The 115,343-nt window shown below is 63.2% G+C and carries 101 protein-coding genes, 1 tRNA gene and 1 pseudogene (1 of these 103 running past the window's edge); 64 read left to right on the forward strand and 39 right to left on the reverse strand.

Going from position 1 to position 115,343, the window contains the following annotated elements:
• Positions 1–377: 377 nt before the first annotated feature.
• The 4 genes from BMY91_RS00005 to BMY91_RS00020 all read left to right on the forward strand — a co-directional run bounded on the left by BMY91_RS00005 (position 378) and on the right by BMY91_RS00020 (position 5,381).
• Positions 378–1,943 carry an NCS1 family nucleobase:cation symporter-1 gene (locus BMY91_RS00005; RefSeq protein WP_090816587.1) on the forward strand — a complete coding sequence of 522 codons (1,566 nt, stop codon included), beginning with the start codon at positions 378–380 and terminating at the stop codon, positions 1,941–1,943.
• A 112-nt stretch (positions 1,944–2,055) separates the two neighbouring features.
• Positions 2,056–2,817 (forward strand): aspartate/glutamate racemase family protein, encoded by a 762-nt coding sequence (locus BMY91_RS00010; RefSeq protein WP_090816590.1) that lies wholly within the window; start codon positions 2,056–2,058, stop codon positions 2,815–2,817.
• A 42-nt stretch (positions 2,818–2,859) separates the two neighbouring features.
• On the forward strand, positions 2,860–3,627 hold the full coding sequence (locus tag BMY91_RS00015; RefSeq protein WP_090816593.1) for an SDR family oxidoreductase: 768 nt from the start codon (positions 2,860–2,862) through the stop codon (positions 3,625–3,627).
• Positions 3,628–3,893: 266 nt separating this feature from the next.
• Positions 3,894–5,381, forward strand: coding sequence for a cation:dicarboxylate symporter family transporter (locus tag BMY91_RS00020; protein WP_090816596.1), 1,488 nt, complete (start codon positions 3,894–3,896; stop codon positions 5,379–5,381).
• A 67-nt stretch (positions 5,382–5,448) separates the two neighbouring features.
• Here the strand turns inward: BMY91_RS00020 and BMY91_RS00025 are convergent, their stop codons facing one another.
• Together BMY91_RS00025 and BMY91_RS00030 are read right to left on the reverse strand one after the other, a co-directional pair.
• Entirely contained in the window at positions 5,449–5,853 is a 405-nt protein-coding gene (locus tag BMY91_RS00025) for a sterol carrier family protein (RefSeq protein ID WP_090816599.1), read from the reverse strand.
• A 20-nt stretch (positions 5,854–5,873) separates the two neighbouring features.
• Positions 5,874–6,890 (reverse strand): asparaginase, encoded by a 1,017-nt coding sequence (locus BMY91_RS00030; protein ID WP_090816602.1) that lies wholly within the window; start codon positions 6,888–6,890, stop codon positions 5,874–5,876.
• Positions 6,891–7,003: 113 nt separating this feature from the next.
• On the opposite strand from BMY91_RS00030, the gene purD reads away from it, so the two are divergent.
• A complete protein-coding gene (gene purD, locus BMY91_RS00035) occupies positions 7,004–8,314 on the forward strand; it encodes a phosphoribosylamine--glycine ligase (RefSeq protein ID WP_090816604.1) in 1,311 nt (436 codons plus the stop codon).
• A 2-nt stretch (positions 8,315–8,316) separates the two neighbouring features.
• The gene (locus BMY91_RS00040; protein WP_090816609.1) at positions 8,317–9,255 is read left to right on the forward strand and encodes a phosphoribosylaminoimidazolesuccinocarboxamide synthase; all 939 of its coding nucleotides are present in this window, start codon (positions 8,317–8,319) and stop codon (positions 9,253–9,255) included.
• Positions 9,256–9,312: 57 nt separating this feature from the next.
• Here the strand turns inward: BMY91_RS00040 and BMY91_RS00045 are convergent, their stop codons facing one another.
• Complete coding sequence (locus BMY91_RS00045; protein WP_090816612.1) at positions 9,313–10,578, reverse strand: helix-turn-helix domain-containing protein; 1,266 nt, start codon at positions 10,576–10,578, stop codon at positions 9,313–9,315.
• Between the two features lie 126 nt (positions 10,579–10,704).
• Between BMY91_RS00045 and BMY91_RS00050 the strand changes: the two genes are divergently transcribed.
• Positions 10,705–10,932, forward strand: coding sequence for a hypothetical protein (locus tag BMY91_RS00050; RefSeq protein ID WP_090816616.1), 228 nt, complete (start codon positions 10,705–10,707; stop codon positions 10,930–10,932).
• A gap of 164 nt (positions 10,933–11,096) precedes the next feature.
• On the opposite strand, the gene BMY91_RS00055 is transcribed toward BMY91_RS00050, so the two are convergent.
• The 5 genes from BMY91_RS00055 to BMY91_RS00075 all read right to left on the reverse strand — a co-directional run bounded on the left by BMY91_RS00055 (position 11,097) and on the right by BMY91_RS00075 (position 18,340).
• Positions 11,097–11,173 (reverse strand) — tRNA-Pro (locus BMY91_RS00055).
• Between the two features lie 99 nt (positions 11,174–11,272).
• Positions 11,273–13,105: an ABC transporter ATP-binding protein gene (locus tag BMY91_RS00060; RefSeq protein ID WP_090816619.1), complete on the reverse strand. Its 1,833-nt coding sequence runs from the start codon at positions 13,103–13,105 to the stop codon at positions 11,273–11,275.
• Positions 13,102–14,901 (reverse strand): ABC transporter ATP-binding protein, encoded by a 1,800-nt coding sequence (locus BMY91_RS00065; RefSeq protein WP_090816621.1) that lies wholly within the window; start codon positions 14,899–14,901, stop codon positions 13,102–13,104. The genes BMY91_RS00060 and BMY91_RS00065 overlap by 4 nt, the downstream gene beginning before the upstream one ends.
• A gap of 152 nt (positions 14,902–15,053) precedes the next feature.
• On the reverse strand, positions 15,054–16,001 hold the full coding sequence (locus BMY91_RS00070; protein WP_090816623.1) for a metallophosphoesterase: 948 nt from the start codon (positions 15,999–16,001) through the stop codon (positions 15,054–15,056).
• A 2-nt stretch (positions 16,002–16,003) separates the two neighbouring features.
• The gene (locus tag BMY91_RS00075) at positions 16,004–18,340 is read right to left on the reverse strand and encodes a transglycosylase domain-containing protein (RefSeq protein ID WP_090816626.1); all 2,337 of its coding nucleotides are present in this window, start codon (positions 18,338–18,340) and stop codon (positions 16,004–16,006) included.
• On the opposite strand from BMY91_RS00075, the gene BMY91_RS00080 reads away from it, so the two are divergent.
• Genes BMY91_RS00080 through BMY91_RS00090 form a run of 3 tightly spaced genes read left to right on the forward strand, consistent with a single transcriptional unit; the run spans position 18,339 to position 19,962 of the window.
• On the forward strand, positions 18,339–18,494 hold the full coding sequence (locus BMY91_RS00080; protein ID WP_011775990.1) for a Sp36 family protein: 156 nt from the start codon (positions 18,339–18,341) through the stop codon (positions 18,492–18,494). The genes BMY91_RS00075 and BMY91_RS00080 overlap by 2 nt on opposite strands.
• 2 nt (positions 18,495–18,496) lie before the next feature.
• Positions 18,497–19,033, forward strand: a complete 537-nt coding sequence (locus BMY91_RS00085) for a RidA family protein (protein ID WP_090816630.1) — start codon at positions 18,497–18,499, stop codon at positions 19,031–19,033.
• Between the two features lie 17 nt (positions 19,034–19,050).
• Positions 19,051–19,962: an NUDIX hydrolase gene (locus BMY91_RS00090; RefSeq protein ID WP_090816633.1), complete on the forward strand. Its 912-nt coding sequence runs from the start codon at positions 19,051–19,053 to the stop codon at positions 19,960–19,962.
• Between the two features lie 178 nt (positions 19,963–20,140).
• Here the strand turns inward: BMY91_RS00090 and BMY91_RS00095 are convergent, their stop codons facing one another.
• The gene (locus tag BMY91_RS00095) at positions 20,141–20,818 is read right to left on the reverse strand and encodes a Crp/Fnr family transcriptional regulator (RefSeq protein ID WP_011775987.1); all 678 of its coding nucleotides are present in this window, start codon (positions 20,816–20,818) and stop codon (positions 20,141–20,143) included.
• Positions 20,819–21,053: 235 nt separating this feature from the next.
• Between BMY91_RS00095 and BMY91_RS00100 the strand changes: the two genes are divergently transcribed.
• Positions 21,054–22,238 carry a MarP family serine protease gene (locus BMY91_RS00100; protein WP_090816636.1) on the forward strand — a complete coding sequence of 395 codons (1,185 nt, stop codon included), beginning with the start codon at positions 21,054–21,056 and terminating at the stop codon, positions 22,236–22,238.
• A gap of 193 nt (positions 22,239–22,431) precedes the next feature.
• Positions 22,432–22,896 carry a type II 3-dehydroquinate dehydratase gene (aroQ, locus tag BMY91_RS00105; RefSeq protein ID WP_090816639.1) on the forward strand — a complete coding sequence of 155 codons (465 nt, stop codon included), beginning with the start codon at positions 22,432–22,434 and terminating at the stop codon, positions 22,894–22,896.
• 299 nt (positions 22,897–23,195) lie between these two features.
• Here the strand turns inward: aroQ and BMY91_RS00110 are convergent, their stop codons facing one another.
• From BMY91_RS00110 to BMY91_RS00125, 4 genes are all read right to left on the reverse strand, one after another.
• Entirely contained in the window at positions 23,196–25,367 is a 2,172-nt protein-coding gene (locus BMY91_RS00110; RefSeq protein WP_090816642.1) for an alpha-galactosidase, read from the reverse strand.
• 101 nt (positions 25,368–25,468) lie between these two features.
• Positions 25,469–26,809 carry an ABC transporter substrate-binding protein gene (locus tag BMY91_RS00115; RefSeq protein WP_090816645.1) on the reverse strand — a complete coding sequence of 447 codons (1,341 nt, stop codon included), beginning with the start codon at positions 26,807–26,809 and terminating at the stop codon, positions 25,469–25,471.
• A gap of 26 nt (positions 26,810–26,835) precedes the next feature.
• Entirely contained in the window at positions 26,836–27,747 is a 912-nt protein-coding gene (locus BMY91_RS00120) for a carbohydrate ABC transporter permease (protein ID WP_090816648.1), read from the reverse strand.
• A gap of 25 nt (positions 27,748–27,772) precedes the next feature.
• Complete coding sequence (locus BMY91_RS00125; protein WP_175538779.1) at positions 27,773–28,735, reverse strand: carbohydrate ABC transporter permease; 963 nt, start codon at positions 28,733–28,735, stop codon at positions 27,773–27,775.
• A gap of 214 nt (positions 28,736–28,949) precedes the next feature.
• Between BMY91_RS00125 and BMY91_RS00130 the strand changes: the two genes are divergently transcribed.
• Positions 28,950–30,149 (forward strand): Gfo/Idh/MocA family protein, encoded by a 1,200-nt coding sequence (locus BMY91_RS00130; RefSeq protein ID WP_090816651.1) that lies wholly within the window; start codon positions 28,950–28,952, stop codon positions 30,147–30,149.
• A gap of 14 nt (positions 30,150–30,163) precedes the next feature.
• Complete coding sequence (locus BMY91_RS00135) at positions 30,164–31,183, forward strand: LacI family DNA-binding transcriptional regulator (protein ID WP_090816654.1); 1,020 nt, start codon at positions 30,164–30,166, stop codon at positions 31,181–31,183.
• A gap of 147 nt (positions 31,184–31,330) precedes the next feature.
• Here BMY91_RS00135 and BMY91_RS00140 read toward each other — a convergent pair whose 3' ends face one another.
• From BMY91_RS00140 to acs, 4 genes are all read right to left on the reverse strand, one after another.
• Complete coding sequence (locus BMY91_RS00140) at positions 31,331–32,686, reverse strand: FtsX-like permease family protein (protein WP_090818987.1); 1,356 nt, start codon at positions 32,684–32,686, stop codon at positions 31,331–31,333.
• Between the two features lie 7 nt (positions 32,687–32,693).
• Positions 32,694–33,440 carry an ABC transporter ATP-binding protein gene (locus tag BMY91_RS00145; RefSeq protein WP_090816657.1) on the reverse strand — a complete coding sequence of 249 codons (747 nt, stop codon included), beginning with the start codon at positions 33,438–33,440 and terminating at the stop codon, positions 32,694–32,696.
• An 87-nt stretch (positions 33,441–33,527) separates the two neighbouring features.
• On the reverse strand, positions 33,528–34,316 hold the full coding sequence (locus BMY91_RS00150) for a DeoR/GlpR family DNA-binding transcription regulator (RefSeq protein ID WP_090816660.1): 789 nt from the start codon (positions 34,314–34,316) through the stop codon (positions 33,528–33,530).
• A gap of 167 nt (positions 34,317–34,483) precedes the next feature.
• Complete coding sequence (acs, locus tag BMY91_RS00155) at positions 34,484–36,529, reverse strand: acetate--CoA ligase (protein WP_090818990.1); 2,046 nt, start codon at positions 36,527–36,529, stop codon at positions 34,484–34,486.
• A 471-nt stretch (positions 36,530–37,000) separates the two neighbouring features.
• Here acs and BMY91_RS00160 point away from each other — a divergent pair, with 471 nt between their 5' ends.
• The 3 genes from BMY91_RS00160 to BMY91_RS00170 are packed head-to-tail and all read left to right on the forward strand — an operon-like array spanning position 37,001 to position 39,896.
• Entirely contained in the window at positions 37,001–38,380 is a 1,380-nt protein-coding gene (locus BMY91_RS00160) for a hypothetical protein (RefSeq protein WP_090816663.1), read from the forward strand.
• 11 nt (positions 38,381–38,391) lie between these two features.
• The gene (nth, locus tag BMY91_RS00165) at positions 38,392–39,186 is read left to right on the forward strand and encodes an endonuclease III (protein WP_090816666.1); all 795 of its coding nucleotides are present in this window, start codon (positions 38,392–38,394) and stop codon (positions 39,184–39,186) included.
• Positions 39,183–39,896 carry an NUDIX hydrolase gene (locus BMY91_RS00170; RefSeq protein ID WP_090816669.1) on the forward strand — a complete coding sequence of 238 codons (714 nt, stop codon included), beginning with the start codon at positions 39,183–39,185 and terminating at the stop codon, positions 39,894–39,896. The genes nth and BMY91_RS00170 overlap by 4 nt, the downstream gene beginning before the upstream one ends.
• 3 nt (positions 39,897–39,899) lie before the next feature.
• On the opposite strand, the gene BMY91_RS00175 is transcribed toward BMY91_RS00170, so the two are convergent.
• Together BMY91_RS00175 and BMY91_RS00180 are read right to left on the reverse strand one after the other, a co-directional pair.
• Positions 39,900–40,100 (reverse strand): YegP family protein, encoded by a 201-nt coding sequence (locus tag BMY91_RS00175; protein ID WP_090816672.1) that lies wholly within the window; start codon positions 40,098–40,100, stop codon positions 39,900–39,902.
• Positions 40,101–40,273: 173 nt separating this feature from the next.
• Entirely contained in the window at positions 40,274–41,965 is a 1,692-nt protein-coding gene (locus tag BMY91_RS00180) for a bifunctional 3'-5' exonuclease/DNA polymerase (protein WP_090816675.1), read from the reverse strand.
• A 204-nt stretch (positions 41,966–42,169) separates the two neighbouring features.
• Between BMY91_RS00180 and ssd the strand changes: the two genes are divergently transcribed.
• The 7 genes and pseudogenes from ssd to BMY91_RS00215 all read left to right on the forward strand — a co-directional run bounded on the left by ssd (position 42,170) and on the right by BMY91_RS00215 (position 47,341).
• Entirely contained in the window at positions 42,170–43,231 is a 1,062-nt protein-coding gene (gene ssd, locus BMY91_RS00185; protein WP_090816679.1) for a septum site-determining protein Ssd, read from the forward strand.
• Positions 43,228–44,502 (forward strand): TadA family conjugal transfer-associated ATPase, encoded by a 1,275-nt coding sequence (locus tag BMY91_RS00190; protein ID WP_090816682.1) that lies wholly within the window; start codon positions 43,228–43,230, stop codon positions 44,500–44,502. Before ssd ends, BMY91_RS00190 begins: the two co-directional genes overlap by 4 nt.
• Entirely contained in the window at positions 44,502–45,296 is a 795-nt protein-coding gene (locus BMY91_RS00195; protein WP_177179814.1) for a type II secretion system F family protein, read from the forward strand. Before BMY91_RS00190 ends, BMY91_RS00195 begins: the two co-directional genes overlap by 1 nt.
• Positions 45,296–45,931: a type II secretion system F family protein gene (locus BMY91_RS00200; RefSeq protein WP_090816685.1), complete on the forward strand. Its 636-nt coding sequence runs from the start codon at positions 45,296–45,298 to the stop codon at positions 45,929–45,931. The genes BMY91_RS00195 and BMY91_RS00200 overlap by 1 nt, the downstream gene beginning before the upstream one ends.
• Before the next feature lie 515 nt (positions 45,932–46,446).
• Positions 46,447–46,602, forward strand: a pseudogene (locus BMY91_RS23330) (DUF4244 domain-containing protein); the annotation flags it as partial.
• Positions 46,599–46,985, forward strand: coding sequence for a TadE family type IV pilus minor pilin (locus BMY91_RS00210; protein WP_090816691.1), 387 nt, complete (start codon positions 46,599–46,601; stop codon positions 46,983–46,985). The pseudogene BMY91_RS23330 and the gene BMY91_RS00210, both read left to right, overlap by 4 nt.
• Positions 46,982–47,341 carry an Rv3654c family TadE-like protein gene (locus tag BMY91_RS00215; RefSeq protein ID WP_090816693.1) on the forward strand — a complete coding sequence of 120 codons (360 nt, stop codon included), beginning with the start codon at positions 46,982–46,984 and terminating at the stop codon, positions 47,339–47,341. Before BMY91_RS00210 ends, BMY91_RS00215 begins: the two co-directional genes overlap by 4 nt.
• Positions 47,342–47,395: 54 nt before the next feature.
• On the opposite strand, the gene BMY91_RS00220 is transcribed toward BMY91_RS00215, so the two are convergent.
• Positions 47,396–49,738, reverse strand: a complete 2,343-nt coding sequence (locus BMY91_RS00220; RefSeq protein WP_090816696.1) for a DEAD/DEAH box helicase — start codon at positions 49,736–49,738, stop codon at positions 47,396–47,398.
• 83 nt (positions 49,739–49,821) lie between these two features.
• Positions 49,822–50,517, reverse strand: coding sequence for a GNAT family N-acetyltransferase (locus BMY91_RS00225; protein ID WP_090816699.1), 696 nt, complete (start codon positions 50,515–50,517; stop codon positions 49,822–49,824).
• Positions 50,518–50,664: 147 nt separating this feature from the next.
• Here BMY91_RS00225 and BMY91_RS00230 point away from each other — a divergent pair, with 147 nt between their 5' ends.
• Positions 50,665–51,561 (forward strand): oxygen-dependent tRNA uridine(34) hydroxylase TrhO, encoded by an 897-nt coding sequence (locus BMY91_RS00230; protein WP_090816702.1) that lies wholly within the window; start codon positions 50,665–50,667, stop codon positions 51,559–51,561.
• 6 nt (positions 51,562–51,567) lie between these two features.
• Here the strand turns inward: BMY91_RS00230 and BMY91_RS00235 are convergent, their stop codons facing one another.
• Together BMY91_RS00235 and BMY91_RS00240 are read right to left on the reverse strand one after the other, a co-directional pair.
• Positions 51,568–52,098, reverse strand: coding sequence for a hypothetical protein (locus BMY91_RS00235; RefSeq protein ID WP_090816705.1), 531 nt, complete (start codon positions 52,096–52,098; stop codon positions 51,568–51,570).
• Between the two features lie 64 nt (positions 52,099–52,162).
• The gene (locus BMY91_RS00240; protein ID WP_090816708.1) at positions 52,163–52,606 is read right to left on the reverse strand and encodes a hypothetical protein; all 444 of its coding nucleotides are present in this window, start codon (positions 52,604–52,606) and stop codon (positions 52,163–52,165) included.
• 93 nt (positions 52,607–52,699) lie between these two features.
• Between BMY91_RS00240 and BMY91_RS00245 the strand changes: the two genes are divergently transcribed.
• From BMY91_RS00245 to proC, 7 genes are all read left to right on the forward strand, one after another.
• A complete protein-coding gene (locus BMY91_RS00245; protein ID WP_090816711.1) occupies positions 52,700–54,349 on the forward strand; it encodes a DUF7059 domain-containing protein in 1,650 nt (549 codons plus the stop codon).
• Positions 54,346–55,056 carry an ArsR/SmtB family transcription factor gene (locus tag BMY91_RS00250; RefSeq protein WP_090816714.1) on the forward strand — a complete coding sequence of 237 codons (711 nt, stop codon included), beginning with the start codon at positions 54,346–54,348 and terminating at the stop codon, positions 55,054–55,056. The genes BMY91_RS00245 and BMY91_RS00250 overlap by 4 nt, the downstream gene beginning before the upstream one ends.
• 125 nt (positions 55,057–55,181) lie before the next feature.
• Positions 55,182–57,905, forward strand: a complete 2,724-nt coding sequence (topA, locus tag BMY91_RS00255; RefSeq protein WP_090816717.1) for a type I DNA topoisomerase — start codon at positions 55,182–55,184, stop codon at positions 57,903–57,905.
• Between the two features lie 66 nt (positions 57,906–57,971).
• Positions 57,972–58,406, forward strand: coding sequence for an SseB family protein (locus BMY91_RS00260; protein WP_011775955.1), 435 nt, complete (start codon positions 57,972–57,974; stop codon positions 58,404–58,406).
• 89 nt (positions 58,407–58,495) lie between these two features.
• Entirely contained in the window at positions 58,496–59,617 is a 1,122-nt protein-coding gene (locus BMY91_RS00265; protein WP_090816720.1) for a Ppx/GppA phosphatase family protein, read from the forward strand.
• A gap of 1 nt (position 59,618) precedes the next feature.
• Positions 59,619–60,452, forward strand: coding sequence for a sugar phosphate isomerase/epimerase family protein (locus BMY91_RS00270; RefSeq protein ID WP_090816723.1), 834 nt, complete (start codon positions 59,619–59,621; stop codon positions 60,450–60,452).
• A gap of 307 nt (positions 60,453–60,759) precedes the next feature.
• Positions 60,760–61,590: a pyrroline-5-carboxylate reductase gene (proC, locus tag BMY91_RS00275; RefSeq protein WP_090816726.1), complete on the forward strand. Its 831-nt coding sequence runs from the start codon at positions 60,760–60,762 to the stop codon at positions 61,588–61,590.
• A 68-nt stretch (positions 61,591–61,658) separates the two neighbouring features.
• On the opposite strand, the gene BMY91_RS00280 is transcribed toward proC, so the two are convergent.
• Both BMY91_RS00280 and BMY91_RS00285 read right to left on the reverse strand, forming a co-directional pair.
• Positions 61,659–62,297 carry a potassium channel family protein gene (locus BMY91_RS00280; protein ID WP_011775951.1) on the reverse strand — a complete coding sequence of 213 codons (639 nt, stop codon included), beginning with the start codon at positions 62,295–62,297 and terminating at the stop codon, positions 61,659–61,661.
• A 40-nt stretch (positions 62,298–62,337) separates the two neighbouring features.
• Positions 62,338–63,771, reverse strand: a complete 1,434-nt coding sequence (locus BMY91_RS00285; protein ID WP_090816729.1) for a TrkH family potassium uptake protein — start codon at positions 63,769–63,771, stop codon at positions 62,338–62,340.
• Between the two features lie 103 nt (positions 63,772–63,874).
• On the opposite strand from BMY91_RS00285, the gene BMY91_RS00290 reads away from it, so the two are divergent.
• Complete coding sequence (locus BMY91_RS00290; RefSeq protein WP_090816732.1) at positions 63,875–65,101, forward strand: acetoin utilization protein AcuC; 1,227 nt, start codon at positions 63,875–63,877, stop codon at positions 65,099–65,101.
• A gap of 17 nt (positions 65,102–65,118) precedes the next feature.
• Here BMY91_RS00290 and BMY91_RS00295 read toward each other — a convergent pair whose 3' ends face one another.
• Complete coding sequence (locus tag BMY91_RS00295; protein ID WP_090816735.1) at positions 65,119–65,595, reverse strand: hypothetical protein; 477 nt, start codon at positions 65,593–65,595, stop codon at positions 65,119–65,121.
• Between the two features lie 156 nt (positions 65,596–65,751).
• Between BMY91_RS00295 and BMY91_RS00300 the strand changes: the two genes are divergently transcribed.
• On the forward strand, positions 65,752–66,306 hold the full coding sequence (locus BMY91_RS00300) for an ArsR/SmtB family transcription factor (RefSeq protein WP_090818996.1): 555 nt from the start codon (positions 65,752–65,754) through the stop codon (positions 66,304–66,306).
• A gap of 207 nt (positions 66,307–66,513) precedes the next feature.
• A complete protein-coding gene (gene gdhA, locus BMY91_RS00305; protein ID WP_090816738.1) occupies positions 66,514–67,851 on the forward strand; it encodes an NADP-specific glutamate dehydrogenase in 1,338 nt (445 codons plus the stop codon).
• Positions 67,852–67,930: 79 nt separating this feature from the next.
• On the opposite strand, the gene BMY91_RS00310 is transcribed toward gdhA, so the two are convergent.
• Positions 67,931–69,277, reverse strand: a complete 1,347-nt coding sequence (locus BMY91_RS00310) for an alpha-hydroxy acid oxidase (protein WP_090816741.1) — start codon at positions 69,275–69,277, stop codon at positions 67,931–67,933.
• 90 nt (positions 69,278–69,367) lie between these two features.
• Between BMY91_RS00310 and BMY91_RS00315 the strand changes: the two genes are divergently transcribed.
• Positions 69,368–70,066, forward strand: a complete 699-nt coding sequence (locus BMY91_RS00315; RefSeq protein ID WP_090816744.1) for a FadR/GntR family transcriptional regulator — start codon at positions 69,368–69,370, stop codon at positions 70,064–70,066.
• A gap of 72 nt (positions 70,067–70,138) precedes the next feature.
• Here the strand turns inward: BMY91_RS00315 and BMY91_RS00320 are convergent, their stop codons facing one another.
• Positions 70,139–71,167 (reverse strand): LacI family DNA-binding transcriptional regulator, encoded by a 1,029-nt coding sequence (locus BMY91_RS00320; protein ID WP_090816747.1) that lies wholly within the window; start codon positions 71,165–71,167, stop codon positions 70,139–70,141.
• A gap of 189 nt (positions 71,168–71,356) precedes the next feature.
• Here BMY91_RS00320 and BMY91_RS00325 point away from each other — a divergent pair, with 189 nt between their 5' ends.
• Genes BMY91_RS00325 through BMY91_RS00345 form a run of 5 tightly spaced genes read left to right on the forward strand, consistent with a single transcriptional unit; the run spans position 71,357 to position 77,292 of the window.
• Positions 71,357–72,769 (forward strand): Gfo/Idh/MocA family protein, encoded by a 1,413-nt coding sequence (locus BMY91_RS00325; protein WP_090819000.1) that lies wholly within the window; start codon positions 71,357–71,359, stop codon positions 72,767–72,769.
• 30 nt (positions 72,770–72,799) lie between these two features.
• Positions 72,800–73,810: an NAD-dependent epimerase/dehydratase family protein gene (locus BMY91_RS00330; protein WP_090816749.1), complete on the forward strand. Its 1,011-nt coding sequence runs from the start codon at positions 72,800–72,802 to the stop codon at positions 73,808–73,810.
• Positions 73,807–74,712 carry a 5-dehydro-4-deoxyglucarate dehydratase gene (locus tag BMY91_RS00335; protein WP_090816751.1) on the forward strand — a complete coding sequence of 302 codons (906 nt, stop codon included), beginning with the start codon at positions 73,807–73,809 and terminating at the stop codon, positions 74,710–74,712. Before BMY91_RS00330 ends, BMY91_RS00335 begins: the two co-directional genes overlap by 4 nt.
• Positions 74,712–75,860: a mandelate racemase/muconate lactonizing enzyme family protein gene (locus BMY91_RS00340; protein WP_090816754.1), complete on the forward strand. Its 1,149-nt coding sequence runs from the start codon at positions 74,712–74,714 to the stop codon at positions 75,858–75,860. Before BMY91_RS00335 ends, BMY91_RS00340 begins: the two co-directional genes overlap by 1 nt.
• Positions 75,841–77,292 (forward strand): aldehyde dehydrogenase (NADP(+)), encoded by a 1,452-nt coding sequence (locus BMY91_RS00345; RefSeq protein WP_090816757.1) that lies wholly within the window; start codon positions 75,841–75,843, stop codon positions 77,290–77,292. The genes BMY91_RS00340 and BMY91_RS00345 overlap by 20 nt, the downstream gene beginning before the upstream one ends.
• A 75-nt stretch (positions 77,293–77,367) precedes the next feature.
• Here BMY91_RS00345 and BMY91_RS00350 read toward each other — a convergent pair whose 3' ends face one another.
• From BMY91_RS00350 to BMY91_RS00360, 3 genes are read right to left on the reverse strand one after another with little or no spacing between them, the layout of a single operon-like run.
• Entirely contained in the window at positions 77,368–78,522 is a 1,155-nt protein-coding gene (locus BMY91_RS00350; protein ID WP_256212495.1) for a M24 family metallopeptidase, read from the reverse strand.
• Positions 78,519–80,567, reverse strand: a complete 2,049-nt coding sequence (locus tag BMY91_RS00355; RefSeq protein ID WP_090816759.1) for a DUF6807 family protein — start codon at positions 80,565–80,567, stop codon at positions 78,519–78,521. The genes BMY91_RS00350 and BMY91_RS00355 overlap by 4 nt, the downstream gene beginning before the upstream one ends.
• Positions 80,564–81,793, reverse strand: coding sequence for a dienelactone hydrolase family protein (locus BMY91_RS00360; RefSeq protein ID WP_177179815.1), 1,230 nt, complete (start codon positions 81,791–81,793; stop codon positions 80,564–80,566). Before BMY91_RS00360 ends, BMY91_RS00355 begins: the two co-directional genes overlap by 4 nt.
• 374 nt (positions 81,794–82,167) lie before the next feature.
• Here BMY91_RS00360 and BMY91_RS00365 point away from each other — a divergent pair, with 374 nt between their 5' ends.
• From BMY91_RS00365 to BMY91_RS00375, 3 genes are all read left to right on the forward strand, one after another.
• A complete protein-coding gene (locus BMY91_RS00365; RefSeq protein ID WP_090816762.1) occupies positions 82,168–83,112 on the forward strand; it encodes a carbohydrate ABC transporter permease in 945 nt (314 codons plus the stop codon).
• Positions 83,105–84,034: a carbohydrate ABC transporter permease gene (locus tag BMY91_RS00370; protein ID WP_090816765.1), complete on the forward strand. Its 930-nt coding sequence runs from the start codon at positions 83,105–83,107 to the stop codon at positions 84,032–84,034. Before BMY91_RS00365 ends, BMY91_RS00370 begins: the two co-directional genes overlap by 8 nt.
• A gap of 186 nt (positions 84,035–84,220) precedes the next feature.
• The gene (locus tag BMY91_RS00375; RefSeq protein WP_090816769.1) at positions 84,221–85,597 is read left to right on the forward strand and encodes an ABC transporter substrate-binding protein; all 1,377 of its coding nucleotides are present in this window, start codon (positions 84,221–84,223) and stop codon (positions 85,595–85,597) included.
• Positions 85,598–85,685: 88 nt separating this feature from the next.
• On the opposite strand, the gene BMY91_RS00380 is transcribed toward BMY91_RS00375, so the two are convergent.
• A complete protein-coding gene (locus BMY91_RS00380; RefSeq protein ID WP_090816771.1) occupies positions 85,686–87,704 on the reverse strand; it encodes a beta-galactosidase in 2,019 nt (672 codons plus the stop codon).
• A gap of 218 nt (positions 87,705–87,922) precedes the next feature.
• Between BMY91_RS00380 and BMY91_RS00385 the strand changes: the two genes are divergently transcribed.
• From BMY91_RS00385 to BMY91_RS00410, 6 genes are all read left to right on the forward strand, one after another.
• Positions 87,923–89,209 carry an ABC transporter substrate-binding protein gene (locus BMY91_RS00385; RefSeq protein WP_090816774.1) on the forward strand — a complete coding sequence of 429 codons (1,287 nt, stop codon included), beginning with the start codon at positions 87,923–87,925 and terminating at the stop codon, positions 89,207–89,209.
• A 48-nt stretch (positions 89,210–89,257) separates the two neighbouring features.
• The gene (locus tag BMY91_RS00390) at positions 89,258–90,211 is read left to right on the forward strand and encodes a carbohydrate ABC transporter permease (protein ID WP_090816777.1); all 954 of its coding nucleotides are present in this window, start codon (positions 89,258–89,260) and stop codon (positions 90,209–90,211) included.
• A complete protein-coding gene (locus BMY91_RS00395) occupies positions 90,208–91,134 on the forward strand; it encodes a carbohydrate ABC transporter permease (protein ID WP_371260994.1) in 927 nt (308 codons plus the stop codon). Before BMY91_RS00390 ends, BMY91_RS00395 begins: the two co-directional genes overlap by 4 nt.
• 12 nt (positions 91,135–91,146) lie before the next feature.
• Entirely contained in the window at positions 91,147–91,797 is a 651-nt protein-coding gene (locus BMY91_RS00400; protein WP_371260996.1) for a Poxvirus protein I5, read from the forward strand.
• Between the two features lie 107 nt (positions 91,798–91,904).
• Positions 91,905–93,188: an MFS transporter gene (locus tag BMY91_RS00405; protein ID WP_090816783.1), complete on the forward strand. Its 1,284-nt coding sequence runs from the start codon at positions 91,905–91,907 to the stop codon at positions 93,186–93,188.
• Between the two features lie 122 nt (positions 93,189–93,310).
• A complete protein-coding gene (locus BMY91_RS00410) occupies positions 93,311–94,603 on the forward strand; it encodes an ABC transporter substrate-binding protein (protein ID WP_090816786.1) in 1,293 nt (430 codons plus the stop codon).
• Positions 94,604–94,652: 49 nt separating this feature from the next.
• On the opposite strand, the gene BMY91_RS00415 is transcribed toward BMY91_RS00410, so the two are convergent.
• Together BMY91_RS00415 and BMY91_RS00420 are read right to left on the reverse strand one after the other, a co-directional pair.
• On the reverse strand, positions 94,653–97,748 hold the full coding sequence (locus tag BMY91_RS00415) for a family 78 glycoside hydrolase catalytic domain (RefSeq protein ID WP_090816789.1): 3,096 nt from the start codon (positions 97,746–97,748) through the stop codon (positions 94,653–94,655).
• Positions 97,745–99,817, reverse strand: coding sequence for a DUF6807 family protein (locus tag BMY91_RS00420; RefSeq protein ID WP_090816793.1), 2,073 nt, complete (start codon positions 99,815–99,817; stop codon positions 97,745–97,747). Before BMY91_RS00420 ends, BMY91_RS00415 begins: the two co-directional genes overlap by 4 nt.
• A 340-nt stretch (positions 99,818–100,157) precedes the next feature.
• Here BMY91_RS00420 and BMY91_RS00425 point away from each other — a divergent pair, with 340 nt between their 5' ends.
• The 11 genes from BMY91_RS00425 (at position 100,158) to BMY91_RS00475 (ending at position 108,856) form a co-directional block, all read left to right on the forward strand.
• Positions 100,158–100,844: a YesL family protein gene (locus BMY91_RS00425; protein WP_090816796.1), complete on the forward strand. Its 687-nt coding sequence runs from the start codon at positions 100,158–100,160 to the stop codon at positions 100,842–100,844.
• A complete protein-coding gene (locus BMY91_RS00430; protein ID WP_090816799.1) occupies positions 100,837–101,061 on the forward strand; it encodes a hypothetical protein in 225 nt (74 codons plus the stop codon). The genes BMY91_RS00425 and BMY91_RS00430 overlap by 8 nt, the downstream gene beginning before the upstream one ends.
• 7 nt (positions 101,062–101,068) lie before the next feature.
• A complete protein-coding gene (locus BMY91_RS00435; protein ID WP_090816802.1) occupies positions 101,069–102,598 on the forward strand; it encodes an extracellular solute-binding protein in 1,530 nt (509 codons plus the stop codon).
• Entirely contained in the window at positions 102,595–103,569 is a 975-nt protein-coding gene (locus BMY91_RS00440) for an ABC transporter permease (protein ID WP_090816805.1), read from the forward strand. Before BMY91_RS00435 ends, BMY91_RS00440 begins: the two co-directional genes overlap by 4 nt.
• On the forward strand, positions 103,570–104,442 hold the full coding sequence (locus BMY91_RS00445) for a carbohydrate ABC transporter permease (RefSeq protein ID WP_090816807.1): 873 nt from the start codon (positions 103,570–103,572) through the stop codon (positions 104,440–104,442).
• 27 nt (positions 104,443–104,469) lie between these two features.
• Positions 104,470–105,141, forward strand: a complete 672-nt coding sequence (locus BMY91_RS00450) for a rhamnogalacturonan acetylesterase (RefSeq protein WP_090816810.1) — start codon at positions 104,470–104,472, stop codon at positions 105,139–105,141.
• Positions 105,138–105,815, forward strand: a complete 678-nt coding sequence (locus tag BMY91_RS00455; protein WP_090816813.1) for a DUF1961 family protein — start codon at positions 105,138–105,140, stop codon at positions 105,813–105,815. Before BMY91_RS00450 ends, BMY91_RS00455 begins: the two co-directional genes overlap by 4 nt.
• Positions 105,816–105,866: 51 nt before the next feature.
• Entirely contained in the window at positions 105,867–106,874 is a 1,008-nt protein-coding gene (locus tag BMY91_RS00460) for an acetylxylan esterase (RefSeq protein ID WP_090816815.1), read from the forward strand.
• 219 nt (positions 106,875–107,093) lie between these two features.
• A complete protein-coding gene (locus BMY91_RS00465) occupies positions 107,094–108,242 on the forward strand; it encodes a 3-deoxy-7-phosphoheptulonate synthase (RefSeq protein WP_090816818.1) in 1,149 nt (382 codons plus the stop codon).
• A 139-nt stretch (positions 108,243–108,381) separates the two neighbouring features.
• Positions 108,382–108,594, forward strand: coding sequence for a helix-turn-helix domain-containing protein (locus tag BMY91_RS00470; protein ID WP_017199160.1), 213 nt, complete (start codon positions 108,382–108,384; stop codon positions 108,592–108,594).
• 163 nt (positions 108,595–108,757) lie between these two features.
• Positions 108,758–108,856, forward strand: coding sequence for a 30S ribosomal protein bS22 (locus tag BMY91_RS00475; protein WP_003792170.1), 99 nt, complete (start codon positions 108,758–108,760; stop codon positions 108,854–108,856).
• A 105-nt stretch (positions 108,857–108,961) separates the two neighbouring features.
• Here the strand turns inward: BMY91_RS00475 and BMY91_RS00480 are convergent, their stop codons facing one another.
• On the reverse strand, positions 108,962–109,924 hold the full coding sequence (locus tag BMY91_RS00480) for a DUF559 domain-containing protein (protein WP_090816820.1): 963 nt from the start codon (positions 109,922–109,924) through the stop codon (positions 108,962–108,964).
• 177 nt (positions 109,925–110,101) lie between these two features.
• Positions 110,102–110,920 carry an HAD family hydrolase gene (locus BMY91_RS00485; RefSeq protein WP_090816822.1) on the reverse strand — a complete coding sequence of 273 codons (819 nt, stop codon included), beginning with the start codon at positions 110,918–110,920 and terminating at the stop codon, positions 110,102–110,104.
• 100 nt (positions 110,921–111,020) lie between these two features.
• Between BMY91_RS00485 and BMY91_RS00490 the strand changes: the two genes are divergently transcribed.
• Together BMY91_RS00490 and BMY91_RS00495 are read left to right on the forward strand one after the other, a co-directional pair.
• The gene (locus BMY91_RS00490) at positions 111,021–111,275 is read left to right on the forward strand and encodes a glutaredoxin family protein (protein WP_090816825.1); all 255 of its coding nucleotides are present in this window, start codon (positions 111,021–111,023) and stop codon (positions 111,273–111,275) included.
• 76 nt (positions 111,276–111,351) lie between these two features.
• Positions 111,352–112,059: a redox-sensing transcriptional repressor Rex gene (locus tag BMY91_RS00495; protein WP_090816828.1), complete on the forward strand. Its 708-nt coding sequence runs from the start codon at positions 111,352–111,354 to the stop codon at positions 112,057–112,059.
• A 46-nt stretch (positions 112,060–112,105) separates the two neighbouring features.
• Here the strand turns inward: BMY91_RS00495 and BMY91_RS00500 are convergent, their stop codons facing one another.
• The 3 genes from BMY91_RS00500 to BMY91_RS00515 form a co-directional block, all read right to left on the reverse strand.
• Complete coding sequence (locus BMY91_RS00500; RefSeq protein WP_090816831.1) at positions 112,106–112,870, reverse strand: hypothetical protein; 765 nt, start codon at positions 112,868–112,870, stop codon at positions 112,106–112,108.
• Positions 112,871–113,132: 262 nt separating this feature from the next.
• A complete protein-coding gene (locus tag BMY91_RS23030; RefSeq protein ID WP_175538778.1) occupies positions 113,133–113,846 on the reverse strand; it encodes a hypothetical protein in 714 nt (237 codons plus the stop codon).
• A gap of 171 nt (positions 113,847–114,017) precedes the next feature.
• On the reverse strand, positions 114,018–114,569 hold the full coding sequence (locus tag BMY91_RS00515; RefSeq protein ID WP_090819012.1) for a YceI family protein: 552 nt from the start codon (positions 114,567–114,569) through the stop codon (positions 114,018–114,020).
• 207 nt (positions 114,570–114,776) lie between these two features.
• Between BMY91_RS00515 and BMY91_RS00520 the strand changes: the two genes are divergently transcribed.
• On the forward strand, positions 114,777–115,343 hold the 5' portion of the coding sequence (locus BMY91_RS00520) for a histidine phosphatase family protein (RefSeq protein ID WP_090816834.1). Its footprint extends 99 nt past the window's final position; 567 of the gene's 666 nt are visible here — the first part of the coding sequence; its start codon is at positions 114,777–114,779; the stop codon falls past the right edge of the window.

The raw sequence follows: 115,343 nt of genomic DNA on the forward strand, positions 1-115,343 counted from the left end.
CACTCCGCGGTCTCTTCCGGATCACGATCAGGCAGCTGGGCAGTCAACCCGCTGAGGATGTGTGAGGTCTCTTCTCCTGCAGCCACGTCCAACCTCTCTTCATTGAATGTCTGGGCGCTTGCTCTGTGGGGGCGCTCAAGGAATTTCGTATTGTGAGAATAAAATTCTGCAATTCGAGATTACGTCTGCTGATGGGCAGCGTCAACACGGATTGCGTAACCAAAACAGTCAACTGGGAAAGCAGTGCTCAAGCAACCGAATGTGACCCTGCCTACATTCGCGACACCTTGACGGCGAGTGACCTGCGTCATAAAGTGTTTTCACTATTCAATAACTTGATTCCGCTATGTGGAATCAGTACGAAGTGGAGATCCACGATGCAGACGACTTCATCAGTCGGCGTCACTGGTACTCCGGGAGACGCACCTGAAGGTGGCCCCAACCACCCGTCCGTGGGCAACACGGATCTTTGCGCTATTGCTTCCGAAGCATCAGGCCGTACCATCAGCCCCAGTCTTTACAACATCGACCTCGCTCCCACCAAGGCCAAAGGCCGCAAGTGGACCAGCTACAGCATCTTTACCCTCTGGGCCAATGACGTCCACAGCCTGGGTAATTATGCGTTTGCCATTGGCCTGTTCTCGCTCGGCTTGGGCGGCTGGCAGATTCTGGTGGCACTTGGAATTGGCGCAGTCCTTCTCTTTGCCCTTCTGAACTTTTCCGGTTTCATGGGCCAGAAGACCGGCGTCCCGTTCCCGGTCATGAGCCGCATCAGCTTTGGTATCAGGGGTGCGCAGATCGCCAGCCTGGTGCGCGGCGCCGTTGCCGTGGCATGGTTCGGCATCCAGACGTACCTGGCCTCGGTGGTCCTCCGGGTGATGCTGGTTGCCATGGCGCCCGGCCTGAAGGATCTGGACAGCAACTCCATTCTTGGCCTGTCCACCCTGGGCTGGTTCTCCTTCGTGGCCCTCTGGATCGTGCAGTTGGTCATTGTCAGCTTCGGCATGGAAATGATCCGTAAATACGAGGCCTTCGCCGGTCCGGTGATCCTGGTGACCATGGCAGCGATTGCTGTGTGGGTCTTCATCGAAGCCGGCGGCGCCATTCAGTGGTCCGGCATCAAGGGCCTTGAGGGCGGGGAAATGTGGCTCACGATCTTCGCCGGTGGTGCGTTGTGGGTCTCCATCTACGGAACGTTCGTGCTGAACTTCTGTGACTTCACGCGGTCTTCGACGTCCAAGAAGTCGATCGTCAAGGGCAACTTCTGGGGCATCCCCATCAACATGCTGGTCTTTGGCGCGATCGTCGTCGTCATGGCCGGCGGACAGTACAAGATCAACGGCACAGTTATTGAGAGCCCCTCGGACATCGTGCAAAGCATCCCGAACACCCTGCTGTTGGTGCTGGCATGCCTCGCCCTGCTGATTCTCACAGTGGCCGTGAACCTGATGGCCAACTTCGTCGCTCCGGTTTATGCGCTGACCAACCTCTTCCCGCGGCACCTGAACTTCCGCAAGGCAGCCTGGGTCAGCGGCACCATTGGCCTGGTGATCCTGCCGTGGAACCTCTACAACAACCCGATCGTCATTGTGTACTTCCTGGGCGGCCTCGGTGCCTTGCTCGGCCCGCTGTTCGGCGTCATCATGGCTGATTACTGGTTGGTCCGCCGCGGCAAGGTCAACGTCCCCGAGCTTTACACCGAGGATCCCCAGGGCGCCTACTTCTACAAGCGGGGCGTCAACCCAAGGGCCATCATCGCCATGATTCCGGCAGCAGCGATCGCCATCGCCATCGCGTTCATTCCGGCACTGGCGCCCGCAGCACCCTTCGCCTGGTTTATTGGAGCAGGCGTAGCTGCGCTCACGTTCTTCGCGGTGGCTGACAAGAAGCAGCTCCATGAGGACGTCTCCGGCGAGCCGATCGCCGTCGCCAGCACCCACTGACTCACCGAAGATTGAGGCCTCGCCCGTCCTCCCGGTCACTGACTTATCGAGTCCCAGCAAGCGGACCAAGGTCACCCGGCAGGGGACGGGCGCTGCCGTTGAGAGGAAACCCATGCGCATCCTTGTCGCAAACGTCAACACCACCCAGTCCATGACGGACTCCATCGCGGCCCAGGCCCGTGCGGCCGCTGCCCCGGGCACCGAGATCGTCGGCATCACTCCACGGTTCGGCGCCGACTCCTGCGAGGGGAACTTTGAAAGTTACCTGGCTGCGATCGCCGTGATGGATGCCGTGGTGAACTATCCCGAACCGTTCGACGCCGTCATCCAGGCCGGCTATGGCGAACACGGCCGCGAAGGCCTTCAGGAACTCCTGGACGTCCCGGTGGTGGACATCACCGAGGCAGCAGCCAGTACCGCAATGTTCCTGGGCCACAAGTATTCAGTGGTCACAACGCTGGATCGCGCCGTTCCGCTCATCGAGGACCGCCTCAAGCTTGCCGGTCTGGAAGCACGCTGCGCTTCTGTGAGGGCAAGCGGCATGGCCGTGCTGGAGCTCGAGGAGTACCCGGAGCGAGCTGTTGAAGCAATCGTGAGCCAGGCTGAGCAAGCTGTTCAGAACGACAAAGCCGAGGTCATCGTCCTCGGTTGCGGCGGCATGGCCGGGTTGGACGAGCAGATCCGCCAGCGCACGGGCGTCCCCGTGGTGGACGGAGTGGCATCGGCGGTCACCATCGCTGAATCCCTGGTGCGCCTAGGCTTGTCCACGTCCAAAGTGAGGACCTACGCCACGCCGCGTCCAAAGACTGTCATAGGCTGGCCGATAACTGCATCCCAGCCGGCCGCAAACCAGAGTGCCGAAGCCGCACGCTGACGGCTTGACGCTGCCACAAGCACTTCCCCGAAAGGCAACCACATGACTGACTCCAGCCCGCCCACAAACCCGAGGGTCGCCGTCGTGACCGGGGCCGGTTCGGGTATTGGGCGAGCCGTCGCCAAGCTGATGCTCGCCGAAGGTTACCGCGTTGCCCTGGCCGGCCGCCGTGAGGCGCAACTGCTGGAGACTGCGGGCGATCATCCGGACGCGCTTGCGGTCCCCTGCGACGTCACAGCGCCCGACGACGTCGCCCGTCTTTTCGCGGAGGTCCGCCAACGCTGGGGCCGGGTTGATGTGTTGTTCAACAACGCGGGCATTTTCGGCCCGGCCGGGGATGTTGGCGAGATCAGCGTGGACGAATGGGAGGCCACCCTGCGGGTGAACGTCACCGGTTCCATGCTGTGCGCGGCCGAGGCGGTGCGGGCCATGAAAGCCCAAGTCCCGCAGGGCGGCCGCATCATCAACAACGGTTCCATTTCGGCGCATTCACCCAGACCCAGGTCGGTGGCGTATACGGTCACCAAGCACGCGATGACCGGCCTGACCAAGAGCATCGAGCTGGATGGCCGGGAATTCGGGATTACGTGCGGGCAGATCGACATCGGCAATACCCGCACGGAGATCATGGACACCATTGGCGTGGGCTCAGGCGCACTGCAGGCTGACGGCAGCCGGAAGGTGGAGCCGATGTTCCCTGTGGAGGACGCCGCCCGTGCCGTGCTGATGATGGCCAATATGCCGGCGTCGGCCAGTGTGGGGTCCCTGGTGGTGACGGCTGCCGGCATGCCCTTCGTGGGCCGCGGCTAGCGAGTCCGCACACCCTCAAGGAGAGCCCCGTACAGCCACCACCCACTTTGCTATTCGAATGCCCGTGACACGCCCTTGGAGGGGTGTGTCACGGGCATTTCTGCGTCAAAAGAGGTGGTGGAGGCCCGGGGCCTGCAGGCTTCCAACCGAATGTGACTTCCACAATATGGAAACTGAATTTCCCCTTGCGGAATGGTGTGACCAGGCTTACATTTGAAAAACCCCCTCAAAATGTGGGGGTGTTCCCAACTGATTGGTTCAGATCAATGAAGATCCCAGACCCCGCGGCGCTGAAGGCGAGTTCGGCCCCGCAGAAGAAAAAGCGGCTGTACCAGTCGCTCTTTTTTCAAATCCTGATCGCCGTCGTCGCAGGTGTGCTCATCGGTCATTTTTGGCCGACCATTGGGTCCGCACTCCGGCCACTGGGTGATGGATTCATTCAACTCATCAAAATGATCATCGCCCCGCTGATTTTCCTCGTGATTGTCACAGGCATCTCGGCAGTGGGCGACGTCAAGGCGGTCGGAAGGGTCGGGGTCAAAGCACTCCTGTACTTCACCGGCGCCACCCTCTTTGCCCTTGTCTTCGGGCTCATCGTGGGCAACATTGTTCAGCCGGGTGCCGGCCTGAACATCGATCCCTCCACGCTGTCCCAGGATGCCCTCAACGCCAAGACCGGAAATGCTCCGCCCAAGGACGCTGCAGCGTTCATCCTGGACGTCATTCCCGTCAGCGTGATCGGTGCTTTTGCCAACAACAGCCTGCTTCAGGTCCTGTTCTTTTCGGTGTTCTTCGGTGCAGCCATCGTGGTCATCGGCCGCGAGCGGTGCCTGCCGGTGATCAGCCTCATGGAAACCGTCCTGGAGCTGATCTTCAAGATCATGTCCTGGATCATGAAGGTGGCCCCCATTGGTGCCTTCGGTGCCATGGCGTTCATCATCGGCCAGTACGGGCTGGGGACACTCAGTACCTATGCCCTCCTGATAGCCGCATGCTACGGCGCGGCCATCATCTTCATCGGCCTGCTGTTCCTGGTGGCCTGGAGCTTCGCCCGGGTTCCGCTGTGGCAGTTCCTCAAGTACACCCGGGAAGAGTTCCTGCTGGCACTCGGCACGGCTTCCACCGAGGCTGTCATGCCGCGCATCATGACCAAGCTGACCAATGCCGGTTGTTCCCGTGCCACCACCGGTCTGGTGGTTCCCACCGGCTACTCCTTCAACCTGGACGGCGCCGCGATCTACCTGTCGATTTCGCTGCTGTTCCTGGCCCAGGCCTTCGGTCATAACCTGGATCTCGGCCAGCAGCTGGCAGCCCTCGGCGTACTGCTCCTGACTTCCAAGGGCATGGCAGGCGTCCCCGGTTCGTCCTTCCTGGCACTCTCCGCCACGGCAGCGGCCCTCGGTATCTTCCCGGTTGCCGGCGTCGCGCTCCTCCTCGGAGCCGACCGCCTGATGGACTCCATGCGCGTCGTGGTGAACCTGCTGGGCAACTGCGTGGCGACGTTCGTCGTCGCCAAGTGGGAAGGCCAGTTCGACCGCAGCGTCATGGTCCGCGCATTCAACGGCGAAATCACCAACCACGACTCCGCCGTCATGCTCGGCAAGGAAGATGTGTTTGAGGAGCAGGAACTTCAGCGCATCAGCGAAGGCCAGGATCCATCACCGAAGTTCCGGGGCGGTCCCGCAGCTGACGACATCCCGCAGTTCGAGATGAGCAAGAAGGGGCAACCTTCAGCCCCGGTGTGCCCGGACTAACCGGTAGTTTTGTACAGCTGATGCCCCTAAGACCTGGTCTTAGGGGCACAGCTGTTAAAAAACTCGATTAGAGCGGCAGTAGTTCGGAGAGGTCAGCACGCAGACCGGACGCTGCCAGCTGGTGGTTCGAAACAGCGTCCGCCCACGACATCCTGCCCGTCACCAACGAAAGCCACGTGGCGGCGTCGCACTCGATCACGTTCGGGGGAGTGCCGCGCGTGTGGCGGGGGCCTTCGACGCATTGCGTGACGCCGAACGGGGGCACCCGGACCTCTACCGAATTGCCGGGTGCGCGTGCGGTGACTTCCTCCAGGGAGTAACGCACCGCCGTCGCAATCAACGAACGCGACGGCGGTGTCCCGGCGCCGCTGCCCGGCTCACCGGCACTGCCGGAAGGCTCGACGGCGGCCTGCCACGCTGCCAGCGCGGCGCGGCCTTCCTCAATGTTGACGCGGCGACGTGCGACGGCCATGGGTGTTCTCCTCAGAAGTACTAGTCCAGCAGGGCGGAAACGGCGTGACCCAGCCGGATCTTTCCCACCGGTCGTCCGCCGCCGAGTACGGGCTCAACCACACGTTCCAGGACGCTGGAAACAGCCGGGATGTCCACGGCTCCGCTCACGGCAAGGAGGGTCAGCCCCACCAAGGAAGTGGCGCGGAGGTTCCCGTCCAGCATCTTCACCGCCACGGTAGCGCCGGTGGGCGTTGCCAGAACCAGGACGCCTTCCGCGCCGATCTTGGCAATGACATCCAGTTCTTCCATGACGATGGTGTTGGATTCGCCCTTGCCCTGGACCGCCCAAGGGTAGTCCAGCATGGACGTGGCGATGGTGGCGGCGCGTGCGTTGGAGGAGGAGTCTCCCGGGGACTTGGCCAGGCGTGAGTATGCCCGGGCCAAACCGGTCAGGGAGATGGCTGCCACAGGGGCTCCGCAGCCATCGATGCCAAGGTGTGAAATGGCTTCGCCGCTGTACTCCTCGATGACGGAGCGCACTCTCTGCTGGAGCGGGTGGTTCGGTTCGAGGTAGCTGCGCAGGTCCCAGCCATTTTCCGTGCAGGCCCACAGGAACGCGGCGTGCTTACCGGAGCAGTTGAAGGCCAGCTTGGATTGTCCACGCTCTGAACGGACCAGCCAGTTGCGGGCTGTTTCGTCCTGTGGCCACGCTGTGGGGCACTGTAGGTTCTCTTCCCGGACGCCGGCAGCCTTGAGCATCCCCTCCACCACATCCATATGGTCCAGGGAGCCGGTGTGGCTTCCGCAGGCGACAGCAACCTGGGCGCCCCGAAGCGGCACGCCGGACTGCATGGACGCCAGTGCCTGGAAAGGCTTGAGGGTGGAGCGGGCCAGGATGGGGGCGTCAATGTCACCAAGACGGGTGACCACCGAGCCGTCACCGGCAAGAACCACGGCCGCGCCGATGTGCCGGGACTCAATAAAGCCACTTCGTTCGATCACTGCCAGTTCCACCGCGGACTCAACGTTGAACGTTTCATGCGAACTCATGGGCATACAGCCAAGTCTAGGGCGCGGAGGGGATATTCCCCGGTCATCCTGCGCGCGAGCAGGTCCGGGAAGTGACACAGCTTAGGCCGAGCGCGCTGCACAAAGTACCCTTGAAGACTGTGAAGGTACTCGTCATTGGCCCAGGCGGCCGCGAACACGCCATTGTCCGCTCTCTGCTTGAAGACCCCAACGTCTCCGAGGTCCACGCGGCCCCGGGCAACGCGGGCATCAGCAAACTCGTTCCCACCCACGCGATCGACGGGAACAACCCGGAAGCCGTGTCCGCCCTCGCCACCAAGCTGGGCGTGGACCTGGTGGTGGTTGGACCCGAGGCGCCGCTGGCTGCCGGTGTGTCCGATGCCGTCCGTGCAGCCGGTATTCCTGTGTTCGGTCCCAGCAAGGAAGCTGCCCAGCTGGAAGCTTCCAAGGCTTTTGCGAAGCAGATCATGGCCGAGGCAAACGTCCCCACGGCCATGGCCCGCGTGGCCACCAACGCCGAGGAAGCTGCCGATGCGCTGGACACCTTCGGTGCCCCTCACGTCGTCAAGGACGACGGCCTGGCCGCCGGCAAGGGCGTCGTGGTCACCAAGGACCGCGACGAAGCACTGGCACACGCCCAAGCATGCTTCGACGCCGGTGGATCCGTGGTCATTGAGGAATTCCTTGACGGCCCCGAGGTCTCCCTGTTCGTTCTCTGTGACGGCCGTACCACTGTTCCGCTGTCCCCGGCGCAGGACTTCAAGCGCATCTTCGACAACGACGAAGGCCCCAACACCGGCGGCATGGGCGCATACACCCCGCTCGAGTGGGCTCCCGAAGGCCTGGTCCAGGAAGTCATTGACCGCGTGGCCCAGCCCACCGTGGACGAGATGGCCCGCCGCGGCACGCCGTTCGTCGGTGTCCTCTACTGCGGCCTCGCGCTGACGTCCCGCGGCACGCGCGTCATCGAGTTCAACGTCCGCTTCGGAGACCCCGAGACGCAGGCTGTCCTCGCCCGCCTCAAGACGCCGTTGGGTGCGCTGCTGCTGGCAGCTGCCAAGGGGGAACTGGACACCGCAGAAGAGCTGCGCTGGTCCAAGGACACGGCAGTCGCCGTCGTCGTTGCTGCTGAAAACTACCCGGACGCGCCCCGCACGGGCGATCGCATCCGTGGCTTGAAGAAGGTTGACGAGCTGGACGGCGTGCACGTAGTCCACGCCGGCACCAAGCTGGACGACGAAGGCAAGGTTGTCTCGGCCGGTGGCCGCGTCCTGGCCGTGGTTGCGCTCGGTTCCGATCTGGTGGAGGCCCGCGAAAAAGCGTACGACGGCGTGGAACTGGTTCAGCTTGAAGGCTCACAGTTCCGCACGGACATCGGGGGCAAGGCCGCGCGCGGCGAAATCCGCGTGCCGTACACGGCAACCGGCACCATCCCGAAAGTGCAGGCCTAAGCATGACTGAAGGCATCCCCAACGGCGGCTTTCAAACGGAAACGTTGGACCTGCCCGGCTGGACCCACGTCTACTCCGGCAAGGTCCGCGACCTCTATGTGCCGGCCGACGAAGCCATCACGGAAAAGATCGGCCAGGAATGCGTCCTGGTTGTGGCCAGCGACCGCATCAGCGCCTACGATCACGTCCTGAGCAGCGAGATTCCGGACAAGGGCCGTGTGCTGACGCAGCTGAGCCTGTGGTGGTTTGACCAGTTGGATGTTGAGCACCACGTGCTGGCGTCCACGGTGGAAGGTGGCGTTCCTGCCGCCGTCCAGGGCCGTGCCATGATCTGCAAGAAGCTGGATATGTTCCCGGTGGAGTGCATCGCGCGCGGTTACCTCACTGGTTCAGGCCTGGCCGAGTACAAGGAATCCCGTACGGTCTGCGAGATCCCGCTTCCCGAGGGCCTGGTTGACGGTTCGCGCCTGGAAAAGGCTCTCTTCACGCCTTCTGCCAAAGCCGAAGTGGGCGAGCACGACGTCAACATCACCTATGACGACGTTGTGGCGATGGTGGGCGATGACATCGCAGCCCGCCTCAGCGAGCTCACGCTGAAGATCTACACCCGCGCCGAGGAAATTGCCCGTGAACGCGGCATCATCCTGGCAGACACCAAGGTGGAGTTCGGCATCGACGCTGGCACGGGCATCATCACCCTGGGCGACGAAGTGCTGACACCGGACTCTTCGCGGTTCTGGGATGCTTCCACGTACGCGCCGGGCAAGTCCCAGCCGTCGTATGACAAGCAATATGTCCGCGATTGGCTGACTTCCGCCGAGTCAGGCTGGGACAAGTCCTCGGATACTCCGCCGCCGGCTCTTCCCGCCGAGGTGGTAGAGCGCACCCGTGCGCGCTACATCGAAGCGTACGAGAAACTCACTGGGCGCACTTTCGCCTGACCCGTAACGCAAACTGCCCCGGACCGCACTGGTCCGGGGCAGTTTCGTGTCTGGGGCTTACGCCTCCGAGTGTTCCTTCGCGGCCCGGCGCTCGGCCAAGCGGATCTCCAGCACTGCGTCCATGGCCTGCTGCACGCGGTCTGACGCTCCAGCCGCACTGAAGTCGTGCTGTGCCTCCTCCAGGTAATGCAGTGCCTCGGATGCCTCACCGGCCGCTTTGAGGGACTTGCCCAGAAGGAGGGAAACCTCGCCTGCGGTGTGCCGGGCCAGGACCTTGCGGTCCTCGTAGATTTCGCGGAGCTTCTCCACCGCTGCGGGAATGTCACCGGTCAGGTACAGCCAGCGGGCGCGGATAAAGGCGACTTCCAGCTGGTCTGTCTTGTTTCCGCCCACAATCGACAAGGCAAGTTCTGCGCGCTCTATGGCGGAGAGGGTTTCCGGTTCCACAATGCCCGAGGACAGGCGGACCGCAGCTGACGCCTTGTTGAAGCGGGCCCACAGTTCGATGTCGTTGGCGGGGGAGAGGAGCTTGGCGGCGCGCTCGTGGTGCTTGATGCCCTCCACATAGTCGTGGCGCATGAAGGCAACATTGCCCACCACCCACGCAACCTCGCCGGCCAGTTGCGACATGGAATGCTCGTCCATGTGCTCAATCATGGCCAGGCAGTACGTCCAGGCCTCGTCCAGTTTGCCGCTCTCCGCAAGCGCACCGATCAACGCGCGGTGCGCGCCGATGATCAGGGTGGATCCCTTGGGTAGCTGCTCGCACAGCTTCACTGCCTGCTTGGCATGCTCGACGGCGGTGGCCAGCTGACCTTGTCCGTGACACACGGCGGCAAGCATCTGCCATGCGCGCACCCCGAGCCCTGCGGATTCGGTGGCCATGGGGTGTTCCAGCAGGTGCTCAACGATCTGTTGGCATTCCTTGAGGTGGCCTTGCTTCATCACGCACTCGGCCTGCATGTACGTCATGTTCCACCAGGCGCTGTTGTTCTTGGCTTCCAGGGCGATCTGCGCGGCGGTAGCAGCATGGCTGGCTGCGAGTTGGTAGTCGCGCAGGTCCCAGGCTTGCCGGGCATACAGTCCCGCAAGGACGTATTCGGCGTCGCTCACGGAAACGGGCTGGCTCCACGCTTCCAAGGCCTTGGGCGCCAGTTCCAACCGGCGGGCCAGCTCTTCGATGACCTCCGCCGTGGGCTCACGCCGGCCGGTCTCAAGCAGCGAGATATAGCTGGGAGAGTAGAGGTTCTTGCCCAGCTCTGCCTGCGTTAACCCACGTTCGAGCCGTTCGGCACGTAGCTTCTCGCCGAATCCGTTTCCCACGGGTCCCCTCCTACAGGTGTCTTTTGACCAAAACCTTGACAGTCTCTGTGGAAAACATTTTACAATGTATGTCAACAGGGACCACGCAATTTCCATAACGAATCCGACTCGCATTGGGGAAATACCATGTTCAAAAAAATCATCGCTTCAGTGGCCGTGGCGGGCGCACTGACTCTGGCGGTTGCGGCTCCCGCAGTCGTTTCTGCTGCTCCGGCAGTGGACTCCAGCAGCACCATCAGTGCCATTGGCAACTGGCCTGATCCTATGCGCATCGCTGCACCAACCAAGGGAACCACCACCACGACGCCGACGTACACAACGTCGTCCATTGGCAACTGGCCTGATCCCATGTAAGCAGTAGTTTTGCAGAGAACCCCGGGGCGTGACGAGCGATGCCCCGGGGTTTTCTTTTGCCCTGGGGGATGCGTGGCCTGGACCAATCCCGGCCCTGGCGAATAACTACGGACAGTTCCCGGATACAGAAAATGGCGCCGATTTCTCGACGCCATTTCCGTTATTGGTCGGGATGACAGGATTTGAACCTGCGACCTCTTCGTCCCGAACGAAGCGCGCTACCAAGCTGCGCTACATCCCGATCCGCTGCGAAAGCAACTGTTCAAGGATAGCTGAATCGCAGCGTGATGCGAAATCGAGGAGAGGGTGTCCCTTGTCACAGCCACGCTGTACAGAAGAGCTACACCAGCGAGTCCCGCCACGCGCCGTGCAGCTGCGCAAAACGGCCGCCTCCACTGATCAGTTCGGCCGGCGTCCCGTCTTCCACGATGCGTCCGTCGTGGACCACCAAAACCCTGTCCGCTGTCTCCACGGTGGACAGGCGGTGGGCAATGATGATCGCCGTGCGTGCAGAGTTCGCGCCCGCCACACCTTCCAGAAGGTGCGCCAATCCCTGTTGGACCATGCGCTCGGACGGGATGTCCAGGGAGGATGTAGCTTCGTCCAGGATCAGTACAGCCGGCGCGGCCAGGAAGGCGCGGGCAAAGCCAATGAGCTGGCGTTGACCCGAGGACACGCGTCCGCCGCGCTTGTTGACGTCGGTGTCGTAGCCTTCGGGCAGGCTGGTGATGAATTCGTGGGCCCCCACGGCGACTGCAGCGGCTTCGATCTCTTGGCGGGATGCTTCAGGGCGGCCCAGCGCGATGTTGTCCGCTACTGATCCGCTGAACAGGAATGCTTCCTGGGTCACCATCACCACCGCTCGGCGCAGGTCTGCGGTGGACAAGTCCCTGAGATCGATGCCGTCCAGGGTGATGGCCCCGGACGTGACGTCGTAGAAGCGTGCCACGAGCTTGGCCAAGGTGGATTTGCCGGCGCCCGTTTGGCCCACCAAGGCAACGGTCTGCCCGGCTGGGATGTGCAGGTCCATCGTGGGAACCACTACCTGGCCGTCGCCGTACCCGAACTCCACGGACTTGAAATCGATCTCACCGCGCGAGCTTTTCAAGGGCACCGGGGTCTTGGGCGGACGGACCGTGGGAACTTCCTCAAGGAGGCCGGACACCTTTTCCAATGCAGCCTGCGCGCTCTGGAACGAGTTGTAGAACATGGCCATCTGGTCCACCGGCTGGAAGAAGCGCTTGGTGGACAGGATCAGGGCCAGCAGGACACCGACGGCGAGGTCACCGCTGAGCACACGGAAGCCTCCGAAGAGCAGGACCACAGCAACGCACACGTTCCCGATCAGCACCAGGCCGGGCTGGAAAATTCCGTTCAGGTTGATGGAGCGGACGGTGTTCTTGCGGTAGTCCTCGGCCAACTCCCCGTAGCGGCCGGCATTCTCGCGCTCCTTGCGGAATGCCTTCACGGCGCGGATTCCGGTCATGGTCTCCACGAAGTGCACGATCAGGCGCGCGGACACCACCCGGGATTCGCGGAAGGCGATCTGCGAGTGCTTTTGGTACCAGCGAGCCAGGAAGAACATAGGGACGCCTGCCGCCAGCATGATCAGGCCGCTCCGCCAATCCAAGGCAAACACCGTGATGGCGGTGAACAGCATGAAGAGCATGCCGGAGGCCAGGGAGCTCACGCCCGAGTCCAGGAGTTCACGCAGGGCCTCAAGGTCTGAGGTCTGGCGGGCGATGATCCGACCCGACGTGTATTTCTCGTGGAACTCCAGGCTCAACCGCTGCGTGTGCCGGAAGACGCGGAGCCTCAGGTCCAGGAGCATGGCCTGGCTCAGCCGTGCCGTGGACGTCACGTACAGCGCGGTCATTCCTGCTGTAGCGATAGCAGCCGCCAGATACAGGGCGCCCGACAGGACCAGGGGGCCGTTGTTACCCGCCTGCAGCGCTGGCAGGGCGTTGTCGATCCCAAAGGCGATCAGGGCAGGTCCGGCAACCCTGGTGAGCTGCGAGACCACCACCATCACGATGGTCAACCAGAAACGCAACCGCACCGGGCGAATGAGCGAGGCAAGCAAGGTGAGTGACCGGCGTCGTACGGCTTTGCTGTCTGCTTTGGTGAGGAGCGTGTTGTCCTCGTTGGCCGTTCCAAATGTTGTGGCACTCACCGGCGGGCCTCCTCGGCTTCTTCGAGCTCGTCCAATTCGGTATCCAGATCCTTTGGACCAGCGTCCAGGCTGGCGATGACGTACCGGTAGTGATCGTTTTCGGCCAACAGTTCCGTGTGGGTCCCGACGGCGGTGATGGTTCCGTTTTCAAGCAAAGCGACGCGATCCGCCAAAGCCACCGTGGACGGGCGGTGCGCGACGATCAGGGTGGTGGTTTCGCGGAGGACCTCGCGCAAGCGGGCCTCAACGCGTTCTTCCGTATTCACGTCCAAGGCAGAGAGGGGATCGTCAAGCACCAGGACTCCCGGCTTGGCCGCGATGGCACGGGCCAAAGCGATACGTTGCCGCTGGCCACCAGACAGGCTCAGCCCCTCCTCGCCGATGAGGGTGTCCACGCCATCCGGCAACGAGTAGGCGAAGTGTGCCTGCGCCACGTCCAATGCTTCGTCCAGGGCAGCGTCGCTGGGATCCGGAGCTCCCAGGAGGACGTTGTCCCGCACCGAGCTGGAGAACAACGTGGTGTCCTCGAACGCGACGGCCACGATCCTCCGGAGCTCTTCGATGTCGTAATCGCGCACGTCCACGCCGTCAATCGTCACGGCACCTTCTGTGACGTCGTACAGGCGGGGGACCAGCTGGAGCAGAGCACTCTTGCCGCTGCCGGTGATGCCCACCAGGGCCATGGTCTCGCCGGGACGGATATCAAGGGTGATGTCGTGCAGGAGGGTCCCGCCGTCGTCGAACCCGAAACCAGCGTGCTCAAAGCGCAAGGCGCCTTTGGCCGTTTCCGGCACCGTGGCGTGATCCGGCGACGTGATGGTGTTCTGGGTATCCATGACCTCAAAATGGCGGTCCAGCGCAGTTTTGGCCGTCAGGGCCATGGCCAGGAGCATGCCGGAGAATTCCACCGGCGTGGCCACTACCGCTGCGGTGGCGAAGAAAGCCACCAGCGAGCCGATGCTCAGCTGGCCGCTGGAGGCCAGCATGATGCCCACCACCAGGCCTACGCCCAGCGCCAATTCCGGCAGCAAAGTAACCACCAACGTGAAGCTGGCCTGCTGTTTGGCCTTCGCGATCTCGGTCTGACGGAGTTCCTCCGCCTGGCCGTTGAAGTTTTCCAGAGCCTCGCGGCTGCGGCCGAAAGCCTTCAGGACGCGGATGCCATGGACTGACTCTTCAACGGTGGTGGCGAGGTCACCAGCCTGGTCCTGGCTGAGGCGCGCCACCAGGCTGAAGCGGCGACGGAAACGGAAGGAACTGATCATGATCGGCACGGCCGCGCCCAGGAAAATGAGCGCCAATTGCCAGCTCATGGAGAACATCACCCCAACCCCGATGATGACTGTCAGGGTGGTGACCACCAGCATGATCGCGCCAAACGCCATCCAGCGGCGAAGGAAGCTCAGGTCCGTCATGGCCCGCGAGAGCAGTTGGCCCGAGCCCCAGCGGTCGTGGAACGCGACGGTGAGCTGTTGCAGGTGCCCATAAAGAGTGACGCGCATCCGGGTCTCAACCGTTGTGGCGGGGTTGATCACAAACTGGCGACGCAAGGCCACCAGCCCCGCCTCAGCGACGCCCAGGGCAAGAATCACGACGGCGGCAATCCAGACTGCTTCCGTGGAACCGCCCGGTTGCAGAGAGTTGTTAACCAGGACCCGCAATACCTGTGGGATGGTCAGCGCAACAATGCTGGCGAGCAGGGCACAGATCAGGCCCATGAACAGGCGGGGGAGGATGGGCCGCACGTGAGGGTACAGGCGGCCGACGGAGGTGAAAAATGACGTTTGCTTGGACATGCCCGCTTCTCAACAGCTGGATCTTCAGGTGGTGCGGAGGTAGTTTCCCGTAGCAACTACCCTATGCCATGGCGTGATTCGTTTCACAGGACTACGCAACGTAGGTGAAATGTTTGACCCAGTTATTGAGGATCGTAATGATTGCTCCGTGTTTAGCCGCGTGCCGTGAGCGTGAGCAGTACTGCTTCCGGGCGGCAAGCGATGCGGACCGGGGCGAAGCGCGAGGTGCCGATGCCGCCCGAGACGTTCACCGGCGTCGTAAAGCTGTCGCTTTCCCAGTCGTGGAGGCCCCTGGCGCGCCACGTGGGGAGGTCGCAGTTGGCGACCAGGGCTCCGTAACCGGGGATGCAGATTTGGCCACCGTGGGTGTGGCCGGCCAGGATCAGGTCTGCCCCAGCTTCGGTGAAGTGGTCCAGTACTCGCTGGTACGGAGCGTGGATCACAGCGACTTTGAGATGCGGCCGTGCGTCCTGATTCACGGTGCCGCGGGGCCAGCCCGCGTAGCGTTCCCGTTTGAGGTGGGGATCATCGATGCCGGAGAAATCGAAACGGAGCCCATTCAACACCACAGACTGGGCCCGGTTGGTGAGGTCAATCCAGCCGCCCATGCCGAACGCTGACCGGAGCTTGGGCCAGTCGAGCTTGATGGGTTCGGTCTTTAGCTGCGAAGGCCCCCGGAAATATCCGGCAGGGTTCTTGATCCGCGGCGCGTAGTAGTCGTTGGATCCCGGCACGAAGACGCCTGGGAACTCCATCAGGGGACGTAGCGCCTGAACTAATGGATCGATGGCCTTCGCGTGGCTGAGGTTGTCGCCTGTGTTGACCACAAGGTCAGGTTTCAGATCGGCAAGTGACTGGAGCCACTGGGCCTTCTTGTCCTGGCCCGGGACGAAGTGGATATCGCTCAGGTGCAGGACACGAAACGGATCAGAACCTTCGGGAAGGATGGGGAGCGTCTCGTGGCGGACCTCGAACTGGTCCTTCTCCCACCAGCCGTAGGCAGCTGCCGCAGCACCTGCCGTTGCGCCCACGGCTGTAGTGACGGCGAAACCGCGCCCGATGGTGCGGACGCGGTTTGCCAGTGAATCACGGAAGGACACGTTTAGTCCTTATCGTTGTTGCCGTTGCCGTTATTGCCATTGTTTCCATTGCCGCTGTTTTCGGTGGACGGCGCCGGGTTCTGCGTGGTGGGAGCCGGCGTGGTGTTCCGTTGCGGGGCTGCCGTACCCAGCAGGTTGGACGGCGGCTGCTGGAACGGGTTTGTCCCGTAGGCCGGCGCAACTGACAGCATGTAGTTGGTGAACTGCGGACCGGCAATCATGTAACCGTCAATGGACTGGTAGAACTTGCCGTTGACAGTCAGGTTGCGGCCGGGCCGGAGCTGATCACCGAGCGGGTCACCGAACCAGGACGCTGTCGCCAAACCCGTGGTGTAGCCAACAACCCACGTGGAACCGTTGGAGTCGTTGGTACCGGTCTTCGCGGCGACCGGGAAGTTATTCCGGGTGGACAGCGCCGGGCGGATCAATGAACCCGAGCCTGCGTTCAGTACTTCCTGCATGGCATACGCGACACCCCGGGCAACTTCGGGCTTTACCGCATCCTTGCAGTTGGAGGACTGGGCGGGCAGCTCAGCGCCCGACTGGTCCTTGACCGATGTGATGGCAATCGGCTCGCAGTACTTGCCGTCAGCGGCGAAGGTGGCGAAAGCAGCAGCCATGGTCAGCGGGGCAGTCTGGGTGGCGCCGATCAGGTTGGACAACGTGGTCATGGTGACCTTGGGGTTCGGATCAGTGACCTTGCCCGTTTCGTCGCGGACCGGGAGTCCGCCGTGGATACCGGTGGCATCAACGATCCCCTGGATGCCACAGAGGTCCACCTGGGATGCCGAAGCAAACGTCGCGGTGTTGATGGAGTTCATGAGGCCGTACAAGACGGTCATGTTTCGGTAGTAACCCTCATCAGAGTTCTGGAGGTCGAAACTTCCTGGCACGCTCTTGTCGTAGAAACCATTTACCGGGGTGGGGCAGGTATTGCGCCACGGGAAATTCTGTTGATACGTCCGCCGGGAAGCGTTGATGGTGGTGTTCATTGACTTGCCCTCGTTCAGCCACTGGGCGAACGTGAACGGTTTCATCGTTGAGCCCGGCTGGAAGCCACCAATGCCGTTGAGGTCATTGCCATTGGCGTCGAGCACATCGACATTGAAGTTCTGGGTCTGATCGAACTTGCCCTCTTGAGGGAGCCACACGGTGTTCTGGGCCATGCTGACGATCTGGCCTGTACCCGGCTGGACAGACGTGATGGACGCGCCCCACTTGTCCGGATTGGCACCCGCCGTGGCATCAACCTGCTGCTGGGCAACGGTCTGGGCGGTCGGATCGAGAGTGGTCTGGATGGTGAGGCCGCCACGCTGGACGCGCTTGATGCGCTCTTCCGTGGTGTCGCCATACGCCGGGTTGTTGAAGAGAAGGTGCAGGACGTAGTCGCAGAAGTACGGAGCCATGGTGGCGTAGGCACAACCCTGACGGGCCGGCGTGACCTTCGTGGTGACCGGGGTAGCTACGGCTTCGTCGTACTCAGCCTGGGTAATCTTGCCCTGGTTTACCATGGCTGCGAGGACAAGGTCGCGGCGCTTCTGCGCGTTGTCCGGGTTCGCAATGGGATCGAAAGCCGAAGGGCTGTTCACCAGCCCGGCCAGGAGGGCAGCCTGCGGAAGCGTCAGGTCCTTCGCCGTGGTGCTGAAGAAGAACTTGGATGCGGCTTCGATTCCGTAAGCGTCACGGTTGAAGAACACGATGTTGAGGTAGCCCTCAAGGATCTGCTCCTTGGAGAACTTCTTTTCCAAGGCGATGGCAAGCTTCATTTCGCGGAGCTTGTCGCCCACGCCCTTGCCGCCACCGTTGAGCTTGACATCTTCTTCCCTGTCAGCAGCCACCAGTGACTCGTTGATGACGTTGTTGACGTACTGCTGCGTAATGGTGGAAGCGCCCTGCTTGTTTCCGCGGGCGGTGCTCACGATGGCTCGCATGATGCCGGTGGTGTCAATGCCGCCGTGCTCGTAGAAACGGCTGTCTTCGATCGCGATGACAGCGTCCTTGATGAAGGGGCTCATCGAATCCAGCGGAACCTTGGTCCGGTTCTCCGCATAGATCGAGGCGATCGGCGAACCGTCCTTCGCCAGGATCGTTGTGTTCTGACTGGGCGGATCCACCTGGAGTTCCGCCGGCAGAGTGTCAAAGAACTGGATTGAACCACTGGCGGCACTGCCCGAAACGGCGGCCGCGGGGACCAAAAGGCCCGCCACGAGGACGCCACAAATCGCGCTCACACCAAGGAAGCCTAGAATCTTTCCGAGGGTGGTGGCAGTGTCGAATAGTGGGTTCTTGCGAGTCACCATGTTTTCCACTTTACCGGCAAGGGCTAGGCTTTCTGTCATGACCAAATGGGAGTACGCCACGATTCCGCTCATTATTCACGCCACGAAGCAGATCCTGGACCAGTGGGGCGAAGACGGCTGGGAGCTTGTCCAGGTCGTCGGTGGCCCCGATGGCAAAGGCCTTGTTGCATACCTGAAGAGGGAGAAGCAGTAACCATGACCACCCCCGCAGAAACCACGTCTCCCGCGGAATCCGGCGCCCCCACATCAGCTGTGGAGCAGCGCTTGGCTGAGCTCGGGCTGACCCTCCCTGAGGTCGCCGCGCCGGTGGCTGACTACGTGCCGGCCATCGTGTCCGGCAACTACGTTTACACGTCCGGACAGTTGCCTTTTATTAACGGCAAACTCGAAGCTACGGGCAAGGTCTCCCTCGGCGAATTGGGCACCTCCGACGAGCCCACCGTTGATCCCGAGGACGCCAAGCGCTACGCCGCGATCTGCGCCATCAACGCCCTCGCCGCAGTCAAGAGCGTCATTGGCGATCTGGACCGCGTCACCCGCATCGTGAAAGTTGTCGGTTTCGTCTCCTCTGAACCCACCTTCACCGGCCAGCCCGGCGTCATCAACGGTGCATCCGAACTCCTCGGCCAGGTCTTTGGCGACGCCGGCAAGCACGCACGCTCCGCCGTCGGCGTTTCTGTCCTGCCGCTCGACTCTCCTGTTGAAGTCGAGCTCATTGCTGAATTCAGCTAAGGAACCGGTTCACCCAATTGCCGCAGCTTGCCCGCCGCCTGTTTGTACTGCCCCCCGAACTCGAAGGGGCAGCACGGAACTGGCTTGAGCTCGGCGAGCGGACCCCCAGGGCCGCCCGCTATGCATCATCCGTAGTTCTTTTGCGCGACTCGCCCACCGGTTTGGAAACCTGGCTTGGCTACAGGCCAGGTTCCTCGCCGTTGGGCGTTGTCGCGTTCCCGGGCGGTTCCCTGGAAGCGTCCGACGACGACCCCGTAGGTTGGTTGGGCCCGTCGCCCCAGCAGTGGGCCGAGCACATGGGAACAGACGACGTCGGACTTGCCCGCCGCCACGTGGTGGGTGCCATCCGCGAACTCTTCGAAGAAACCGGAGTCCTGCTCGCCGGCCCCGATGCGACATCCACTGTTGAGTCGAACTCCACGGTGGATTGGATGCGCGCCCGTGAAGCCGTGGCCGCACAGGAGAAGTCCTTCACAGAGATGCTCTCCAAGCGTGGCCTCTCCCTCCGCACTGACCTTCTGAAGCCCCTGGTTAACTGGCTCAGCCCGGACTTTGCGCACACCCGTTTCAACACGCGATACTTCGCCGCGACAGTCCCGGTGAACCAGCAGCCCAGCATCCTCGGAAGCAAAGGCGTGTGGGGCCGCTGGGTGACCGCAGCGGAAGCCATCGCCCTCCGGGACACCCCGGCGCTCGGCGACGAGGTAGCCCAACAAAACACCGTCGGACTCACCCTGGGGCAACTCCTGGTTCCCGGCTCCGAAATCATGCTCGAAAAAATGGCTGCTTCCAACGGTTGCATCGCCTACCTGAGCTACAAGCGGAAAGCGCACGTGTACCAGGCGAAACTCATTGACGAGGGCGGAATCCTCATGCTCGAGGTCGAAGCTGCCAGGACCGTAGCGGGCGAGCCGCAGCGGGAGCGCTGAGCGGGATCGCTCTCTCACCGATCGTCGGTTGTGGGGGATCGCTCTCTCACCGATGGTTGGTTGTGGGGATTCGCTCTCTCACCGATGGTTGGTTGTGGGGGATCGCTCTCTCACCGATGAAGGCATGGAACGCAAAAAAGCCGCCCCGGTTTGCCGGGGCGGCTTTTCTGTTGGCTGTTTAGCGCGAACGCTGGCGGAGGCGCTGCATGTCCAGGATGACCACGGCACGGGCTTCCAGGCGGAGCCATCCGCGCTGAACGAACTCGGCCAGTGCCTTGTTCACGGTTTCGCGGGAAGCGCCCACCAGCTGGGCCAGTTCTTCCTGTGTCAGTTCGTGGGCAACCAGGACGCCGTCGGTAGCCGGACGACCGAAACGGTCTGCCAGATCCAGAAGAGCCTTGGCAACACGGCCCGGAACGTCCGAGAAGACGAGGTCAGACAGTGAATCGTTGGTGCGGCGGAGGCGGCGGGCCAGGGCCTGCAGCAGCTGCGCCGAAACCTCGGGGCGCGTGCGGAGCAGCGCGTTGAGGCTTTCGTTCTTGAGGCCGGCCAGGCGGGTCTCCGAGACGGCGGTGGCCGTGGCGGTGCGCGGGCTGGGGTCGAACAGGGCCATCTCGCCGAAGAGCTCGCCCGGGCCGAGGATGGCCAGCAGGGACTCGCGGCCATCGGGGGAGGTGCGGCCGAGCTTCACCTTGCCGGAAACGATGAAGTAGAGCTGGTCACCCTGGTCGCCTTCGCGGAACACCGATGCCCCACGTGAGAGGTCCACCTCGGTGAGTTCGTCCGTCAGCAAGCGGAATGCGTCGTCGTCAAGGGTGGCGAAGAGGGGTGCGCGGCGCAATACCTCGATGTCCATGAAATCTCCTGAATATAAGTTTCGGTCGTGGCGCTCCAGCCATTGTTTCAGAATTTTTGGGCTTCTGTGACGTACTTGGCACGTGAAACGCTGAAACGACGCGGGTTTAAGGCGATCCAAGGCCTGTTGGCGGCCCTCAAACGGGTATTAAGCAGCTCCGGATCGTGACCGGACTAACGGTTTGCTGTCAGGGTCAACATCTAGAATTGGCGCTACCCGGCTATGAGGAGCATTGGTGTTTGGCTTGACGATATTGGATTTGGCATTGATCTTGATGCTGCTGTCCTACCTGATCTATGGCCTGCGCAACGGCTTTATGGTCACATTGGGTGGAATTGCCGGATTTGTGGTCGGAGCCATCGCGGCTTTCGTCGCCGTTCCCTTGGTCAGCGGTTGGGTGACCGACAGCGGCTGGAGGCTGACCGCCACGGTGGGCGCCGCCGTCGTGCTTATCGCCCTGGGCCATGGGCTGGGAACCATGATCGGACGCAAAATCCGCCACGCTGTGCGGATCAAGCCGCTGCACGCGGTGGACAGGCTGATCGGCGGCGTGGTGAGCGTGGTGGTGGCTGCGCTGGTGATGTCCATGCTGGCGTTCAGCATCAGTTCGCTGGGTGTGCCGTTTGTTTCGCAGCAATTGGCCGAGTCCCGTGTGATCCGCTATATCGACAACATCACGCCCACGCCCGTCAAGAGCACAATGGCGCAGCTGCGGTCCACTGTGATTGGTGGAGGAATTCCCCAGCTCATCGAGGGCATCGGACCCGTGACGCCTGTGCCCGTACCCAACGAGTCGACCGATACTCCGGCGTTGAACCAAGCTGCCGAATCGGTCCTCAAAATTGCCGGAACCGCATTCGAATGTGGCCAGAACCAGACGGGCTCCGGATTCGTGGTCTCACCCGGGCGCGTCGTCACCAATGCCCACGTCGTGGCGGGCGTGTCGCAGCCTGTTGTGGAAGTTCCCGACGGCGGTGCGTTGCCGGGTCGGGTTGTCTACTTCGACTCCCAGCGGGACATCGCAGTTTTGGCCGTGGATGGCCTGCAGTCCAGCCCGCTTCCCCTCAGCGCCGACCTCCCGGCCGGTAGCCCGGCCGCGTTCGCCGGGTACCCGCACGGCGGTCCGTTCCAGTCGAAACCGGCCAGCGTGCAGGGAATTTCAACCATCCTGGTTCCGGACATTTATGGCAATAACCCGTCGCCGGAATTGGTTTACAAGCTGGCTGGTGACGTCCAGCCGGGCAACTCCGGTGGCCCGCTGCTGACCATGCAGGGAGAAGTGGCCGGCTTGATCTTCGCGAAGACCACCACCGATGCCGCCCTTGGCTTTGCCCTGACCATGGCGGACCTGGAGCCCGTCGCCGCGCAGGCTCCCGGCCTCAGCAGTCCGGTCTCGGCCGGTCAGTGCACCCGCAAGTAACGGACCCTCTCTCACCTTTGGGGGTGTTTCGGGGGACCCTCTCTCACCTTTGGGGGTGTTTCGGGGGACCCTCTCTCACCTTTGGGGGTGTTTCGGGGGACCCTCTCTCACATAGTGAGTGTTTTGCGCCGATGCTCTCTCACCTTTTGGGCGTGATTCCCGGACGCCCGGCTGCAGCTATAGATTGGGAGCCATGACTGAAGCCACCCCCGCCACCGAAGCTGGTCGCGGCACCATTCTTGTGATCAACGGCCCCAACTTGAACCTGCTGGGTACACGTGAGCCCGAAAAGTACGGCACGTCCACATTGGCCGATGTTGAGCAACTGGCCATGACCGCGGCAGTTGCCCATGGATTTACTGTGGACTGCGTTCAGTCCAACCACGAAGGAGATCTCCTCGACGCCATCCATGCAGCCCGAGGTACCGCCGTCGGGATTGTGATCAACGCCGGAGCCTACACACATACGTCGGTGGCTCTTCGCGACGCCTTGGCCGCCGTGCAGCTGCCCGCCGTCGAGGTTCACATCACCAACGTTCACCAGCGTGAAGAGTTTCGCCATCACTCGTACCTGTCGGGCGTCTGCACGGCGATCATCGTTGGAGCGGGAGTGCTCGGCTACAAATTGGCCATCGACTACCTGGCTGACGCGCTTTAAAGTGGCAGAGCGTTCCAGGGAGACCCTCGGAAGGTGAGAGAGGGTCTCCCGAAACGCGCCGAAAGGTGAGAGAGGATCTCCCGAAACGCGCCGGAAGGTGAGAGAGGGTCTCCCGAAACACGCCGAAAGGTGAGAGAGGGTCTCCCGAAACGCGCCGGAAGGTGAGAGAGGGTCTCCCGAAACGCGCCGGAAGGTGAGAGAGGGTCTCCCGAAACGCGCCGGAAGGTGAGAGAGGGTCTCCCGAACGCGCCGGAAGGTGAGAGAGGGTCTCCCGAAACGCGCCGGAAGGTGAGAGAGCGTCAGAGGGCAGTGAACCGCAGCACGATGGCGTGTTCCGGATGCATGACAGGCATTGGGAGCCCCACTTCGCCCAGGAACCGACCCGTTGCTGTTGCGCCGTTACCCAACCACGGCGCGGGCTTGGCTTCGATGAACGTGTGCCCGTAGTCGGCGTCTCCCGGCGACGGGAAGATCGCCTCCACCCGATAGGAACGGGACGGATCCAGTCCGGGAATTGCCACCCGTCCTACGTGCTCGGCAAACCCTGTGCGCGTCTTGACCACAGCGAAAAGTGCAGCCGTGGCACCTGCGGGCGTGCCGCCGTCGTGAGTGTCCGCCACAACGCCGTGCACCATCAGTGACTCGTCCGCCACATCGGCGCGGACCATTCGTCCACTGTGGATCAGACCTCGGTGTTCCTTGTACAAGTCAATGAAGCGCTTGAGTTCCTCCCGCTGGGCCCCCTTCACGGAGCGGACGTCCCACTCCATGCCGAAATGACCGAATAAGGCCGTGATGGCCCGGAACGAAAGATCGTGCGTGCGGGCCGTTGTGTGTGACGTGGTGGGACCGATGTGCCCGCCCACCAGTTCCGGCGGAACAACCATGCCGGTCCAGCGCTGAATGGTCTGACGCTCCAGAGCATCATTGCAGTCCGATGCCCATACACGGTCGGTCCGCTCGAGGATGCCGAGGTCCACCCGTCCGCCCCCTGAGGAGCAGCTCTCGATCTCAACGCCCGGGTGTGCCGTGCGGAGCGCATCGAAGAGCCTGTAGGCGGCCAGGGTTTGCTCATGGACCGAAGCGCGACCGGCGTGACCGTGCTCCAGAAGGTCGCGGTTCTGGTCCCATTTGAGGTAGCTGATGTTGTTTTCACGCAGGAGGGCGTCGATGCGCCCGTAAACGTAGTTCCAGGCCTCCGGATTGACGAGGTCGATCACGTGCTGCTGCCGCCATTCCAGGGGCAGGCGGCCACCGTCCTTGTGCGAAACAGCAGAAGGTCCCACGATCCATTCGGGATGCGCCCGGGCAATGTCGGAGTCAAGGTTAATCATTTCCGGCTCCACCCACAGCCCGAACTCCATGCCGCGTGATGTCACGGCGTTGATGAGCGGTGTCAGGCCGGAGGGCCAGACGGTCTGGTCCACGTACCAGTCGCCCAACCCGGCGTGATCGTCACGGCGCCCGCGGAACCAGCCGTCGTCCAGCACGAAACGTTCAACGCCCAGGTCCGCGGCGGACTCGGCCAGCTCGGTCAGGGTTTCCAGATTGTGGTCAAAATAGACCGCTTCCCAGGTGTTGAGGACCACTGGGCGAGGCGTGCTGATGTGGTGCGGGCGCGCACGGAACCAGCTGTAAAACGCCTCGGTGATGCCATCCAGGCCGCGGTCGGAGTATGCCGCGAACAGCGCAGGAGTGGTGTAGCTGCCACCGGGTTGAAGCACCACCTCGGCGGGTCCCAGGAGTTCGGAGCCGCCGATCATGGTTCGCCCGTCCGCAACATTGTCCGCGAATTGCTCGTGGTTCCCGCTCCACGCCAGGTGGGTGGCCCAGACCTTGCCGTGACGGTTGCCAAAGCCTGCGGTGCCTGCGGCCAGCAGGAGAGAGGAGTCGTGTCCGGTGCGGCCATGGCGGCCGGTGCGGACCCAGGTTCCCTGCTGGATGGCGCGCCGTTGCGGGTGGCGTTCGCGGCACCAGCGGCCGGTGAGGTCCAAGAGTTCGACGGCGTCCGGCGCCACCGGGAGCATCGTTGCCAACTCGTCCAGTTGGAAAGGGGACGTACCGTCGTTGGTGGCCGTGTGCCGCAGTTCCAGGAGCCCGCCCGGGTGCAAGGTGAGGTTGCTGGTCACCGTGATGCCGGCGTCGGGATCCGACTGAAGCACGACGGCGGTGGTGCCGTCCGTCGTCGCACTCACCACGCGCAGGCGTACTGAGAAATCAAAGCCGGGTACGCCGTCGGTGAAGCGGTGGCCGCGAAGGCCGGAGCGGCCCTGCCATGACGACGATGCCTGCGGGAGAAGTCCGGCGGGGACGTTGGCGTCGATGGAAGACGGTCCGATGGGTTCGTTGAGGATGGCGAGGTCCGGGAGGGTGTCGCCCAGGTCGGCTCCCCAGTGGGATATCTCAGCCTCGCCGCGGTGTGTGCTGATCACCAGGCTGGTACCTGCGGAACGGAGATGGAGCGGGTGCATTGATGTGAGTCGCTTTCAGCTGGGTGGAGGTAGTTGTGGGGCCTGCTCTGCGTGCTTCGCGAAGGAAATGGCGCGCAGAGCAGGCCCCGCAACGGGAGGATCTACTTGAAGAGGTTGTTCACTTGGTCGTTGGCTTCGGTCAACGAGGAGGCAGGCTTCTTGCCGGAGATGACAGCATCCATGGCAGGCTTCATGATGCCGTCAACCTTGGCCGCCTTGTCAGCGATCGGGAAGAGGAACGTGGTTCCGTCCTTCACATGGGTGGTGAAGGCGGATACATCAGTGCCCTTGTCCGCAAAGGCCTTGGCAGCGATCTCGGAGGAGCTGGCGATGGCCGGGAATACTACAGCCTTGCTGGCAACCACGTCCTGGCATGCTGTGGAGCCCAGGTATTCAACCCACTTGACGCTGGCTCCGGGGTTCTTGGTGCCCGCCCAGATGGAATCGGCCAGGCCGTTGAACATGGAAGCGCGCTTGCCATCAGGGCCCTTGGGGGTGGGAGCGAAGGCCGTTTCGATCCCCTTGTAGGTCTGGTATTGCCCGATCAGCCAGTCCCCGTTGGTGTTGATGGCTGCCTTCCCGGCGCCGAAGCTGTCCGGCATGCTCGCACCCACCGTGGTTTCGAGCTTGGGCATGTAGCCCTTGTCCACCAGTCCGGCCCACCAGGCGATGGTCTCCTGGAAGCGGGGGTCGTCGTAGTTGAACTTACTGCCCCAGGGGTTCTTGTCAGTGGCGGTCCAGCCGGTGGTTGCCGTGAGGAAGCTCCACTCTGTCTGGCCTTGGCCCGAGCCGCTGCCCGTCAGACCCAGTCCGTAGGTGGCTACGTTGTTCTTGTCGAACCCGGCTTCGTCGCCCCGCTTGCCGTTCTTGTCCACGGTCAGGTGCGCGATGGTCTTCTCGTAGCTGCCGCCGTCTTTGGGATTCCAATCCAAGGTGGCCATCTGGTCCGCGGAGATCCCGGCGGCGTCCGTCATGGCCTTGTTGTAGAACAGTCCCACGGTGTCCCAGTCCTTCGGAAGCCCGTAGCGCTTGCCGTCCTGACCCACCCACAGCTCGGGGAGCCCCTTGGTGTACGCGTCCAGTTTGATGCCGTCCTTCTCCACGGCCTCGTCCAGGGACAGCAGCTGCTTCTTGGCGGCATACTCCGGGTACTTGGACAGATGGTTGGTGAACACGTCCGGGGCGGTGCCGGCCACGAAGCCATTGGTCAGGGTGGTCCAGTAGTCGTCCCAGCCGCGCTGGGTGATCTTGACCTTGATATCCGGGTTGGCCTTGGTGAAGTCGTTGGCGCATTGCTGGTAGGCGGGGAGCTGGTTGGCGTCCCACAGCCAGTAGTTGATTTCTCCCTTTGCTTCCGACGATGCGGGAGAGGAACCGCCACAGGCGGACAGGGTGAGGGCGATGGCGGCGGCAGCAGCGGCGACGCCGAGGGTTTTCTTCATAACGAACCTTTCACAGGGGGTGCGGGTTACTTGATTCCGGAGAATCCGATGGAGTTGACTACCTTCTTGCCGAAGGCGATGAACAGCAGGAAGATCGGGAGCGCGGCCACCAGTGTTCCGGCCATGAGCCCGGACCAATCCAGGGCGCCCTGCGGGGACTGGGACTTGAAGACGCTGAGGCCAACGGTGAGTACGCGGACGTTCTCGTCCTGGCCCACCAGCAGCGGCCAGAAGTACTCGTTCCACTGACCGATGAAGGTCAGCAGCACCAGCGTGGCGATGGGGGCTGCGGCGTTGGGAAGCACAATCTGGAAGAAGATGCGCAGGTGCTTGGCGCCGTCGAGCATTGCCGCTTCCTCAACCTCGCGGGACATGCTCAGGAAGAACTGGCGCAGGAAGAAGATGGCGAAGGGCGTCATGAACAGGAAGGGCAATGACATTCCGGCCATGGTGTTCAGTAGCCCGAGGTTCTTGATCATGAGGAAGTTGGGCAACGCCGTGAAGATCGGCGGGACCATCATGGTGGTCAGGAAGATTGCGAACACTTTGTTCCGGCCCGGCCAGCGCAACCGTGAAAAGGCGTAGGCGGCCATCGCACTGAAGAACACTTGGCCGGCTGTGGTGATGCTGGCGAAGATCACCGAGTTCCGGAGGTAGAGCCAAAAGTTGATCGCTGCGCCGGATCCGCCGTCAGCGATCGCTTCTTCGGTGGTCTGCAGGCCCAGGACGCGTTTGAAAGCGCCCCAGCTGAAGTCAGCCGGGAGGAGGTTTCCCGCGTTGGAGGCCAGCGCACTGTTACTGGACAGCGCCGTCCGCAGCATCCACAGGAACGGGGCAATGGTCACGGCGAGGGCGACGGCGACCAGCGCCCAGGCGCCGATGCGTCGCCAGTTGAGCGGCTTCTTGCGGTTGTTTCGAGGCAGGGTTGACGTAGTCATGGCAGTTCCTTAGTCCTTATCCGGCCTAGTCCAGGTCCGATTCATTGCCCTTGAGGAACTTCATTTGCACGAAGGCCACCAGGGCGAGAATGACGAACAGGATCACGGACAGGGCGGAGGCGTAGCCGAAATCGGATTCGCCGAAGGCTTTCTGGTAGATGTACATCTGGATCACGCGGGAGGCGTTGACGGGGCCGCCGTTGGTGGTCACGGCCACGGTGTCAAAGACCTGGAAGGAGCCGATCACGGTGACCACCAGCACGAGAACCAACACGGGGCGGAGCAGCGGCATGGTGACGCTCCAGAACGTCCGTGCCGGGGACGCGCCGTCGAGGTTTGCTACCTCGTAGAGGTGGTTGGGAATGGATTGAAGGCCGGCGAAGATCAGCAGGGCCGTGTAGCCCATGTGCCGCCAGACGTTCACGAAGGCGATGGTGGGGATGGCCCACTGCTCGCTGCCGAAGAAGGCGACGCGGGGGAGTCCCACCCAGCTCATCACTTCGTTGACGATGCCCAGCTGGTAGTCCAGCATCCAGAACCAGAGCAGGGCGACGATGACGTTGGCCACCAGGAACGGAAGCAGCAGAGCTCCGCGGATGAAGGTGGACTTGGCCACCCGGTGCATCAGCAAGGCCAGCCCAAGGGCGATGACTGTCTGAAAACCGATGTTGAGCGCTACGTACTGGAGGGTGACGCCCATGGCGTTCCAGAAGAGTTCGTCGGCGAAGATCGCGGTGTAGTTCTTGATCCCGATCCAGGTGGGTTCACCAAGGATGCTGTATTCGGTGAAGCTGAGGTAAATGCCACGAATGGTGGGGACCAGGAAAAACGCCACGAAGCCGATGAGGGCCGGGAAGATGAAGAAGAGGGCGATTTTCAGGTCGCCGAGGCGGCTGGTCATGCTGCGTTTGGCGGGTTGGTTTTTGTGTCCGTGATTCTTCCGTGGGCGTTCCGGTGCGCTCCCCGGGTGCTTGGTTAGCGTGGTCATCATCGACCCTTCCTGACTGTGATGCGAGTAACAATCTGGATAGGAATCTACACGAGTAGATTTGGATAGCGCAATAGCTTGCGGGAAATTTTGAGTCGAAATGTTCATTTCTGTTCTAACGGTTGACTCGTGTAGATCACGGTGGAAGACTCAGGTGGATCCCGTGAGGGCCATCACAACCAGCCGCCGGCGTGCGGCCTCAGGAAGGTAGACAATGACGTTTTCGATCGGCGTTGTGGGTGTCGGGCAGTTCGGCGGCCACTTTGCCCACTTGTTCAAGCTCCACCCCGGTGTCAGCGCGGTTTACGCCGTTGACGAGCTCCCCGAACGCGCCGCAACGGCACAGGAACGCTGGGGCCTGGATGGTGTGATGGGCAGCTTTGAGGACCTGTTGGAGTCCGACGTCGATGCTGTCGCCATCTTCACGCAGCGCTGGACTCACGGCCCCCTGGTAGAGCGGGCCTTGCGTGCTGGAAAGCACGTCTACTCAGCGGTGCCCATGGCCATATCCGAAGAGGAAATAGCCCGCATCATAGAGGCCGTCCGCGAGACGAAACTGGTCTACGCGATGGGGGAGACCAGCTATTACAACCCCGCCACGGTCTTCGCCCGCCAGCAGCACCAGGCAGGAAAATTCGGGCGGATCTTCTACACCGAAGGCGACTATGTCCACGACATGGACCTCGGCTTCTACGAGGCATACCAGTACAGCGGGGGAGAGCGCTGGAAGGAAACCGCGAGCTACCCGCCCATGCTTTATCCGACGCACGCAATCGGTGGCGTGCTGGGCGCAGTGCCTGGGCACGCTGTCAGCGTGAGCTGCATCGGCGTCAAGGACCACCGGGGCGACGGCGTCTTCGACAAGGACGTCAGCATGTTCGCCAACGACTTCTCCAACGCCACGGCACTGTTCGAAATGAACGACGGCGGTGCGATGCGCACCAATGAGATGCGCCGCGTCGGGTACCCCTCGCATATCCGGGAATCACGCTTCCGCTTCTTCGGCACCGAGGCCAGCTTTGAGCAACTTGCCACCACCACCGTGTGGCAGGACAAGGCCACCGTTGAAGACGTCTCGGAGCAGATGGAAACCAAACCGAGTATGTCAGCGGATGACCCCTCCTTGGCTGACGTAGCGCCGGAACTGCGCGATGCCTTCATCTCAGGCCTGGCGCCGGTGCATGATCAGTCCCGGTTGCCGCAGGAATTCCTCGGGGCGCCCAACGGACACGAAGGCAGCCACCAGTTCCTGGTGGACGATTTTGTCACCGCTGTGAACAACCGCACGCTCCCGCCGGTCAACGCCTGGGTGGCGGCGCGGTTTACTCTGCCCGGAATCATCGCCCACGAGTCTGCGCTTCGCGGCGGTGAGCGTCTTTCCATCCCTGACTTCGGTGATGCTCCTGCCGAGTAGCTAGCATTTACTCCATGACGACTACAGCTGTACAAACCCCGCGCGGCCCGGTCACACGCAAAGACGTGGCCCGGTACGCCGGGGTGAGTACCGCCGTCGTGAGTTATGTAGTGAATGGTGGACCGAAGAATGTTGCGCCGGCTACGGAAGCCAAAGTGCGCGATGCCATCCGTATCCTGGGATACCGCCCCAATGCTGCGGCGCGGGCACTGAAACTGGGCTCCAGCGAGACCATTGGTGTTGTGGTGCCGGACAACACCAATCCGTTCTTCACCCATCTGGCGCACGCAGTGGAAGAGGCGGCATCGGAATTGGGCTACGGGATGGTGCTCACCAACTCGGATGGAAGCCTGACCCGTGAGCGCAAGAACATCCGCACCCTGGCTGCGCGACAGGTGGACGGAGTGTTCCTGGCCAGTTGCGTCTTCGACCCCGATGTCACCGAGCTGGAAGCCTCGGAAATCCCGTCTGTTCTCCTGAACAACGCAGGATCGCCCCCGGGTTTCGCCAGTGTGGGCGTGGATCTGGAGTCCGGAGCGCGTGCGGCCGTGGAGCACCTGATCGGCCACGGTCACACGAACATCGGGCTGGCGATCGGCACCAATACCGGCAATCAACTTGACGGCCGTGAAGTGGGATGGCTGGGTTCTCTGCGCGACGCCGGCTTGCCCGACGGTCCCATGCTGCACAGCCCCTTCACCCGTCCCGGCGGGTACGAGGTGGGCAAACGCTTCCTCTCCATGGCCAACCCACCCACCGCGATCTTCGCCAGCAACGACATGCAGGCCATCGGCATCCTCCGGGCCCTCCACGAGGCCGGCGTTCGCGTCCCGGAAGACATGGCGTTGGTGTCCTTTGATGGTTCGCTGGACGCCGAATACAGCTGGCCCGCCCTGACCACGGTGGCGCAACCGGTCCAGGCAATGGCTCAGGCTGCCGTGCGGGCACTTGTAGGGAAGGGCCGCGGGGAGGACCTGCAACACCAGATCCTGCCTACCGAGCTGATCATCCGTCAGTCCTGCGGCTGCCCCTAGCACGCTCTCTCACCGATGTGCCGGTTTGGGGTGACGCTCTCTCACCCTTCTCCCGGCCGGTGAGAGAGCGTTGGGCGGGAGGGGTCGTTTGGTGAGAGAGCGTTGGGCGGGAGGGGTCGTTTGGTGAGAGAGCGTTGGGCGGGAGGTTTACGAGTCCATGCTGGCGTAGCGCTCCGGCCTGGCGAGCACCTGGCCAATCTGTGCGGTGCCCGCAGCGACGGCCAGCCGGACCAACAGGAAGCCTGCCGCGAACACTGCGCCGATAGTCAGGAACACTATGGGCCGGGTCAACAGCACGGCACCAGTCAGCGGGAGGACCAGCACAGCAGCTGCCGCCGCCGAGATTCCAGCCACCAGGAAGAGCGGCGACATCACGGCCTTGACCCTCGCCGCCACCATCAGTTTGCGGGGCATTCCAACCCGGTCCAACGCCACCAGCATTGAAGCGCGGTCCAGCACGGCCGCGGCTTGGTTCACCCCTGCCGAACACGCCACCATCAGGAACGAGCCAAGCAGCGTGATCATCACACCGGTGTTGATGTCCCGGACCAGCAGCGCGGTCTCATCCCCCGCGCTGCCACCCATGGTGTCGGCCACTGCCATGCCCACCCCAACGAAGACTCCCACGAAGCTGGTCATCGCGACGCCCCCAACTTGCCGCCACGATTCCTTGGGACTCTCCAGTACTGTCCGTGCTGCCAGCAGTTGCTCGGGTTTCCTGGCCCGCTTGAGCTGCGAGGACGCCCGCAACCGCAGGATCCAAGGACCCATGAGGTTCAACGCCAGCAGAGCAAGCCCGAAGCAACCGCCCATCACGGCGATGATCACAATGAACGCCCCAAAGCTGCTGAGCATCCCCATCGCCACCACTCCGATGACCACCACCACAGCCGCGATGAGTCCGCGAACCCAGTGAGCGCCGTCGGCCGCTTGCCTGGTTCTGACGCCCAGCGGGGTGACCACAACCTTGCGAAGCCCCAGCGCGGCACTCGCCGCAGCAAGGACACAGACGGCCAGCACGCAGCCGAGGATGGAGGGCACGGACAACCACGCGTGGCTCCCTATCGCCTGGCCCCGGAACTGGATGAGCCCCAGGAACGGCGCTGCGCAGGCGTAAAGTCCCGCGCCTGCCACCGCACCGACGGCCGCCAGAACGGTGGATTCAATGACGGTCATCCAGACGACTGTCGCGCTGTTGGCACCCAGCAGGCGCAAGGACGCCAAACGGTCATCACGACGGCGGGCCGCGAGCCGGGCGGCCGAGGCACCAAGCGTCAGCAGCGGGATGATCAGCAGGACCATCGCGACGACGGCCAAGGCTTGGTAAGTGCCTGCGATGTCGTCAGACCAGGACCAAAACACCTGCGACCCACCAGCCACCGTGAGCAGCAGCGCGGTGACCGTCCCGAAAGCCAGGATGGGCAACCCGGCGTCCCGAAGACCGGTTTCGCGAAAGCTGCTCCCGTTGCTGCGGGCGAGATAAGGAGTGAGGCGCAGGGCCAGGGAGAGGCTAGACATTGAAGGCACCCTTGAAGTTGGTGGCGGGAGCGGGCCGAACAGGAGAGCCAACTGCGCTGCCGTTGTCCGCTACGATCCGGCCGTCACGCAGTTCCACGACGCGTTGGCAGCGGGCTGCGACGTTGGGATCATGGGTGACCACCAGAAGCGTCCTGCCATTTGCGGCCACAGAGCGAAGCAGCACGTCCAAGACTTCGTTGGAGGTGGCCGAATCCAAGGCACCCGTGGGCTCGTCGGCGAAAACCACGCGGGCCCCGGTGACTTGGGCGCGGGCGATGGCGACGCGCTGGACCTGCCCCCCGGACAGTTCTCCCAGCCGCCGTTGTTCCATCCCGGCCAAGCCGAGGGCCCCAAGCCACTCCGCTGCCCTGGACTCCGAAGTGGCCCGGTCTGTGCCGTTCAGCATGAGCGCCAAAGCAACGTTCTCCACTGCCGTAAGTTCGGGCAGCAGCATGCCCTGCTGGAAGACGAAGCCAAACTCCTCACGCCGCAGCCGGGACAGCGCAGCATCTCCCAAGGTGTCCAGCCGCAGAGGCGACGAGGGAGTGTTCAAGGTGACGGTACCGGCGTCGGGCCTCAAAATTCCGGCGAGGCAGTGCAAGAGGGTGGTCTTACCGGAACCTGATGGGCCGACGATCGCAATGGATTCGCCGGCGCTGGCCAGGAAGTCGACGTGATCCAGGGCAATGCTGCCTGGATAGTGCTTGGTGAGCTGCTGGGCGTGGAGGATGGCGTTCATATATCCAGCATCCCCAAACCGCCCCTGCCGCGGCGTCAGTCCGCTGGTTGAACTCTGCGGACCGGGCTCCACCCAAGGTATGAGAGTTTACGCCTCCGCGATCCTCAGCTTGGCAACATTCTCGGCCAGCACGCGGCGGGCATCCTCACCCAGGAGCGAATCCGTGATGAGTTCGTCGGCCTCTTCCAGCTGCGCGATCGAGGCGATTCCCACCACTCCCCACTTGCTGTGGTCGGCCAGGATTACTGTGCTCCGGGCGGACGTCATGAAGGCGCGGTTGGTTTCGGCTTCCAGCAGGTTGGGGGTGGTGAACCCGGCGTGGGCGTCCATGCCATGGACACCCAGGAACAGGACGTCCAGGTGGAGCTGCTTCAGCGAGGACGTGGCTATGGGACCCACCAACGCGTCCGACGGTGTCCGCTCGCCTCCGATCAGGATCACAGTGGACCCGAAGCGTGCCGGGCCGGAAGAGGCGCCGTGATGGAACAGGTCCGCGATCCGCACGGAGTTGGTGACCACGGTGATGCGCGGCCCATTGACGAGTTCCTTCGCCAAAGCCCAGGTGGTGGTGCCGGCACCGAGTCCGATCGCCATGCCTTCCTGGACCAAGGACGCGGCTTCCACCGCGATGGCGTGCTTCTCCGCGGGCAGCTGTGTCGACTTGAGTTCGAAACCGGGCTCGTGGGTGCTCGCATCGCCGGGAATCTTGGCTCCGCCGTGAATGCGCTCAACACGGCCGGCTTCCTCGAGCGCTTCGATGTCGCGGCGCACGGTCATGGGCGAGACTCCCAGCAGTTGCGCGAGGTCCGAGACCCGCACCACGCGTTCGCGCTGGACTGCGTCGATGATGGCGGAGTGGCGTGCTGCCTGAAGCATCAGGGCCTTTCTGGGAAACCTCGTCAAACATGGGGCTGAGTCTGGCTCCAGTCTAGGGCTGGAGGCTTCCGGAGCGCGGCAGGCCAAGCGCGGCGGCGTCATGCAACCGATTAAACGCACGACGACGCCGCTCGCCTCGGGAGGTGAGCGGCGCCGTCGGGAATTGCTTACTTGCGGAGCGATTCCGCAATCTGTTGCATGATGCCGGGGTCGGCCAGAGTGGTGGCGTCGCCAGTGTCGCGGCCCTCGGCGATGTCCTTGAGGAGGCGTCGGACGATCTTGCCGGACCGGGTTTTGGGAAGTTCCGGCACGATCAGCAGCTGTTTGGGCTTGGCGATCGGTCCGATTTCCTTGCCCACGTGGTTGCGCAGTTCCAGGACGGTTTCGTCGCCGTTGTTCACGGCGTCGCCGCGGAGGATCACGAAGGCGACGATCGCCTGGCCGGTGGTGTCGTCAGCGGCGCCCACCACCGCGGCTTCAGCGACGGACGGGTGGCTGACGAGGGCGGATTCGATTTCCGTGGTGGAAAGGCGGTGTCCGGAGACGTTCATGACGTCGTCCACACGGCCCAGGAGCCAGACGTCGCCGTCTTCGTCCTTCTTGGCGCCGTCGCCGGCAAAGTACATGGCCTCGAAACGGGACCAGTAGGTGTCCTTGAAGCGTTCCGGGTCGCCCCAGATGCCGCGGAGCATGGAGGGCCAGGGTTCGCGGACCACCAGGTAGCCGCCTTCGCCGTTGGCGACGGACTCGCCGGCCTCGTCCACGACGTCCACGGCGATGCCGGGCAGCGGGACCTGGGCGGAGCCGGGCTTGGTGGAGGTGACACCCGGCAGTGGGGCGATCATCTGGGCACCGGTTTCGGTCTGCCACCAGGTGTCCACGATCGGTGCGGGGTGTTCCTTCTTTTCGCCGTTCTTGCCGGCATTGGCGCCGATGACGTCGCGGTACCACATCCACGCTTCGGGGTTGATGGATTCGCCCACCGAGCCGAGCACACGGATGGAGGAAAGATCGTACTTGTCCGGGATGTCCCGGCCCCACTTCATGAACGTCCGGATCGCGGTGGGGGCGGTGTAGAGGATGGAGACCTTGTACTTCTCCACAATTTCCCACCAGCGGCCCTGGTGCGGGGAGTCCGGGGTGCCTTCGTACATGACCTGGGTGGCGCCGTTGATGAGCGGCGCGTAGGCGACGTAGGAGTGGCCGGTGACCCATCCGACGTCGGCGGTGCACCAGTACACGTCCGTTTCGGGGTGGAGGTCGAACACGGCCTTGTGCGTGTAAGCGCCCTGGGTGAGGTAGCCGCCGGTGGTGTGCAGGATGCCCTTGGGCTTGCCGGTGGTGCCGGAGGTGTAGAGGATGAACAGCGGGTGCTCGGAGTCATGCCCGACGGCGGTGTGCTCGGTATCTGCCTTGTCTACAGTGTCGCTCCACCAAAGGTCGCGGCCTTCCACCCAGTTGACGTCCTCGCCGTTGCGCTTGACCACCACCACGTTCTGGACGGTGTGACCCTCGTTACTGAGGGCTTCGTCCACGGCCGGCTTCAGGGCGCTGGGCTTGCCACGGCGGTAGGTGCCATCGGCGGTGACCACGAGCTTGGCTTCTGCGTCCTCAATCCGGGAGCGCAGGGCGTCGGCGGAGAAACCACCGAAGACCACCGAGTGCACGGCGCCGATCCTGGCGCAGGCAAGGAGCGTGATGACGGCCTCAGGGATCATGGGCAGGTACACGGCCACGCGGTCGCCCTTGGCTACACCGAGTGACTCGAAGGCGTTCGCGGCCTTCTTGACCTCTTCGGTCAGCTGCGCGTACGTGTAGGTGCGGGTGTCGCCGGGCTCGCCCTCGAAGTAGATGGCGACGCGATCGCCCAGGCCGTTCTCCACATGGCGGTCCAGGGCGTTGTACGCAGCGTTGACCTCGCCGCCCACGAACCACTTGGCGAACGGCGGGTTGGACCAATCAAGGGCTTCGGTGAAGTCCTTGTCCCAGGTGAGCAGTTCTCGGGCCTGCTTGGCCCAGAATGCGGGACGGTCCGCTTCTGCCTCTTGATAGGCGTCCGCACTGGTCACGGCGGCGGCGGCAAACTCTGCCGAGGGCGCGAACTTACGGTTCTCGTGGAGGAGGTTTTCAAGCGCCTCGACGTGTGGTGCCTGACCGTTCTGAGCCGTTGAAGCTGCAGCGGTGGCCGTGGATCCGGTGGTGTCCTGGGACATGGTGAACCTCATCATTCATCGATCTTTGCTGCGCGGATCCTGCCATCAGGTCCACCCCTCACGCCGTCTTCGAGCGTCGAGCGGGACCAGCTGGAGGTCCGCAGAGTGCTGTCCGCCATCAACACTATCGCTTTGAGAGGTCCTACGTGTGCGTGGTCACAAATGCGGCCGTGAGCGGCGCGGATTTAGCGCCGAATGGCGGTTTGGGCGGTGGGGAACCGCTTACATGACGACGACGGCCCTTCACTTGCCGCCGATGGTCCGCATCCCCTTGGCCCCTTTCTGTAAGGGACCTTGGAGTTTGCTGTGGGCGAAGCCGTATGGTCGTTTTCAGCTAGAACCCTGTCAGTGGGGTGGCATAGGCTGAATAAGTCTTGGGACGCATCGTCAGGTGTGTCCGGTACTCCACGGAATCCCGTGGTGATCACCGGTCCGGACTGTCCAAGGCGCCGCCGTACGAAGGAGAAATAGATGAACCAGCTGAGCCCAGGCCCGCACGACTCACAACCGACGGGACCGGACACCACGGCTGGCACGGCCACCCCTCACGACGGTGGCACCACGGCGGATAATGCGCCGAACACGTCCGGTACTTCCGGGAAGAACGCCACCAGTGCACACGATGCCGCCAAGTACGACGCCGTTGCGGGGCCTTTCACCATCCGGGACCTCACGGTCTTTGGTTCCACGCTCCTGATGTTCATCGCGTCCCTGCTGCCGATGTTCGGGGAACGCTACAACCTCTGGAATCTCGGAAGCCTGTTCTTCCTCCTTCTGGGCATCATCCTGCCGGTGGTTGTGGTGGCGCTCTTCGTTGCCCGCCGGTTGCAGCCCGGCACTATCGTCAGGATAGGTTCTCTGTCCGTTGACCAGTTCGCGTCCGTGACGGCGTCTTTCGCCTTCCCCTTGTTCTTCCTCACCATCGCCAACTCGTTCAATGGCGGCGTGCTGTTGGGGTTGCTCGGCTCTGTGGGCCTCTTGGCCGCGACGGTGCTGGCACCGCATCTTCCATGGCTCTCCGCCGACTTCAAGGGGCGTGCTGAAACGCCGGCCCATGTTGTGGCCCGCGAAGCCGCAGTCCCCAGCCGCAAGCCAGCCGCTCCCAAGGCGCCCAAGGCTCCGAAAGCACCTAAAGCTGGTGCCGCTGATTCCACCCCTGGCTTCCAAGGATCCGCTGCCGGATATCAGGCACCGGCAGGCCCTGCTGCTTCTTCCTCTTCGGTTCCCGGAGTGCCGTCCGGTGCCTCTACCGGTTCAAGCCCCTTTGCCCCGCCGGCCTCTTACGGAACCACGCCGCCGCAGGCACCCCAGGCACCCGCCGTCGTGGGTTCACCTGACACCAAGCAGGCTCAATCCGGTGTTCCCGCAACTGCGGCTACAGCTGCTCCGGTTGCACCCCGGAAGGAGGAACCGGTGAAGAGCGCGGATGCTGAAAAATCCCCGGCCGCGGCTGCCGGGCCTGCCACGACGCAGCACTCAACCCAGGCTCCCAAGGAACCGGCCGCGCAGCAGCCTGCAGCGCAGCAACCGGCCGCCCAGCAGCCGTGGGCTGCCACCATGGCCACGCCCATTGTTTCTGGTGACACCCGCAAGGTGAGCGATTCCATCGGAGCCACCGTGGACCCCGCCAGCCGGCCGGACGAATCCGATGCACCGGCGTATGAGGCGTTCTGGTTCGCCGTCGCCCAGCCCCGGACTGCCTACGACGAACAAACCGGCGCTCCGTCCTTCACCATCGAACCCGGCGGTTGGGTGCTCGCTTTGGAGGACCGTGGACACGAGTTCCTGGTCCAGGATACTGACGGCAAGGTTGGGGTCCTCCGGGAGCTCAGCAACATCGAACGCGGCTAAGCAGGGACATCGTGGCCATCGCTGAAGCTGGTTCGTTGCTCGCACTCAAACGCCGGGCCCGCAAGATCAACAGGGTTCTTGCGGAGAAGTATCCGTATGCGCACGCCGAGTTGGATTTCCGGAACCCGTTTGAGCTTGTGGTGGCCACGGTGCTCTCTGCGCAGACCACGGATGTACTGGTCAACCAGGTCACCAAGATCCTCTTCGCCCGCTATCCGGATGCGCGGTCGTTGGCTGAGGCAGACCCCGTGGAGCTTGAGGCCATTCTCCAGCCCACGGGCTTTTTCCGGGCCAAGGCCAGGAACGTGTTGGCCCTCAGCACCCGGCTGGTGGATGAGTACGACGGCGAGGTCCCAGGACGGCTCGAGGACCTGGTGACGCTCCCGGGCGTCGGTCGCAAGACCGCCAATGTAGTCCTGGGAAACGCGTTCGGTGTTCCCGGCATTACCGTGGACACCCACTTCGGACGGCTGGCCCGGCGCTTCGGGTGGACGGCTTCGGATGATCCCGTGAAGATCGAGTTCGATGTTGCGGAACTGTTCGAACCGAGGGACTGGACCATGCTTTCTCACCGCGTGGTGTTTCATGGACGCAGGGTTTGCCACTCCCGGAAGCCGGCCTGTGGTGCGTGCCCGGTTGCGAGCCTTTGCCCCAGTTACGGCGACGGCGAGACGGACCCCGTCAAGGCAGCCAAGCTGCTGAAGTACGAGCTCGCCCCCGGCAACGAGGCATTGCTGGAGAAGTTATTGGCCGAGACGCATCGGGCCGCGGAGATCCGGATGGAATCGCAAAGGAGGCCCGGGTGACCGCGCTTGAGGAGTTGTCCGCACTGGTTACCCGTTTCGAGGCCGGCGAACAGCAGCACTCGGCCCTGTGGGCCCAACTCCCCGTCAGCCCGGAAACCAACAGGGCGGCCGCTGTCCTGATGCTCTTTGGTGTGCTGGACAATATTCCTGCCGAGTCGGGCCGTCCCATCGCCCCTGCCGATCTTGATGTCCTGTTGCTTGAACGGGCGCACACCCTTGATGACCATCCGGGGCAGGTGGCTTTCCCTGGCGGTAGCGTGGACCCGGAAGACGAATCCGTTGTGGCAGCTGCGTTGCGTGAGGCAGTGGAAGAGACCGGGCTGGACGCAGCCGGCGTCCGGGTTCTTGGATCCATACCGGAGCTTGGCCTCATCCGCAGCAATTTCCGGGTGACGCCTGTGTTGGCCTGGTGGGATTCGCCGTCGCCGGTCCGGGTGGTGGATTATGCCGAATCTGCCCAGGTTTTCAGGGTTCCCGTGCGCGACCTCCTCGATCCGGTCAACCGCGTCACCGCCACCATTTCGCGGTTTGGGCGCACCTACTCCAGCCCTGGCTTCACCGTGAATGGCGTGCTGGTGTGGGGCTTTACCGGGATGGTCCTCAGCGGTCTCTTTGACGAACTCGGATGGACGGTTCCCTGGAACCGGAACAAGTTGCAGGACGTCGACCTTCAGTCGACCTCAGAAAAGGGGCGCCGGCAAGCCAGGTGAGGTTCACGCGGCCTTGCGTACCGACGTCGAACGGTCCACGATCAGTCCTGTCGCAGCGTTCTCCCGCACGGCGTTGATTCCGGCAATAACACCTTCGAGGTGTGCGAATGCGGGTGATTCCGCCACGACGGTTCCGTCCGCCGCGGTGAGCCGGAACCTGTATGTTTCTTCGTTGTCTTTCAGAATTTCGAACCTGCCAGCCATCGCTGCCCCCTTTTTTGATGCTTCCTTGCACACAAGTGCGGACCGGCAAACAATCCACACAGTGAAAGTATCCAGAACCGAGGGCGAACCAAAGTTACCAGGGGGTACCTGTCACGGACGGGTCATTCCGGCTCATATGGCGAGATATGACTGGATAGTCCGCAGTTTTGCTGCTATTTCGCCTTGTCATAAGAGTCGACGACGGCCACGCTCACCGGAAACTCCACCGGTATCCGCCCGAACATGAGTTCTTTCGCTGAAGCCGCAGAGTCTTCAATGGCCTGGATACAGGCGCCCACGGCGTCGTCGGGGGCATGGACCATCACTTCGTCGTGCAGGAAGAAGACGAGCTCCCCGGCCGGCGACCCTTCGGCACGCAAGGTGCGCAGTCGGCGTCGTAATTCGGCCAGCCAGCACGCCGCCCATTCCGCTGCCGAGCCCTGAACCACGAAGTTGCGGGTGAAGCGTCCACGGGACCGCGCCAGGTTGTCGGCCCGGCGCTGTTCCTCGGCGGTGGTGGACTGTTGGCTGCGCAGCCAACCGGCAGACGGCGGCGGGCTGCTTCTCCCGAGTCGGGTTGTCACCGTTCGGCCGGCTTCACCCTCACGGGCTGCCTGCTCCACGAAACCCACCGCGCGTGGATAAGTCCTTGTGAGCTGGGGCATTAACCTGCCCGATTCACCCGTTGTGGCGCCGTAAATGGCCCCCAGCAAGGCGATCTTCGCCTTTGCCCTGTCTCCGCCGAATCCTTGGGCTGCGATGCCTGCGTAGAGGTCCTTGTCACGCGCGGCCTCTGCCATCTTGGTGTCCTGGGCCAAGGCCACCAGGACCCTGGGCTCCAATTGTGAGGCATCGGCGACAATGAGTTTGTGTCCAGGATCGGCGTGGACAGCCGCGCGGATGTTGCGGGGAATCTGGAGTGCGCCGCCGCCACGGGAAGCCCAACGGCCGGAGACCACGCCGCCCACCACATACTCCGGGTGGAACCGCCCCTCCCGGACCCACGCGTCCAGCCACGCCCAGCCGTTGGCGGTGTGCAGGCGGGAAAGCTTCTTGTAGGCCAACAGGGGTTGGATGGCCGGGTGCTTGGATTCCTGGAGCTCCCATTGACGGGTACTTTTCACCTCGATGCCGTTCCGGTGCAGGGCCCGCATGAGGTCCTGTGGGGAGTCCGGGTTCAGGCTGGGGGAGTTCAGGATGTCGCGGAGTTCGGTGCAGAGAGCCTCCAAGGCAGGGGGACGGCGCCCCAGCGGGGGCCGGGGTCCCAGGACGTCTGCAAGGATCGCCTGATGCAGCTCTTCGCGCCACGGGACGCCGGCGTGTTGCATCTCGACGGCGATGATTGCGCACGCTGATTCCGCGGCCAGGAGTAGTTGAAGGCGTTGTCTACGCTGCCCGTCCAGTGGAACCTGGACCACCGCGTGCTGTTGGGCTGCAAATTCCTCTTTCAGCTCTGCCAGCCCGGCGTTGGTGTTTGACGGGGTCAGGTCCTCGAAGAGGGCGCCTTGGTCCGCTGGTGGCGGCGGGGGCTGGAGGACCCGGGGCGGTGCCGCGTCGTCGTCCTGGGTGAGCTTCACTGCGTGCTTGGCATAGTCAGTGTGCGCGGTGAACTCCGAGTGCGCCAGGATGGCACCGCACAGAGCGAGGTCGTGGCAACGCTCCAGCTCGATGCCGTGGGTCAGCAGTTCCGGATACCAGTCCTGGGCTCGATGCCACACCCAGCGGGGCCGCTGGGCTTCGAATTCACGCACGACGTCGGGCAGCTCACCGCGGGTGACCAGGCGCGCGTCAGCGGTGGCCTTTCCGGTAGGGGAGATCCTTTGTATGGCTGCGCCTTTCGGGTGGGCGGCAAGCAGCAAATACATGGACTCCATTCTGCCCTGTGTTCGGAGGGACAATGTGCGTTCGGGTGGCAAGTGACCTGTCCTCCACAGGGCCTATAAGCGCCCCGTTGTGCACATACGGACAGCAGGCCCTTATTTTGCCTCGAGTGCTCAGCAACTGTGGGTGACATGAGCATGCGAAATCGTCGGCACAGGCAACCCAGCGGCCAGGCAAGGGAGACAGGCATGGACGGCCCGTGGCTGCCACAGGATGCCGCCGGGATACTCCTGGTTTCGGCAGATCCCTACCTTCAAGAGGAAGCACAACGCATCGTCGCGGCAGCAGGTGGAAACCTCAGAACGGCTGTGGATGTGTCAGCGGCCATCCACGGGTGGGACAGCGCAGCCGTTGTATTGGTGGGCAGCGACATCCGCGAATTGCCGCCTCGGAGAAGAGCGCCCACGGTCCTGCTGGGCCGTGCATCCGACGGGGACGGGTTGTGGCGGCTGGCCACTGCCTTGGGTGCTGAAAGGGTTGCGGTCCTTCCGGAGGCCGCGGCCTGGTTGGCTGAGCACCTCAGCATGTCCGGCTCGCCGGACCCTGGAGGAATGGTGGTGGGCGTCGTCGGCGGCTGTGGCGGAGCAGGAGTCACCACCACTGCCATCTGGCTTGCCCAGGCTGCCGCCGAGCAGGGCATCAGCACCATGCTCATCGACGGCGATCGCTGGGGCGGCGGCCTTGAACTGGCCGTCACCGCTGATGACATCCCCGGCCTCAGATGGCCGGACTTTTCCGAAACCCGCGGAAGCATCGATCCAAGCCAGTTCAGGGACTCCCTGCCTATGGCCGGCGGATTTGCCTACTTGTCATGGCCGGGAACACGGGAACCGGTCCAAAGTCCTGACGCGGGTGCTGTGGCCGCTGTCATGGACGCCGCCCGCCGGGGCTTCGAATTGATCCTCGTGGACATCGGGCGCAGCGGCGAAGCAATCAGGACACTTGCCTGGGATTGCGACAGGATGCTGCTGCTCGCCACGGCACACCTCGCATCGGCCGTGGCGGCGGGTCGCGTCCTGAACGAGCTTCCGCCCGTGGATGTTCGCCTTATGGTTCGCGGAAGCAGTACTACCTCCGTTGACGCTGCCCTGATTGCGGAGTCGTTGGACCTTCCGCTGGCAGGACTGATTCCCGAGATCAAGGGTGTGGCGGTCGGGACGGAGTTGGGGCGTTTGCTTGAACTTGGCCGCAGAAAGTCCGTCAGCCGCTTTGCCAATGCTGTGTTGGAAATGAACGGTGCTGCCCAATGAGCCGTTTCGCCGAGGGACCACGCCGAAGACAGGGACGGAAACTGGACTCACTTCTTCTGGAGACTGTGCGGGAATCAGTGCTCGCCGGCAACGGCTCCGTGACACCTTCCACTGTGGCTGCGGCCGTGCAGGCAAGCGGGAGGTTGCTGGGCACAGCCGGAGCCTTGGAAGCCGCTGAATCCATCAACGCCGAACTGAACGGGTTGGGACAGCTGCAGCAACTCGCCCACGATCCCGCCGTCACGGACATCTTTGTCAACGGACCGGATTCCGTGTGGTTCGACCGTGGGCGCGGTTTGGAACGATCCTCAGTGCATTTCGATTCTGAGCAGCAGATCAGACAGCTTGCCGCCCGGCTGGTTTCAGCCGGGGGCCGCCGCCTGGACGACGGCTCGCCCTGCGTCGATGTTCGGCTCAAAGGCGGCTACAGGGTGCATGCCGTGTTGGCCCCGATTTCGACAGCCGGAACGCTCCTATCGATCCGAATCCGTCGCGAAAAGGTGTTCACTTTGGCGGAGTTGAGGGAACGCGGCATGTTTTCCGAGCAGGTTGAGGTGGTTCTTCGCACCATCATGGCCCACAAGCTCAGTTTCCTCATCAGTGGTGCCACCGGCTCCGGGAAGACCACCCTGTTGTCCACCATGTTGGGTCTGAGCCATCCGAAGGAGCGATTGGTATTGATCGAGGACGCCGCAGAGCTCAACCCGGTCCATCCCCACGTGGTGACACTCGAATCCCGTCACGGGAATCTGGAAGGCGGGGGCGCTCTCGATCTGGGCGAACTGGTCCGCCAGGCCTTGCGCATGCGGCCCGACAGGCTGATTGTCGGAGAGTGCCGGGGCGCTGAAGTCCGGGAGCTGTTGACTGCACTCAACACAGGGCACACGGGAGGTGGCGGCACTATCCATGCCAACACGGCCCGGGCCGTTCCGGCACGATTGGTTGCCCTCGGCGCGCTCGCAGGTTTGAACGCCGAAGCTGTGCGTTTGCAGGTCTCCAGTGCTTTGGATGTGGTGATTCACGTCGACCGAACGCAGGCCGGACGAAAGGTGGCTTCCATTGGCCTGCTGAAGGACACCACTGACGGCCAACAGGTGGTGCCTGCCCTGAGCCTGGGTCGCTCGGGAATGGTGCCGGGACCGGGATGGTCGGAACTGTCGGAACGTCTGTCCATGGCGCCGGATGTCGGGAACGGATGGGCTTCGCCGGGGGCGGTACCTGCTGCTGTCCCGTCCCCGGACCAAGGTCCAGCGCGCATGGGACACGGCTGATGATTGGAATCCTGGTCCTTGTCACCGCCATTGCGGCGTGGCTCCAGCTCAGGGGACTCCGTGCGGATGGCCGAAGGGTGCGCAGGAGCTTGGGGGTTCCTGCCGAGGAACGCGGCCGCAGCGTTGCCCGTACTGGTTTCCGGTTCCGATTACAGCCGCGATCCCGGGCTGAACCTCTGTCCCTGGTGGTGTTGGTGCAGCAGCTCGCAGCCCTTCTGCGTGGTGGCCGGGGAGCTTCCAGGTTGTGGGAGGAACTGTGGCTGGTGCACGGTGCCCGGTCAACGGTTGATACCGGCCGGGATCCAACGCCGGAGCAGGGCACAGCCGTGCTCTCGCGCGAGTCCCTCATGGTGTTGGATGCTGCGCGTGCAGCATCCACAGTGGGCAATTCTCCGGCTCAAGCGATCCGCGGCGTGGCGGCACGCGTGTATCCCCGGCGCGGGAGTTCTGAACGCCGGGTGTGGATGGAAATGGCAGCATGCCTGGAGGTAGCGGAAAGCAGCGGCTGCCCGCTCGCCGGGCTGCTGGCGCGCTTTGCAGCCCAGCTGGAAGCCGAGGAGGATGCCGAGGCCGCACGGCAGACTGCGCTGGCCGGGCCCAAAGCGACTGTCCGGTTGTTGTCGTGGCTCCCGGTGTTCGGGCTGGTACTCGGGATGGCCTTGGGCGTTGACCCGTTGGGGATCCTGCTGGAGAACATTGTGGGCATTGCGACGTTCGCGGCCGGACTCCTTCTGACAGTGGCGGGCAGGGTGTGGTCTTCGCGGCTGGTTACGTCCGCAGCCGGAGGTTACTGATGCCCGGAGCGCCGGTCCTGTTGATGATGGCGCTGATGGCAATGGCAGCGTTCGTTTGTTTTGCCGCGCCCGTGCGGGTGAGAACTATGAGGGCACAGTTGTTTGCGGGCGGGGGGACCTCGCCGCTGGCAGACTCCGCCCCTGGCGGAAGACCGGGTGCATCGGACAATCCCGCCGGGGAAGATGGCGCCGGAGTGGCAGATGGCCTTCGCGATACGGCGATGATGCTGGAGCTGGTGGCTTCGATGCTCGATGCCGGTGCGGGCATAGGGAGGGCTCTGGAGCTCATTGCCGGGTGTGCCTCGCCGCCCATCAGCCGATCATTGAGGCCTGTTGTGGCTGCGCTAGCCATGGGCGCCGACTGGGACACGGCGTGGCGGAGCCCGGTAAAGCACACGCCGGAGGTAATCCGTGTGAAGGAGGCTTTGGCATTCGCAGCGCTGACCGGTGCGCCGTCGGCTTCCATCCTTTACGCACAGGCGGCCCGGGAACGGCGGGAACATTTTCGGGCGGCAGAGAAACGGGCTGCTGCCTTGGGCGTGAAGCTCGTCGTGCCCTTGGGATTGTGCTCGTTGCCTGCCTTCATCTGTCTGGGCATCGTCCCCGTTCTGATCGCGATGCTGCCCTCGGGTTGAGCGGCTGCGGCTCCCCACTTCCCCTCCACATCGGGCACACCTGCTGGGTTATCCACTTGCAGGAATCTCCTTCTTACGGGACGCCGTGAGGCACGGAAGAGTCGAATCAGCCGGCGGATCGAGCTGGCATACATGAAAGGAAGCCCACCGTGAAAACACTGTCCACTCCTCTCCCTGGCCTACTGAGCGAGCTGCCCCAGGACCGGCCGGCCCGCGCGGGAATACAGGTGGCTCCCTCCGGAGAACCGGAGACCACCCAGCGTGACGAGCCATCCGAGTACGAGCTCGAACATGATGACCTTGAGCGATTCGACGTTGAGGACGAATTTGAACGGTTCGTCCTCGGCTTCGACGAGCTGGCAGAGTTCGAGGACGGACGACTCGAGGAGGGTCCGCTCGGAGACAGTCTGCTCAACGACGATGCGCTCGAAGACTATCTGCTCGAAGACGGTCCGCTCGAAGGCGGTTCGCTCGAGGACGATGGCTTCTGGACGAGGACACGGACAAAGGCCGGGCTGATGGGTTCGGAAGTGGGCATGGCTACGGCCGAGTACGCCATCGCTACCCTTGCTGCCGTAGGACTTGCAGGCCTTCTGGTGGTTATCCTTCGGAGCGAGGAGGTTCGTGGCTTCCTGCTCAACCTGATCCGCACGGCACTGTCCTTGCCATGACGTGCGTGCTGCCTGCCAGCGGGGGAGCATCCCGCAGGAAGCAGGATCGGGGTGCTGTTACGGCCGAATTTGCCGTCGCCTTGCCGGCCGTGATGCTGCTCCTGGCCTTCCTGCTGGCAGGTGGCGCTGCGGGCATCACCCAATTGCGGCTGGAGGAAGCAGCCAGGGCGGGGGCGAGGGCGTCGGCAAGAGGTGAGGCCGCCGGTTCCGTGGAAGGAATCGTCAGGCGGCTTGCCGGGGATGGTGTCCGTTCGTCGGTGATCAACGATGGCCAGTGGCTCACGGTCACAGCGTCCGCTCCGGTCGGCGGCGCACTGGGATCCCTGATCCCGTGGACGCTGACGGCATCGGCGTCCGCCCGGGCAGAGTCAGGTCTCCCGTGACACGTGCATCGGTGTCCCATGGTGAGCGCGGCTCGGGCACGGTACTGGGATTGGCGCTCGGTGCAGTGGTGGCGCTTCTCCTGGTGGCCGTGCTCCTTCTGGCACAGGCGGTGGTGATGGCGTCCCGGGCGTCCTCGGCGGCTGACCTCGCAGCTCTTGCCGCCGCGGACGCTGCCCGGGGACTCACCCCGGGCGAGCCATGTGAAGTTGCTTCCGGCGTCGCTGTGCGGCATAGCGCCAAACTGACATCGTGCACTGTGCTGGGCGGGGGCGTGGTGGAGGTGGCAACCGGGTTGGAGCATCGTTTCGACTGGGGACCGGCCACAGGCAGGGCAAGGGCGGGGCCTCCGCCGTAGGCTGTCAACGCCCTTCCCGGCCAGGCTGCGTCCTGCGATCTCAGCCCAACGGGACTAGGTGGCGTCCTTCAGCAGGACGCCCAGGAGAGTGATGGCGGCTGCCTTGTCCAGGGGGTTGTTCTTGTTGCCGCATTTGGGGGACTGAACACAGGATGGGCAGCCGTTGTCACACTCACATGCCTTGATGGCATCACGGGTGGCAGTCAGCCAGATCTTCGCTTTTTCGAATCCCCGCTCAGCAAATCCCGCGCCGCCGGGATGCCCGTCGTATACGAAAATCGTGGGCACCCCGGTGTCGGCATGCAGGGCGGTGGAGACGCCGCCAATGTCCCAACGATCACTTGATGCCACCAAAGGAAGGAGCCCAATGGCTGCATGTTCTGCGGCGTGCAGCGCTCCGGGGAACTCCGCTTCCACCAAGCCGGCCCCATGCAGTGAGCGGTTGTCCACCACAAACCAGACTGCCTTGGTGAACAGATCCCTGGCCCCAAGCTCCAAGGGTTCCTCGCCGAGGATCTCGTTGGAAATCAACGCCTTGCGCTGGAAGGAGACAACTTGAGTTGTGACCTTGACGTCGCCGAAATGGACAGTGACGTCGCCCCATTGGACCGAGCGGGATGTTTCGAGGACTTCGATCTGCGTCACGTCCCGCGCAGTGGTGTAGAAATCGGGATTCACCCGGCGCACCATCACACAGTGGTCGGCCTCATTGAGGTCCTCTACCAGGTAGCTTTCGCCCTGATGGACGTAAATGGCACCTGTGTGGGCTTGGTAGTGCGTTTGTGGCGAGTCCATGGTTCCCAGGAGGGATCCGGTCTCTGCGTCCACAATGCTGACCGGTCCGCCGCCGTCCGCACGGAGGTTAACCATGCCGGCGGCGCTTTCCGGATGGGTCCAAAACCATCCTGCAGGGCGCTTCCGGAGGTAGCCCTGGTCTACCAAGCGATCCAGGAGGCCCTCGGATGTTGGTCCGAAGAGGTCGAGTTCACCGGGCCCGATGGGCAGCTCCGCAGCCGCGGCGCACAAGTGCGGACCAAGCACATAGGGGTTGCCGGGATCAAAGACGGTGGCTTCCACCGAAACGTCGAAGATGGCTTCGGGATGGTTTACCAGATAGGTGTCCAAGGGGTCGTCACTGGCCACGAACGCCGCAATGGCGTCCTGCCCGGCGCGCCCCGCACGGCCAATCTGCTGGAAAAGGGAAGCACGGGTACCCGGCCACCCAGCCACCAGGACAGCATCGAGCCCCGAAATGTCGATGCCAAGTTCCAACGCAGATGTGCTGGAGACACCCAGGAGTTGCCCGGATCTCAGCGCTTGTTCCAATGCGCGCCGTTCTTCGGGCAAATAGCCGGATCTGTAGGCGGCAACCCGCCCCGGCAGGCTGGGGTCCACCTCGTCCAACAGTCTCTTGGTGATGGACGCGATGGACTCGGCCCCGCGACGCGACTTGATGAACGCGATGGTCCGCACGCGCGAGGAGACGAGGTTGGCAAGGATGTCCGCCGTTTCGGCCACGGCGGTCCTGCGCTGTTTGGCGCCGTTCTCGCCCCTTACATCCGTCAGCGCGGGTTCCCAAAACGCCACCGTGGTGGAGCCGTGTGGCGAGCAATCCTCGGAGACTTCCCTGACGGGAGCACCGATGAGCCGGCCAAAGGAAACCCCGGGATCGGAGGCCGTGGCAGATGCGGCGATGAAGATGGGCTCCGGGAAGGAGTTTCCTGCACCGTAGTAGGCACAGATGCGGCGGAGGCGCCTCATCAGGTTGGCCACATGCGATCCGAAGACGCCGCGGTAGCTGTGCGCCTCGTCCACGATGACGTAGCGCAGCCTCCGGAAAAATCTCGCCCACCATGTGTGGTTGGGCAGAATTCCGAAGTGCAGCATGTCCGGGTTGGCCAGGATGAAGTTGGCATGGTCGCGGATCCACCGGCGCGACGCAACGTCAGTATCGCCGTCGTATGTTTCTGCCCGCACTGTAGGCAACTTCAGGGCGCGGATGGCCGCGAGTTGGTCGGCGGCCAGCGCCTTGGTGGGGGAGAGGTAAAGGGTCACCGCGCCGTCGTCATGAATCTTGCCGGGATCAGACAGGACGCGCAGCTCGGACCGGTGGATCGCATCCAAAGCGGGCAGTTGGTAGGCCAGCGACTTCCCGGATGCGGTCCCCGTGGCGATGACCACGTGCTGTCCGGAGTGGGCGAGGTCAGCAGCCTGGATCTGGTGCCGGTAGGGTTCCTGGATGCCCAGAGTGCCGTAGGCGTCCACGATGTCCGGGTGCACCCAGTGCGGCCATGGCTCGTTGACGGCTTTGCGGGCCGGGATGGTGTGGACATGGCGCAGCTGCTCAGGGTCCGGTGTCCGGCCCAGCAGGGAGATCAGCGAATTCGGTGCAGCCACCGAATCATTCTGTCACTGTGCGGGCATGCGAACGGCAGCACCCCAAGGTGCCGCCGTCGGGCTCGGCCTCTGAAGGGACGTTGCTACGCTCCTGAGAGGTCCGATCCTTCGGTGCCGCTGGCGGACATCATGAGCACGTGGCACACCACATCCCAGCCAAGATGCGAGTAAAGCTTCTGGCCGTCCAAGGAGGCCAGAAGGAGGCCGTTTTCAACGTCGTGCGCATAGGCCTGGGCTGCCAGCGCCTTCATGATGAAACTGCCCAGCCCGCGGCGCTGGAAATCGGGTTCGGTGACGATCTTGTCGAAGACAGCGGTGCCGTTGACCACGAAGACCCTGCCGCTGGCGGCCACTTGCTCGCCGGAGTGGACCACCGCGTGGTGGACGCCGTTGGACTCGGAGGTAGCAAGTTCAAGGTCGTCGTCCGGTAGCCAAGGATCCTCGGCATCCTGGGTTTCCATGTCCACGATCATCATGGTCTGCGAAGCGGACGTCACGGTCAGACCGTGTTGTTCAGCCAGGTACTTGTACCGTTGGACGTCGTTGGTAAGGACCGTCAGGAGCCGGGTTGGGGCTTCTGAGGTCTTGCCCGCCAGGGCGGTGAACTCTTCATCCGAAGGATCGTGGGCGAAATACTCCCAGTCACCGGTTTTGTCGGCGCGAAATGCGGCAGGGAAACGTCCCTCTTGGCGTGACTCATAGCCGCGGCAGCCGGACCAGCCGGCCACCCAGACTTCCAAGAGGTGCGCAATGTCTTCAACCAAGGCGTCTGGACTCATGTAGAGAGACTATGCCAGCGCCCGTTGAAGCAACAGAGCCATGTCAGCCGCAGGATCGTTGCATATTGAATTGTGACTTTTGCTCCGCGCAGGAGCAGGGAGCGGCCGCGGGCGAGGCGATTTTACTGCACCCAGTACCCTTGAATAGTGGCTTTAAACAGAATTGTGCTCTTCTACGGCTTTACTCCGATCGCGGACCCCGACGCCGTGCGTCTGTGGCAGCGTGCCCTCTGCGAAAAACTGGGCCTCACCGGCCGGATCCTCATTTCGAAAGACGGCATCAACGCCACAGTAGGCGGCGAGCTCAACAACATGAAGCAGTACGTGAAGACCACGCGTGAATACAAGGGTTTCCACGACATCGACTTCAAGTGGTCAGAGGGCGGCGCCGCAGATTTCCCCCGCCTGAGCGTTAAGGTCCGGGACGAAATCGTGTCCTTCGGAGCCCCCGGTGAGCTTAAAGTGGACGCGAACGGCGTGGTGGGCGGCGGGAAACACCTCCAGCCAGAGGAACTCCACGCACTGGTGGATGCCAAAAAGACCAGCGGCGAAGACGTGGTGTTCTTCGACGGCCGGAACGCGTTCGAAGCCCAGATCGGTAAGTTCAAGGACGCAATCGTCCCGGACGTCGACACCACGCACGACTTCATCAAGGAACTCGATTCCGGTAAGTACGACGACCTCAAGGACAAGCCCGTGGTGACGTACTGCACCGGTGGCATTCGCTGTGAAGTGCTATCCAGCCTGATGGTCAACCGGGGCTTCAAAGAGGTCTACCAACTGGACGGCGGAATCGTCCGCTATGGGGAGACCTTCAAGGACAAAGGGCTGTGGGAGGGCTCCCTCTATGTGTTCGACAAGCGCATGCACGTGGAGTTCAGCGAGGACGCCAAGACCATCGGCGAATGCGTCCGTTGCGCTGCACCCACCAACAAGTTCGAGAATTGCTCCAACCTCAGCTGCCGGACGCTGACGCTCTATTGCGCCGAGTGTGCCTCCAGCCCTGAAACCCTGCGCTGCCCCGGGGGCTGCCAAGCTGCCTAGGAACCGTCAGAGCCTGCTGACGCGGTAGGCAAAGTTGGCATCCGACCGTGACCCCACGGTGATGGACAATATGGCGTCCGTCTCGAGCTGGACCACGCTTACCCGCGCATTGGCGCAGCCCAATGTCAGGTCAACGAGGTCCACGTCACCCACCCTGACAGTGAATGTCACGCGCCGTGTTCCACGGCATGCCAGAGTCACTGCGTATGTTCCTCCGGGGAGCTGCACTGTTTGCTCCGACTTTGACTCCCCAGGGTTCAGGTAGCCGCTGCTTGAGTAGAACGACTGCCCCTGGGATTCGGGGAGCGCGGACTTTGCCCACTCCTCAAGGGCTTCACCGGTGACGGTCTCCTCCAGCGCGGGATCGGGCGGAAGCACCACATTGCCCGCGGTGGAGGTTGGGCTGGCACCTGGCCTGCCGTCGTCGTCGTACGTGTATTCGCATGCCGTCAGGCTGCTGCCCAGCACCAAGAGAAGTACGACGGCGGCTCTCGCCAGCCGCCGTGATGTCACCGAGCCAGCTGCCTTGCTGCCCATGCACTGACTTTACGCCCGTGCAGCCGTCGGCTAAAGGCCTACGAACCGATGGTGCTGGTGGAGCCTAATTTGCTGCGGGAACGAGGTGGTAGGCGTAGATCAGCGGAGCGTCGACGCTGCTCGTGGAGATGCTGAGGGCTCCGGCGCCGGGTACCTTGATCTTCACCACATCGAGGCTGCCGTTGCATGCCGCAGCCGCGTCCGTGATCTTGGTGCCACCCGAAGAAACGGCAAAGTAGGCCTTGCCGCCCCCGTCGCACGCCATGGTAAGGGTGTAACTCCCCGCCGGGACACTGGGTGAGTCCTTGACCAAGGGATCCCTGTTGAGGATCTTGCCGGAATCCTCCAGGACCACGCCGCTCGCGGCCGGGAGGACCTTCTCCTTCCAGGCAGGGACGTCTGCATCGGCGATGTTGGCCGGGGCCTGGCAAGCGCTGACTCCCAGCAGGGCGCCGGCAGCGATGGCAACAAGGCCCGCACGGCGCCTTGTGGAAGAGAAGTTGAGCATGATTCCACGCTACCGGGTTCAAAGGCCCATCAATGTCCACATAGCGCATCGGGGCGACGCTCAACCCAGGCGCGCCGCCCCTACACTTGCAAGGTGACTGACACTGCTTCCTTGTTTAACGCCGGCGATACCCACGATGCTCCCCGCAGCGACCGTCCCGGGCTGCTCTCGGCGCTCGCCGCGGATCTTCGAGCCATTGCCTACACTGTGGACGGCGTGGCAGAACTTCTGGGCGAATCCGCTTCCGCAGCCCTGGGCAGGGACCAACTGATCCCCGCGCTTCTGGCCAGTGAGCGGTTCACTGATTCCCGGGATCCTTCCGTGCGGGCACTGGCCTCCGTGGTACGTCTCTGGCTGCTGGCCGTTCCGCAGGCCGAGGCTGACGTTGATGCTGCCCTCCCCGGCATCACAGCACAGGGACTCCTGGAACTGGGTCTGGTCACAGTAGACGCCGGCGTGGTCCGGGCCAAGGTGGACCTGCGTCCCTACGGCTGGGACGCGAATGCAGATGGCAGCGGCGGTGCAGAGCTCTGGGTCGCCAGTGACCTCGCGGCCCACCAGCAGGCCGGAGTCCTGCGGCACGACCATGTCCTGGGCATCGGACAGGCATCGACAACGCTCGTCCAAACAACGTTCAGGCAGCACTCCAAGCGGGCACTGGACCTGGGGACCGGATGCGGCATCCAGACATTCCATCTGCTGCACCACTGCGAGCACGTCACGGCTACGGATATTTCAGAGCGGGCGCTCGCCTTCACCCGTTTTAACCTGCTGCTGAATGCGGCCCAACTCGAACTGGACCCTCACAACCTGGAGAGCCGGGTGAGCCTGCGGCTGGGATCGCTCCTTGACCCTGTTGCGGGTGAACGGTTCAGCCTGGTGGTATCCAACCCGCCTTTCGTCATCACACCGCGCAGAGGCGGCGAATCGTCGTCGGACCAGTTCACCTACCGCGACGGCGGTTTGCCCGGTGACGAAATCGTGGCCTCCCTGGTGCAGTCCCTGGCCGGCATCCTTGAGCCCGGTGGCTCGGCCCAGATGCTGGGCAACTGGGAGATTGCTGCGGGCACAGACTGGAAAGACCGCCCGATGGCGTGGCTGCAAGGTTCAGGATTGGATGTCTGGTTCATTCAGCGGGAGCAGGTTGGCCCTGAGCAATACGCGGAAACCTGGCTCCAGGACGCCTCCCAGAACCGGGAGCGTGAGCAGTACAAGGAATCGTATGCTGCCTACCTCGATGACTTTGCGTCGAGGAACGTGGAGGGCATTGGTTTCGGAATGATCTGGCTGCGTCGTCCAGCGCCTGGGCACCAGGCGACCCTCAACCGTTTCGAGGAAATCACCTATCCCATGGAGCAGCCGATCGGACCGCACCTGGGTGCTTCCGTTGGGCGGGCAGACTGGGTGGCGGCCTCTGCGATCGAGCAGGCGCATCTGATTGTCGCCGAGGATGTCACTGAGGAACGGCACCAGCGGCCCGGTGCTGCCCATCCCGGAGTGATCCTCTTGCGTCAAGGTGCCGGCCTTCGCCGGACCAATCTGCTGAGCACTGAGCTTGCAGGGTTCGTCTCAGCATGTGATGGGCAGCTGTCGGTCCGGCAGATCTCCTCAGCCTTGGTATCGCTGCTTGGCGGCGGGGAGGACTTCGATGAAGGCGCTTTCCGTGCGGGCATCCTGCGGGACGTCACCAACCTGGTCCTGGACGGGTTCTTGCTTCCGGATACTGAAGGCACCAGCGCATGAGCGGCGACGCGCTGCGGCCGGGTGCCAAAGCCAGTCCTCCTGGAAGTGACCCTGACTACACTGATGAAGTGATTGCGAACAACGAGACATCCCAAACGTCAGGCGACGTTCCACGCCGGAAACGGGCTGAGAAGACGGTTGAGATCACCGATCCCAAGGCCATCCGCGCCTTGGCGCACGCTGCGCGCATCGAAGTCATCTCTGAGCTTTACGCCACCCAGGTGAGCCACACCGCCACCGAACTTGCTGCGAGGACCGGCCTGACCCCCAGCGCCATGAGCTATCACCTCCGCGCCCTGCAGAAATGGGGGATCGTGGCCCCGGCCGAAAACGCCGGGGATGCGCGTGAACGGCGGTGGAAGGCAGCCGGAACGGACTTCACCATCTCGGGAGGCAGCGTCGCCAGCCCCGAGATTGCCGTGGTTGACCTCGAGCTCGACGCTTTCCGGCGAAGGGCTTCTGCCTTCGCCAAGGCTCGTGGTGAGCGCCGTCAGCGTGGGGAGAAGGCCGAGGAGGCCGCGGCCGTTGTCCTCTCAAGCAACCTGTTGTACCTCACCAACCCGCAGCGCAAGGAGCTTTTGGACAGGATCCGCGAGGTTCTGCGGGAGTACGAACTGGAGGACCCCACCCGGATTCCGGAAGGTGCTGAACGTGTGGCAACCTTGTGGTCTATGATCCCGGACGACCGCGTAGCACCCGGTCAGTAACACCCCGGCCGGGTCTCCGAATGACCGCCCTGGTTTCCCTGCCACAACGCAGGATTCTGCAAACTATGGTGAACTAGGCCAATATGGGCACCAGCCCAATTACACATTTTTTCTGTAGGAGCATCGTGCCCAGCAAGGCAAAAACCGGCAAGAAACTCGTGATCGTGGAGTCTCCCGCCAAGAGTAAGACCATCGCCAAGTACCTTGGTGAAGGCTTCATCGTCGAGGCTTCAATCGGCCATATCCGGGACCTCCCGCAGCCGTCCGATCTCCCTGCAGAACTGAAGAAGACCTCGCTGGGCAAGTTCGCCGTCGACATCGAAAACGACTTCAAGCCGTACTACGTTGTCTCCCCGGACAAGAAGAAAAAGGTTGCCGAGCTCAAGGCCCAGCTGAAAGACGCTGACGCGCTCTACCTCGCAACCGATGGGGACCGCGAAGGTGAAGCCATCGCGTGGCACCTCCTGGAGGTCCTGAAGCCCAAGGTTCCGGTCTACCGCATGACCTTCGGTGAAATCACCAAGGAAGCCATCCACCGCGCCATGGACAACCTGCGCGATGTGGATACCGCCTTGGTGGATGCCCAGGAGACGCGTCGTATTCTTGACCGGCTCTACGGCTATGAGATCTCCCCGGTCCTGTGGCGCAAGGTTGCCCGTGGTTTGTCTGCGGGCCGCGTGCAGTCGGTGGTGACCCGCATGGTGGTGGATCGTGAACGTGAGCGCATGGCCTTCCGTGCGGCGTCCTACTGGGACCTGACCGGCCAGTTCGGTTCGGACTCGGGCTCGTTCAAGGCCAAGCTCGCTGCCGTGGATGGATCCAAGGTGGCCAGCGGCCGGGACTTCAATGACAATGGCCAGCTCACCTCCTCTACTGTGGTGCACCTCAACGAGGAACTGGCCACATCCCTGGCTGCCGGCCTGGAGAACGCTGACTTCAGTGTCCGCTCGGTAGACACCAAGCCGTACACCCGCCGCCCCGCCGCGCCGTTCACCACGTCAACGCTGCAGCAGGAGGCCGGCCGCAAGCTGCGGTTCTCCTCCAAGAGCACCATGCAGGTAGCCCAGCGCCTGTATGAAAACGGCTACATCACTTATATGCGTACGGACTCCTCGGCATTGAGCGATGAAGCCCTCACGGCATCACGCCGTCAGGCCGCGGAACTGTACGGTCCCGAGTACGTGCCGCAGAGCCCCCGCGTCTACGCCAACAAGGCCGCTAATGCGCAGGAAGCCCACGAGGCCATCCGCCCGGCGGGTGACTCTTTCCGCACACCGGCGCAGGTCGCCAAGCAGCTCAGCGGCGACGAGTTCCGCCTCTACGAGCTCATCTGGAAGCGGACCGTCGCCTCCCAGATGGCTGACGCCAAGGGCTCCACGGCTACCATCCGCCTCGGTGCCGTGGCCTCTGACGGACGCGACGCAGAATTCTCGGCCTCCGGTACTGTCATCACATTCCCCGGCTTCCTTGCCGCTTACGAAGAGGGCAAGGACGAGAGCCGCGGCGACGACGAATCGGATGAAGCACGCCGGCTGCCGAACGTGGCCAAGGGCGACTCCTTGACGGCCTCGGACATCGTTGCCATCGGCCACGAGACGTCTCCGCCACCGCGCTACACCGAAGCCTCGCTGACGGCGGAGCTCGAAAAGCGTGGCATCGGCCGCCCGTCCACGTATGCTTCCACGATTTCAACCATCCAGGACCGCGGCTACGTGCGGAAGCAAGGTTCTGCCCTGGTTCCCAGCTGGATCGCATTCTCGGTCATCCGCTTGCTGGAGCAGCACTTCACCGACTACGTGGACTACGAGTTCACCGCTGACATGGAAGGCGATCTGGACAAGATCGCCAACGGCCAAGCCGTCGGCGCTGCCTGGCTCAAGCACTTCTACTACGGCGAGGATGCTGATCCGGGTCTCCTGAGCATCGTCAACAACCTTGGTGAGATTGACGCCCGCGAGATCAACTCCGTGCCGATCGCCGAAGGCATCACCCTGCGTGTGGGCAAGTTTGGTCCGTACTTGGAGAGCTCCATTCCCACGGTGGATGAAAAGACCGGTGAAGTGGTGGAGTCCGCACGTGCCAACGTCCCGGAAGAACTTGCTCCGGACGAGCTCACCGCCGCCAAGGCCATCGAGCTCATGGAGACGGCGGCCCCCGAGGAACGCGTCTTGGGGACCGATCCCCACACCGGACACACTGTGGTTGCCAAGAATGGCCGCTACGGTGCGTACGTCACGGAGATCATTCCGGAGCTGACCGAGGAACAGCTGGCCAACCAGCCCGTGGAGTATTACAAGAACGGCAAGCCCAAGCCCCCCAAGAAGCCGGTGAAGGCCAAGCCGCGCACCGGTTCCCTGTTCAAGTCCATGACCGTGGATTCGGTCACCTTGGATGAAGCACTCCAGCTGATGAGCTTGCCGCGCGTTCTGGGCGAGGACGCCGAGGGCAATCCCATTACGGTGCAGAACGGCCGCTTTGGTCCGTACCTGAAGAAAGGCACCGACTCCCGTTCCATTGGGTCTGAAGAGGAAATTTTCACCATCACCCTGGAACAGGCTCTGGAGATCTACTCCCAGCCCAAGCAGCGTGGCGCCCGGGCAGCGGTTCCGCCGCTGGCCGAGTTCGGACCGGACCCTGTCTCGGAGAAGAACATCGTGGTGAAGGAAGGCCGCTTCGGCCCCTACATCACGGACGGCATCACCAACATCACGGTTCCTCGTTCCACCTCGCTGGAGGAACTGACCCGGGAACAGGCTGTGGAGCTTTTGGCCGAGAAACGGGCCAAGGGGCCGGTCAAGCGGACCACCACCCGTAAGGCACCGGCCAGGAAGGCCGCAGCCAGGAAGTAGCTTCAGTGAAGGCCGGGACAGCAATGGCGAATTGCGTCCCGGCCTTCATCGTGGTCGAGTAGAAGCATGACTGAACAGACCGTTTCTCCGGACAACGAACCCTTGAACGACCTCGAGGCAAAGCTTGCCTCGGCCGAACAGCCGGACGCGAACCCGGTGGACGTCATCCTTGCTTTCCTGAACAACGAGGTCTACCTGGTGAGCTCAGAAGCCGTGGACGGCCCGGATTCCTCTGTTGAGCCGCTGGTGCTGTCCAACGCCGATGGCCAGCCGGTCCTTGCCGTTTTCAGCCACCCGAGCCGCGTGGACGAGCGTTTCCTCGACGCTGCCCCGCACGTGCTGGGCACCATGGGGTCTGCGATCCTGGGCAACATCGGGGACGAACTGGGCATGGTGATCAACCCTGGGAGTGAATTCGGCTTCGAAATCGATCCCGAAGGCATTGCCAACATCCGCCGCGACTTCAAGCGGGCTGACGAAGCCGGGGAGTCCGCCGAATAGCGTTCACGCAAGCCACCGGCCACCGTCCAGTCAGCGAAACGTCGCCGCCAAGTTGCTTCACGGGCTTCGAATCGGTGAATAATGGCAGAATGCGTCTTGGCGTTCTAGACATCGGTTCCAACACCGTCCATCTGCTGCTTGTGGATGCTCATCCGGGCGCGCGTCCGGTGGCGTTCGCTTCCCACAAACGGCCTCTCTCGCTGGTGCAGTACCTTGACGGTGACGGGAATATCAACGACGCCGGGCAGCACGAACTCATTGAGTTTGTCCTGGAAGCGTGGGAGTTTGCGGCAAGTCACAAGGCCGAGGACCTCCTGGCATTTTGTACCTCGGCCATCCGCGAAGCGACCAACGGTCCGGAAGTCCTGGCCAGGGTCAAGCACGAAACCACGGTGACCCTCCAGGAACTGACGGGCAGCGAAGAAGCCTCCATGACCTTCTTCGCCGTCCGCCGTTGGTATGGCTGGGGAGCGGGACCGATCCTGGACCTGGACATCGGCGGCGGTTCCTTCGAAATGGCTTACGGTACCGATGAACTGCCGGAATTTGCGACGTCGGTTCCTTTGGGTGCCAGCCGCCTGACCAGGGACTGGCTCCATGACGACCCTCCCACTGCCAAAAGTGTCAAGGAGTTGCGGCGTTACATCCGCTCGACGCTGAAGCCAGTGGTTCGGAACTTCCACGAGCTGGGCCGTGCCAACCTGGTGGCCGGCACGTCCAAGACTTTCCGTTCTTTGGCCAGGATTGCCGGGGCAGCTCCGAGCGGTGCAGGACCGTACGTTAAACGCGAGCTCCACGCGGCTGACCTGGGCTTGTGGGCCCAGCGAATTTCGGCCATGACGGTGGAAGACCGGCTGTACCTCCCTGGCGTCTCGGATGCCCGGGCGCGCCAGTTGTTGGCCGGGGCACTGGTTGCCGAGGCTGCGTTGGAGCTCTTTGAATTCCCCAAGATGGAGATCTGCCCGTGGGCGCTCCGTGAAGGCTTGATCCTGCGGCGACTTGACCAGCTGGTCTTCGAAGAAGCCCTCGATCCTGCTCCCCACGTAGGCAAGCGCAAGAAGGACAAGTCGAAGAAGAAGGCGGCGAAGGAAGATAGCCACTCGAAAGACAGCCCCGAGGCGCAAGCCATGATTGATAAATTTCCGGTCCCTGTAAACACCCCGTCCCCCACACCCATCCCAGCCCCCGTGGCAGGCGGGCTGGCCTCCTGAGATGAGCAACGACGTCGATCCTGAAGTGAATGACCGCCAGATTCCAGTGGCGCTGTCCAGCGCGTCCGTATACCCCCTGAGTGTCCACGATGCCTTTGCTGTGGCCCAGGACCTGGGGTATGAGGGCGTGGAGGTGATGGTCACCAACAATGCGGTGAGCCAGAACCCGGACGCGCTGATCCAGCTCAGCCACCGCTACCACCAGGAGATCGTCTCCATCCATGCGCCCACACTGCTGCTGACGCAACAGGTATGGGGTACGGCGTGGAACAAGATCGAGAAATCCTGCCAGATGGCCGTGGACGTGGGATGTGACACCGTGGTGGTGCATCCTCCGTTCCGCTGGCAGTCCAACTATGCCGAGAACTTTGTTGAGGGTGTCCGCGAGATCGCATCGACGTACCAAGTACGCATCGCCGTGGAGAACATGTACCCGTGGCGGGTCCGTGGCCGGGAAGCAGTGGCCTACCTGCCGCATTGGGATCCCTTGGGGCAGGATTACGACGACGTCACGTGGGACTTCTCGCACGCCGCCACTGCAGGGGCCAACAGTTTGGAAGCCATCAAGGCGTTGGGGAACAAGCTCCGGCACGTCCACCTCACCGACGGCTCGGGATCGGGCAAGGACGAGCACCTGGTGCCGGGCACAGGGACGCAGCAGTGCGCGGAGGCCTTGCAGCACTTGGCGTCCAGCGGCTTCGATGGTGTTGTTGTGGCCGAGATTTCCACCCGCAAAGCCAAGGTAGCGGGGGAGCGCGAGGAGATGCTCGCCGAAACCCTGCGGTTTGCACGCCAGCACCTCAGCGTTCCGTTGGTGCGAAGCGTGGAGAACTAGCGGCGTCGAACCTCATCCAGCGGCTGTCGTCCTGAAAGGGGCGGCGGCCGCTGTGCTTTAAAGGCCGCAATGCTTTGTGGCTTAAAAGCGAAAGCACCGGCGGCCGAATCGGGAAATGGGGGAAAACCCGCCCGGCCACCGGTGCTGCTGGCGGACATCCCCATGCCCGCCTCATCACTCGCACCCTCAATGAGGTAACTACTAAGTTACGGACCAAGAATGGGTGCTGCCTGCAATAACCTTGGGAACAAGCTGGGAATCCGGAATCCGTTAGACCCCGCCGGAGGCCAACTGCAATGATGGAGCAATGAGCAACCGAATCGCATTCCTTGGCTGTGGATCCATGAACGAAGCAATTCTCGGTGGCCTGATTGCCGCCGGGACAGACCCGTCCGACATTGTGGCCACGGTCCGCCGGGCAGAGCGCGCCGACGAACTGGCCCAACGCCACCACGTCATGGCGATCGCCGGCGAGGAGGAGCCGGACAATAACAAGCTGGCCACCAAGGGCTCCGGCATAGTCATCCTGGGCGTCAAGCCGGTGGGCATTACGGATCTTGCCCGCGAGATCAGCCCGGCGCTTGCGAAGGACACCATTGTTGTCAGCGTTGCCGCAGCGGTTTCCATCGCCCAGCTTGAAGCAGCCCTCCCGGAAGGCCAGCCGGTCATCCGCACCATGCCGAACACCCCAGCCAGGCTGGGACGCGGCGTAGTGTCTGTTTCCCCGGGAACACATTGCTCTCCTGAACAGCTCGAAAAAGCCAAAAAGGCCCTGGCCGGCGCCGGTACGGTGGTGGAGATTCCTGAAGAACAGGTGGATGCCTTGTCCGCGATCAGCGGCTCCGGCCCTGCTTACGCCTTCTATCTGGCCGAAGCGATGGCCGCCGCCGGCGTCGAGCTTGGCCTGGATGCCGAACTGTCCGTAATGTTGGCCCGCGAAACCGTGGCGGGCGCCGGCTTCATGTTGGCCGAACCGGGAGCAGATCCCACCGCCCTCCGCGTCGCCGTGACAAGCCCCAACGGCACCACTGAACGCGCCATTGCCGCGTTTGACGATGGTGGCATCCCCAAGATCATCGCGGACGGTGCCCGCGCAGCTGCCGCCCGCGCAGCGGAGATCACCAAGCAGCTCGGCTGAGTTTTCGTACAGCTAACGCCCCTGAGAGCCGCTCTTAGGGGCGTTAGTTTACAAAAACCCCAGCAGGATTACGGCCGCGCTGCGAAGCGCTCCAGCAAGTCCACGTGTCCGGAGACGATCAACATATCGTGTCCGGACACTTTGGTTTCCGGCCTGGCATAGGTGAAGTCCTCGCCAGGGGTTTTCACGCCAACGATCGTCACGCCGTACTTGGAGCGGACCTTGGATTCTTCCAGCGTGAACCCCACCGTTTCCTTGGGCGGGTACATCTTGACGATCGCGTAGTCGTCGTCGAATTCAATGAAGTCCAGCATCCGGCCGGACACCAGGTGGGCCGCACGGACGCCGGCATCGGCCTCGGGGTAAATCACGTGGTTGGCACCGATCCGCGTGAGGATTTTGCCGTGCGAGGGCGTGATGGCCTTGACCCACAGGTGCTGGATGCCGAGGTCCACCAGGTTTACGGTGATGAGCACCGAGGATTCAATGGACGTTCCCACGCCAACTACTGCGGAGCTGAACTCCTGGGCACCGAGCTGGCGCAAGGCGTCGATGTTGGTGGCGTCTGCCTCTACCACGTGCGTGAGCACTGGCGCCCATTTCTGGACGAGGGTCCGGTCGCGTTCGATCGCCAGGACTTCACGGCCCTGCTTGACCAACTGCTCGGCGGTCGCGGAACCGAACCGGCCAAGGCCAATAACCAGCACTGGTGCGTTGTGGGCGGGGCGGTTGGCGGCCCCCGTGGTACTAGCCAATGATTGGCCTCTCTTCCGGGTAGTGGTACAGCTGGCTGCGTTGGCGCAGGGCCAAGCCTGCAGCAAGGGTGACAGTGCCGACGCGGCCGGCGAACATCAGGACCGTGAGAACATAAACGCCCGACGGCGGCAGCTCGGCACTGAGGTTGGTGCTCAGTCCCACGGTGGCGAAGGCGGAGATGGATTCGAAAAGCACCCGGTCCAATGAGGCGCCGCTGATGGACAGCAGCAGGAACGCTGCCACTGACACGAGCGTGGCTCCCGCGACGATTACCGAGATGGCTACGCGCATGGTGCCTTGGGGGATGGTGCGGCCATAGACCTTCACGTCGGCGTCACCACGGGCCTCGGCCATGATGGCCAGGAACATGACCGCGATGGTGGTTACCTTGATGCCGCCGGCGGTGGAAGCTGAGCCGCCGCCGGCGAACATGAGGGCGTCCGTGAGGAGCATGGTGGTGGATTCCATATGGTTCTGGTCCACCAGGTTGAAGCCGCCCGAGCGTGTCATCACGGAGGCAAACAGCGAATGGGTGATTTTGTCGCCCAGGTCCATATGCGCGATGGTCCGCACGTTGTCCCACTCCATCAGTGCCCACAACACCGTGCCTGCTGCGAGGAGGATGAAGGAGACCTGGATGGTGAGCTTGGTGTGGAGATTCCACTTTTTCCAGTTCAGCCCGTTTTGTTGGAGGACCATCACAACCGGGAAGCCCAGACTCCCCAGGAACACTCCCAGCATCAGCGGGATCAGGATCCACAGGTCGGTTTCGTAGGGGACGATGCCATCGGAGTGGGGCGTGAAACCAGCGTTGTTGAAAGCGGAAATCGAGTAGAAAACGCCGTGCCACACGGACTGCCAGAAGTCCTCACCGAGCACCATGAAGCGCGGAATCAGTGCCAACGCCAACGCCGCCTCAATGACCACTGATGTGACGATGACGATCCGGAGCAGGGTACCCACCTCGCCGAGGCGTCCGGCGTTGTTCATGGCTTCCTGGGCGATGAGTTTGCCACGAACACCCAGCCGCTTGCTGACCATGAGGGCCAGCAACGAGGCGAGTGTCAGGGTGCCGAGGCCGCCAACGAAGATACCCACCAGGATGACCAGCTGGCCAAAAAAGGTCCAGTGGGTGGCGGTGGATACCACTGTCAGGCCCGTGACGCAGACGCTGGAGACAGCGGTGAACATGGCCTGGTGGAGTGGAGTGACGGTACCTTCCGCGGACGCGGCCGGCAAGGACAGTAGCCCCGTAAATACAAGGATCACCACAGCGAACACGGTCAACGCCAAGCGGGCAGGTGAGGTGTTGGCAATGTTGTCAATGAAGTCGCGCACCCGGGTGAAGATCCAGAGACCTTCCCGCTCCTGCTGGTTGGGTTGCCAGTTGGCCGGGCTGGTGGACCGCGACTGGCTTTGAGACATGGCGCTCTTCCTCGGTTGAAACAAGCTTTCCTGAGTAGTAAACCACTATTCCTGCGGCGTAACCGGGCGGTAGCGCCGTCCAGCCTCAGGTAGCCTGTTCTGGATGAACTCCAGGCTTGGGACAACAGCTTCCAGCATTACGCGGTCCGCACTGCCAACGACGGTGGTGTGGGATCCAGCCATGACTGCCTATAACTTTGGTCCGGGCCACCCTATGGCCCCGCAACGGCTGGAACTGACGGCGCGCCTGGCGGAGTCCCTGGGGCTGTTCGGGCACCAGCATGTGGCCGTGGAGGCACCCAGGCTGGCAACCGACGTCGAACTTCTTTCGGTGCACAGCGCCGGGTACGTAGAGGCCGTCCGCCGCGTCAGCCAGGACCCCGGCAATCCGGAAGAAGACCGTGGGCTGGGCACTGAGGACGATCCTGCGTTTGCCGGCATGCATGAGGCCAGTGCCCGCCTTGCCGGTGGTTCGCTGCTGGCGGCCGACACCATCCTGTCCGGCCGGGCAGTCCGCGCCGTGAACTTCAGCGGCGGCATGCACCACGCTGCTCGGGAGCGTGCCAGCGGCTTTTGCGTGTACAACGACGTCGCCATGGCCATCCAAAGACTGCTCGACGGCGGTGTGCAGCGGATCGTCAGCATCGACGTGGATGCGCATCACGGCGACGGGACGCAGAGCATCTTCTGGAACGATCCCAGGGTCATGACCATCAGCCTGCACGAGACAGGACTCACGCTGTTCCCCGGGACGGGCTTCGCCAACGAAACCGGTGGCCCCGACGCTCCGGGCACTGCCGTCAACGTTGCGCTTCCCGCCTTTACAGGTGACGCGGCGTGGCTGCGGGCCTTCCACGCCGTGGTCCCGCAACTCGTGGGCGCTTTCCAGCCCGAAGTGATTGTCAGCCAGCACGGTTGCGATTCCCATCGTGATGATCCCCTGACGCACCTCAACCTCAGCGTTGACGGACAGCGTGAGGCAGCTTCCGCCGTCGCAAGCCTGGCCGCCCGCTACTGCGACAACCGCTGGATCGCCACCGGGGGTGGTGGTTACGACGTCACTGGCGTGGTTCCCCGGGCGTGGAGCCACTTGATCGGAATGGTGACTCAACGCCCGGTGCCGCTGCGCACGCCTGTTCCGGAAGCGTGGCGGACGTACGTGAAGGAAACGTATGGCGTGTGGGCACCGGAGTCGATGGGCGACGACGTAGACGTGTGGTGGCGTTCGTGGGAGGTCGGCTACGATCCTGCGGACGAGGTGGACCGTACCGTTATTGCAACGCGCAAGGAGATCTTCCCGCTGTACGGACTGGATCCCTGGTTCGACTGACGGCAGTCCCCGGTTGCTCAGGGCGTGGTCCGCTCCGTTTGGAAGACGACGCCCGCCGCCCCTACCAGCCAACCCAGCAGCGACAATGCGAACGCCCCAATGAGGTCCGTGGACGCCTGGCCCTTGAACAGCCACAACACCAGGACCAGCATGCCCATGGTCATGTAGACCATGATGGCGAAGATCACCCGGCCGGATAACCGGTTGGCAACAGCTGCCGGGTTCACCAGGGGGCCGCCGTTCCCGGCTTCGGCATTGTCCCGTTTGACTTCGGCAATGGTGAAGCCCAGGGCCGACGCCGTGAGTGAACTCAACGAGGTGGCGAGAACTCCCGCTGCGGTCACCAACGCGCCGTTGAGTTCAGGTGCCACCGCGACGCCGGTGGGCACCCACGTCCCGACGCGCAGCAGAACGGTGGTCCACACCAGGACGAACAATGCCAGGAAGACTGCGGCAATGATGTTGAAAATATGCCGACGGAAGAAGTCAGTCATAGCCCTGCACTCCGTGCTTTTGGCGGCCGGGGCCTGGGAGCCCGGACGGACCGTGACTCCGTTGTAGCACCGGCCCCCTGCAGGGTCAACGAGTGCACGCTGTCGCGGCAGGAAACAGGGATGCCATTTGGCGTATATGTCGCTAGGGTGGGAGGCATGGTGACTGACGACGTATTTGCCGTCATAGCTGAGGCAACCAGGCGCGACATCCTGGTTTCCCTCCGCTCTGGGGATAAAGCAGTAGGCGAATTGGTGGAAGAACTGGCTGCAAGCCAGCCCACAATCTCCAAGCATCTTAAGGTGCTCCGCGAGGCTGATCTGGTCAGCATGCGCGCACAGGGCCAAAAGCGCTTCTACGCGCTCAATCCCAAGCCTCTCGCCGGCGTCGCGAGTTGGCTGGAAACGTTCGACGTCGGACCCGCGGCGCCAACCGTCGTCGCGCCTTCCGCTGGTGTGCCATCTGCTGAGGTACCTGCCGTTGCGCCGGTTGCCGCTGACCGTGCGCCCGAGGTGCCTACCCGCGCCGACGCCATCAGCCAGGCCGTCAAGGTCCACGCAAGCGAAACGCCCGTATCCGTGGACCTCTCGTCGGACGACACCGTTCCGCAGCAGATTGGCCGCACTGTGGGCAGGGCCGCAACCAAGGCTGCTGATCTCCTGGCGAACCTTCCCAACCTGCCAAACCTCCCCAAGTTCGGGCGTAAACGGTAGCGAGCCCCAAGCTAACGTGATCCTCCTCACATTGTGAGTTTTTGTTAACCTTGCCTTTCCTTGAGTTTTCAACGATTTTCTACAGTTGTGTTAACTCCGCTGGAAGGGTCACATTGGCTCCGGATGGAGATCCTATGTCCCTCGGTGCAACCATGAGCGGGACTAATCGTCTCGCCGCGGGTCGGCGCACTGAGGATAGGAACACGCATGGATTCAAGGCTCGAAGCTGTCCGCGACACCGTGTTGGCGCGTAACCCGGGGGAGAAGGAATTCCACCAGGCCGTCACTGAGGTCTTCGAAAGCCTTGGTCCCGTTCATGACCGTCACCCTGAGTTCCTTGAGGGCGCAGTCCTGGAGCGCCTCTGCGAACCCGAGCGCCAGATCATCTTCCGCGTCCCGTGGACCGACGACGCCGGACGAGTCCACGTCAACCGTGGCTTCCGGGTGGAGTTCAACTCCGCGTTGGGCCCCTACAAGGGCGGGCTCCGCTTCCATCCGTCCGTGTACCTGGGCATCGTCAAGTTCCTGGGCTTTGAGCAGATCTTCAAGAACGCCCTCACCGGCATGCCGATCGGTGGCGGCAAAGGTGGCTCGGACTTTGACCCCCGTGGACGTTCCGACGCGGAAATCATGCGTTTCTGCCAGTCCTTCATGACCGAGCTGTACCGCCACATCGGCGAGTACACGGACGTCCCCGCAGGAGACATCGGCGTTGGCGGCCGCGAAATCGGCTACCTCTTCGGCCAGTACAAGCGCATCACCAACCGCTACGAATCCGGGGTCCTCACGGGCAAGGGAATCTCGTGGGGCGGCTCGTTGGTGCGGCCGGAGGCCACCGGCTACGGCACGGTGATCTTCGCCCAGGAGATGCTCAAGACCCGGGGCCAGTCGTTCGATGGCCAGCGCGTGGTGGTGTCCGGCTCGGGCAATGTTGCGATCCATGCCATCGCCAAGGCGCAGTCCCTCGGCGCCACCGTGGTGGCTTGTTCCGACTCCGCCGGTTACGTCGTGGATGAGGCGGGAATCGACGTCGGGCTGTTGAGCCAAGTCAAGGAAGTGGAACGCGCACGCCTGACTGAATATGCGGCCCGCCGTTCCGGAGCCAGCCACGTCTCCGGAGGTTCTGTGTGGGATGTCAATGGCACCGTCGCGCTGCCCTGCGCCACGCAGAACGAACTCGACGGCGATGCCGCTGCCAAGTTGGTCAGCAACGGCCTCATTGCCGTGGCCGAAGGCGCCAACATGCCCTCCACGAGATCAGCCGTGTCCGTGTTCCAGGAAGCCGGGATTTTGTTCGGTCCGGGAAAGGCTGCGAACGCGGGCGGTGTTGCTACTTCCGCGTTGGAGATGCAGCAGAACGCCAGCCGGGACTCATGGTCCTTCGAGCACACCGAACAGCGCCTCACCGAGATCATGGTGGGCATTCACGATCGCTGTGCAGCCACGGCTGAGGAATACGGCGCACCCGGAAACTACGTGGTGGGCGCCAACATTGGCGGCTTCGTCAAGGTAGCTGATGCGATGCTGGCCCAGGGCCTCATCTAGCACCCTTAAACCAGCGAGGTAGCAGCAGAGGCCGTTGCGAGCTTTCACAACGGCCTCTGCTGCTACCTGCATGGTTGTTTTAGCGCTGGAGCAGCCGCACGTGATCCGGGTTGAGGTCCGCCACCTTGCTCACACCGAGGAGTGCCATGGTCCGGGTCATGTCCTTCTCCAGGATCTGGATGGTGCGGTCCACACCCTCGCGTCCGCCGGCCATCAGGCCGTAGAGGTAGGCGCGGCCGATCAGTGCGAAGTCGGCGCCCAGGGCAAGGGCTGCCACAATGTCGGCGCCGCTCATGATGCCCGTGTCCAGCATGACGGCGGCGTCGCTGTTGTCCGCCTTGAGTGCCGTAGTAACTTCCGGCAGCAGGTGGAACGGAATGGGTGCGCGGTCCAGTTGGCGGCCGCCATGGTTGGACAGGATGATGCCGTCGGCGCCGTGATCCACCACCTTGCGGGCGTCCTCGACGGTCTGGATGCCCTTGACCACCAGCTTGCCCTTCCAGGTTTCCCGCAGCCAATCGAGGTCCTGATAGGTCAGGGTGGGGTCGAACATCGAGTTGATGAGGTCCGCCACGGTGCCGGTGTAGCGCGAGAGCGACGCGAACGTGAGGGGCTCGTGCGTGAGGAAGTTGAACCACCAGGCCGGGCGGTATGACGCGTCCAGCACAGTCTTCAGGGTCAGTGCCGGCGGGATGGTCATGCCGTTGCGCACATCGCGCAGGCGCGCACCGGCTACTGCCGTGTCCACGGTGACCATGAGGGTATCGTTGCCGGCTTTTGCGGCGCGTTCGATGAGTTCCAGCGAGCGGTCGCGGTCCGTCCACAGGTACAGCTGGAACCAGTTGCGGCCGTTCGGAGCAGCGGTTGCCACGTCCTCGATGGATGCTGTGCCCATGGTGGAAAGGGTGTACGGAATGCCTGCGGCTTCTGCGGCCTGGGAGCCGGCGTACTCGCCTTCAGACTGCATCATGCGGGTGAAGCCAGTGGGTGCTATCCCAAACGGCAGGCGTGATTCCTTGCCGAGGATGTCCGTGCGGAGATCGATCGTGGAAACATCGCGCAGGATGCCCGGGCGGAATTCGATGTCCTGGAAGGCCTGGCGTGCCCGGCGCAGCGTGATCTCTTCTTCGGCCGCGCCGTCGGTGTAATCGAAGGGTGCCTGCGGGGTGCGGCGCTTGGCGATATCGCGCAGTTCCCAGATGGTGCTGGCCCGCTTCAGGCGGGCGGCCTTGCTGAATTCGGGCTTCTTGAACTGCATCAGGGGCGCCAGATCGGAAACCTTGGGAACGCGGCGCTTGAGGGCCGGGGGCTGGAGGGCAGATCGCTGCCCGACGGCGGGAGCCGGCTGTTCGGGGCGCGTCACGTTGTGGTCGTTGCCGGCATTGGCGGGCGCGGCCGTGAGTTTGGGGTCGAGGGTGTCGGTCATGCGGTTCTCCCTTGAAATCTGTGGTCCTGCCTCTGTGGTCTAACCACACTGTAATCCATGTGGTTGGACCACATCAACTAGTATTCCGGTATGCGTACGCACGAGTTGGTCCTGCAGTGGATCGAGAAGCAGTTGTCTGACGGAGACCTCGCACTGGGTGGCCGCTTGCCGGGGGAGCGTGCCATGGCTGAGCAATTGCAGGTCTCCCGGACATCCGTGCGCGAAGCCGTCAGGATTCTTGAGGCAATGGGAGTAGTCCGCGCCGGGGTGGGCTCGGGGAAGGATGCGGGGACAGTGGTCATCGCCGAGCCGGGGTCTGCGCTGGGTTCAACCCTCCGGCTGCATGTGGCCACCCGGCATCTTCCGGTGGCGGACATTGTGGAGACCCGCGTCCTGCTCGAATCGTGGGCGGCCGAGCGGGCCCGCGTGGGTGTGCCGGAGCTGGAGGAGGCTGCCGCGTTGCTGGATCAGATGGACGCGGCCCTGGACATCGACACTTTCCTGGCCCTCGATGCCCGGTTCCATGTGGCGCTCGCGCAGGCCGCGGGCAACTCGGTGGTCAGCGCCATGATGGCCTCGCTCAGGGGCGCAATCGAGAATTACGCAGGCGAGCTGACGGGGAATCTGCCCGACTGGGAAGCAACCTGTGCCCGGCTCCGGGCCGAGCACCGCGCCATTCTCACCGCTGTGAACAACAACGACGGCGGCAAGGCGGCTGAGCTTGTTGCTGCCCACATTCAAGGCTTCTACAAAGAGGCCGGAGTGGGCTCCCAGCCACCCCTGCCGTAGAGCAACGCGGGGTCCTGAGGTCCCAAGATGATCTTCAGGATGGGCCCTCAGTCACCACCCCGCATCGCTGGTTTACACGGGGGAGAGGGCAGGGGCTGCCGTGCTCTTGCGGATCTCCACGCGGGGAGAGAATTCGTCCTGTGCCTGGGTGGTGGCCTCCCCGGCCTGCTGAATCTGTTCGCGCATCCTCCGCCATGCCAGGCTTCCCAACTCGTTGATGGGCACGGCCGCGGTGGTCAGTGGGGGAGTTGTGTATTTGGCGAACGGGATGTCGTCGAACCCGGTCACTGAGATGTCCTCCGGCACGCGTACCCCGCGCTCGTGCAGGCCGCTGAGCAGGCCCATGGCAACGAGGTCGTTGAACGCCAGGATTCCTGTAGCCCCACTGGCGATGATGGCCTCGGTGGATTCGTGGCCGGAGTCGAAGTTGGAGCCGCCGTGGAGCATCTGCAGCTCTATCTCAGGGTGTTCCGCCCGGAACTGGTCCAATCCGACAAGGCGCTGGCGGTTGGAGGCACTGTGCTCGGGGCCGGAGAGGAAAGCCAGGCGGCGGTGCCCCAGCGATACCAGATGGTGGGCCAGCTCCTGGATGCCCTGCCCGTAATCCACGCTCAGGCTGGGAGTGTTGGTGGCGATGGTGGTGCGGTTGATGAGCACCAGCGGATGCAGGGTTGGTGCCAGTTCCTCGAGCTCGGCGTCGCCCATGCGGGGCGCACAAAGGACCACGCCGTCGCAGCGCCTCCTGGCCTCGCCGGCCAGGATTGCTTCTTCGCTGGTGACTTCGGAGGAGTCGGCAATGAGGACGCGGTACCCGTCCTGGGCGGCGGCGATGCTCAGCCCGCGGAGGATCGCCTGGAAGGTGGGGTTGGCCAGGTCCGGTACCACGATTCCAATGGTGTCTGTCTTGCCCAGGGCAAGGCTACGGCCCACGGGGTTGGGTTGGTACTTAAGTTCCAGTGCGGCTGCCCGGACGCGTGCGGCGATCCCGGGATCCACGGCGGCGTTACCGTTCATGACGCGGGATACGGTGGCGTGCGAGACGCCTGCTTTCTCCGCGACGTCGGCTATCCCAACGCGCCTGTTGGTGTTCCTGCGTGCCATGCGGCCCCTTCCCATTGCTCGCCTCCCGGATGCTCCGTCGTTGGAGCAGTGGTTGACGTGACCACCAGAGTCTTGATACAAAGCTTATAACGCTCTGAGAAAACGCTTTCTCATGATTCTTCCCACACGAAGCCGGGCCGTCAAGCGGTTCACTCCTGCCTTTTGAAAGGGGCATCTCCCATGGCCAACATGGTCAACGTCGACTCAGCCGAGACCCAGACCGCATCTGCCGCACACGCAGCCCGGACCGAAGGCCCCCAGCGGACCCGAATAGCCCTCATTGGAACCGGCGGCCGCTCAGAGATGTACATCCGGGCAATTTACGGGCAGCACGCGGACGTCGCTGAACTGATCGCCCTGTCCGACGTCAATCAGGGACGTGTGGATTTTTACCAGGAACTCATCAAGGAACTGGGCGGAACGGAGCCCGTGGCATCCTTCGAGCCGGACCAACTCACCAGCTTCATCCAGTCCAATGGGATCGAGCGGGTCATCGTCACGACGCCCGACTACACCCACGCGGACTACATCGTAGAGGCGCTTGAGGCGGGTGCCGACGTCGTGGTTGAAAAGCCTCTCACCATCGACGTTGAGGGCTGCCGCCGCATCACCGAAGCCGTAGCCACAACCGGCCGGAACGTGGTGGTGACGTTCAACTACCGATACTCGCCGCGCAACAGCGCGCTCAAGGAAGTCATCCAGAATGGCGTGATCGGAAAGGTCACGTCCATCGACTTCAGCTGGGTGCTGGATACCGTGCACGGCGCCGACTACTTCCGCCGCTGGCACCGCGAAAAGAAGAACTCCGGTGGCCTGCTCATCCACAAGGCTTCGCACCACTTCGACCTGGTCAACTGGTGGATCAACGATGTTCCGGAGCGCGTGTTTGCCTCCGGTGGCCTTCGCTTCTACGGCGATAAGAACGCTGCAGAGCGCGGCTTGGGTGCCCGTCCGGAGCGCGGCACCGTGGATGGCCTCGAACACGATCCGTTCCGCCTGGACATGCGTGAGGACGAGCGTTTGAAGGCCCTGTACTACGACAACGAGAAGTTCGACGGTTACATCCGTGATCAGGACGTTTTCACCGAGGGCATCACCATCGAGGACAACCTCGCTCTGGTGGTGGACTACCAGGGTGGACCGACTCTGAGCTACTCCCTGAACGCCCACAGCCCGTGGGAAGGCTACCGCGTCACCGTCAACGGCACCGAAGGCCGGGCTGAACTCGAAGTGGTGGAGCGCGCCGCCGTCGAATCCAGCACCGACAAGAAGACAGTGGTTGACCCGAGCGCGACGCCCATCGAGGAAGAAGACGCAGTGCGCCGCAACGGGGAACGCCTTGTTGTCCAGCGTCACTGGGAAGCTGCCTACGAGGTCCCGATCATCAACGGCGAAGGTGGCCACGGTGGCGGCGACAACCTGCTGCTCTCGGACCTCTTCAATGGCCCCGGCATCGACCCGCTGGGCCGCCCGTCCGGCTACATCGATGGACTCCGGTCTGTGTCTGTGGGCATCGCCGGCAACCAATCCCTCGACTCAGACCTGCCCGTCCGCATCAGTGAACTTGGCCTCGGCGCTGATCTCAGCCGCGGCCAGGCCTGACCGGTTCACCAACCACGCAAGGAAAAGACCATGAGCAGGATATTCGTCACCGGCGGTTCCGGCCGACTGGGCCGCAGCGTCGTGGCGGGCCTCGCGGAGGCCGGCCACGCGGTGATTTCGGTTGACCGGGATGCCATCCCGGCAGAGCAATTGCCGGCCGGAGCCGAGCAATACACCGCAGATCTGCTGGCGCCGGGGGAAGCGGAGCGGCTCATCCGGGAAACAGCGCCCGACGCCGTCATCCACCTCGCTGCTATTGCCGTACCTTTCAGCGCACCCGAGGACGTCATCTTCAGCACGAACACCCGGCTCGCCTACGCAGTGGTCAGTGCGGCCACCGACGCAGGCGTACTCAAGATCGTGACGGCAAGCAGCCCCACCGCCCTGGGCTATGGCTCACCGGCCGGGTGGCTGCCGCCGTCGTTCCCTTTGGATGAGCAGACGCCGCCCAAGCCGTGGAACGCCTATGCGCTGTCCAAGTTGATCGCCGAACAGACGGTGCAGATGTTCGCAGCCGCGCAGGGCGAGAAGATCAGGTACGCGGCATTCCGCCCGTGTTACGTCATCTCCCCGGAAGAATGGGAAGGTGCACTGACGCAGCAGGGACATACGGTCCGCGAACGCCTGGATGATCCCGCCCTGTCCGCTCCGGCCCAGTTCAATTATGTGGACGCCCGGGACGTGGCCGATTTCCTGGACGTGCTCCTGAACAAGATGGACTCGATCCCCAATGGCGAGGTGTTCTTCGTTGGAGCGAAGGATGCTTTGGCCACGGCACCGCTGGCAGAACTCTTCCCGCGCTTCCTGCCAGGCAGCGGTCCGTTGACCGAACATCTGACCGGCACCAGCCCGGCATTCTCCATCGACAAAGCCCGTGAGCTCCTCGGCTGGGAGCCGAAGCGCACGTGGCGCACCGAGCTTACCCCCGCTTACGAAGGGCCTGACACGGCCTCGGAACAAGCAGCAAACACCCAAGCAGCACTCAATGACGAGATCCACGCCGGCCTGGTCCCGGCGGGAGCAACCAAGGAGACACCATGAACTTTGACGGCGTACTGTTCTTCCCCGTCACGCCCTTCGCCGAAGACGGCAGCGTAGATGTGGCGCTCTTGAAGGAGCACATCACCTCCCGACTGCCGTTTGGCCCGGGTGGCGTGTTCCCCGCCTGCGGCACCGGTGAGTTCCATGCGCTCTCCCTGGAGGAGATCCGCACTGTGGTGACCGCCGCCGTCGAGGCTGTTGCCGGAGCTGTTCCGGTGGTCTCCGGTGCAGGCGGACCGCTTGGTCACGCCATTGCCGCTGCCAAGGTAGCCGAGGAAGCCGGTGCGGATGCCCTCCTGGTGCTCCCGCCCTACCTGGTTACCGGTCCAACTGACGGCGTAGTGGCCTACGTCGAGGCCATTGCTGCTGCGAGCAGCCTGCCCGTGATCGTGTACCACCGCGGTACCGCCAAGTTCACGGCCGACGCCATCACCCGCCTCACGGCCAACCCGAAGGTGGTGGGCTTCAAGGACGGAATCGGAGACGTCGGCCTGGCCCAGGAAATCGTGTCGGCCATCAACGCCAGCGGACGCACCGACTTCGCCCTGTTCAACGGCCTGCTGACGGCCGAACTGACCCAGGGTGCATACCGTGGCCTGGGCATCCCGCTGTACTCCTCTGCCGCGTTCGCCATGGCTCCGGAAATCGCCAAGGCGTACTACGACGCGTACATGTCCGGCGACGAAGAGCGCCGCCACGCCCTGCTTGAAGGTTTCTACGCGCCGCTGGTTCGTCTCCGTGACCAGACTCCTGGTTTCGGTGTCTCCCTCATCAAGGCAGGTCTTCGGCTCGCCGGATTGCCTGTGGGCCCGGTCCGTCCGCCGCTGGTTGACCCCAACGAGGAACAACTGCTGGAGCTCAAGTCCATCCTGGCCAAGGGCCACGAGCTGGCCGGCAGCTGATGCCCGCCCGCATTACGGGCCTCACCACCCGGCTGATCACGGTGCCGCTGTTGCGCAGCTGGGGTGCGGAGGCGCCTGAGAACCATGTGATCGTCACGGAACTGACCACGGACGACGGCGGCACCGGCCACGGTTTCTCGTGGACGCCCACCATTGGCCCCCAAGCCGTCAAAGCCTTGCTGGACCACGACATCGCACCGTTCATCCTGGGACTCGAGGCGAATCCGGAGATCGTGTGGGACCAGCTCTGGAAGCGGCTGCACGAGGCCGGCGGGGGAGGACTGACCACCATCGCCATGGCTGGTGTTGACCTTGCGCTTTGGGACTTGAAGGCGAGCCAGGCGGGCACGTCCGTCACGGGACTCCTGGGTCAACGCCAGGAATCCGTGGAAGTGTACGGCTCCGGCGTCAACCTGCACTACACCCTGGAGCAGTTGGTGGAGCAAGCCCAGCGATGGGTTGCCGCAGGGCACAACGCTGTGAAGATCAAGGTGGGTAAACCTGAGCTGCGGGAGGACGCCGAACGCGTTGCCGCCGTGCGCCAGGTGATCGGCCCGGACCGGCTGCTCATGATCGACGCCAACCAGCGATGGGACCTTGCCCATACGTTCCGTGCCGTGGATATGTTGGGAGAGTACGGACTGGAGTGGTTGGAAGAACCGATCCGCGCCGACGACCTCTGGGCCTACCGGCGCCTGCGCAAGCACTCGCCCATCCCTATAGCACTGGGCGAGAACGTCCACACGATCTACCGCTTCCGCGACTTCATCGAAGCTGAAGCCGTGGACATCATCCAGCCCAACATCGTCCGGGTAGGCGGCATCACCCCGTTCCGCAGGATTGTTGAGCTGGCCCGCGCCAACAGCATCAGGGTGGCGCCGCACCTGCTTCCGGAGCTCTCCGGACAGCTGGCCCTCACCCTGGCCGAAACCGTGAGTGTTGAAGACGTTGAGGATGCATCGTTCCAGCAGCTCGGCATTCTGGCCGGACCTTCCCCGGTAAGTATCCACAACAGCAGGCTCACCTCGTCAGGCCTTCCCGGGCTTGGCTTCGGCTTCAACGGGCAGCCGCACACATCAGAGACGGCTGCACCAGGGAACTCCGCCCATGAGAGTAAAGGAAACCGCATTGAGTACAGCAACTCTTGACCTGACCGCCGTCACAGCGGCAGCTACTGCAGCGGCGAAAGCAGCCGCAGCAGCTTCCGACGCCGAGCGCGCCGCGTGGCTGACCGCCGTCGCCGATGCCCTGGACGCCAACGTCACTGAGCTGGTGGCAATCGCGGACTCGGAAACCAGCCTTGGCACTGCCCGGCTCACCGGCGAGGTTGCGAGGACCAGTGGGCAGCTGCGGCTTTTCGCCAATGTCATCACTGAGGGCTCCTACCTCGAAGCCGTGATTGATCACGCTGACCCCTCGGCTACTCCGCCGAAGCCCGACCTTCGCCGCATCCTGCGTCCAATCGGCCCGGTAGCCGTGTTCTCGGCGTCGAACTTCCCGTTCGCTTTCTCCGTGGCCGGCGGCGACACCGCGTCCGCGTTGGCCGTCGGCTGCCCGGTGATCGTCAAGGCGCACTCGGGTCACCTCCGCCTCTCCGAGCGGACCGCTGAGATCGTCATCGAAGCTCTGGCCAAGGCAGGAGCCCCTGACGGGATCTTTGCGTTGGTCAGCGGACGCGAGGCCGGCACGGCACTGGTCCAGGATCCTGCCATCAAGGCGGTGGGTTTCACTGGCTCCATCCCGGGCGGCCGCGCACTGTTCGATCTGGCGTCCTCCCGCCCGGAACCGATTCCGTTCTACGGCGAGCTGGGAAGCCTCAACCCGGTGGTCATCACGGCAGATGCCTTGGCCGAGCGTGGACAGCAGCTCGCTGCCGGCCTGGCAGGGTCCTTCACGCAGGGTGCGGGCCAGTTCTGCACCAAGCCCGGGTTGGTCTTCATCCCGGTGGGGACGGACTTCGCGTCGCACCTCGCTGAGGCGAGCAAGGACAAGCCCACGGCCGCCATGCTCACCGAGCGAATCGCTGAGGCCTACCCGGACGGACTGCGCCACGTCGCGGACCAGCCGGGCGTCGCCGTCATCAGCGGCACTGTGCAGCAGGACAGCCTGGCAGATGGTGCCGCTCCCGTGGTGTTCTCCACCAGTGCGGCCAACGTGCTGGAACGTCCCGATGAGCTGTTGGAGGAGTGCTTCGGCCCCACCACGCTGCTCATCGAGTACGCCAACCAGGAGGAACTCTCCGCTGCCCTCGCAAAGGTTCCAGGCAGCCTCACTGGGACGGTCCACGCGCAGCCCGGGGAAGATGTTGCGGCGTTGGTGGAGCAGCTCAGCACCTTGGCCGGCCGGGTCCTGTTCGATGGCTGGCCCACGGGTGTCGCCGTGAACTGGGCCCAGCAGCACGGTGGCCCCTACCCGGCCACCACCTCGCTGTTCACCTCCGTTGGCGCCACTGCGGTACGCCGCTTCCAACGCCCGGTGGCCTACCAGGATGCCCCGGAAAGTGTGCTGCATCCGGCATTGCACGACGCCAACCCGCTGGGCATCCCGCGGCGTGTGGACGGCGTGCTGACGCTCGGCTAACGCCGGCTGTCGCAGACGAAAGGGGCGGGGTCACCGTGATGGTGACCCCGCCCCTTTCGTGTTTGCTTGCCGCGGTTACGGGCGCAGTGTCAGCGGACGACGGCGGCCGTCAACGTCCGTGGTGGGCCAGCGTTCGTCCACGGTCAGGACGCGCACACCGGAATCCGTGAGCAGAACCGTGTACTCGATCTTTACGCCAGGACCGGACGGGTTCCAGGTGAAGGGCTGGTTGAGGACAATGGTGTCCGTGACCTCGGCCGTCACCCGGGGATCGCGGCCTGCGTAACCTGCAGGTCCGCCTTGGTGGTGGAGCGTCCACTGATCGTCCCCGAATCCGTGCCTCGCGTAGGCCGACTTGATCGCCGTGAAGACCTCGTTCAGCTTGGCGCCCGGGACCGTGGCCCGGAAGATGTCGGCCTCAACCGCAGCGATGCGGGCCTCGGCGTCGAGCTCCTGGGGAGAGCCGGCGTCGAAAGCCACCCAACGGGTCACATTGGCTACCAGACCGTTCCGGCGCGCGCACACAACCGCCATGGCGCGCCGGCCGATGGGGGAGTGGGTGGCCAAAGGATGCCGGAAGTCGCTGCGGTCAGCACCATTGCAGAGCAGGACGAGCGGTTCGGCACCCACAGCAACAATCCTGGCGGCCAGGTCCGATACCAACTGGAACTCGGTGGTCTCCGGCGTCACAGCCGTGAGAACATCCGTCATGGCGGCGGCTGCGTCGACTGACAGGGCGGCATAGCGGGCTGCTTCCGCGGGCAGGAGTTGCTGGCGGGCGGCCCGCAGTTCCGAGCTGACTGCGGCTTCCACCAGCGGGTCACCGTCGATCGCCAGACCAGCCGCCGCAGCATGCAGCTGGCCGTGCCACGGCACGGTGTCCAGGCTGACGCCTTCCGGCAGTTCCTCGGCGGCAATCCGCCCGGCCTCGTTGTTGAACGTGACCAGGTGGTCCCCCGTGCGGTCCACCAGGAGGGCAGCGATGGGGTCGCCGGCCAGGCTGATGTGGACACGGCTGCCATCCAGGTACCACGTGAGCGCCGTGTTGGACGTGAGGAGAAGCGAATCGCGTCCAGCCTCGTCGAGGATGTCCAGGACCCGGCGGCGCTTCACTGCACGGTCGGCGGCGTTGCCCGGTGCCGTGAGTGCAGTGATGGCGGTGAGTGCCGTGCGTGCGGTGACTGCACTGTTTGCCGCCAGGGCGGGAGTGGATTGAGTGGGTGTGGTCATGCCTGGTCCCCCAAAGTAGTGATGAGCTGTTCAATGTCTTGTGTTGCCAGGAAGCCATCCGTGACGAGCACAGTGACCGACCTGTGGACAGGGCGTCCCGGTTCGGCGGGCACCGGGGCATCCCAGGCCAACGACAATCCGACGCCGGGATAGCCGGCATGCCGCACGAACCAAGGGTCCGGGGCCTGCGGTGAAGCAAGAAAGACGAGTGTTGCCGGGTGGCCCAGCCCACCGTCGCCGGTGACGTGCGCTGCGCCGGAAGTACCGGCGTCGAACGTTCCCGACCACGCCAGCCAGGGCGCCACGCTGCCGTGCACGGCGTCCTCGCCACGCGCGTCCGGAGTCCAGATGGTGGCATCTGCTACTTTTGGCAGCCGCCAGAAGAAGCCGCCGTAACCACCCTGAGGCCGTCCGTTGGAGCCGGGGCTGCCCAACAGCACGGTGCGCCCGGTGGCGGACTCCAACGTGAAGTCCAGCATCAGCTTCCACGCTGAATTTCCGACGCCGGCCCAGCGCCACTCGCGTTGTTCGCGGAGCACAGGTGATCCGTCAGGACCGATCCAGCTCAGCTGTTCGCGCCTGCGCCCGGACGAGTGCTCTGCGGATTCGATGGCAATATGGCCGTGGTCTTGACGCCAAACGTAGGCCCCGGCGTCGCGGGTGTAAGTCCGGCCACCCCAAAAGTTGATGCCGTCCACGTCCTGGAGGGCGACGCCTGCTCCGAGGTGCCACACGTGGTCCTCCGGGACGTGGTCAGTGACCACCGTGCCGGCCAGGGTTCGTATGGGGTGGAGGTAGGGGCGTGGGGACGACGTTGCCCGGACGCCGGACCCATCCTGGAGGGTAGCGACGGTGGTGCCGTTGACCTTGAGGGTTGGCCCGCTGGACGCAGTCCATGGGGCTCCCAGTTCCGCGAACGTCGCTTGGCCCAGGGCTGCCCGTTGGATCAGGGTTTGGATGCCGTGGACCACGGGGTGGGCGTCGTCGCCGACTCCCTCCCACGTGATGAAATCCGGGTGGATGGGCTGTGGCGCGTCCGCTGTCCGGATGGCTTCAAGGACGGCCACGTAGGCGCCGGCGCCGCTGAGCGGGCTGAGGAGATCCTCCTCGCCGCGCGCTGCCAAGAGGTTCTCCAGGAGGTCTTTCCGCCCAAATGCCTGGGTACGGACACCCTCCGGAGTGGTGATCTCCACACGGTCCTCCGTGTAGGAGAGGGTGAGCTGGCCAAGCGTGCCGTAGATAGTGACTGCCGGTGCGGACTGGACGGGTGCGCAGAGCGTCAGGGCGCAGGTCAGGACTGTGCCGTCCGTGGTCCGCACCCGTACCACGGAGGTGTCGTCACTCTCGGTATCGTTGGCCCGGTAAAGGTCGGTGTCCACGGATTCGACGTCCGCCACGGTCCTTGCACCGGCCAGCCGAAGCCCGGTAGCAACCGCGTGCGCCAGCGCGTTGGTTGCCACCCCGTCCACCACATCGGTGCCGTTCAGGTTCCGTTTTCCGGCCCACCGGGACCGCTTGAAATACCCTTTGGTGCGAAGCCACAGACCTGTGGCACTGATGCCCCGGACCTCGCCGATCCCGCCGGACGCCACCAGTGCTTCGATGGCGGGGAGAGCATCGGAACCAAGGCTCTGAAACCCAATTTGCACCAGGCGGCCAGCGCTTTCTGCGGCCGCCATGACCTCCTCATACTGCGCCATCGATGCCACCGGTGGCTTTTCCAGATACACGTTGGCGCCGGCTTTGAGGGCTGCGAGGGCAAGGGGAGCATGGGTTTGGATGGGTGTGGAGACGATAACGACGTCTGGTGCGGTCCCGGCATCCAGCAGATCATCGAGGGAAGCAAACACCTGGACCTGGGGCCCAAGTGTGCCCTCGGCAGGAGGCCGCGGATCGGCGACGGCCACCAGCTCCAGGGCACCCTCGGCCGAGAGCCGATCCAGGTTCTCCAGATGCCGTTCGCCGAAGCCGTGCACGCCCACCAGCGCGATGCGGGGGAGGCGTACGGGGTGTTCCACTGCCGTGGAGGTGAGGGGTTGAGTCATGAGTCTGTCCTAGCTGGCTCAGGTGTAGGCGAACTGGGGTGCCGGGGTTGCAGGGCTGCGGTCAGGAAGGTGGCAGCCTGTTCCTGCATGGCCGGGGTGAAAACGTGTGGTTGCTGCCAGAAGCTGCCGGTATAGCGCTCGCGTGGCAGCTGCCTCGACAGATAGGCGTGGGCATCGCGCATTCCCTGTTCCGGGAAAAGCTGATCGTCAAGGGCGTACTGGACCAGTACTTGCGCGCTGGACCGGACGGCCAGATCCGGCCAATCCCCCAGCCGTGCCAGGCCAGGGGAGTGCAGCAACCAGGAGTGCGCGTCCACATACGCGGGCAGCAACGATGCGAAGGTAGTCATCATGCAGGTCACCACGTAGCCCCGGATCATGGGACTCAGGGCAGCGAGCACCATGGCCCTGCCGCCACCGCCGGAGAATCCGAGGCAACCGATCCGCTCCGGGTCCAGCCCTGGCAGCGATCCGAGGACGTGCAGCGCGGCGAGATCGTCGTGTGCAACAGTCCCCGCAACGGTGGTTCCCAGCAACGCTGCTGCTTTCGCCACAGTATCCTCGTGGGCGCCGGCCGCTGCGTCGTACAGTTCCGCCGGGGAAGGTTCGACGCCGGCCTCCCGCCAGATTGCCCGCTGGCCATTGACGGATGTGGCCGTCCGCAAGGGCAGGGGATCGAGCTGGAAGCGGCGGCTGCCCCACATGAAGGTGTCATGCGCCAGGACGGCGAATCCCTGTTGGGCCAACCAGGTAGCCAGTGCCCGGCCGCCGTAGAGCTTGGCGCGCATTTCAAGCGGCACAGTGCCCAAGCCGTCCGTGAGGCTCAATCCATCCGGACGGGAGCCGTCGTCGTGGTTATCCACCCCGGGCGGCGCCGCGACGAGCCGCTCCGCGCCGTAAGCCTTGATGCCACCGTGGCAGTGCAATGCAAGCAGCCCGGGGAGAGGTCCCGTGGCGCCGGCCGGCCGCACGAACCATGCGGACGTCCTTGGGCCGAATCCCACCTGCCATGAAAGGCGGGAGGTGATGACGTCGTCGTGCCTTGATTCTGAATGGACCGTGTATCCAAGGTCTGTTGTTACGGAGGGAACCCCCAGTGTGTCGGCCAGCTGCTGGGCGCCCGGGGAATCAGCGACGTGGCGGTGTGCCGCGTAGCCGGGCCAGTCTTCATAGCCGCCCAGCGCACTGGGGCGGGCGGGGCTTTCTGCCACGTCAGCCGCGGTCATGGCAGGTGGGGTGGGTGGGAAACAATAGTGTCCTGCCTTATCGATGCGGGAGGGTGTGCGTTAGCTCACGCCGGGCTTCTTCAGCGTGGGGAAATCGATGTGGGCGGCTTCGCAAGAAAACGCTTTCTCAAAAATTAGCAAAAGGCTGTACATGGGTCAAGAAAACGTTTACTTTGGTACGGAGCCGCTGAAAGCCGGGACCCGAATCCCGGCCTTTCACGGGGAAGCGCCAGAAGAACGGCGGCGCCCCGGACGGCAAGCACCAACCAGACTCGAACTCCGTGGATGGCCACGATGACCAAAGGAGACCACATGGCCGCTGTTACACACACGGGGACGCCGCAAGGCGTTCGCGCTCCGGCGAGGGGGAAGCAATGAGCGCAATTGGCGAACTCTCTACGATGACCCGCCGCAAGGGCCCCATGACCAAGGAAGAGAAGAAGGCCAACGGCCGCGACAACAAGGCCGCCTACGTCTTCCTTCTTCCCTGGCTGCTGGGCCTGGCCGTCATCACCGTGGGCCCCATGCTGATGTCCTTGTACCTGTCCTTCACGGACTACAACCTCCTGCAGCCGCCGGAGTGGGTTGGCCTGGACAACTTTGTCCGGATGTTCGGCGATGCCCGCCTCCACAACTCGCTCCGCGTCACCTTCACCTACGTTCTGGTGGGTGTTCCGCTCCAGTTGGCCGTGGCCCTGGTGATTGCGCTGGTCCTGGACAAGGGGCTGCGCGGCCTTCCGTTCTACCGCTCCATCTTCTACTTGCCCTCCCTGCTGGGTGGCTCCGTTGCTGTTGCCATCCTGTGGAAGCAGATCTTCGGCACCACAGGCCTGGTGAACCAGGTCCTGGCGATGGTGGGCATCGAGGGACCGGGATGGATTTCTGACCCCAACACTGCCCTGGGCTCCATCATCCTGCTGCACGTCTGGACTTTCGGCAGCCCCATGATCATCTTCCTGGCAGGCCTGCGCCAAATCCCGGTGATGTACTACGAGGCGGCCAAGGTGGATGGTGCAACCACCCTTCAGCAGTTCTGGCGGATCACGCTGCCGATGCTGAGCCCCATCATCTTCTTCAACCTGGTGCTGCAGATCATTGGCTCGTTCCAGTCGTTCACCCAGGCGTTCATCGTCTCCGGCGGCAATGGCGGCCCGTCCGACTCCACCATGTTCTTCACCCTGTACCTGTACCAAAAGGGCTTCGGCCAGTTCGACATGGGCTACGCCTCGGCGATGGCCTGGTTCCTGCTGGTCATCATCGGTGTCTTCACTGCCATCAACTTCATCGCTTCAAAGTATTGGGTGTTCTACGATGACTAAACTCCAGACCCTCCCCGCCGCTACCTCGTCCGACGCCAAGTCCGGCAAGAGCCCGCGCCGCCGTGAGTCCCGGGGAAACCTGGCCTTCAGCCGCAGCGCCCGCATCAAAGGCCTGATCAAGCACGCCATCCTGATCCTTGTTGGTGGCGTGATGATCTACCCGCTGCTGTGGATGGTGGTTTCCTCACTCCGCCCCAACGACCTCATCTTCCGCGAACCCGGCCTCTGGCTGGAGAACCTGGAAATGAGCAACTACACCGATGGCTGGTCAGCGCTGACGCACCCGTTCGGCCATTACATGATCAACTCAGCGATTGTGGTCCTGGGCTCCATTGTCGGCAACCTGGTTTCCTGCTCCATGGCCGCGTACGCCTTCGCCCGCCTGCAGTTCAGCGGCAAGAAGCTGTTCTTCGGCATCATGCTGTTGACCATCATGCTCCCCTTCCATGTGGTGATCGTGCCGCAGTACATCCTGTTCTCGCAGATCGGCTGGGTGAACACCTTCTGGCCGCTCATCGTGCCCAAGCTCCTGGCCACGGATGCGTTCTTCGTGTTCCTCATGGTCCAATTCATCCGCGGTATCCCCAAGGACCTCGACGAAGCAGCCCGCATCGACGGCGCCGGCCACCCCAGGATCTTCCTCCGCGTCATCCTGCCCCTGATGGTCCCGGCCTTGGCCACCACCACCATCTTCACGTTCATCTGGACATGGAACGACTTCTTCGGTGCACTTATCTACCTGACGGATCCGGACATGTTCACGGTGCCGGTAGCCCTGCGGGCCTTTGTTGACTCGCAGTCCGCCACGAGCTGGGGATCGCTCTTCGCCATGTCCATCGTGTCCTTGCTCCCCGTCTTCCTGGTGTTCCTGTTCGGCCAGCGATTCCTCATCAAGGGCATCGCCACCACGGGCATCAAGTAAGCCGGCCGTTCCGCCAGAAGGGGGCGGCGCCTGCCGCCCCCTTTTCGGTGAGCGCCGCCGTCGGGCATGTCCAAGAAGTAGTACAAGTTGGCATCTTGTCATACAAGAATGTGACTTGTACCATAATGATCAGTAAGAAAACGCTTTCTCATATCGCATCAAGATCAATGAAGATCGGAGACATCAGTGCCGGTAAATCCAAAGGGTGAAGCAGTCGCCCCCGCACCAACAACGGCAGGCGCCCCGGGCTCCAAGGCCAAGCGCTCCACGCGCAAGCTCCGGGCGTCAGCCCTCATCGCCGCTACAGCTGCCGCAGTCCTCGCACTCACCGCCTGCGGTGGCGGCGGAGGATCCGACGCAAAGAGCGCCGATGGCAAGGTGGAGCTTCGCTTCGCCTGGTGGGGTGGCGACAAGCGGGCCCAGGTAACCCAAGCGGCCATCGCGGCGTTCGAAGCCGAGAACCCCAACATCAAGATCAAGCCCGAGTATGGCGACTGGAGCGGCTACTGGGACAAGCTGGCCACCCAGGTTGCCGCCAACGATGCCCCGGACATCATCCAGATGGACGAAAAGTACATCACCGAGTACTCCACGCGCGGCGCTCTCCTGGACCTCTCCAAGTACGACGTTGATACCTCCAAATTGGATGAGGCAGCCCTCGACGCAGGCAAGGGCGAGAAGGGCCTGACGGGCATCGCGGCAGGCATCAACGCCGCCACTATCCTGGCCAACCCGGCCGTCTTCCAGGCAGCTGGCGTGGCCCTGCCCGACGACAAGACCTGGACCTGGGAAGACTTTGAGCGCATCTCCGCCGAGGTCACTGCCAAGTCGCCTAAGGGTACGTACGGCGCCGCCGCCTACGGAACCGATGAAGCATCCCTCGGAGTGTGGCTGCGCCAGAATGGCAAGTCCCTCTACACCGAGGACGGCAAGCTGGGCTTCGAGCCATCGGACATCGCCGAGTGGTGGAGCTTCCTGAAGGAACTGAGCGAGAAGAAGGCAGTCCCGTCCGCATCCGAGGTTGTTGAAGCCGAGGCAGCACCGCTGGACCAGAGTGGCTTGGCTACGGGCAAGAACGGCCTGGCCTTCTGGTGGTCCAACCAGCTCCCTGCCCTGGAAAAGGCTGCCGGCGGCGAACTTCAGATCCTCCGCTTCCCCTCCAAGACGGGCAAGGCTGCTGACGCGAAGCTTTGGTACAAGGCCTCCCAGTTCTGGTCTGCTTCTTCGCGCACCAAGCACCCTGAAGAGACTGCCAAGTTCATCAACTTCCTCACCAACAACGTCAAGGCCGGCGAGGCACTCCTGGCAGACCGCGGCGTCTACCCGAACTCCGAGGTCCGTGAAGCCATCGCTCCCAAGCTCGCCAAGGCTGACGTGAAGGTGGTGGACTTCATTGACCAGATCAAGAGCGAGCTTGGCGACGCCCCGGCAGCCCCGCCGAAGGGCGCCGGTGCCATCCAGGAAATCGTGAAGCGCTACACCTCCGAGGTCCTGTTCAACAGGCTCTCCACGGAGGAAGCGGGCAAGAAGGCCGTAGACGAAATGAAGTCCGCGATCAGTTAGTTTTTCAGTAACGGGAACCGCGCCCCGGGTTGGTCCTTCAGGATCACCCGGGGCGCGGTTTTTTTGCGTGTGCTCTCCGTGGCTTGGGTCAGCCTTCGGCGATGACGGCCACGGCTCCGGCGGGTACCACCCCGGTGAAACGTGCACCGCTCAGAAGCTCGGCGCCGTCGGCCTTCACCGTGGCGTCCTCCCGGCTGTGGTTGATGGCGAACAGGAAGGTGCGTCCGTCCTCCGCGCGCCGCCGCGTGAGTTCGACGCCGTCACTCGCCTCAGTCACGGCCATCAGCTGCGCTTCTTCCACCAGCCGCGCGGTCAGGGCCTCGATGCCGGCCGCATCCGGAAGGGTGGCCAGGTACCAGGCCGAACCCGCGCCGACGCTGCGCCGGGTCAGTGCCGGGACGCCGTCCAGGGGGTAATCGGTAAAGCGTGCCAGGACTTCGGTGGATTCTGCCGCGGAAACGTGTTCGCTCCACACCGATCCCACGGTTCCATCGCTCAACGTTACCGAGGTGCCGGGGAACAGCGGGTGGAATTCCTCGCTGCGAACACCCAGCAAATCGCGGAAGGCTCCGGGATATCCGCCCAAGCGAACGTGGTCCTGCTCGTCAACAATGCCGCTGAAGTAGCTGATCAGAACCGTTGCGCCACCTTGGGCGGCCGATGCGATTGACGCGGCGGCCGCGTCTGTGACGGCGTAAAGGGTGCAGACCAGGATGAGGTCATAACCGGACAAATCCGAGGACGGGTGGACGAAGTCCGCGGTGATCCCGCGCTTGTACAGTGAACGGTGGAAGGCCCGCATGGTGTCGAGGTATTTCAGCGAATTATGCGGGTGCGAATCCAGTTCCGAGGCCCACCAGGCCTCGTAGTCGAACACGATCGCAACGCGGGATTCCACCTTCGATCCCTTGACGGTTTCCAGCGCGGACAAGGCCTCGCCGAGGTCCACCACATTGCGCCACACCTGGGTGTCGCGGCCGCCGTGGGGAACCATGGCCGAGTGGAACTTCTCCGAGCCGGCCTTGCTTTGCCGCCACTGGAAGAACATCACAGCATCGGCGCCGCGGGCCACGTGCGTCAGTGAGTTGCGGAGCATTTCGCCGGGCATCTTGGGCTGGTTGTGCGGCTGCCAGTTGACCGCCGACGTCGAATGTTCCATGAGGATCCAGGGTTCTCCGCCCGCCACGCCACGGGTGAGGTCGGCGCTGAAGGCGAGCTCGATCCCGCGTTCAGGGTCCGCCGCCACCAGGTAATGGTCGTTGGCGATGACGTCCATGTCCTTGGACCAGTCAAAGTAGTCCAGGGTCTTGGTGGCGCTAGAGACCATGAAGTTGGTGGTCGCCGGGATGCCAGGGGTGACTTCGCGGATCACGGCCAGCAGCTCGCGGTAGTAGTCGATGAAGGCCCAGGAGTTGAACCGGGCGAAGTCCAGTTGTTGCCCGGGGTTGAGGGTGGTGGGCGCCGCCCCTGGCGGGATGATCTCGTCAAACGATGCGTAGTGCTGGGACCAGAACGCCGTTCCCCAGGACTCATTGAGTGCCTCGATGGAGCCGTATCGGCGTTCAAGCCATGCGCGGAACGCGGCGGCGTCTTCTTCTCCGTGGAACTCGCCAACGTGGCAGCCGAGTTCGTTGTCCACGTGCCAAAGAGCCAGGGCCGGGTGGTCCTTGTACCGTTCGGCGATGACGCGCGTCATGGTGGTGGCGTAACGGCGGTAGACAGAGGACGACGGCGTGTAGTGGCGTCGTGAGCCCCGCTCAAGTCTGGTTCCTTCCGCTGTGACGGGCAGGATTTCCGGGTATTTGCGGGCCAGCCAGGCAGGGGGAGAGGCCGTGGCGGTCGCCAGCGCCACCTTGATCCCGGCCTCGTGCAGGTTGTCCATGACATCGTCCAGCCAGCCGAAATCGTAGTTTCCCTCAGTGGGTTCCAGGAGGCCCCAGGAGAAGATGCCGACGCTCAGGAAGTTGACCCCGGCTTCCTTCATGAGTTCGATGTCCTCGAGCCGGATGTCTTCGGGCCATTGTTCAGGGTTGTAGTCGCCGCCGTAAGCGAGGCCGTCGATGCTGTTCCAGACAGATCGACTGCGTGGGATTTCGGTGGAGGTCAAGGGGACTCCTTCGTCAGGTTGGCCGGACTGGTGCGGATGGTACTGAAGGCATGAGTGCAGCGTATCGATGAAAAACCATCGGGAAGCAGTTCTTTGGAAAACGCTTGCCCAGATTCCGGTTTAGGGATATTGTATCGATTCAGAACGAGTGTAAGCGAGATCACTGCCACGTTGTAGAGAACTCACCAAGCTTGCACCAACTGAGCAAGGAGGCTCTCATGATCGATAGAAGGAAATTCCTCACCACGGTGGCTCTCGGCACTGCATCGGCCGCGTTCCTCTCCGCTTGTGGCCAATCCTCGTCGCCGGCCCAGACCGGTTCCGCGGACAATCCCGTCACCATTACCTACACCTGGTGGGGCAACGACGACCGCGCCGAGCGCACCCGTAAAGCCATTGCCCTGTTTGAGTCCAAGAACCCGGACATCAAGGTCAACGGCAACTTCTCCGACTTCGCTGGGTACTGGCAGAAGCGCGCTACCGAAGCTGCAGGCGGCGGCCTGCCGGATGTCATGCAGTGGGACCTGTCCTACCTCCGCGATTACGGCCAGCGGAACCAGCTCCTGGATCTTGGCACCGTGAAGGTCAACACTGACGCCTTCGAGAAATCCCTCCTTCCCTCGGGCCAGATCCGCGGCAAGACCTACGGCATCCCCACCAGCACCAACGCGTTCGCTGTCTATTACGACCCCGCCAAGCTCGCGGCCCTGGGCATCGCCGAGCCGGACGGCAGCTGGAACTACAAAGAGTTCAACGCTTTCCTGACCGAGGTTGGCCAGAAGGGTAACGGCACCCTGTTCGGCGGCACCGACTACACCGGTATTTGGTGGAACTTCAACATTTGGCTGCGCCAGAACAACATCCAGGCCTTCACCGATGAAGGCAAGCTTGGCTTCTCCAAGGATGACCTGAAGAAGTGGTGGAACCTCACCGCGGACCTGCGCGGCACCGGCGCGATTGTGGGCGAAGACAAGGCCACCCAGTTGCTGCCCAAGTCCCCGTTCGGCTCCAACGTCACGGCCACGGAAGTCACCTGGGACAACTTCATGGCAGGCTACCTTGCGGACTCCGGCGCCAAGGAACTCAAGCTCGTCCCGGTTCCCTCGGACGATCCTGACAACCTGGGCCTGTTCCTCAAGCCCTCCATGCTCATGGTGGCCAGCGCCAAGACCAAGTACAAGGATGCTGCTGCCCGCTTCATCGACTTCATGGTCAACGATCCCGAGGTGGGTCAGATCTTCAAGACCTCCCGCGGTGTCCCGGCGTCGAAGACCCAGCGCGATGGCACCACGTTCGAAGGCACGGACAAGCTCGTGGTCGATTATGAGAAGTCCATTGAGAAGTACCTCAAGGACGCCCCGGAGCCGCCCATCGTTGGGTTCGGCACGCTGGAGTCCACGTTCAAGCGCGTCACCCAGGACCTGAACTACGGAAAGCTGACCGTGGACGGCGCGATTGACGTGTGGTTCAAGGAAGCCGAAGACCTCATCAAGCAGAACGCCTAAGCAGACCCTCGTGTCTGATCTAGGCCTCACAACTGACGGACTGATCTTGTGACTCAAAGCCCAACCTTGAGCAGGCGTTCCACGTCGTCCGCTCCCTCGCAGCCGCGTAAGTCGCGGCGGCGGGGGGCGGATGCCCGCGCCGGCTACACGTTCCTGTTGCCCTGGCTGCTGGGATTCATCGCCCTGACCGTGGGACCGATGATTTCCTCGCTGTACCTCTCCTTCACCAACTACAACCTCTTCGACGCCCCCAAATGGATCGGCCTGGACAACTACACCTCCCTGTTCCAGGACGAACGGTTCCTGCAGTCGGTAGGGGTGACCATGCAGTACGTGGTCTTCGGTACCCCGTTGAAGCTCGCCGCGGCGTTGGCGATCGCGATGCTGCTCAACAGCAAGCGCAAAGGCCAGGGCTTCTACCGGTCCGCGTTTTACGCCCCCTCGTTGATTGGCGCCTCCGTGTCCATCGCGATCGTCTGGAAGGCCATGTTCGGCGATTCCGGCCCGGTGGACCAGGGCTTGTCCTTCTTTGGGATCAACCTCGGTGGTTGGGTGGGCAACCCCAACATGACCATGGGCATGATGATCCTGTTGACCGTGTGGCAGTTCGGCGCCCCCATGGTGATCTTCCTGGCCGGCCTCAAGCAGATCCCGGCAGACCTCTACGAAGCTGCCTCGATGGACGGTGCCGGCCCGGTGCGGAAGTTCATGAACATCACCTGGCCCATGCTCTCCCCGGTGATCTTCTTCAACCTGCTGATGGAAACCATCCACGCCTTCCAGATCTTCGCCTCGGCCTACATCATCTCCAACGGTGAAGGCGGCCCGGCAGGATCCACCCTCTTCTACACCCTCTACCTGTACTTGCGCGGTTTCTCCGATTTCCGGATGGGTTACGCCTCGGCAATGGCCTGGCTCCTGGTGATCGTGGTCGGCATCATCACGCTGATCTTCTTCAAGACCTCCAAGTCCTGGGTCCACTACAGCGGTGATTCAAAGTGACAACCATGGCAACCCCCACCCAGAACCAACCAACAACGCCTACAACGCCGGCACCGGTGTACAACCCGAAATCCGAATCCGTTATGGCCAGGCGGATCAAGAGCACCATCTTCCACATCATTGCCCTGGCGCTGGTGGCAATGGTCCTCTACCCGGCCCTATGGATGATCACGTCGTCCTTCAAGCCCAACTCCGAGATCGGCGGCGCCAACACCTCGCTGTGGTCCAACAACTTCAGCTTCGACAACTTCGCCACCGCCATGGAAGGCATCGGCGGGGTCTCCACCCTGACGTTCTTCACCAACTCCTTGATCCTGGCCGTCGGTGCCGTGGTGGGCACCGTCCTCTCAGCCAGTATCTCGGCCTATGCCTTCGCCCGGATCAACTTCCCGGGCCGTGGACTGTTCTTCGGCATGATGATCGCCACCTTGCTCCTGCCCTTCCACGTGGTGATCATCCCGCAGTACATCGTGTTCCAGCAGCTGGGCCTCGTGGACACCTACGTGCCGTTGCTGATCGGCAAGTTCCTGGCCGCTGACGCGTTCTTCGTGTTCCTGATGGTCCAGTTCATGCGAGGCCTTCCGGCCGAACTGGACGAAGCCGCCCGCATCGACGGCGCAGGACACATTCGCATCTTCGGATCCATCATGCTGCCCCTCATGAAGCCGGCCCTGATCTCCACGTCGATCTTCTCCTTCATTTGGAGCTGGAACGACTTCCTGGGCCCGCTTCTTTACCTCAACACCCCGGAAAAATACCCGCTGCCGCTGGCGCTGCGGCTTTTCGTGGACCAGACCCAGTCCTCGGACTACGGAGCCATGATCGCCATGTCCGTCCTGGCACTCCTGCCCGTACTGGTGTTCTTCCTGGTCTTCCAGCGCTACATCGTCGAAGGTGTTTCGACGCAGGGCCTCAAGGGCTAGGGAACAGCGGAAATGAGCACTATGGACGCCACAGGCAAGTCGTCGGGGAAACCCGGAATTCCGGTCAACCGCTTCGCCCTCTTCGCCGAGACCATCCTGGCGGGAGTCATCGTGCTCCTCCTTTCCCTTCCCTTGGTGACGGCGCCGGCTGCCTACGCGGCCGGCGTCGCGCACCTGGAACGGCACCTCAGTGGCAGGGATGATTCACTACGGAGCTTGTGGGGGAATTTCCGTCGTGCGCTGCCCGGCAGCTGGAAGATTGGAATCACGACGGCGGCGGCCGCCGTCGTGATTGTCCTTAACCTGCTGCTCGCTCTGGTGGGGCAACTGCCCGGCCGCGCAGCGATCCTGCCCGCCACGCTGGTTCTCGCCGCGGCAGGCGCGGTGCTGTTCCTGCGGATCGCCGCCAACTGGAGCGGAAACGTTACCTGGAGCGGCGACGCCGGCCAGCAACCCGGCGTCGTTTCCGGCCCGCAACAATGGGCTGCCGCATATGCCAGCGCCAAGGCTGACTCGCTGCGCGACTGGAGCGGTTCGCTCCTGTTGCTGGCGGCTGTGTTTATGGCAGTTGTTTTCGTTTGGATGTTGCAGGCCTTGTTCGTGATCGTGCCCGGCACCCTGGTGCTGGCCGCTGCGGCCATCAAAATCCGCTCCCACCGCTGAGAGTTTTTGTACAGCTCATGCCCTTCTGGAGCCTCCTTCAGGGCATTGGTGTACAAAAAACTCCATAAAAATCCAACCAAACCCCGCTGAATCGAGCAGACCACCCCGTGTCGCCGCGCCCGTTCCCACTGCGCCCACAATCCACAACGCCCCGTGCACGCACCACCGAGTCCTGGCATTATCCGCTGCGGCACCACAATTACCGGATCTTCGTCGCCCTTTCCCTGGTTGGGAGCGGCGGGGTGTGGATGCAGAGATTGGCGCAGGACTGGCTTGTCCTCCAGCTGACGGGCAGCCCGGCCGCTGTAGGCCTTGCTGTAGCACTCCAGTTCCTGCCCATGTTGGTGGTGGGCCCCATCAGTGGCGTGCTGGTGGATCTTTTCCCGAAGCGCCGCATCCTTCTGGTGTGCCAATCGGTGGCTGTGCTGCTGGCGGCCGGGCTGGCCGTCTGGAATGCGATGGGCGGCACTGACGTGTGGGTGGTCTATGCCTCGTGCATTGCTTTGGGCATCACCAGCGCCATTGATGGGCCCGCACGCCAAGTGTTCGTCAACGAGGTGGTGGGCGATGCCGGTCTGCCGGCAGCTATTGGCTTGAACAGCGCAATCGGCCAGTTGGGGGCCATGGCGGGCCCCGCCCTGGGCGGCGTTGTCATAGCCCACGCCGGACCTGCAGCAGCCTTCGCTGCCAACGCTGGCTTAGGCGTGGCGGTCCTGGTGATGATCGCTGCCATGAGGCCGGGGGAGCTGCATCATTCCCCGGCGGCGCCTGAACCGGGAGCCAAAAGGGGCCAGATCCTGGCCGGATTCCGCTTTGTCCGTGCCCGGCCGCCTCTGCTGTTGGTCATGCTTCTTGCGGGCTTGTTGGGTGCTTTTGGCATGAATGGCCCCGTGGTCTTGGCGGCCTTCGCGGACGGGGTGTGGCATAGCGGGCCGGCCGGTTTCGGCCTGTTCAATACGGTCAGCGCGGTGGGAGCTTTGGCCGGGGCGTTGGTGGCCACCCGCATCAAGCGTTTTGGCCGGAAAGGGATCGTGGCCAGCGCAGGGCTCTTCGGCCTGACGCAGCTGCTCGCGGCGCTGATGCCAACGCAGGAGTGGTTTGTGGTGATGCTGATTGTGGTGGGATTCATGACCTTGGTGTTCCTCACCAGTGCAGCAACAGCGGTACAGCTCGAGGCCGGGGCAAGTGTCCGTGGGCGGGTCCTGGCCCTGTACTTCCCGTTGCTGCTGGGAGGGCACGCTGTGGGCGGCCTGCTGGCGGGGTGGCTCACGGAGGACTTCGGGGTGCGCGCTGGCTTGGTGGTCACAGGTGCCCTGGGAATGTTGTCTGCAGTAGTGATTGGATTGGTGCTCTGGAGGTTTTCGCTCCATCGAGTCCACAAAGCGTCATGAGCGCTTTTGTTAAAAGTGATAGCTCAAACAAACAAAAACTCCCTTGACGAGTGACGTAGCGCACACTTACGCTGAGAAAGCGTTTTCTCCCCGGTAGCGCACGACTCAGATAAGGACGTTTGATGTCTCCTCGAGCACGCAGAAAATTAGCGGCGAAAGTCGCAGCAGCCGCGGCCGCCGTCGCCATCACCATGACCGGTTGTGGCGGCGGATCCCAGCAAGCCGCCTCCGATGGAACCGTCACCCTTCGCTTCAGTTGGTGGGGTTCGGATGTACGCCACAAAATGACGCAAAAGCTTATTGATGCGTTCGAAGCAAAAAACCCGAACATCAAGATTAAGGGCGAGTACGGCGACTGGTCCGGCTATTGGGACAAGCTGGCCACCCAGGTTGCCTCCCAGGACGCCCCTGACATCATCCAAATGGACGCTGCCTACTTGGGAGAATATGCCGGGCGCGGTGCGCTGCTGGAGCTCAAGGACGTGGATCTGGGCAAATTTGACCAAGCGGTTGCCGACGCCGGCAAGGTGGAAGGCAAGCAATACGCCGTCACCGCTGGCGTGAACGCGCAGGTAGTGCTGGCCAACCCCGCTTTGGTGGCGGCCAGTGGCGTCACTCTTCCGGACGACAAGACCTGGACCTGGGACGACTACAACAAGACCGCCGCCTCCATTACGGACAAGAGCAAGAGTGGTGTGTACGGCTCAGGTGCCGTCAGCGGCGATGCGCCCATGAACCTCTGGTTCCGCCAGCATCGCAAGGTACTCTTCACGTCCGATGGCAAACTCGGCTTCGATGAGGGCGATTTGAAGGGTTGGTACGAATACCAGGCCGAGCTGCGCGATTCGAAGGCCGTGCCGCCCGCCTCCGTGATGACTGAAGACGTCACCGCCTCAGTGGATCAGCAGGGGCTCGCCACCAACCGGTTCGCCTTGGCCTGGTACTGGTCCAATCAGTTGGGCGCCCTCACCAAGGCCTCGGGCCAGGCCTTGGAAATTCACCGGCCGCCCAGCACAGATGGCACCGCGGCCGGCGCGGAGCAGTTCTACAAGTCCTCCCAATTCTGGTCTGCCAGTTCCCGGACCAAGCACCCGGCTGAAGTCCAGAAGTTCATCGACTTCCTCTCCAACAGTGTTGAAGCAGGGGAGATTGCACTGGCCGACCGCGGCATTCCCGGCAACTCCGAAGTCCGGGCCGCAGTCCTGCCCAAGCTGACGCCCGAAGACGCGGCCACGGCCAAGTTCATCGATGAGATCTCCTCGGAACTGGGCGATGCTGTTCCTGTTCCGCCGGCAGGCTCAAGCTCGGTAGTGGAAGCTTTTGGTCGCTATGCCATGGAAGTCCATTTCAACCGGATGTCACCGGCTGACGCGGCCAAGAAAGCCATGGACGAAGCCAAGAGCACCCTGGGCTGACTCCCACCGACATGACAGTTGACGCCACTTCCCACGGGGAACAGTGGCGTCAGCTGTCATCTCGCGGGAGAATCACTTGGGCTGTGACCCCTGCCGGCACCGTGTACTCCAGTTCCATGCCCGCCGGGGTGTTGCGCCAGGAAACCCAAACAGTTCCGCGCTGCGTTGGCACGCTGCCCTCGGCATGTTCCAGCCGGCACACCGGCGGTTGAATCACGACGGCGGACGCACCCACTGCGGTGACGCGGACGCCGAGGAGGTACTCAAGGATCTCCCGGATGACCGATGCCGACCACGCGTGCGACTGGCTGTAGTCCGTGCCCTCATCGAGCTCCCAGGCTTCCCACGTGAAGGAAGCCCCGGCGTCGAGCTGGCGGGCCCACCCGGGTTGGGTGGAATCCGTGAGCAAGGTGAGGACGTCATCTACCCGCCCCTGCGACAGCAGTGCCCGGAACAGCCGATGCACTGTCATGGGACCCTGGCGCATGCCCATCCCGGCGATCCGCTCTGCATCCTTCGCCGCGTGTTCAACGGGCGTGATACCCATGGACAGGGGGAACGAAGTGGCATGCTGGGACGCATTGAGGCTCGGGCGGCCGTCGGTGTAGAGGCCATCCACCATGACTCCGTCCACCCGCAGCCGGGCGTTGATCTGTGCGGCAAGCGATGCCGCGGCCTCACCGAACCTGGCCGCGTCCCGCCCAAGGCCGGTGGCCGCGCACAACCGGCCGACGGCGTCGAGCACTGACCATGACTGGGCGTTCACTGTGGTCCGCGCCGCGCAGTCCATGTCATACCCGAACCGGCCCGGAGCAGGCCAGTCCACAATGCCGTGAAGATAGGGGCCTCCACCGCCGCCCAGTTCCGTGACCAGACCGGCCGTGGGGCCATCCACGGGGATGTGGCGCAGGACGTACTCGGCCGTGTCCATGAGCTGGGGGAGGATCCCGGCCACCAGGGCGTCGTCACCACTGAGCCGGTGGTACTCCTCCACCCACTCGGGCATCATGAGCGAGAAATCAGGGATGTCGCGCTTTCCATCGCCGTTGGGATAGACCGCGTTGTAGCGCCCACGCTCTTGTGGTGAATCCCAGTAGCGGCGCGCCGATCCTGCGAACTCGCGCAGCGCCTTGGCCGTGAAGTGACGCTCACCGAACAACGCCATGGTGGCGTAGGAGATGTTCACGGCATCGCCCAGGAACTGGCCCTTCTCGCGGGTAGGGGTGTCCACGAACTGTTCCTGGACTCCCAGCAAGGCCGAGTCCCGCAGGAGGGTGAACACCCGGTTCAGCGTGTGGTCCGAGCTGCGAAAACTGCCCTCCTCCGGGTGATCGGCGTGGATCACGGTGGCGCCGACCTCCCCGAGGTCCGCCAAGTCCATGCCCGGGAATTCCAGGTAGCGGAAGCCAAGGTGCACGGCTGCCTCGTAGCGTTGCGGGCCGTTTGCCTGGGTGTAGGGGAACGACATATCCGTGTTCTGGCTGGGTGTCTTTCCAGTATCCACGCGGCCGTCGGCACGGAGGTTGTAGCCCGCCCGGAGCATCACGGTCCGCCCACGCTCACCACGGAGGAACTCCACCACGGGACGCCCGGGGAGCACTGCGCCGAAGTCTGCTACCGGTGTTCCGTCATCCGCAGTGAAGAGATCGACGGCGGCCGCGTAGTGACGTGCGACGCCCGCATCGTTGGGCCGCAGGACAGGGAAGTCGGGGACCGGGTGGGCTCCGAGGGAGAGTGCCGGATGCCACTGCTGTGGTTCCGGCCAGGCCATCGCGTCGAAATGTTCGATCGGATCGCCCTCATCATTCCGGTATCCGCCCTGCCGGTACGGTCCTTCGGCCACCAGCCACCCGGGTCCGGATCCGAACACTTCCCGGGTGCCGTCGTCGTACTCCACTGTCAGCTGGGCCAGCAGGCCCGGGCGGCCGGCGGCGCGGCCTTGACCGGGACCGTACCAATGCGCGACGGCGGTCAAGGTGGCGGTTTCGCTCGACCGCAGGGCGTCCGTGACGTCGGCGGCGTTGTAGAAATGCTCTCCCGGGTAGCCGAAGTTGGTGGTCTCCAGGCACGCACTGCCGTTGATGGAGAAGCTCGCGTGGTGGCCCGCCGCGGCGTAGAGCCGGGCCCGTGCCACGGTGCCTGTGAGCTTGATGGTTGCTTTAGCCAGGGTCCACTCGTCGGGTTGGCGCAGGGGAGTGGTGGTGGTCCAGCCCGTCAGGGCGCCGGGCTGGGTGAAGTCACTGTCCAGGAGGGTTGTCCCGTCACTCTGGACCCGAACGGACGAGTACTCTGCCTGGCTGCGTGGCCCTTGATGAAACGCGATGCCCCTGGCGGTGTGGCCGGGGACCAGTGCGTCCAGGGCGATGTCGTGGTCGATGCTCACCGTGATGCGTTGGCCGTCGTCGGCGATGACCAGGTCCTGCCAACCGTCGTCGGGAAGTGCTCCGGCGCGGGACGCCGCGGTTGCTTCAAAGGCCGGAGTCCCGGCGAGGGGTTCCGTGAACGGAGCCGACATGGTGCCGATCTCCCACTCCGGAGCGGGACGCAGGAGGGCAGACCGGTTCGGCTTGATCTCCAGGAGCAGGCCACTTCCGGGGCCGTCACAGCGAAGGAGAATCCCGGCGGTACCAAGCCGCAGGCGGAACCGGGCGCTGATGACGGTGCTGCCGCTGGATGAAACCGGCCACGGAAGGTACGGCGAACCGCTCACCCGCAGGCATCCCTCCACCACTGCTATCGGCGCGCGCCCACCCTGTTGCCGGTGAATCCACTCCGCACTCCACCCGCCCGGATCCGGCAGGCCCGTGCTGAAGGGGGCCGGTGCGCTGGGTTCGCCGGTGTTTCCGGCGGCGTCAGTCAGCTGCACTGTCCACTGATAATCGCTGTCAGGGGATAGCTCCGGGCCTGTGTAGGGAAGGTGGTGTTGCTGGTCCGTGACAACGTGGCCCGAATCCCACAGGACCTTGCCAGCCCGGTCCAGCACGCTCAGGCGGTAGGCGCTTTGGAACGCGTGCTCCGCGCTCGCGCCCGGACCTGACTCCAGCAACCAGCCGAAAGACGGCCTGGCCGGTGCCGTCAGGCACTGCTGCAGGCCCTGGACGGTGAGGTTCCTGGCGGTGGGGGGCGTCGCCGCCGCAGTGCTCATCGCCCGGCCACCAGCTCTTCGATCTCCTTCGGATCCAGCGTTCCGTCACTGATCCACACCGTGTTGCTGCGGGTGAGGGACGTCTCCGCGGCCAACTCCACCGCGGCATCCCAGGCCAACGCGGATCCCACTGCCGGGTAGCCGCTGCACCGCACGAACCACGGATCTTCGGACTCGGACGGTGAGCCGAACACCAAGGTGGCGGTACCGCCGTCGAACTCTCCCGTCCAGGCCAGCCACGGCGAAACGGAACCGTGCACGGCAGGCTCACCCTCGGCTGTAGAGGAGAAGACGCGGGGCGAGCCGTTGACAGGCAACCGCCAGAAGAATCCGCCGTAGCCGCTGCCGGCGGCACCATGGGAACCAGGGCTCCCCAGCGTGACATCCACGACGGCGGTGAGCCGGGTCTGGATGTCCAGGCGCCACGTGCGCGCACTGCTGACGGTGCGTGTAAAGGTGCGGCGTTCCTGCAGGACCAGGCTGCCGTCGGCGCCGAACCACTCCAGGTCAAGCGTGGTGCGGCCCTCTTCCCGGGTGATGCCTGCAACCTCGATTCGTCCGTGGTCCTTCAGGTCCAGGTACTTTCCGGCAGTCCTGCGGTAGCTGCGGCCGCCCCAGAAGTTGCTGCCGTTGACGTCCTGAAGCGCGAACCCGGCGCCGAGATGCCAGACGTGGTCCGAGGCCAGATGGTCTGTCACCACTACTCCGGCCGGGGTGGATACGGGGTGCAGATAGGGCCGCGGCGACAGGTTGGTTTCCAGCTTGCTCCCGCTCCGCAGGGTTGTTGCGGGATAGTCCAGACCTGGCTCGGGGGAGAAGAGTGCTTCGGTACCGGTAGTGTTCGGCAGCGCCCAGGGGAGTCCCAGCTCGGAGAACGTGGCGTGGGCGCGGGTGGCACGTTCCAGGATGTCCTCGATGTGGGGAATCACAGCGTGGGCTTGATCGCCCGTTCCCACCCATTCCACACATTCCGTCGGAATCAGGGCCGGCGCTTCAGCAGTGCGGACTGCCTCGAGGACGCGCATGAAAGCGCCGCTGTGATCCAGTGGGCTCAGCAGGGGCGTGCCCCCGGAAAGGTGTTGGAGGAGGTTCTCGGTGAGGTCGTCACGGCCGAAAGTGTGCGTGGTTTCCCCGTCCTCGGTGGCAACGGTGACCCGGTCTTCGGTGTAGTGGAACACCGCCGTCCCTTCCGTGCCATGAAGGGTGACATACGGTTCCACAGGCTCAGTGGCGCAGAGCGTGAGGGCACAGGTGATGGGCAGGCCGTTGATGGTGCGCAGGCGGATCACGGAGGTGTCATCCGCCTCAATATCGTTGGCACGGTAGAGGTCCGTCTCTACCGAGGCAAGATCCTCAGCGTGGCGGGCGCCGGCGATGCGAAGTGCGGTGGCGATCGCATGGGCCAGCGGGTTGGTTGCCACACCGTCCACCACATCCACTCCGTCCAGGCTGCGCTTGCCGGCCCAGCGCGAGCGTTTGTAGTAGGCGCGGTCGCGGACCCAGCGGCCTGTGGCAGAGATGCCCTTGAGCGTGCCGATGGTGGGAAGCTCATCTGCGGCTTCTCCGTTAGCCAATTTCGCCAAAGCGGCGAGGGCATGGGAGCCGAGGCTTTGGAAGCCGACCTGGACGCTGCGTCCCGCGGCGCCCGCAGCTTCCTGGAGGCGGAGGAAGTCCTTCATGGACGCCACCGGGGGCTTCTCCAGGTAGAGATGGGCTTCGGCAGCAAGCACGGACAGCGCCAACGGGGCGTGGGTCTGAATGGGGGTGGCCACGATGATGACGTCCGCGTGGTGGTTGCCGGCCAGAAGTTGGTCGAGGTTGGCGTGAACTGCCGTGGTGTCCGGTAGGGCTCCGGCGGCCGGAGGATTGGGATCGGCGACGGCGACGAGATCCACCGTGCCCTCTGCACCGAGTCGTTCAAGGTTGCGGAGATGGTGCGCTCCGAAGCCGTGGACTCCCACCAGGGCGATCCTGGCCGGCGCCGTCCTGTCTGGCGTCGGGTCGCTCTGCGCGGGCGCAGCGCCTGGGGGTGTCGGATTGGTGATGGACCATGTTGAGCGGGTGTCCATGGGCTCTCCTCTGCTGGCGCTGCAACGAAGGCGGGTGACGCCGTCGTCGAGGTGTTCTCTGTCAGTGTTCCGGCGGGTTCAGGCTATACCCAGCAAGCGCTTTCCCATTCCCGGCTCTGCCCAGTGTAGCGCGGTCATCCGGCAAATGTAACGATTCAAGATCTGTCTTGACTCGACGAGTATCCAGCGTCTAAGTTTTCGGGAAAGCGTTTACTTTGTGATGTGGCCCACCCGGGCCAACTCCAAGTGACTGGCGATACCGGCTGTTCTGAGAGATCACAACAAATCCGTCGCCGCAGTTGCTTGGGCCTGTTCTGCAACGATGGAGAAAGGGGATTCCATGGCGTCTGGTGGATTCGGCTTCCGGGCATACACGCTTTTTGACACGCTCCTGTGGATTGCCTGCCTGAACGTGCTGTGGTTTGTCTTCACGCTCTTGGGCGGAGTGGTCCTTGGTGCTGGTCCCAGCACCGTCGCGGCCCACGTCCTGGTTCGTGACAAGGTGCGGGGAAATGCCACGCCCCTGCTGGGCCGCTTCGCCAAGGAGTACTTCACGAACTTCGGAAAGGGCAATGCCCTGGGGCTGCCCTTGCTGGCGGTGGGAGTGGCGCTGGCGCTCAATTGGGGCTACTTCTCGGCAGGCTGGGACCTCGGCTCCCAGATCGCCTCGGCGGGAATCCTGCTGGCAGCCCTGTTTGTTGCGGGCACCCTTTGTTACCTCTTTCCGATGTTTGCCCGCTACGAGCTCTCCCTGGTGCAGTACTTCCTGATGTCCTCCCGCTTCGCCATGCGCCATCTGGCGGGAACCGTGATCCTCCTTTTCGTCACGGCGGCCGCGCTGTTTGTGTGTCGATCAATTCCGGGGCTGATCCCGTTCTTCGGCGTGGGGGCGTGGCTATATGTGACCGGATGGCTGTGTGATCGCTTCTTCACTGCAAACGATGACGCCATGGCCGGCATGGAAGCCGCCGGGACAGCCGCCGGCAAGCCCACCCCCGCATTGGCCAAGGAGGCCAGCCTTGTCTGACGTCAATCCCGCTCGTCCGGCCGCAGGTGGAGGGCAGGTGCTCCATCGCCCGCTTGACGTCCAGGGTCACGCTGAACTTGTCCTCAACACCACGGTCGCCAGCACTAATGAAACGTATCAAGACGCCAGTGGACAACACCTCTGGACCCTGAAAAGGTTCCCCGGCGTCCCGTCAGCTGAGCCGTCCAGCGATAACAACCCCGAAGAAGTGGAGTAGTAAGAAAATGATCCGAAGAAAACAAACGCTGGCCGCCGCCGTCGTGCTTTCAGCTGCCCTGGCGCTCACGGCCTGCGGTGGCGAAGCGCCGGCGTCGGACCTTTCGTCCGTCAAGATCATGGCGCCGTTCCTGGAGGCACAGCCGCCAACAGCCGATGGCGCAGTGCAGAAGAAGCTTGAAGAGTTGACGGGCAAGGACGTCAACATCACCTGGACGCCCAATGCCTCTTACGAAGACAAGATGAACATCACCTTGGCGTCCGCCGAGATCCCGCACGTCCTGGTGGTCCAGGGTAAGACGCCCGGCTTCGTGAAGAACGCCGAGGCCGGTGCTTTCTGGGACCTGACGGACAAGCTCAAGGACTACCCAAACCTCAGCACCACCTTCCCCGAGGTTCAGCAGAACGCCAGCGTCAACGGCAATGTGTACGGCGTTTACCGCGGACGTAATCCGATCCGTGCCGCTGTGATGTTCCGGCAGGACTGGCTGGACAAGCTCGGCCTGAAGGCACCTGAGACTACTGAGGACTTGTACAAAGTAGCCAAGGCCTTCACCGAGCAGGATCCGGACGGCAATGGGCAAAACGACACGTACGGAATCACCATCCCCAAATGGGGCGCACTGGGCACCAACAGCCCTTACGACATGATCGAAACCTGGTTCGGCGCCGGAAACCGCTGGACCGAGCGGGACGGCAAGCTGGTTCCGAGCTTCGAGACCGAAGAATTCCTTGAGGCCAACCGCTTCGTTAAGAAGATGGTGGACGAGAAACTGATCAACCCGGACTTCGCGACGTTCGATGGAACCAAGTGGAACGAGCCGTTCTTCAACGGCAAGGGTGGCATCATCGTGGACGTCGACTCCCGCGTCAGCGTGCTGATCAACCTTTTCAAGCAAGCCAACCCGAATGACTTCGAGAACAAAGTGGGCTTCGTAGGCAGCCTGAAGGGGCCAGATGGCGAGCTGCACGCCCACCCCACGGACGGCTACTCCGGGTTCCTGGCTATCCCCAAGTCCAGCGTCAAGACTGAGGCCGACCTGAAGAACGTGCTCACCTTCCTGGACAAGCTCAACAGTAAGGACGTGGCCGTTCTCCTGAACAACGGCATCGAGGGCGTGAACTTCGCGCTGGAAGATGGTCTCGCGGCCACGATCAAGCCCGAGACTCCTGAGGGCAAGGTAGTCAACACGGATATCAAGAGCTTCGCCCAGCTGGGAACCAACGTCACCGGCAACAACTATTACCCCGTCAAGCAGGCCTCCGAGTACGAACAGAAGGTGTTTGACGATCGCGTCGCCGTCATGGCGGAGGATCTCAAGAGTGCCGTGTACAACCCGGCCGCCGCGTTTGTTTCGCCCACCTACGTTGCCAAGGGTGCGCAGCTGGACAACATCGTGGCCGATGCCCGCATCAAGTACCTGGCCGGCCAGACCGACGAGCAGGGCCTGAAGGACGCCATCAAGCTGTGGAACACCAGCGGCGGTGACAAGGTCAAGGAAGAAATCAACAAGCTCTGGCAGGACAACAAGAAGTGACAGCCCCGGTTGTAGAAGCCAAAGCCTCGGAGCGGGCGGCCACCCTGCCGCCCGCCCCGGCGCGGCGGCGCGGGTTCGCTGTCCACTTCGCGCACTACAAGTGGCTGTATCTGCTGTTGTTGCCAGGAGTCCTGTACTTCGCGGTGTTCCGGTACGGGCCAATGTACGGCGTGTCCATTGCCTTCAAGGACTATGTACCGTTCCTGGGCGTCAACGGCAGTCCCTGGGTGGGCGTCACCAACTTCACGGACTTCTTCGCGAACCCTGATTTCCCGCGTCTGCTCGGCAACACGCTCATCCTTGCCTTCCTGAACCTGGGGATCGCGTTCCCGCTGACCATCATCCTGGCGCTCCTGCTGAACGAGGTCCGCCTCTCAGTGCTCAAACGAACCGTCCAGACGCTGGTCTACATCCCGCATTTCCTGTCCTGGACCATCGTGGCGTCGTTGAGTTTCCTGCTCTTCGCCTTGGACATAGGACCGTTGTTCCAGTTCGTCAACGGGCTCTTTGGGACCAACGTGGATATCCTGTCCGATCCCAACTGGTTCCGGCCTTTGATCGTGCTCCAGGAAATCTGGAAGAACACCGGCTGGGGAACCATCATCTTCCTCGCAGCCCTGGCCACCGTGGACCAGGACCAGTACGAGGCCGCGATCATCGACGGCGCCGGCAGGTTCCGCCGGGTCTGGCACATCACCCTTCCTGGCATCCGGTCCACCATCATCGTGATGCTCATCCTGGCCATAGGGCAGATGCTCAACACCGGCTTTGAGCAGATCTACCTCATGACCAACGCACTTAACCGCAGCGTGGCCGACGTCTTCGATACCTACGTGTACTTCGTGGGCATTACGCAAGGCGCCTACAGCTACAGCACCGCCGTCGGACTGTTCAAGTCTCTGGTGGGCATCGTGCTGATCTTCGGCACCAACTGGCTGTCCAAGCGGTTCAACCAGAGCGGACTGTTCTAAATGAAGATCCACAACACACGTGGCGGACGCATCTTCGATGCCGCCAACTACGTCTTCCTCAGCCTGATCGGCATCATTACGCTGCTGCCGTTCATCTACGTGATCGCCGGGTCCTTTGCCAACGAGGCTGAGATCACCAGGCGCGCGTTCTTCGTTTGGCCCGAGCAATTCACGCTGGGCGCCTACGAGTACATCTTCTCCACGCCTGCCTTTACCCGGGCACTGATCACCACGGTGCTGGTAACACTGGTAGGCACCCTGGTGCAGCTCATCCTCACCGTCACCATGGCCTACCCGTTGGCGAAGAAGAACCTGCGCGGCCGGAAACTCATCATGTCCCTGGTGGTCTTTGCCATGGTGTTCTCCGGAGGCATGATTCCCACGTTCCTGCTGGTCAAGGACCTCGGGCTGCTGAACAGCTACTGGGCCTTGATTCTGCCGGCGGCCATCAATCCGTTCAGCCTGATCATCATCAAGAACTTCTTCCAGGAGCTTCCCGCCGAGTTGGAAGAGTCGGCCAAGATGGATGGCGCCACGGAAATCGGGATCCTGTGGCGGATCCTGCTTCCGCTGTCCAAGCCGGTGCTGGCCACGTTCGCCCTTTTCTACGCGGTAGGTATCTGGAACGACTTCATGTCCCCGCTGCTCTACCTGAGCGACAACAACATGTGGACCCTCCAGATGTACCTGCGCCAAGTCACGGCAGCCTCGGACCTCCTCGGCACCGGCAACGTGGACCCCACGTACATCCCGCCGGAGCAAGGCATCAAGTTCGCCGTGATCGTGGTGGCAACCCTGCCCATCCTGATCTTCTACCCCTTCCTGCAGAAGCACTTCGCCAAGGGAATGCTGATCGGCTCGGTCAAGGGCTAGGCGCCGCTTTCCCATGAAAGGACAACCATGAAAATCCTCCTTGCGGGCGACTCCACAGTTGCCGCCTGCCCCAGCTACGAGTATCCGATGAGCGGCTGGGGTGCCCATCTGGCCCCCGAGACGTACTGGTGGGCCGCCGTCCACAATTTTGCCAAGGGCGGGGCCACCACGGAGTCGTTCCGCGAGGAGGGCCTCTGGTATCAACTGCTGAACCAGACGGTGAAGGGAGACCTCGTCCTCATCCAGTTTGGGCACAACGACCAGAAGCGGGAACACCTCGCGGCGCGGACGGGATACGACGGCAACCTCCGCCGTATGGCGGCCGAGGTCCGTGCCAAGGGTGGTGTTCCCGTTCTGTGTACGTCGGTGGAGCGCCGGCACTTCAGTAACGGACGGCTGGACACCACGCTGGGCGAGTATCCCGCCGTCGTGCGCGAACTCGGCGCCGAACTGGAACTGGACGTCCTGGACCTCAACCAGTGGACCCGTGCGTTGTACCAGGAAATGGGGGAGGAAGGCTCCAAGGAACTCTTCTTCCACTTCGCTCCAGGCGAGCACGCGCATTGGGCCGGGGGACTCGAGGACAACACGCACTTCCACGTAAAAGGCGCCCAGCGGATCGCCGCTTTCGTGGCCGGGGAACTCGAGTCGCTTGGTTATGGCCTGGCGGCCACCGTCAACGCGGGAGTGCGCGTTTGATCTACTCCAACCCCCTGCGGGGACCGTCGGATATCGCTTCCTGGATTGCCGAGGGGCCGGTGCACTATGGAACGCACGACGACGGCGGTCCGGGTTCGGGTGGCGAGGGCACCGGTGCGTTGGTCCTGTCGGGCTCCCTCGACGCGGAGGAGCACGGAGATCATGCACACTGGACCCTCTGGTGCCCGGAAGAAATCCCGGATCATGTGCGGATCACCTGGGAGTTCATGCCGCTGGAGGAACCCGGACTGGCCATGGTGTTCTTCGCTGCCCGGGGGCGGGGAGGCGAGGACCTTTTCTCGTCTGCCTTGGCTCCCCGCACCGGCTTCTACCCGCAGTACCACTCGGGAGATATCGATGCGCTCCATATCTCCTACTTCCGGCACAAATACGCTTCAGAACGTGCTTTCCGTACCTGCAATCTGCGTAAGAGCGCTGGCTTTGAGCTGGTGGCGCAGGGGGCTGATCCGCTTCCTCCCGCCGAAGATGCCGATGGCTATTACCGGATGGAGGTGCTCAAGGACGGCCCGTTGGTAGCCTTCTCCATCAACGGATTGCCCCTGTTTGACTGGACGGACCCAAGTGCCGGGCCTCTGGGTGGTGGGTACTTCGGAATCCGCCAGATGGCTCCACTCAAAGCCGCATACCGCAACCTCTTCATCAGCCAGCTGTAGCCACCTCTGCCCTGTGATGGGGCGCACGAAACCATGACGTAGGATGTCCCCATGCCCCTCTTTGACCTCCCCCTTGAGCAGCTCCGCAACTACACCTCCAGCGCTGTTGCGCCGGCCGACTTTGACTCGTTCTGGGACCGCACCATTACCGAGGCCAGGGCCTTGTCGCTGAACGCTGTTTTCGAGCCGGTGGACAATTATCTGTCAGTGATCGACACCTTCGACGTCACCTTTTCCGGCTTCGGGGGAGACCGCATCAAAGGCTGGCTGCACGTGCCGGCGCACCTTGAGGCCGGGCAGCAGCTCCCCGTAGTGGTGGAGTACATCGGCTATTCCGGTGGCCGTGGCCTGGTCAACCAGAACACCCGCTGGGCGCAGGCCGGCTACGCGCACTTCATCATGGATACCCGTGGGCAGGGCTATGGTGGCGTCTGTGGCGACACCCCGGATCCGCATCCCTCGGCTGGTGGCGTCAACTACGCCGGCCTCATGACCCGGGGCGCCGACCACCAGGACAACTACTATTTCCGCCGGGTCTACGTGGACGCCTTCCGCGCGGTGGAAGCGGCACAGAGCCATCCCGCCGTCGACCCTTCCACAGTGGTTCTCACCGGCGTGAGCCAGGGCGGCGGCATCACCGTTGCTGCAGCCGGGCTGACGGCCGGGAGGCTCGACGGCGTCATCGCCGCGCTGCCCGACGTCCCCTTCCTGCAGGACTTCCGGCGCGCCATCGACATCACCCCGCGTGGCCCCTACCCGGAGATCGCCGGATTCCTGGGGCGGCACCGTGAGAAATACGAGTCCATGCTGGCTGTACTGAACTACTTCGATGGTGTCCACCTGGGCCGCGCAGCAACTGTTCCGGCGCTGTTCTCGGCAGCCCAGATGGACGATATCTGCCCGCCGTCCACTGTGTTCGCCAGCTACAACAATTACGGTGTTGGCGGCGGTGCGCCGGAGAAGGACATCGAGGTGTACCGCTTCAACAACCACGAGGGCGGCCAGGAACACCACTGGATCAAGCAACTGCAGTTCCTGCGCAAACTGCTGTCATCTTGATGGACCGGATTTGCCCGCTGTGAAGAACCGCGGTTATGGTGTGGCTATGACTAAGCGTTGGTATGCGTATTTTTCGTTGGCTCTGGAGGGGCCCGCGTCTAACTGACACGCATCCAACTTTCCTTCAGAGCCAACAGGGCAGAGATTATTCTCTGCCCTTCGCCATATCCGGCGGGTTCTGAAAAGGGGCCCGCTCCGTATCCCGGACAGGACCCAGAAATGACCAGCATCGCCGCAGAACCCGCCGAATCTCTCAACTCCGCTCACACCACAGCAGCCGCGCAGCCCGCCACCTCCAACCTGCGGGTGGCCCGCTTCGAGCCGCTTCCGGCGCCCCAGGACCTCATCGCTGAGCTACCGCTGGACGCCCGGTCCGCCGCCGTCGTCGACCGCGGCCGCGATCAGGTCCGCGCCATCATGGACGGTGTGGACGATCGCCTGCTGGTGATCGTGGGGCCGTGCTCCATCCACGACCCCAAGGCCGGCCTTGAATACGCGCGCCGCTTGGTCAGCCAGGCCGAGAAGCACAAGGAAGACCTGCTGATCGTCATGCGGACTTACTTCGAGAAGCCCCGCACCACCGTGGGTTGGAAGGGCCTCATCAACGATCCCCACCTGGACGGCAGCCACGACATTGCCGCCGGCCTCCGCGCTGCCCGCGGTTTCCTGAAGCAGGTCACCGCGCTGGGGCTGCCTACTGCCACCGAATTCCTGGAGCCCATCAGCCCGCAGTACATGGCGGACCTCGTTTCCTGGGGCGCCATCGGTGCCCGCACCACCGAAAGCCAGATCCACCGCCAGCTCGCCTCCGGGCTTTCCATGCCCATCGGTTTCAAGAACGGCACCGACGGCGACCTTCAGGTGGCCATCGATGCTTGCGGCGCCTCTGCCGCTGAGCAGGCCTTCCTGGGAATCGACGACGACGGCCGGGCGGCTCTCGTTGCGACCTCCGGCAACCCGGACACACACGTCATTCTCCGTGGCGGACGCAAGGGTCCCAACTACTCCCAGGAGGACGTCGCCGCAGCCTCGGCCAAGCTCGCTGCCAAGGGGCTCAACCCGCGCCTGATCGTGGACGCCAGCCACGCCAACAGCGGCAAGAGCCACCACCGCCAGGCAGAGGTTGCGCTGGAAATCGGAGCACAGCTTGAGGCGGGGGAGACCTCACCGATTGCCGGCGTCATGCTGGAGAGCTTCCTGGTGGGCGGCGCGCAGAACCTGGACGTGGCAGCCCAGCTCGCGGGGACGCAGGAGCTCGTCTACGGCCAGAGCGTCACGGACGCCTGCATGGAATGGGACGTCACGGCCTCAGTGCTGGAACAGCTCGCCGCCTCGGCCCGGAAGCGCCGCGTGGCAACCGGGGAGTAGCATCCCACTTTCCGGAAATGCTTTCACATTGGCCCCATCAGCCTCTAGAGTATCTAGCACATGGTTGTTGGATGGCTCAGCATCGGCACACCGTTCTTCTGGGGGTGTCCTACTGTCTGAGAGCAAAGGAATATGGGAAATGTCCGCAGAGACTAACTTCTCGAACGCGCGGTTCATGACGGTGGCTGAAGTGGCCGACGTCTTGCGTGTTTCCAAAATGACCGTGTATCGCCTGGTCCACTCAGGGGAAATGCCCGCCGTCAGGTTCGGCCGTTCCTTCCGGGTTCCGGAAGAAGCCGTCGCCCAGTACCTCAAGGGTGCTGTTGTGGACGGGCAATCCGAGACTGCCTGAGAGTGCCGCGGCCCATCAGACGGACCGTGGTCACGGGGTGCCCCTTTGAAGCGGTACTCTGTTAAGGAACGTTTTACGTCAATGTAAGAATCTGTCAGTTGTACAGTCTGCTTCCGCGGATGTGTTCCAACAGACAGGAACTTCTAGTTTGTAAGGAACTTTCGTGGGTTCAGTTATTAAGAAGCGCCGCAAGCGTATGGCCAAGAAGAAGCACCGCAAGCTGCTTCGCAAGACCCGCCACCAGCGCCGCAATAAGAAGTAGAGATACTTCATCAAGCGTGAATGCCCGTTACCTTTCGAGGTGGCGGGCATTTTTGCATCCTTCCGACGCTCTCTCACCGTTCGTTGGGTTTTTGGTGATGCTCTCTCACCGTTCGCGTGCGAAACCCGACTCCACGGCAGGGTCAATCCAGCCGTTCCTTAGTGCCTTCTTGATTTTCAGTATTGCCTTAGTGAATCCGTCTGCCAGATCGTCCTTTCCGAAGATAAGAACTGTCCAGCCCGCCGCCGCGAAGGCTTTATCACGGCGCCGATCGCTGAAGAACTGTTCCTCCCCAAGGTGATGTTCGCCGTCGTACTGAATCGCCAAACGGCGCACGCGAAAGCCGAGGTCCGCGGACGGAGAGAAGGGGTCGTCAACTCGGAGCCGAATCTGGAGCTCGGGTGCGGCGAGGCCTGCGTCGAGCATGGCCCGGCGAAGCATCGTCTCCGGCGCCGAGTCCGCACCGACCCTCATGAGTTCAAGTGCTTCGCGTGCGCGGACCACGCCTTGCAGGTTCTTGTGCCGGTCCAGCATCTTCCGAAGTGCCTCCGGCGAAGTGAATGGCGTTTCGCGTCCTTCGAATTCTTGCCGCGGCATGCGAATAATCTGGTCGCCGACACAGACCAGCTCTTTTAACGGCAGCTGGCGTGCCAAGTCCAGCCAGGTCCTGGGGCGAGTGCTCATCCAGATGCCTTGCTTGAACTCGATTTCGGATTCGTCCACGAGCACTGTGTGTCCGATGATGCCTCGTCGCCGCGCTGACGGGAGGTTCCTCGGCTTGCTGAGGTGGAGTTCATTTGAGTCGGCCAGCCAAGGAGGCAGGAAAAGGCCATGTAATTTGGCGGCGGTCACGTGCGAGATCCATGCGCCAGGACTCGCAGCTGAGAGGGATCGCGCAGCTTCCGCCAAGTCAAAATCCCAGCTGGCAGGGCGGTAGATTCCTTGGCTGACACTTTCGATTGAGACTTGATTCCTGAGTTGCGCGTGCTCGAAACCAGCGGCCTTGGCCTCGTCGATCGTGAAGGGAGCAGAAGCCAGCACGGCAGGAAGGGGCGACGGTTTTTGCATATGGGCATTGTTGCCCAGGACGGCCCTCGCGTGCAGAAGTTATCCACAGGCCCGCAGCCTATGGCCTTCGGTGAGAGAGGGTTGGCCGGGAGGGGGTGTTTGGTGAGAGAGGGTTGGCCGGAACAGGGCGTTTGGTGAGAGAGGGTTGGCCGGAACAGGGCGTTTGGTGAGAGAGGGTCAGTAGCGGGGGCCGCGGAATCGTGAGAAGCCGCGCCACAATCCGTAGATCGCACCGCCCACGGTGGCAGCCTTGAGGCCGAGCGTTGCTGCACGGCGGCCGGACCGGAAGTCGTACACGGGCCAGTTGTTCTCGCGCGCGTGTTTGCGGAGCTTTGCGTCCGGGTTGATCACCACGGGGTGTCCCACCATGGTGAGCAAGGGAATGTCATTGGCGGAATCGCTGTAGGCCCAGCAGTGATCCAGGTCCAGGCCTTCCCGATCGGCCACGAGTTGGACTGCCACCGCCTTGGCGGGTCCGTGCAGGATGTCACCCACGAGTTTCCCGGTGTACATGCCATCCTCCACCTCGCCCACGGTGCCCAGTGCGCCGGTCAAGCCCAAGCGGGTGGAGATGACGGTGGCAACCTCGATGGGGGTTGCTGTCACCAGCCACACCTTGCGTCCCACTCTGAGGTGTTGTTCGGCGAGTGCCTTGGTTCCGGGCCAGATCCGGGACTCGATCATTTCGTCATAGACCTCTTCACCCAAGGCCTTGATGTCGTCAACAGTGATCCCGGCAGCAAGGGTGAGGGCGGAGTCGCGTACTGCGTGGACGTCCTCCATGTTCTCTCCGCGCATCACGAACTTGAACTGCTTCCAGGCGAACCCAGCGGCCTGCGGCAAAGTGAAGGCCTTGCGTTCGTACATCTTTCGCGCCACGTGGAAGAGGCTGGCACCCTTCATCAACGTGTTGTCGACGTCGAAGAAAGCAGCCTCGCCAGTGTGCTTCTGCGCTTGGGCAGATGCGGCAACTGCGGCGTTCTTCTCCTCGGGCATGCCTTGAGTCTAGTCAATTGCCGGTGCCCCGCGCTGAGGGCGCACTCTGTGCGTCATCCTGTGGGATGTGGGGGAGCACGGGGCCGGTTACCGTTATCCCATGGCTATTCCCGACGTCGTTCTCCTCACCAAAGCTGACTGCCACCTCTGCACCGAGGCGCGTGCCGCCGTCGAGCGTGTCACGAAAAGCCTGGGTGTGCAGTGGACAGAGCAAAGGATCGACGACGATCCGCAACTGCAGGAGCGGTTCGCCGAGGAGATTCCCGTGGTGCTGGTGAACGGTATCCAACGGGATTTTTGGAAGATCGACGAGGAACGGTTGACCCGCACCCTGAAGAAAGTCCTGGCAGGCTGAGGGTGGGGTTACCCGTAAGTAATGGCTTTTGTTGAGTCCGGCCGGGGGTCATAGAGTGGAACAACAAAGCGACGCAATGGAGAATACCGTGACTGCGCTGGAACCGTCCCCGGAAGCGACAACCGAGGACAATGAACCTGCCGCCAAGCAGATCCCGCCCGCGGCTGTGGCCCGGATGACCCTCTATTTGCGCGCGCTCAACTCTCTCTTGGCCGAAGGCGTGGAACGGGTTTCTTCCGAAGCGCTGGCTGAGGCATCGGGCGTTAGCTCGTCCACACTCCGCAAGGACCTTTCCTACGTTGGTTCCTACGGGACGCGCGGGGTGGGCTATGAGGTCCAATACCTTAGCCGGCATATCGCGGCCGCGCTGGGCCTGACGCACGACTGGAAAGTTGCGATTGTAGGTGCCGGTAACCTCGGAAAAGCCCTGGCGCGCTATGGCGGTTTCGAATCCAGGGGCTTTGACGTTGTCGCCATTTTTGACGCCGACCCCATGGTGATCGGCAACGAGGTGGGGTGGCTGCGCGTCAGCGACTCCGCGGAGTTGGAGCGCGTCCTGGAGCGCACGCATACGAACATGGTGGTGCTCGCCCTGCCGGCCACCGTAGCCCAAGCGGTATGTGACCGGGTGATCGCAGCTGGTATCCGGAGCATTCTGAGCTTCGCCCCTGTGCTGTTGCAGGTCCCGCCGCATGTGAACCTTCGCAAGGTTGATATGGCCACGGAGCTTCAGATTTTGGCTTACCACGCACAACGGGCGCAGACTCCGGGTCAGGCCATTTAGCCTTCGCCGGGGTCCACGCCCGCATGTGATTCTTCTTATTGCGTGTTTAGCGACCGTAGGGGTTCTGGTACGGGTTGCCGAACGGCTGTGGCTTCCGGAAGTACGGAGCGGATGCCGGCAAGTACAGCAAGACGATTGCGGCAACGCCCAGCAAGATCACCACGAGCTGCATAATGCCGTACGTGGCACCGAACTGGAACAAGCCGGTGAGGCCCAGGACAGAGATCGCTGCGAAGACCGTTCCCAGGATCCTGGCCCAGTTCTTACCTTTGCGGACGGGGAAAGCAACCAGGGCGTAAAGGCCCAAGGAAACAATTGCACCCACCACGGCACCCACTGCAATGGCGCCCCGCATGCCGTCCATGGACCCGGCAGGAAACTCGGTGCCCTGCTGGGCGGCTTGCTGATTCATGGCGTTGATAAAGGCGTCGGCGCCGGTGGTGGCCAACAGCAGCGAGCTGATGGCAGAAAGGATGCCGGCGGCAACGATCATCCAGAAGGCATAGTTCACCATCTGGGGAACGGCCGTAGGACCAGTGGGGCCGGGCTGCTGGCTCGGCCAATTGGTGCTCTGGCCATACTGGGGTGCAGCCTGCTGGCCGTATTGCGGTGCGGCGGGAGCCTGCTGGCCAAACTGGGGTGCAGCCTGCTGGCCGTATTGCGGTGCCGCGGGAGCCTGCTGGCCATACTGCGGTGCCGCGGGCTGGCCGTATTGCGGTGCAGGAGGCTGGGGCGCCGAGGGCTGGGTGCCCGGCTGCTCGGGCTGGTTGGAGTCGCCCGGGTTTGATGGCGGGTAGGGAGGGTTGCTCATGGCATTCCTTTGCTTGTTCGACTGCTGGTGCGGCCGCCGGGATCAGCAAAATGACCCTGCCCCCAGCGTGGTTCTGCATCCACCGTACCTCCCGGGTCTGACACTGTAGACGATCACACGCAGGTATTTCGGGCTCACAGCAAAAATCATCATGTTGGCTTACGCCTTCATGATGAAGGCCGCGGGAATCCGTAAGGGATTCACCGCGGCCTTTGCCTTCAAATCCGTCGTTCACCGAACGACGGCGGCAGTAGCGTCAGCGCTAGGCCTGACCCTTTACTGCCTTGAACCACAGCTGCGAATTGGGCAGCCACATCAGGACTACGGCGACAGCGCTGACAAGGAAACCAAACCAGTTGCCGCCCAGTCCCATGCCGGATCCGCCACCGTTGGCTGCGCCAAAGATGGCCAGCAGCAGGGAAACGGCGGCCACGATGGTGAGCGCCAGGCGGGCCCACTCCTTGCCTTCCTTCATTTTCATGGCCAGGACCACTTGCGCTGCGGCCACGGCCAGGGCGAGGAGGAGCAGTACCAGGGCGATTGCAGCAAAAGCCGGGGCGAAGGCGAACGCAGCAATGACTGCGAAGAATCCAATGAGCCCGAACAACAGGCCCAGGAGTCCGGAGATCACCCAGATGAAGTAGGAAACCTTCAGCTCCGTTGGCAGGCCCTGGGTCTTGAACATCCCCGAGAAACCGCCTTGCGGCATGACGTCGTTGAAGTTCCGGGGTCCGTCGGTGGGCATTTCGAAGTGGAATCCGGGTTGGCCCGGTCCCGGCTGGCCGGGGGCTGGCTGCCCCGTACCGGGCGGCGGCGGTGCGGGCTGCGAATACTGGCCCTGTTGCGACGGCGGCTGGTAACCCTGGGGCGGCTGGTAACCCTGCGGTGGTTGGTAGCCCGCAGGAGGAACATTGCCTGGCTGCGGAGGCTGGGAGCCGGGCTGCTGTGGCTGTGGTGTTTCGTCTGGGGTACTCATGGCATCACTTTAGACCGCAGGTTGAAGGATGCATAGGAAATTCGGAGCCAACTCGCAGCTAAATACAGGCTGTTTGCCGAACAATTGCGGGGTGACTTCCCTGAATACGAAACGGCGCCCCCACAGCGTGAACTGTGCGGGCGCCGCTCGGCACTCCAGGAGTGGCTATGGCTACGCGGCGGCCGGTGCGATGAACGCGAGCTCGAGGTTGATGACTACCTTGTCGCTGACCAGGACGCCACCGGCTTCGAGGACAGCGTTCCACGTGAGGCCAAAGTCCTTGCGGCTGATGGTGGTTTCGCCGGAGACGCCGGCGCGGGTGTTGCCGAAGGGATCCACTGCAACACCGTTGAATTCGGTCTCGATGGCAACTTCCTTGGTCACGCCCTTGATTGTGAGATCACCCACGAGGTCGAAGCTGTTTCCGTTGGCCTTGACGTGGCGGGAGACGAAAGTGATTTCGGGGAACTTCTCCACGTCGAAGAAGTCTTCGCCCTTGACGTGGCCATCGCGGTTGACGTCGCCGGAGTCGAAGCTGGCGGTCTGGATGGTGGCGCTCACCTTGGAGTCCGTGAGGGTTTCGCCAACCTCGAGGGTGGCCGAAGCGTCCTTGAACTGGCCGCGAACCTTGCTGATGCCTGCGTGGCGGACGGTGAAGCCAATCTCGCTGTGGGAAGCGTCGAGGGTCCAGGTGCCGGTGGTGACGGTAGCGGGAAGGGTCATCATGGTGTTGCTCCTATGTCTGGTGGAAGGTACTGCGTGCTTGCACGGTTGAAGCGATTGCTTGAAGCGTCAACCGAGCTTCGTGTCTAGTATAAACATGCATATGCATCTTTTATTCCAACTCCATGGAACATTTCTGGAAAACTTTGAGTTCTACTAGCGGTAGAAGATTTCGGATCGCCCCGCTTCTTTGAGAAACTGGTAAACATGCCCCAAGCAACTGTCCATCTGCTTCGCCATGGCGAGGTCCACAATCCCGACGGCGTCCTGTACGGTCGCCTGCCGGAATTCCACCTCTCCGAACGCGGCCGGGAGATGGCCCGCATGCTGGCTGATCACTTCGCAGCCCGCGCCAGCCAAGGCGCCAAGATCGTGCACCTGGTCGCCTCGCCGCTCACCCGTGCCCAGGAAACAGCCATGCCTACGGCAGAGGCCCTCAATCTCGAGATCCACACCGAGCCGCGGATCATCGAAGCCGAGAACCACTTCCAGGGTCTCCACCCCACCAAGAGCGAGTTCCTCAAGCCCAAGCACTGGTTCTACTTCCGGAATCCCCTGCGACCCTCCTGGGGTGAGCCTTACAAGGAGCAGGCAGCCCGCGTGCTGGCCGCTGTAGAGGATGCCCGCGTCAAGGCAATCGAGTTGGGCGGGGACGGTGCTGAAGCCATCCTGGTCAGCCACCAGTTGCCCATTTGGTCCACCCGCCTGACCGCGGAGGGACGGCGTTTGGCGCACGACCCGCGCAAGCGCGAATGCACGCTGACGTCCCTGACT

The sequence above is a fragment of the Arthrobacter sp. yr096 genome (assembly GCF_900108925.1).
GTDB lineage: Bacteria > Actinomycetota > Actinomycetes > Actinomycetales > Micrococcaceae > Arthrobacter.

Coding starts and splice junctions, on each gene's coding strand:
- BMY91_RS00495 (WP_090816828.1), top strand. CDS start 111,352: ATGGAGAATACCGTGACTGCGCTGGAACCGTCCCCGGAAGCGACAACC.
- BMY91_RS00290 (WP_090816732.1), top strand. CDS start 63,875: ATGAACTCCAGGCTTGGGACAACAGCTTCCAGCATTACGCGGTCCGCA.
- BMY91_RS23030 (WP_175538778.1), bottom strand. CDS start 113,846: ATGAGTACCCCAGACGAAACACCACAGCCACAGCAGCCCGGCTCCCAG.
- BMY91_RS00360 (WP_177179815.1), bottom strand. CDS start 81,793: ATGACCGCGGCTGACGTGGCAGAAAGCCCCGCCCGCCCCAGTGCGCTG.
- BMY91_RS00160 (WP_090816663.1), top strand. CDS start 37,001: ATGAACCAGCTGAGCCCAGGCCCGCACGACTCACAACCGACGGGACCG.
- BMY91_RS00030 (WP_090816602.1), bottom strand. CDS start 6,890: ATGCCCATGAGTTCGCATGAAACGTTCAACGTTGAGTCCGCGGTGGAA.
- BMY91_RS00095 (WP_011775987.1), bottom strand. CDS start 20,818: ATGGACATCGAGGTATTGCGCCGCGCACCCCTCTTCGCCACCCTTGAC.
- aroQ (WP_090816639.1), top strand. CDS start 22,432: ATGACTGAAGCCACCCCCGCCACCGAAGCTGGTCGCGGCACCATTCTT.
- BMY91_RS00485 (WP_090816822.1), bottom strand. CDS start 110,920: ATGCCCGAGGAGAAGAACGCCGCAGTTGCCGCATCTGCCCAAGCGCAG.
- BMY91_RS00265 (WP_090816720.1), top strand. CDS start 58,496: ATGCGTCTTGGCGTTCTAGACATCGGTTCCAACACCGTCCATCTGCTG.
- BMY91_RS00250 (WP_090816714.1), top strand. CDS start 54,346: ATGAGCGGCGACGCGCTGCGGCCGGGTGCCAAAGCCAGTCCTCCTGGA.
- BMY91_RS00110 (WP_090816642.1), bottom strand. CDS start 25,367: ATGCACCCGCTCCATCTCCGTTCCGCAGGTACCAGCCTGGTGATCAGC.
- BMY91_RS00425 (WP_090816796.1), top strand. CDS start 100,158: ATGGCGTCTGGTGGATTCGGCTTCCGGGCATACACGCTTTTTGACACG.
- BMY91_RS00460 (WP_090816815.1), top strand. CDS start 105,867: ATGCCCCTCTTTGACCTCCCCCTTGAGCAGCTCCGCAACTACACCTCC.
- BMY91_RS00490 (WP_090816825.1), top strand. CDS start 111,021: ATGGCTATTCCCGACGTCGTTCTCCTCACCAAAGCTGACTGCCACCTC.
- BMY91_RS00010 (WP_090816590.1), top strand. CDS start 2,056: ATGCGCATCCTTGTCGCAAACGTCAACACCACCCAGTCCATGACGGAC.
- acs (WP_090818990.1), bottom strand. CDS start 36,529: ATGTCCCAGGACACCACCGGATCCACGGCCACCGCTGCAGCTTCAACG.
- gdhA (WP_090816738.1), top strand. CDS start 66,514: ATGGATTCAAGGCTCGAAGCTGTCCGCGACACCGTGTTGGCGCGTAAC.
- BMY91_RS00080 (WP_011775990.1), top strand. CDS start 18,339: ATGACCAAATGGGAGTACGCCACGATTCCGCTCATTATTCACGCCACG.
- BMY91_RS00480 (WP_090816820.1), bottom strand. CDS start 109,924: ATGCAAAAACCGTCGCCCCTTCCTGCCGTGCTGGCTTCTGCTCCCTTC.
- BMY91_RS00240 (WP_090816708.1), bottom strand. CDS start 52,606: ATGCTCAACTTCTCTTCCACAAGGCGCCGTGCGGGCCTTGTTGCCATC.
- BMY91_RS00320 (WP_090816747.1), bottom strand. CDS start 71,167: ATGGCACGCAGGAACACCAACAGGCGCGTTGGGATAGCCGACGTCGCG.
- BMY91_RS00350 (WP_256212495.1), bottom strand. CDS start 78,522: ATGACCACACCCACTCAATCCACTCCCGCCCTGGCGGCAAACAGTGCA.
- BMY91_RS00285 (WP_090816729.1), bottom strand. CDS start 63,771: ATGTCTCAAAGCCAGTCGCGGTCCACCAGCCCGGCCAACTGGCAACCC.
- BMY91_RS00515 (WP_090819012.1), bottom strand. CDS start 114,569: ATGACCCTTCCCGCTACCGTCACCACCGGCACCTGGACCCTCGACGCT.
- BMY91_RS00065 (WP_090816621.1), bottom strand. CDS start 14,901: ATGTCCAAGCAAACGTCATTTTTCACCTCCGTCGGCCGCCTGTACCCT.
- BMY91_RS00005 (WP_090816587.1), top strand. CDS start 378: ATGCAGACGACTTCATCAGTCGGCGTCACTGGTACTCCGGGAGACGCA.
- BMY91_RS00295 (WP_090816735.1), bottom strand. CDS start 65,595: ATGACTGACTTCTTCCGTCGGCATATTTTCAACATCATTGCCGCAGTC.
- BMY91_RS00365 (WP_090816762.1), top strand. CDS start 82,168: ATGAGCGCAATTGGCGAACTCTCTACGATGACCCGCCGCAAGGGCCCC.
- BMY91_RS00335 (WP_090816751.1), top strand. CDS start 73,807: ATGAACTTTGACGGCGTACTGTTCTTCCCCGTCACGCCCTTCGCCGAA.
- BMY91_RS00125 (WP_175538779.1), bottom strand. CDS start 28,735: ATGACCACGCTAACCAAGCACCCGGGGAGCGCACCGGAACGCCCACGG.
- BMY91_RS00115 (WP_090816645.1), bottom strand. CDS start 26,809: ATGAAGAAAACCCTCGGCGTCGCCGCTGCTGCCGCCGCCATCGCCCTC.
- BMY91_RS00130 (WP_090816651.1), top strand. CDS start 28,950: ATGACGTTTTCGATCGGCGTTGTGGGTGTCGGGCAGTTCGGCGGCCAC.
- BMY91_RS00210 (WP_090816691.1), top strand. CDS start 46,599: ATGACGTGCGTGCTGCCTGCCAGCGGGGGAGCATCCCGCAGGAAGCAG.
- BMY91_RS00200 (WP_090816685.1), top strand. CDS start 45,296: ATGCCCGGAGCGCCGGTCCTGTTGATGATGGCGCTGATGGCAATGGCA.
- BMY91_RS00315 (WP_090816744.1), top strand. CDS start 69,368: ATGCGTACGCACGAGTTGGTCCTGCAGTGGATCGAGAAGCAGTTGTCT.
- BMY91_RS00470 (WP_017199160.1), top strand. CDS start 108,382: ATGTCCGCAGAGACTAACTTCTCGAACGCGCGGTTCATGACGGTGGCT.
- BMY91_RS00150 (WP_090816660.1), bottom strand. CDS start 34,316: ATGCTTCAGGCAGCACGCCACTCCGCCATCATCGACGCAGTCCAGCGC.
- BMY91_RS00270 (WP_090816723.1), top strand. CDS start 59,619: ATGAGCAACGACGTCGATCCTGAAGTGAATGACCGCCAGATTCCAGTG.
- BMY91_RS00415 (WP_090816789.1), bottom strand. CDS start 97,748: ATGAGCACTGCGGCGGCGACGCCCCCCACCGCCAGGAACCTCACCGTC.
- BMY91_RS00300 (WP_090818996.1), top strand. CDS start 65,752: ATGGTGACTGACGACGTATTTGCCGTCATAGCTGAGGCAACCAGGCGC.
- BMY91_RS00015 (WP_090816593.1), top strand. CDS start 2,860: ATGACTGACTCCAGCCCGCCCACAAACCCGAGGGTCGCCGTCGTGACC.
- BMY91_RS00235 (WP_090816705.1), bottom strand. CDS start 52,098: ATGGGCAGCAAGGCAGCTGGCTCGGTGACATCACGGCGGCTGGCGAGA.
- BMY91_RS00340 (WP_090816754.1), top strand. CDS start 74,712: ATGCCCGCCCGCATTACGGGCCTCACCACCCGGCTGATCACGGTGCCG.
- BMY91_RS00260 (WP_011775955.1), top strand. CDS start 57,972: ATGACTGAACAGACCGTTTCTCCGGACAACGAACCCTTGAACGACCTC.
- BMY91_RS00420 (WP_090816793.1), bottom strand. CDS start 99,817: ATGGACACCCGCTCAACATGGTCCATCACCAATCCGACACCCCCAGGC.
- BMY91_RS00085 (WP_090816630.1), top strand. CDS start 18,497: ATGACCACCCCCGCAGAAACCACGTCTCCCGCGGAATCCGGCGCCCCC.
- BMY91_RS00325 (WP_090819000.1), top strand. CDS start 71,357: ATGGTCAACGTCGACTCAGCCGAGACCCAGACCGCATCTGCCGCACAC.
- BMY91_RS00050 (WP_090816616.1), top strand. CDS start 10,705: ATGTTCAAAAAAATCATCGCTTCAGTGGCCGTGGCGGGCGCACTGACT.
- BMY91_RS00175 (WP_090816672.1), bottom strand. CDS start 40,100: ATGGCTGGCAGGTTCGAAATTCTGAAAGACAACGAAGAAACATACAGG.
- ssd (WP_090816679.1), top strand. CDS start 42,170: ATGGACGGCCCGTGGCTGCCACAGGATGCCGCCGGGATACTCCTGGTT.
- BMY91_RS00190 (WP_090816682.1), top strand. CDS start 43,228: ATGAGCCGTTTCGCCGAGGGACCACGCCGAAGACAGGGACGGAAACTG.
- BMY91_RS00310 (WP_090816741.1), bottom strand. CDS start 69,277: ATGACCGACACCCTCGACCCCAAACTCACGGCCGCGCCCGCCAATGCC.
- BMY91_RS00435 (WP_090816802.1), top strand. CDS start 101,069: ATGATCCGAAGAAAACAAACGCTGGCCGCCGCCGTCGTGCTTTCAGCT.
- BMY91_RS00465 (WP_090816818.1), top strand. CDS start 107,094: ATGACCAGCATCGCCGCAGAACCCGCCGAATCTCTCAACTCCGCTCAC.
- BMY91_RS00450 (WP_090816810.1), top strand. CDS start 104,470: ATGAAAATCCTCCTTGCGGGCGACTCCACAGTTGCCGCCTGCCCCAGC.
- BMY91_RS00370 (WP_090816765.1), top strand. CDS start 83,105: ATGACTAAACTCCAGACCCTCCCCGCCGCTACCTCGTCCGACGCCAAG.
- BMY91_RS00075 (WP_090816626.1), bottom strand. CDS start 18,340: ATGACAGAAAGCCTAGCCCTTGCCGGTAAAGTGGAAAACATGGTGACT.
- BMY91_RS00445 (WP_090816807.1), top strand. CDS start 103,570: ATGAAGATCCACAACACACGTGGCGGACGCATCTTCGATGCCGCCAAC.
- BMY91_RS00020 (WP_090816596.1), top strand. CDS start 3,894: ATGAAGATCCCAGACCCCGCGGCGCTGAAGGCGAGTTCGGCCCCGCAG.
- proC (WP_090816726.1), top strand. CDS start 60,760: ATGAGCAACCGAATCGCATTCCTTGGCTGTGGATCCATGAACGAAGCA.
- BMY91_RS00145 (WP_090816657.1), bottom strand. CDS start 33,440: ATGAACGCCATCCTCCACGCCCAGCAGCTCACCAAGCACTATCCAGGC.
- BMY91_RS00195 (WP_177179814.1), top strand. CDS start 44,502: ATGATTGGAATCCTGGTCCTTGTCACCGCCATTGCGGCGTGGCTCCAG.
- BMY91_RS00410 (WP_090816786.1), top strand. CDS start 93,311: ATGTCTCCTCGAGCACGCAGAAAATTAGCGGCGAAAGTCGCAGCAGCC.
- BMY91_RS00330 (WP_090816749.1), top strand. CDS start 72,800: ATGAGCAGGATATTCGTCACCGGCGGTTCCGGCCGACTGGGCCGCAGC.
- BMY91_RS00225 (WP_090816699.1), bottom strand. CDS start 50,517: ATGAGTCCAGACGCCTTGGTTGAAGACATTGCGCACCTCTTGGAAGTC.
- BMY91_RS00135 (WP_090816654.1), top strand. CDS start 30,164: ATGACGACTACAGCTGTACAAACCCCGCGCGGCCCGGTCACACGCAAA.
- BMY91_RS00400 (WP_371260996.1), top strand. CDS start 91,147: ATGAGCACTATGGACGCCACAGGCAAGTCGTCGGGGAAACCCGGAATT.
- BMY91_RS00385 (WP_090816774.1), top strand. CDS start 87,923: ATGATCGATAGAAGGAAATTCCTCACCACGGTGGCTCTCGGCACTGCA.
- BMY91_RS00355 (WP_090816759.1), bottom strand. CDS start 80,567: ATGACTCAACCCCTCACCTCCACGGCAGTGGAACACCCCGTACGCCTC.
- BMY91_RS00040 (WP_090816609.1), top strand. CDS start 8,317: ATGACTGAAGGCATCCCCAACGGCGGCTTTCAAACGGAAACGTTGGAC.
- BMY91_RS00180 (WP_090816675.1), bottom strand. CDS start 41,965: ATGTATTTGCTGCTTGCCGCCCACCCGAAAGGCGCAGCCATACAAAGG.
- BMY91_RS00500 (WP_090816831.1), bottom strand. CDS start 112,870: ATGAGCAACCCTCCCTACCCGCCATCAAACCCGGGCGACTCCAACCAG.
- BMY91_RS00025 (WP_090816599.1), bottom strand. CDS start 5,853: ATGGCCGTCGCACGTCGCCGCGTCAACATTGAGGAAGGCCGCGCCGCG.
- BMY91_RS00120 (WP_090816648.1), bottom strand. CDS start 27,747: ATGACTACGTCAACCCTGCCTCGAAACAACCGCAAGAAGCCGCTCAAC.